General features: G+C 68.3%; 110 protein-coding genes and 1 pseudogene (2 of these 111 cut by a window edge). 63 read left to right on the forward strand and 48 right to left on the reverse strand.

The annotated features are described in order from the left end of the window. The 6 genes in view from ACCO44_RS01065 to ACCO44_RS01090 are tightly spaced (at most 53 nt apart) and all read left to right on the forward strand, a layout consistent with a single transcriptional unit that may run on beyond the window. Positions 1 to 143: the 3' end of an ABC transporter permease gene (locus ACCO44_RS01065; protein ID WP_262003624.1), read on the forward strand. 706 nt of this gene lie to the left of the window's left edge; only the last 143 of its 849 coding nucleotides appear in the window; its start codon lies off the left edge, out of view; the stop codon is at positions 141 to 143. Beyond that, complete coding sequence (locus tag ACCO44_RS01070) at positions 140 to 1888, forward strand: ABC transporter ATP-binding protein (RefSeq protein WP_262003627.1); 1749 nt, start codon at positions 140 to 142, stop codon at positions 1886 to 1888. Before ACCO44_RS01065 ends, ACCO44_RS01070 begins: the two co-directional genes overlap by 4 nt. A 13-nt stretch (positions 1889 to 1901) precedes the next feature. Then, positions 1902 to 4136 (forward strand): DUF4148 domain-containing protein, encoded by a 2235-nt coding sequence (locus ACCO44_RS01075; RefSeq protein ID WP_372467899.1) that lies wholly within the window; start codon positions 1902 to 1904, stop codon positions 4134 to 4136. Between the two features lie 34 nt (positions 4137 to 4170). Further along, on the forward strand, positions 4171 to 5562 hold the full coding sequence (locus ACCO44_RS01080) for a hypothetical protein (protein WP_372467900.1): 1392 nt from the start codon (positions 4171 to 4173) through the stop codon (positions 5560 to 5562). A 53-nt stretch (positions 5563 to 5615) separates the two neighbouring features. Beyond that, positions 5616 to 6371 carry an SDR family NAD(P)-dependent oxidoreductase gene (locus ACCO44_RS01085; protein ID WP_372467901.1) on the forward strand — a complete coding sequence of 252 codons (756 nt, stop codon included), beginning with the start codon at positions 5616 to 5618 and terminating at the stop codon, positions 6369 to 6371. Continuing rightward, positions 6368 to 7444 (forward strand): enolase C-terminal domain-like protein, encoded by a 1077-nt coding sequence (locus tag ACCO44_RS01090; protein WP_372467902.1) that lies wholly within the window; start codon positions 6368 to 6370, stop codon positions 7442 to 7444. The genes ACCO44_RS01085 and ACCO44_RS01090 overlap by 4 nt, the downstream gene beginning before the upstream one ends. A gap of 130 nt (positions 7445 to 7574) precedes the next feature. Here the strand turns inward: ACCO44_RS01090 and ACCO44_RS01095 are convergent, their stop codons facing one another. After that, positions 7575 to 8390, reverse strand: a complete 816-nt coding sequence (locus tag ACCO44_RS01095) for a zinc-ribbon domain-containing protein (RefSeq protein WP_372469433.1) — start codon at positions 8388 to 8390, stop codon at positions 7575 to 7577. A 118-nt stretch (positions 8391 to 8508) separates the two neighbouring features. Between ACCO44_RS01095 and dinB the strand changes: the two genes are divergently transcribed. The 3 genes from dinB (at position 8509) to ACCO44_RS01110 (ending at position 10546) form a co-directional block, all read left to right on the forward strand. Continuing rightward, the gene (dinB, locus tag ACCO44_RS01100; RefSeq protein ID WP_372467903.1) at positions 8509 to 9705 is read left to right on the forward strand and encodes a DNA polymerase IV; all 1197 of its coding nucleotides are present in this window, start codon (positions 8509 to 8511) and stop codon (positions 9703 to 9705) included. Positions 9706 to 9995: 290 nt separating this feature from the next. Further along, a complete protein-coding gene (locus ACCO44_RS01105) occupies positions 9996 to 10271 on the forward strand; it encodes a type II toxin-antitoxin system Phd/YefM family antitoxin (RefSeq protein WP_372467904.1) in 276 nt (91 codons plus the stop codon). Continuing rightward, positions 10271 to 10546, forward strand: a complete 276-nt coding sequence (locus ACCO44_RS01110; RefSeq protein WP_105712359.1) for a type II toxin-antitoxin system RelE/ParE family toxin — start codon at positions 10271 to 10273, stop codon at positions 10544 to 10546. Before ACCO44_RS01105 ends, ACCO44_RS01110 begins: the two co-directional genes overlap by 1 nt. Before the next feature lie 18 nt (positions 10547 to 10564). Here ACCO44_RS01110 and ACCO44_RS01115 read toward each other — a convergent pair whose 3' ends face one another. Both ACCO44_RS01115 and ACCO44_RS01120 read right to left on the reverse strand, forming a co-directional pair. After that, positions 10565 to 10930 (reverse strand): nuclear transport factor 2 family protein, encoded by a 366-nt coding sequence (locus ACCO44_RS01115; RefSeq protein WP_262003642.1) that lies wholly within the window; start codon positions 10928 to 10930, stop codon positions 10565 to 10567. Further along, positions 10923 to 11672: an SDR family NAD(P)-dependent oxidoreductase gene (locus ACCO44_RS01120; protein WP_372467905.1), complete on the reverse strand. Its 750-nt coding sequence runs from the start codon at positions 11670 to 11672 to the stop codon at positions 10923 to 10925. The genes ACCO44_RS01115 and ACCO44_RS01120 overlap by 8 nt, the downstream gene beginning before the upstream one ends. A 76-nt stretch (positions 11673 to 11748) precedes the next feature. On the opposite strand from ACCO44_RS01120, the gene ACCO44_RS01125 reads away from it, so the two are divergent. From ACCO44_RS01125 to ACCO44_RS01165, 9 genes are all read left to right on the forward strand, one after another. Further along, complete coding sequence (locus ACCO44_RS01125) at positions 11749 to 12723, forward strand: C-terminal binding protein (RefSeq protein WP_372467906.1); 975 nt, start codon at positions 11749 to 11751, stop codon at positions 12721 to 12723. A gap of 13 nt (positions 12724 to 12736) precedes the next feature. Continuing rightward, positions 12737 to 13591, forward strand: coding sequence for a fumarylacetoacetate hydrolase family protein (locus ACCO44_RS01130; protein WP_105712350.1), 855 nt, complete (start codon positions 12737 to 12739; stop codon positions 13589 to 13591). Positions 13592 to 13794: 203 nt separating this feature from the next. Next, the gene (locus ACCO44_RS01135) at positions 13795 to 16209 is read left to right on the forward strand and encodes a polysaccharide lyase 8 family protein (protein WP_372467907.1); all 2415 of its coding nucleotides are present in this window, start codon (positions 13795 to 13797) and stop codon (positions 16207 to 16209) included. Between the two features lie 184 nt (positions 16210 to 16393). Beyond that, the gene (locus ACCO44_RS01140) at positions 16394 to 17710 is read left to right on the forward strand and encodes an ABC transporter substrate-binding protein (protein ID WP_029263135.1); all 1317 of its coding nucleotides are present in this window, start codon (positions 16394 to 16396) and stop codon (positions 17708 to 17710) included. A gap of 14 nt (positions 17711 to 17724) precedes the next feature. Continuing rightward, complete coding sequence (locus tag ACCO44_RS01145; RefSeq protein ID WP_105712353.1) at positions 17725 to 18666, forward strand: carbohydrate ABC transporter permease; 942 nt, start codon at positions 17725 to 17727, stop codon at positions 18664 to 18666. 5 nt (positions 18667 to 18671) lie between these two features. After that, on the forward strand, positions 18672 to 19628 hold the full coding sequence (locus tag ACCO44_RS01150; RefSeq protein WP_372467908.1) for a carbohydrate ABC transporter permease: 957 nt from the start codon (positions 18672 to 18674) through the stop codon (positions 19626 to 19628). Further along, positions 19615 to 20640, forward strand: a complete 1026-nt coding sequence (locus ACCO44_RS01155) for a hydroxyacid dehydrogenase (protein WP_372467909.1) — start codon at positions 19615 to 19617, stop codon at positions 20638 to 20640. Before ACCO44_RS01150 ends, ACCO44_RS01155 begins: the two co-directional genes overlap by 14 nt. A 34-nt stretch (positions 20641 to 20674) precedes the next feature. Next, complete coding sequence (locus ACCO44_RS01160; RefSeq protein ID WP_372467910.1) at positions 20675 to 22930, forward strand: FAD-dependent oxidoreductase; 2256 nt, start codon at positions 20675 to 20677, stop codon at positions 22928 to 22930. Between the two features lie 11 nt (positions 22931 to 22941). Beyond that, positions 22942 to 24054: a substrate-binding domain-containing protein gene (locus tag ACCO44_RS01165; protein ID WP_372467911.1), complete on the forward strand. Its 1113-nt coding sequence runs from the start codon at positions 22942 to 22944 to the stop codon at positions 24052 to 24054. A gap of 13 nt (positions 24055 to 24067) precedes the next feature. On the opposite strand, the gene ACCO44_RS01170 is transcribed toward ACCO44_RS01165, so the two are convergent. The 6 genes from ACCO44_RS01170 to ACCO44_RS01195 form a co-directional block, all read right to left on the reverse strand. Next, a complete protein-coding gene (locus tag ACCO44_RS01170; RefSeq protein ID WP_372467912.1) occupies positions 24068 to 24916 on the reverse strand; it encodes an SMP-30/gluconolactonase/LRE family protein in 849 nt (282 codons plus the stop codon). Then, positions 24913 to 25674: a spermidine synthase gene (locus ACCO44_RS01175; protein WP_372467913.1), complete on the reverse strand. Its 762-nt coding sequence runs from the start codon at positions 25672 to 25674 to the stop codon at positions 24913 to 24915. Before ACCO44_RS01175 ends, ACCO44_RS01170 begins: the two co-directional genes overlap by 4 nt. Continuing rightward, a complete protein-coding gene (locus ACCO44_RS01180) occupies positions 25671 to 26543 on the reverse strand; it encodes a hypothetical protein (protein ID WP_372467914.1) in 873 nt (290 codons plus the stop codon). The genes ACCO44_RS01175 and ACCO44_RS01180 overlap by 4 nt, the downstream gene beginning before the upstream one ends. Before the next feature lie 67 nt (positions 26544 to 26610). Further along, positions 26611 to 27849, reverse strand: coding sequence for a D-mannonate dehydratase ManD (gene manD, locus ACCO44_RS01185; protein ID WP_372467915.1), 1239 nt, complete (start codon positions 27847 to 27849; stop codon positions 26611 to 26613). Continuing rightward, positions 27846 to 29030 carry an N-acetylglucosamine-6-phosphate deacetylase gene (locus tag ACCO44_RS01190; protein WP_372467916.1) on the reverse strand — a complete coding sequence of 395 codons (1185 nt, stop codon included), beginning with the start codon at positions 29028 to 29030 and terminating at the stop codon, positions 27846 to 27848. Before ACCO44_RS01190 ends, manD begins: the two co-directional genes overlap by 4 nt. Further along, complete coding sequence (locus tag ACCO44_RS01195) at positions 29027 to 29809, reverse strand: 6-phosphogluconolactonase (RefSeq protein ID WP_372467917.1); 783 nt, start codon at positions 29807 to 29809, stop codon at positions 29027 to 29029. Before ACCO44_RS01195 ends, ACCO44_RS01190 begins: the two co-directional genes overlap by 4 nt. Before the next feature lie 138 nt (positions 29810 to 29947). Here ACCO44_RS01195 and ACCO44_RS01200 point away from each other — a divergent pair, with 138 nt between their 5' ends. The 7 genes from ACCO44_RS01200 (at position 29948) to ACCO44_RS01230 (ending at position 37371) form a co-directional block, all read left to right on the forward strand. Further along, positions 29948 to 30964, forward strand: coding sequence for a LacI family DNA-binding transcriptional regulator (locus tag ACCO44_RS01200; RefSeq protein WP_372467918.1), 1017 nt, complete (start codon positions 29948 to 29950; stop codon positions 30962 to 30964). A gap of 33 nt (positions 30965 to 30997) precedes the next feature. Beyond that, positions 30998 to 31999: a Gfo/Idh/MocA family protein gene (locus tag ACCO44_RS01205; protein WP_372467919.1), complete on the forward strand. Its 1002-nt coding sequence runs from the start codon at positions 30998 to 31000 to the stop codon at positions 31997 to 31999. A 68-nt stretch (positions 32000 to 32067) separates the two neighbouring features. Continuing rightward, a complete protein-coding gene (locus ACCO44_RS01210) occupies positions 32068 to 33099 on the forward strand; it encodes a Gfo/Idh/MocA family protein (RefSeq protein ID WP_372467920.1) in 1032 nt (343 codons plus the stop codon). A gap of 15 nt (positions 33100 to 33114) precedes the next feature. Further along, positions 33115 to 33978 (forward strand): Gfo/Idh/MocA family protein, encoded by an 864-nt coding sequence (locus ACCO44_RS01215; RefSeq protein ID WP_372467921.1) that lies wholly within the window; start codon positions 33115 to 33117, stop codon positions 33976 to 33978. A 233-nt stretch (positions 33979 to 34211) separates the two neighbouring features. Beyond that, positions 34212 to 35489: an extracellular solute-binding protein gene (locus ACCO44_RS01220; RefSeq protein WP_372467922.1), complete on the forward strand. Its 1278-nt coding sequence runs from the start codon at positions 34212 to 34214 to the stop codon at positions 35487 to 35489. Further along, positions 35489 to 36469 (forward strand): carbohydrate ABC transporter permease, encoded by a 981-nt coding sequence (locus ACCO44_RS01225; protein WP_372467923.1) that lies wholly within the window; start codon positions 35489 to 35491, stop codon positions 36467 to 36469. Before ACCO44_RS01220 ends, ACCO44_RS01225 begins: the two co-directional genes overlap by 1 nt. Further along, positions 36466 to 37371, forward strand: a complete 906-nt coding sequence (locus tag ACCO44_RS01230; protein WP_372467924.1) for a carbohydrate ABC transporter permease — start codon at positions 36466 to 36468, stop codon at positions 37369 to 37371. Before ACCO44_RS01225 ends, ACCO44_RS01230 begins: the two co-directional genes overlap by 4 nt. A 76-nt stretch (positions 37372 to 37447) precedes the next feature. Here ACCO44_RS01230 and ACCO44_RS01235 read toward each other — a convergent pair whose 3' ends face one another. Both ACCO44_RS01235 and ACCO44_RS01240 read right to left on the reverse strand, forming a co-directional pair. Next, positions 37448 to 38854: a mannitol dehydrogenase family protein gene (locus ACCO44_RS01235; RefSeq protein WP_372467925.1), complete on the reverse strand. Its 1407-nt coding sequence runs from the start codon at positions 38852 to 38854 to the stop codon at positions 37448 to 37450. A gap of 67 nt (positions 38855 to 38921) precedes the next feature. Beyond that, a complete protein-coding gene (locus ACCO44_RS01240) occupies positions 38922 to 40025 on the reverse strand; it encodes a GntR family transcriptional regulator (protein WP_372467926.1) in 1104 nt (367 codons plus the stop codon). 311 nt (positions 40026 to 40336) lie between these two features. Between ACCO44_RS01240 and ACCO44_RS01245 the strand changes: the two genes are divergently transcribed. The 8 genes from ACCO44_RS01245 to ACCO44_RS01280 all read left to right on the forward strand — a co-directional run bounded on the left by ACCO44_RS01245 (position 40337) and on the right by ACCO44_RS01280 (position 46838). Further along, complete coding sequence (locus ACCO44_RS01245) at positions 40337 to 41995, forward strand: hypothetical protein (protein WP_372467927.1); 1659 nt, start codon at positions 40337 to 40339, stop codon at positions 41993 to 41995. A gap of 192 nt (positions 41996 to 42187) precedes the next feature. Continuing rightward, positions 42188 to 43090 (forward strand): phosphate/phosphite/phosphonate ABC transporter substrate-binding protein, encoded by a 903-nt coding sequence (gene phnD / locus ACCO44_RS01250; RefSeq protein ID WP_372467928.1) that lies wholly within the window; start codon positions 42188 to 42190, stop codon positions 43088 to 43090. Between the two features lie 110 nt (positions 43091 to 43200). Further along, on the forward strand, positions 43201 to 44037 hold the full coding sequence (locus tag ACCO44_RS01255; RefSeq protein WP_372467929.1) for a phosphonate ABC transporter ATP-binding protein: 837 nt from the start codon (positions 43201 to 43203) through the stop codon (positions 44035 to 44037). Positions 44038 to 44121: 84 nt separating this feature from the next. After that, positions 44122 to 44874 carry a phosphonate ABC transporter, permease protein PhnE gene (gene phnE, locus ACCO44_RS01260; RefSeq protein ID WP_372467930.1) on the forward strand — a complete coding sequence of 251 codons (753 nt, stop codon included), beginning with the start codon at positions 44122 to 44124 and terminating at the stop codon, positions 44872 to 44874. Continuing rightward, a complete protein-coding gene (locus tag ACCO44_RS01265; protein WP_372467931.1) occupies positions 44871 to 45638 on the forward strand; it encodes a tyrosine-protein phosphatase in 768 nt (255 codons plus the stop codon). Before phnE ends, ACCO44_RS01265 begins: the two co-directional genes overlap by 4 nt. Continuing rightward, positions 45635 to 46261 carry a TetR/AcrR family transcriptional regulator C-terminal ligand-binding domain-containing protein gene (locus ACCO44_RS01270; protein ID WP_372467932.1) on the forward strand — a complete coding sequence of 209 codons (627 nt, stop codon included), beginning with the start codon at positions 45635 to 45637 and terminating at the stop codon, positions 46259 to 46261. The genes ACCO44_RS01265 and ACCO44_RS01270 overlap by 4 nt, the downstream gene beginning before the upstream one ends. A 53-nt stretch (positions 46262 to 46314) precedes the next feature. Beyond that, a complete protein-coding gene (locus ACCO44_RS01275; RefSeq protein WP_029263106.1) occupies positions 46315 to 46575 on the forward strand; it encodes a type II toxin-antitoxin system prevent-host-death family antitoxin in 261 nt (86 codons plus the stop codon). Next, positions 46572 to 46838, forward strand: coding sequence for a type II toxin-antitoxin system RelE/ParE family toxin (locus ACCO44_RS01280; protein ID WP_372467933.1), 267 nt, complete (start codon positions 46572 to 46574; stop codon positions 46836 to 46838). The genes ACCO44_RS01275 and ACCO44_RS01280 overlap by 4 nt, the downstream gene beginning before the upstream one ends. A 15-nt stretch (positions 46839 to 46853) precedes the next feature. On the opposite strand, the gene ACCO44_RS01285 is transcribed toward ACCO44_RS01280, so the two are convergent. The 3 genes from ACCO44_RS01285 to ACCO44_RS01295 form a co-directional block, all read right to left on the reverse strand. After that, a complete protein-coding gene (locus ACCO44_RS01285) occupies positions 46854 to 47291 on the reverse strand; it encodes a VOC family protein (RefSeq protein WP_029263104.1) in 438 nt (145 codons plus the stop codon). A gap of 38 nt (positions 47292 to 47329) precedes the next feature. Continuing rightward, on the reverse strand, positions 47330 to 47680 hold the full coding sequence (locus ACCO44_RS01290; RefSeq protein ID WP_262003678.1) for a TraR/DksA C4-type zinc finger protein: 351 nt from the start codon (positions 47678 to 47680) through the stop codon (positions 47330 to 47332). A 118-nt stretch (positions 47681 to 47798) separates the two neighbouring features. After that, entirely contained in the window at positions 47799 to 50345 is a 2547-nt protein-coding gene (locus ACCO44_RS01295) for an MMPL family transporter (protein ID WP_372467934.1), read from the reverse strand. Between the two features lie 69 nt (positions 50346 to 50414). On the opposite strand from ACCO44_RS01295, the gene ACCO44_RS01300 reads away from it, so the two are divergent. Then, entirely contained in the window at positions 50415 to 50987 is a 573-nt protein-coding gene (locus ACCO44_RS01300) for a TetR/AcrR family transcriptional regulator (RefSeq protein WP_372467935.1), read from the forward strand. Positions 50988 to 51011: 24 nt separating this feature from the next. Here the strand turns inward: ACCO44_RS01300 and ACCO44_RS01305 are convergent, their stop codons facing one another. The 6 genes from ACCO44_RS01305 to ACCO44_RS01330 form a co-directional block, all read right to left on the reverse strand. Further along, the gene (locus ACCO44_RS01305) at positions 51012 to 51335 is read right to left on the reverse strand and encodes a cupin domain-containing protein (protein ID WP_105711765.1); all 324 of its coding nucleotides are present in this window, start codon (positions 51333 to 51335) and stop codon (positions 51012 to 51014) included. A 134-nt stretch (positions 51336 to 51469) separates the two neighbouring features. Continuing rightward, positions 51470 to 51625 carry a hypothetical protein gene (locus ACCO44_RS01310; protein WP_372467937.1) on the reverse strand — a complete coding sequence of 52 codons (156 nt, stop codon included), beginning with the start codon at positions 51623 to 51625 and terminating at the stop codon, positions 51470 to 51472. Further along, positions 51622 to 53952 carry a phosphoribosylformylglycinamidine synthase subunit PurL gene (purL, locus tag ACCO44_RS01315; protein WP_372467938.1) on the reverse strand — a complete coding sequence of 777 codons (2331 nt, stop codon included), beginning with the start codon at positions 53950 to 53952 and terminating at the stop codon, positions 51622 to 51624. The genes ACCO44_RS01310 and purL overlap by 4 nt, the downstream gene beginning before the upstream one ends. An 81-nt stretch (positions 53953 to 54033) precedes the next feature. After that, a complete protein-coding gene (locus ACCO44_RS01320; RefSeq protein WP_081859997.1) occupies positions 54034 to 54495 on the reverse strand; it encodes a type II toxin-antitoxin system RelE/ParE family toxin in 462 nt (153 codons plus the stop codon). Next, positions 54492 to 54734, reverse strand: coding sequence for a ribbon-helix-helix protein, CopG family (locus ACCO44_RS01325; RefSeq protein ID WP_029263097.1), 243 nt, complete (start codon positions 54732 to 54734; stop codon positions 54492 to 54494). The genes ACCO44_RS01320 and ACCO44_RS01325 overlap by 4 nt, the downstream gene beginning before the upstream one ends. A gap of 123 nt (positions 54735 to 54857) precedes the next feature. Then, positions 54858 to 55808, reverse strand: coding sequence for a helix-turn-helix transcriptional regulator (locus tag ACCO44_RS01330; RefSeq protein WP_372467940.1), 951 nt, complete (start codon positions 55806 to 55808; stop codon positions 54858 to 54860). A 102-nt stretch (positions 55809 to 55910) separates the two neighbouring features. On the opposite strand from ACCO44_RS01330, the gene ACCO44_RS01335 reads away from it, so the two are divergent. Then, a complete protein-coding gene (locus ACCO44_RS01335) occupies positions 55911 to 56369 on the forward strand; it encodes a VOC family protein (protein WP_372467942.1) in 459 nt (152 codons plus the stop codon). A 151-nt stretch (positions 56370 to 56520) separates the two neighbouring features. On the opposite strand, the gene ACCO44_RS01340 is transcribed toward ACCO44_RS01335, so the two are convergent. The 9 genes from ACCO44_RS01340 to ACCO44_RS01380 form a co-directional block, all read right to left on the reverse strand. Next, on the reverse strand, positions 56521 to 57249 hold the full coding sequence (locus ACCO44_RS01340) for an SGNH/GDSL hydrolase family protein (RefSeq protein ID WP_372467943.1): 729 nt from the start codon (positions 57247 to 57249) through the stop codon (positions 56521 to 56523). Next, entirely contained in the window at positions 57246 to 58421 is a 1176-nt protein-coding gene (locus tag ACCO44_RS01345) for a DUF4185 domain-containing protein (RefSeq protein ID WP_372467945.1), read from the reverse strand. The genes ACCO44_RS01340 and ACCO44_RS01345 overlap by 4 nt, the downstream gene beginning before the upstream one ends. Positions 58422 to 58546: 125 nt before the next feature. Further along, on the reverse strand, positions 58547 to 60667 hold the full coding sequence (locus ACCO44_RS01350) for a hypothetical protein (RefSeq protein WP_372467947.1): 2121 nt from the start codon (positions 60665 to 60667) through the stop codon (positions 58547 to 58549). Positions 60668 to 60695: 28 nt separating this feature from the next. Next, on the reverse strand, positions 60696 to 61508 hold the full coding sequence (locus ACCO44_RS01355; RefSeq protein ID WP_167633656.1) for a carbohydrate ABC transporter permease: 813 nt from the start codon (positions 61506 to 61508) through the stop codon (positions 60696 to 60698). After that, positions 61508 to 62383, reverse strand: a complete 876-nt coding sequence (locus ACCO44_RS01360) for a carbohydrate ABC transporter permease (RefSeq protein ID WP_029263960.1) — start codon at positions 62381 to 62383, stop codon at positions 61508 to 61510. The genes ACCO44_RS01355 and ACCO44_RS01360 overlap by 1 nt, the downstream gene beginning before the upstream one ends. 7 nt (positions 62384 to 62390) lie before the next feature. Continuing rightward, positions 62391 to 63659 carry an ABC transporter substrate-binding protein gene (locus tag ACCO44_RS01365; protein ID WP_167633658.1) on the reverse strand — a complete coding sequence of 423 codons (1269 nt, stop codon included), beginning with the start codon at positions 63657 to 63659 and terminating at the stop codon, positions 62391 to 62393. 155 nt (positions 63660 to 63814) lie between these two features. Further along, complete coding sequence (locus tag ACCO44_RS01370) at positions 63815 to 65653, reverse strand: class I mannose-6-phosphate isomerase (protein ID WP_372467950.1); 1839 nt, start codon at positions 65651 to 65653, stop codon at positions 63815 to 63817. Continuing rightward, on the reverse strand, positions 65650 to 66531 hold the full coding sequence (locus tag ACCO44_RS01375; protein WP_051662483.1) for an ROK family protein: 882 nt from the start codon (positions 66529 to 66531) through the stop codon (positions 65650 to 65652). Before ACCO44_RS01375 ends, ACCO44_RS01370 begins: the two co-directional genes overlap by 4 nt. A gap of 261 nt (positions 66532 to 66792) precedes the next feature. Then, complete coding sequence (locus ACCO44_RS01380; RefSeq protein ID WP_372467951.1) at positions 66793 to 67815, reverse strand: LacI family DNA-binding transcriptional regulator; 1023 nt, start codon at positions 67813 to 67815, stop codon at positions 66793 to 66795. Positions 67816 to 68169: 354 nt separating this feature from the next. Here ACCO44_RS01380 and ACCO44_RS01385 point away from each other — a divergent pair, with 354 nt between their 5' ends. The 5 genes from ACCO44_RS01385 (at position 68170) to ACCO44_RS01405 (ending at position 71686) form a co-directional block, all read left to right on the forward strand. After that, positions 68170 to 69357, forward strand: coding sequence for a MalY/PatB family protein (locus tag ACCO44_RS01385; RefSeq protein WP_372467952.1), 1188 nt, complete (start codon positions 68170 to 68172; stop codon positions 69355 to 69357). Between the two features lie 95 nt (positions 69358 to 69452). Beyond that, a complete protein-coding gene (locus ACCO44_RS01390) occupies positions 69453 to 69680 on the forward strand; it encodes a DUF2188 domain-containing protein (protein ID WP_372467953.1) in 228 nt (75 codons plus the stop codon). Then, positions 69677 to 70447 (forward strand): 3-keto-5-aminohexanoate cleavage protein, encoded by a 771-nt coding sequence (locus ACCO44_RS01395; protein ID WP_372467954.1) that lies wholly within the window; start codon positions 69677 to 69679, stop codon positions 70445 to 70447. Before ACCO44_RS01390 ends, ACCO44_RS01395 begins: the two co-directional genes overlap by 4 nt. Positions 70448 to 70482: 35 nt before the next feature. Further along, entirely contained in the window at positions 70483 to 70641 is a 159-nt protein-coding gene (locus ACCO44_RS01400) for a hypothetical protein (RefSeq protein WP_372467955.1), read from the forward strand. 121 nt (positions 70642 to 70762) lie between these two features. Continuing rightward, a complete protein-coding gene (locus tag ACCO44_RS01405) occupies positions 70763 to 71686 on the forward strand; it encodes a hypothetical protein (RefSeq protein ID WP_372467956.1) in 924 nt (307 codons plus the stop codon). Here the strand turns inward: ACCO44_RS01405 and ACCO44_RS01410 are convergent. Continuing rightward, complete coding sequence (locus ACCO44_RS01410; RefSeq protein ID WP_372467957.1) at positions 71669 to 72499, reverse strand: alpha/beta fold hydrolase; 831 nt, start codon at positions 72497 to 72499, stop codon at positions 71669 to 71671. The genes ACCO44_RS01405 and ACCO44_RS01410 overlap by 18 nt on opposite strands. Before the next feature lie 75 nt (positions 72500 to 72574). On the opposite strand from ACCO44_RS01410, the gene ACCO44_RS01415 reads away from it, so the two are divergent. Then, the gene (locus ACCO44_RS01415) at positions 72575 to 75241 is read left to right on the forward strand and encodes a hypothetical protein (RefSeq protein WP_372467959.1); all 2667 of its coding nucleotides are present in this window, start codon (positions 72575 to 72577) and stop codon (positions 75239 to 75241) included. Between the two features lie 15 nt (positions 75242 to 75256). Here the strand turns inward: ACCO44_RS01415 and ACCO44_RS01420 are convergent, their stop codons facing one another. Continuing rightward, positions 75257 to 75640 (reverse strand): VOC family protein, encoded by a 384-nt coding sequence (locus ACCO44_RS01420; RefSeq protein WP_372467961.1) that lies wholly within the window; start codon positions 75638 to 75640, stop codon positions 75257 to 75259. Between the two features lie 68 nt (positions 75641 to 75708). Here ACCO44_RS01420 and ACCO44_RS01425 point away from each other — a divergent pair, with 68 nt between their 5' ends. Beyond that, positions 75709 to 76029, forward strand: a complete 321-nt coding sequence (locus tag ACCO44_RS01425) for a hypothetical protein (protein ID WP_372467962.1) — start codon at positions 75709 to 75711, stop codon at positions 76027 to 76029. Positions 76030 to 76213: 184 nt separating this feature from the next. After that, positions 76214 to 76444, forward strand: coding sequence for a hypothetical protein (locus tag ACCO44_RS01430; protein WP_372467963.1), 231 nt, complete (start codon positions 76214 to 76216; stop codon positions 76442 to 76444). A 120-nt stretch (positions 76445 to 76564) separates the two neighbouring features. On the opposite strand, the gene ACCO44_RS01435 is transcribed toward ACCO44_RS01430, so the two are convergent. After that, positions 76565 to 77566 carry an SDR family NAD(P)-dependent oxidoreductase gene (locus ACCO44_RS01435; RefSeq protein WP_372467964.1) on the reverse strand — a complete coding sequence of 334 codons (1002 nt, stop codon included), beginning with the start codon at positions 77564 to 77566 and terminating at the stop codon, positions 76565 to 76567. Positions 77567 to 77641: 75 nt separating this feature from the next. Here ACCO44_RS01435 and ACCO44_RS01440 point away from each other — a divergent pair, with 75 nt between their 5' ends. Together ACCO44_RS01440 and ACCO44_RS01445 are read left to right on the forward strand one after the other, a co-directional pair. Next, complete coding sequence (locus ACCO44_RS01440) at positions 77642 to 78214, forward strand: TetR/AcrR family transcriptional regulator (protein ID WP_372467967.1); 573 nt, start codon at positions 77642 to 77644, stop codon at positions 78212 to 78214. Between the two features lie 152 nt (positions 78215 to 78366). Beyond that, positions 78367 to 79671, forward strand: coding sequence for a hypothetical protein (locus tag ACCO44_RS01445; protein WP_372469457.1), 1305 nt, complete (start codon positions 78367 to 78369; stop codon positions 79669 to 79671). Here the strand turns inward: ACCO44_RS01445 and ACCO44_RS01450 are convergent. Continuing rightward, positions 79668 to 79925, reverse strand: a pseudogene (locus ACCO44_RS01450) (hypothetical protein); the annotation flags it as partial. The gene ACCO44_RS01445 and the pseudogene ACCO44_RS01450 sit on opposite strands and share 4 nt — an antisense overlap. Positions 79926 to 80166: 241 nt before the next feature. Between ACCO44_RS01450 and ACCO44_RS01455 the strand changes: the two are divergent. Next, positions 80167 to 80415, forward strand: a complete 249-nt coding sequence (locus ACCO44_RS01455; RefSeq protein ID WP_372467969.1) for a TetR/AcrR family transcriptional regulator C-terminal ligand-binding domain-containing protein — start codon at positions 80167 to 80169, stop codon at positions 80413 to 80415. A gap of 53 nt (positions 80416 to 80468) precedes the next feature. Here ACCO44_RS01455 and ACCO44_RS01460 read toward each other — a convergent pair whose 3' ends face one another. From ACCO44_RS01460 to ACCO44_RS01475, 4 genes are all read right to left on the reverse strand, one after another. Further along, complete coding sequence (locus ACCO44_RS01460; RefSeq protein WP_372467971.1) at positions 80469 to 80681, reverse strand: hypothetical protein; 213 nt, start codon at positions 80679 to 80681, stop codon at positions 80469 to 80471. A gap of 294 nt (positions 80682 to 80975) precedes the next feature. Beyond that, a complete protein-coding gene (locus tag ACCO44_RS01465) occupies positions 80976 to 81446 on the reverse strand; it encodes a hypothetical protein (RefSeq protein ID WP_372467973.1) in 471 nt (156 codons plus the stop codon). A gap of 24 nt (positions 81447 to 81470) precedes the next feature. Beyond that, positions 81471 to 81716, reverse strand: coding sequence for a hypothetical protein (locus ACCO44_RS01470; protein WP_372467975.1), 246 nt, complete (start codon positions 81714 to 81716; stop codon positions 81471 to 81473). A gap of 159 nt (positions 81717 to 81875) precedes the next feature. Further along, positions 81876 to 82337 carry a GNAT family N-acetyltransferase gene (locus ACCO44_RS01475; RefSeq protein WP_372467976.1) on the reverse strand — a complete coding sequence of 154 codons (462 nt, stop codon included), beginning with the start codon at positions 82335 to 82337 and terminating at the stop codon, positions 81876 to 81878. 145 nt (positions 82338 to 82482) lie between these two features. Between ACCO44_RS01475 and ACCO44_RS01480 the strand changes: the two genes are divergently transcribed. Then, positions 82483 to 83379: a hypothetical protein gene (locus tag ACCO44_RS01480; protein ID WP_372467977.1), complete on the forward strand. Its 897-nt coding sequence runs from the start codon at positions 82483 to 82485 to the stop codon at positions 83377 to 83379. 141 nt (positions 83380 to 83520) lie between these two features. Here ACCO44_RS01480 and ACCO44_RS01485 read toward each other — a convergent pair whose 3' ends face one another. After that, a complete protein-coding gene (locus ACCO44_RS01485) occupies positions 83521 to 84027 on the reverse strand; it encodes a DUF4188 domain-containing protein (RefSeq protein WP_372467978.1) in 507 nt (168 codons plus the stop codon). Positions 84028 to 84097: 70 nt separating this feature from the next. Between ACCO44_RS01485 and ACCO44_RS01490 the strand changes: the two genes are divergently transcribed. Further along, a complete protein-coding gene (locus tag ACCO44_RS01490) occupies positions 84098 to 84718 on the forward strand; it encodes a MerR family transcriptional regulator (RefSeq protein WP_372467980.1) in 621 nt (206 codons plus the stop codon). On the opposite strand, the gene ACCO44_RS01495 is transcribed toward ACCO44_RS01490, so the two are convergent. Together ACCO44_RS01495 and ACCO44_RS01500 are read right to left on the reverse strand one after the other, a co-directional pair. Further along, entirely contained in the window at positions 84708 to 86447 is a 1740-nt protein-coding gene (locus ACCO44_RS01495; protein WP_372467981.1) for a DNA/RNA helicase domain-containing protein, read from the reverse strand. The two genes, ACCO44_RS01490 and ACCO44_RS01495, sit on opposite strands and share 11 nt — an antisense overlap. Further along, on the reverse strand, positions 86444 to 86779 hold the full coding sequence (locus tag ACCO44_RS01500) for a nucleotide pyrophosphohydrolase (protein ID WP_372467983.1): 336 nt from the start codon (positions 86777 to 86779) through the stop codon (positions 86444 to 86446). Before ACCO44_RS01500 ends, ACCO44_RS01495 begins: the two co-directional genes overlap by 4 nt. Positions 86780 to 86849: 70 nt before the next feature. Here ACCO44_RS01500 and ACCO44_RS01505 point away from each other — a divergent pair, with 70 nt between their 5' ends. After that, positions 86850 to 87260: a (deoxy)nucleoside triphosphate pyrophosphohydrolase gene (locus ACCO44_RS01505; RefSeq protein WP_372467984.1), complete on the forward strand. Its 411-nt coding sequence runs from the start codon at positions 86850 to 86852 to the stop codon at positions 87258 to 87260. Here ACCO44_RS01505 and ACCO44_RS01510 read toward each other — a convergent pair. Further along, entirely contained in the window at positions 87250 to 88332 is a 1083-nt protein-coding gene (locus tag ACCO44_RS01510; protein ID WP_372467986.1) for a hypothetical protein, read from the reverse strand. The genes ACCO44_RS01505 and ACCO44_RS01510 overlap by 11 nt on opposite strands. A gap of 459 nt (positions 88333 to 88791) precedes the next feature. Here ACCO44_RS01510 and ACCO44_RS01515 point away from each other — a divergent pair, with 459 nt between their 5' ends. Further along, positions 88792 to 92484 carry a hypothetical protein gene (locus ACCO44_RS01515; protein WP_372467988.1) on the forward strand — a complete coding sequence of 1231 codons (3693 nt, stop codon included), beginning with the start codon at positions 88792 to 88794 and terminating at the stop codon, positions 92482 to 92484. 828 nt (positions 92485 to 93312) lie between these two features. Here the strand turns inward: ACCO44_RS01515 and ACCO44_RS01520 are convergent. Next, entirely contained in the window at positions 93313 to 94815 is a 1503-nt protein-coding gene (locus ACCO44_RS01520; protein ID WP_372469434.1) for a SulP family inorganic anion transporter, read from the reverse strand. Positions 94816 to 94954: 139 nt separating this feature from the next. On the opposite strand from ACCO44_RS01520, the gene ACCO44_RS01525 reads away from it, so the two are divergent. The 4 genes from ACCO44_RS01525 (at position 94955) to ACCO44_RS01540 (ending at position 98550) form a co-directional block, all read left to right on the forward strand. Further along, positions 94955 to 96538, forward strand: a complete 1584-nt coding sequence (locus ACCO44_RS01525; protein WP_372467989.1) for a hypothetical protein — start codon at positions 94955 to 94957, stop codon at positions 96536 to 96538. A gap of 349 nt (positions 96539 to 96887) precedes the next feature. Further along, positions 96888 to 97403 carry a hypothetical protein gene (locus tag ACCO44_RS01530; RefSeq protein WP_372467991.1) on the forward strand — a complete coding sequence of 172 codons (516 nt, stop codon included), beginning with the start codon at positions 96888 to 96890 and terminating at the stop codon, positions 97401 to 97403. 121 nt (positions 97404 to 97524) lie between these two features. Beyond that, on the forward strand, positions 97525 to 98031 hold the full coding sequence (locus tag ACCO44_RS01535; protein ID WP_372467992.1) for a hypothetical protein: 507 nt from the start codon (positions 97525 to 97527) through the stop codon (positions 98029 to 98031). Positions 98032 to 98136: 105 nt separating this feature from the next. After that, entirely contained in the window at positions 98137 to 98550 is a 414-nt protein-coding gene (locus tag ACCO44_RS01540) for a hypothetical protein (protein WP_029263996.1), read from the forward strand. 40 nt (positions 98551 to 98590) lie between these two features. Here the strand turns inward: ACCO44_RS01540 and ACCO44_RS01545 are convergent, their stop codons facing one another. Next, positions 98591 to 99832: an MFS transporter gene (locus tag ACCO44_RS01545; protein ID WP_372467993.1), complete on the reverse strand. Its 1242-nt coding sequence runs from the start codon at positions 99830 to 99832 to the stop codon at positions 98591 to 98593. 82 nt (positions 99833 to 99914) lie between these two features. Here ACCO44_RS01545 and ACCO44_RS01550 point away from each other — a divergent pair, with 82 nt between their 5' ends. Then, positions 99915 to 100217: a helix-turn-helix transcriptional regulator gene (locus ACCO44_RS01550; RefSeq protein ID WP_167633722.1), complete on the forward strand. Its 303-nt coding sequence runs from the start codon at positions 99915 to 99917 to the stop codon at positions 100215 to 100217. A gap of 18 nt (positions 100218 to 100235) precedes the next feature. Here the strand turns inward: ACCO44_RS01550 and ACCO44_RS01555 are convergent, their stop codons facing one another. Beyond that, complete coding sequence (locus tag ACCO44_RS01555; protein WP_372467994.1) at positions 100236 to 100730, reverse strand: MarR family winged helix-turn-helix transcriptional regulator; 495 nt, start codon at positions 100728 to 100730, stop codon at positions 100236 to 100238. An 89-nt stretch (positions 100731 to 100819) separates the two neighbouring features. On the opposite strand from ACCO44_RS01555, the gene ACCO44_RS01560 reads away from it, so the two are divergent. From ACCO44_RS01560 to panB, 7 genes are all read left to right on the forward strand, one after another. Further along, a complete protein-coding gene (locus ACCO44_RS01560; RefSeq protein WP_372467996.1) occupies positions 100820 to 101749 on the forward strand; it encodes an NADP-dependent oxidoreductase in 930 nt (309 codons plus the stop codon). 477 nt (positions 101750 to 102226) lie between these two features. Beyond that, positions 102227 to 102793 (forward strand): TetR/AcrR family transcriptional regulator, encoded by a 567-nt coding sequence (locus tag ACCO44_RS01565; RefSeq protein ID WP_372467998.1) that lies wholly within the window; start codon positions 102227 to 102229, stop codon positions 102791 to 102793. Between the two features lie 109 nt (positions 102794 to 102902). Further along, a complete protein-coding gene (locus ACCO44_RS01570) occupies positions 102903 to 104321 on the forward strand; it encodes an MFS transporter (protein WP_372468000.1) in 1419 nt (472 codons plus the stop codon). A 223-nt stretch (positions 104322 to 104544) separates the two neighbouring features. Continuing rightward, positions 104545 to 105429, forward strand: coding sequence for a DUF2520 domain-containing protein (locus ACCO44_RS01575; protein ID WP_372468002.1), 885 nt, complete (start codon positions 104545 to 104547; stop codon positions 105427 to 105429). Further along, positions 105426 to 106352 (forward strand): pantoate--beta-alanine ligase, encoded by a 927-nt coding sequence (gene panC / locus ACCO44_RS01580; RefSeq protein ID WP_372468003.1) that lies wholly within the window; start codon positions 105426 to 105428, stop codon positions 106350 to 106352. Before ACCO44_RS01575 ends, panC begins: the two co-directional genes overlap by 4 nt. After that, positions 106352 to 106744 (forward strand): aspartate 1-decarboxylase, encoded by a 393-nt coding sequence (panD, locus tag ACCO44_RS01585; protein WP_029264004.1) that lies wholly within the window; start codon positions 106352 to 106354, stop codon positions 106742 to 106744. The genes panC and panD overlap by 1 nt, the downstream gene beginning before the upstream one ends. Next, on the forward strand, positions 106741 to 107610 hold the full coding sequence (gene panB, locus ACCO44_RS01590; protein WP_372468005.1) for a 3-methyl-2-oxobutanoate hydroxymethyltransferase: 870 nt from the start codon (positions 106741 to 106743) through the stop codon (positions 107608 to 107610). The genes panD and panB overlap by 4 nt, the downstream gene beginning before the upstream one ends. Before the next feature lie 109 nt (positions 107611 to 107719). Here panB and ACCO44_RS01595 read toward each other — a convergent pair whose 3' ends face one another. The 4 genes from ACCO44_RS01595 to ACCO44_RS01610 all read right to left on the reverse strand — a co-directional run bounded on the left by ACCO44_RS01595 (position 107720) and on the right by ACCO44_RS01610 (position 110559). Next, entirely contained in the window at positions 107720 to 107932 is a 213-nt protein-coding gene (locus tag ACCO44_RS01595) for a helix-turn-helix transcriptional regulator (protein WP_029264006.1), read from the reverse strand. Continuing rightward, complete coding sequence (locus ACCO44_RS01600; RefSeq protein ID WP_372468008.1) at positions 107932 to 108420, reverse strand: DUF2975 domain-containing protein; 489 nt, start codon at positions 108418 to 108420, stop codon at positions 107932 to 107934. Before ACCO44_RS01600 ends, ACCO44_RS01595 begins: the two co-directional genes overlap by 1 nt. An 84-nt stretch (positions 108421 to 108504) precedes the next feature. Beyond that, a complete protein-coding gene (locus ACCO44_RS01605) occupies positions 108505 to 110145 on the reverse strand; it encodes a glycosyltransferase family 2 protein (protein ID WP_372468009.1) in 1641 nt (546 codons plus the stop codon). 135 nt (positions 110146 to 110280) lie between these two features. Further along, complete coding sequence (locus tag ACCO44_RS01610) at positions 110281 to 110559, reverse strand: helix-turn-helix domain-containing protein (protein ID WP_372469435.1); 279 nt, start codon at positions 110557 to 110559, stop codon at positions 110281 to 110283. 68 nt (positions 110560 to 110627) lie between these two features. Between ACCO44_RS01610 and map the strand changes: the two genes are divergently transcribed. Then, positions 110628 to 111353, forward strand: partial view of a type I methionyl aminopeptidase gene (map, locus tag ACCO44_RS01615; RefSeq protein ID WP_372468010.1) — the 5' portion only. It continues 48 nt past the right edge of the window; 726 of the gene's 774 nt are visible here — the first part of the coding sequence; its start codon is at positions 110628 to 110630; the stop codon falls past the right edge of the window.

Below are 111353 nucleotides of genomic sequence, written 5' to 3' on the forward strand. Positions count from 1 at the left end.
CCCTCGTGCAGCAGGGCTACCAGAAGATGTACCAGTCGATCGGGTACGTGCTGTTCCCTGCGCTGTTCATCTTCGTCACCATCTGGCTGCTCAACGTGCTCGCCGATCAGTTCGGCGGCGATCGGAAGGGGAAGGGACGATGACCGATGCCACGCCCGTCCTGCAGGTGCAGGACCTCACCGTCTCCTACGGCGACGCCATGCCGGTCAAGGGCATCTCGTTCGCGGTGCGCCCCGGCGAGCGGATCGGGCTGGTCGGCGAGTCCGGCTCGGGAAAGTCGCTCACGGCGCTCTCGATCATGCGCCTCAACGACGGCGCGACGCTCGGCGGTAGCATCCGACTGCGCGATCGCGAGTTGCTCACTCTGAGCAAGCGCGAGATGACGAGGGTGCGCGGCGGCGAGATCGCCATGGTCTACCAGGACCCGATGTCGTCGCTCAACCCCGTGCGCACGATCGGGCACCAGCTCGTCGAGGCGATCCGGCTGCACGATCGGGTGCCGAAGGATGCGGCGCGGGCCAGGGCCGTAGAGCTGCTGACCGAGGTCGGTGTGCCGCTCCCCGAGGAGCGTCTTGCCCAGTACCCGCATGAATTCTCCGGTGGCATGCGGCAGCGCGTGATGATCGCGATGGCCATGTCGTCTCGGCCGGCCGTCCTGATCGCCGACGAACCGACCACTGCGCTCGACGTCACGACTCAGTCGCGCATCATCGACCTGCTCGACCGCTTGGCCGATGAGCACGGCACCGCTGTGGTGCTCATCACGCACGACCTCGGCGTCGCCGCCGGCTTCTGCGAGCGCATCCACGTGATGCGGCACGGGCGGGTGATCGAGGAGGCTCCGGTCGACACTCTCTACGCCGAGCCGGAGCATCCGTACACGAAGGCGCTGCTCGGAGCCGTGGTCGACCTCACGATCGATGTGCACGAGCCGATCCGTACCGCCGCCGAGGTTCTCGAACGCGGCACCGAGCCGGTCGTCGAGGCGGGCTCGATCAGCGCGGTCGACCGCGCTCGGGAGTCGGGAGACGTGCTGGTCGATGTGCAAAGCGTCTCCAAGGTGTTCACCCTCGGCTCCGGTCGACGGGTGACCGCGGTCGACGACGTGTCGTTCCAGATCCGCCGCGGTGAGACCGTGGGGCTCGTGGGCGAGTCGGGCTCGGGCAAGTCGACCGTGTCGAAAGCCGTGCTCGCGCTCGGCGGAATCGATGCCGGAGCCGTGGTGTTCGACGGGCATCGTCCGCATGAGATGCGCGGTGAGGAGCTGCGGAACCTGCGGCGGCGGATGCAGATGGTGTTCCAGGATCCGTTCTCCGCGCTGAACCGGCGGCAGACCGTGGCCCAGATCATCGAGGCGCCACTGCTCGCACACGGCATCGGCAACCGCGTGACCCGCGCCGAGAAGGTGCGCGAGGCCATGCATCGGGTGCGGCTGGACGAGGAGTTCACCCACCGGCTGCCGCGCTCGATGTCGGGCGGCCAATGCCAGCGCGTGTCGATCGCGCGCTCGCTCGTGCTGGAGCCCGAATTCCTCGTGCTCGACGAGTCGGTGTCGGCGCTCGACGTGTCGATCCAGGCGCAGGTGCTCAATCTGCTGCGGGAACTCCAGGCCGAGCTGGGGCTGACGTACCTCTTCATCAGTCACGACCTCGCCGTTATCCGGTACATGTCGTCGACGGTGGCCGTGATGCAGCAGGGGCGGATCGTGGAGATCGGCGCGCGCGACGCCCTGTTCGCCGCTCCGCAGCACGAGTACACGCGCGGCCTCATGGCCGCGATTCCCGTGGCCGACCCGGTGCTCGAGCGTCGGCGACGTGCCGAGGCTGCAGTGCTCTGGCAGGCCCAGGGTGCCGTGACGGGCGCGGTTCCCGCCCGAACCACCCGATGACGAAGGAGTTGTCATGACCGACCGACTGACCACCGTGGCGGATTCCCCCGCACCCGCGACATCGCCCGTGACCCCCGCCACGCAAGACACCGTGCGTTCCACGGGGCGACGCGCCCTCATGGCCGGATTCGGTGCGGTCGCGCTCGGCGCTGCCGGCTCCCTCGCCGTCGCGACACCCGCGCAGGCGGCCCCCGTCGCCATGGGTGCGAAAGACATCACCAGGGCGGAGACCGTCGCCGACCTGTCCCGCCTGCGTGCGCGGGCCGGCGAGGTGGCCATCGTCGCCGGCTACCGGACACCGGGCGACGCCGGGCTGCTCGTGTACGTGGGGTCCGACGCGGCGAAGATCAAGCCCAACGGCGGCACGGTGGTCGCCGGCACGCGCGGCACCACCTGGCTGCTGCAGCATGACGGCACGCTCGACTTCCGGGTCTTCGGCATCACGGGGCCCGAGACGGCGGCCGATGATGCGCTCGCCGCGATGGTGAACGATCCCCGCATCCGGCGGATCGAAGCGCACACGGATCTGCTGTTCCAGAAGCGGCATCGCTTCACGCGCTCCCATCTCGAGATCGACTTCGGCGGGCATGTCATCGCGACCGAGGGCATCGAGCCGAACACCCACGACAACCCGTTCGGCGCCGTGATGTTCTTCACCGGGGTGTCCCGAGACGTCGTCGTCGAGCATCAGCTGGCCGAGGCCTGGCCTGAGCTGACGGATGCGGTCGCCGTCCCCGATGCGGCGAAGTTCCCGGTCGACACCTGGTGGGCGGTGCAGTGCGACACGGTCGCCGGGGGCGGCGCCGATGAGCGCGAGCTCCAGCGGTTCGTCCAGGTGACGCAGCAGATCGACGGACAGCACATCCGGATCAACTACCTCAACGGCTGGCCGCTGGACAAGGGCCGCACGCTCACCTGGCGGCAGATGGCTCCCGTCGAAGGGGTGCGCATCTCGAACATGCGGTTCCTCGGCGCCGGGCCCTTCGACGGACCCACCGACGGCTCGTTCCCCGACGCCCGCGAGCTGACCGGCTCGCACCCGATCGCCTTCGAGTACGCGATCGGATGCGATGTCGCCGATGTGCACGCCAGTCGCACCTGGTGGCCCGTCGTGATGCGGCGGTGGAACACCCACTTCACGACCGAACGCTGCTCGGTCGAGAACCCGCCCACGGTGTTCTACGGCGGCGCGGGGTATCTCACACAGCAGATCTACTGCCTCTACGGGCGGGTGAGCGACTGCACGTCGTCGAACGCGCGGCACCTCAACGACCTGACCGCCAGTGCCTACTGCCTCGTCGAGAACTGCCATGGTGACGGCGACGATCAGGGCGGCAACCCGTTCACCACCCACGGTCAGTACGAGCACGACCTCACCTTCATCGGCAACTCGGGGCTCATGGACATCGCCAACTCCGGTGCGCAGTGGGGTACCTCCGCCAAGCGCATCACGGTGCGCGATCACGTCTGCTCATGGTTCGTCGCCGGCACGAAGATCAGCGACCTGACGCTGGAGAACGTGCGCGTGATCGGGCGGTCGACCTTCGACCCGCAGGCGACCATGACGATCAACGCCGACGGTGCCCAGGTTCGCGGCTGCACGGCCGGGCTGCTCGCCATCGGGCAGCGGTCGGCCCGATCGTCGCGGCCGACGACGATCGAGGACAGCACCTTCGCGCTCCCGAAAGACCAGGTGCTCATCCAGACCCCGGTCACGGTTCCCGTCAGCTTCGTGCGCTGCACGATCACCGGAATCGACGGGGCGAAGGCGCGCGGTTCCGGACCCGTCGAGTTCGTCGACTGCCGGTTGAGCGGCCCGGCGAAGGGCGCGCCCGCCGAGATCGGTGCGTCGAGGGTCACCATCCGGGGCGGCTCGGTGCGCGATGCCGTGCTCTCCGCGACCGCCGTGCGCGACCAGGCCATCGCGCTGGAGGGCGTCGAGCTCAGCACCGAGCGCGCGGAGGGCGCCATGCTGTCCCGAGCCGCCGGATCGGGGGTCATCACCTGGCGTCTGAGCGGCCTGACCTCGACGGCGCCGAAGGGCGTGGCACATGTCGACATCGGAACGGGCGTCAATCACGCGCGCGTCACCGGCAGCCAGTTCGTCGGAGGGCGGATGCGGTTGACCGACGGCTTCTCGGAGCCTTCCACACTGCTCTACAGCGACAACGTCGAGCGCGGTGTCGAGAAGGATGCTCCCGAGGCCGGAGACCGGGTGCTGATCGCCGACGTGCTGACGAGCGCGTGACCGACGGCATCATGGACAGCATGGAGGACCTCTCGTGAACGACACGGCATCGCCCGCCCATCTCGGCGATCGCATCCGCATCCCCCGTACACGCGCGCGCATCGGCGTCGCCCGGCGCGACGTCACGCCGCCCGTCGGCATCCGAGCGAAGAACTGGGGTCCCGCCGACTGGGAGCGCTCCGAGGGGGCGCACCGCCCGTTCGAGTTGACCGCGCTCGCCGTGATCGCGGGCGACGAGCGGCCGAGGCTGCTGCTCGCGGTCGACGGCACGTGGTGGCGTCGCGCGGCCGACGAGCAGGGTGTCCGCGGGGCGATCCTCGATGGCCTCGGACTCGACCCCGATCAGCTGATGCTGTCGCTCTCGCACACGCATGCCGGCGCGGTGCTCTGCGCGGCCGACGCGCACCTGCCCGGCGGAGAGCTGATCCCGGGGTACCTCGAGGCGCTCGCCGCCGCGGGCATCGCCGCCGGACGCGAGGCGCTCGACGGGGCGGTCCCCGGACTCATCGAGTGGACGACCGGCCGCTGCACACTGGCCGCCGATCGCGAGCTCGACGTCGACGGGCGTGCGCTCGTGGGCTTCAACCCCGCCGGCACCGCCGATGACACCGTCATGATCGGCCGCCTCAGCGTCGACGGTGTCGTGCGCGGCACGCTCGTGAACTACGCCTGCCACCCGACCACGCTCGCCTGGCAGAGCCGTGAGGTGTCGCCGGACTACGTCGGCGCGATGCGCGAGATCGTCGAGGCGGCCACGGATGCACCGTGCCTGTTCGTGCAGGGCGCCTCGGGCGAGCTGGCCCCTCGCGAGCAGTACACCGGCGATGTCTCGGTCGCCGACCGCCACGGACGCTCGCTCGGGCACGCGGTGCTCGCGGCCCTCGATTCGCTGCCGGCGCCGGGGGAGGAACTGACGCTCGAGGGCGTCGTGGAGTCGGGAGCGCCGCTGGCGATCTGGGCGGGAGTGGTGGCTCTCGGCGGGGAGGGCGCGGCCGGTTCGGTGACGTCGGTCGAGCTGCCGCTGCGTGACCTGCCGACGCTGGACGAGCTCGCCGAGGAGTGGAAGGACATCGACCCCCGCTCGCGTGAGGAGCGTCTCGGCCGCGCGCGCAACCTGCGTGACGGGTACATCGACGGGCCGACGGTGCAGCATCCGGTCTGGGCCTGGCGGCTCGGGGATGCGGTGATCGTGGGGCACCCGGGCGAGGCGTACTCGCGCTTGCAGACCGCGTTGCGGGCACGGTTCCCCGAGACGCCGATCGTCGTGATGAACCTCACGAACGGCCCCGGCTTCGTGTACCTGCCGACGCGCGACGCGTATGACCGCGGGGCGTATCAGGCGTGGCAGACGCCGCTGGCTCCCGGCGCGCTCGACCTGCTCGAGGAGCATGTCGCGGCGGTCGTCGCGGATCTGCTCGACCGCTGAGTCGCCCGGCCACTACACTTGCTATAGCAAATCTCGAACCCCTGAGGAGAGCAATGACCGCGCCCGTCGCCATCGTCACCGGAGGATCCGCCGGCATCGGCTGGGAGATCGGCCAGCGCCTCGCCGCCGACGGCTACACGGTCGTCGCCGCGGACCGCGTGCCCGGACTCACCGCGGGAGAGAACCCCGCCGGCATCCTGTGGCGCGAGCTCGACGTGACCGACCACGCCGGCGTCGACCGGGTGTTCGGCGAGATCGAGGCCGAGCTCGGACCCATCGAGGTGCTCGTCAACAACGCCGGCATCCAGCGCCACCGCGGCATCGAAGACCTCAGCTGGGACGAATGGTCGGCCGTGGTCGACGTGAACCTGCACGGCGTCTTCTCGGCGTTGCAGGCCGCAGGGAAGCGGATGCTGGAGCGCGGCGACGGCCGCATCGTGAACATCTCGTCCATCTCGTCGCGGGGGTCGGCGGGGCGTGCGCCTTACGCCACGACCAAGGCGGCGGTGATCGGCCTCACCTCGACCGCCGGTGCCGAGTGGGCCTCGCGCGGCGTGCGGGTCAATGCAGTCGCGCCCGGCTACGTCGACACGGGCGTGTTCCGGCAGGGCGTCGAGGCGGGCACACTCAGCCTCGACACGATCCTGTCGCGCATCCCCGCGAAGCGCCTGGGCGACGCGAGCGAGATCGCCGCGGCCGTCAGCTTCCTCGTCTCCGACCAGTCCCGTTACATGAACGGCCAGACCCTCTACGTCGACGGCGGCTTCATGGTCGACTACGGCGTACCCCTGGCGAAGAAGCCCGAATGAGCACGATCGAGCGCATCGATACGGCCACGGCCGCGCTGCCCCTTCCCGCGCCCTTGCAGTTGGGCGCGATGACCGTGACGCGCCGCGAGTACAGCGCGGTGCAGGCGTTCGCCGACGACGGCACGACCGGCGTCGCGTACTGCCTGTCGCGCGAGGCGCCGATGGCCGAGATCGTCGACCGGCTCGTCGCGGCGCATGCGGTCGGTGCGGATGCCGACGACCCGACATCGACCTGGGATCGGATGCTGCGCGGTAGTGCCATCGTCGGACGAGTGGGGCTCGTGCGGCGGGCCATAGGCCTCGTCGACATCGCGCTGTGGGACATCGCAGCCCAGCGTGCGGATGTGCCGCTGTGGAAGCTGCTCGGCACCGGAGACGCGCCGCGGGACTCGATCCTCGTCGCCGCATATCCCTCGCCTGACCGGGCTCCGCGCGAGGTCGCCGACGAGGTTCTCGCGCAGGCAGACGGCTGGACGCACGTGAAGATCTCCCGCATTCCCGATCCGGCATATATGCGCGAACTGCTCGCCCTGCTCAACGCCGAGCTGCCCTCCGCGACCGGTCTGATCGTCGACGTCGGCTTCGGCTGGCCGGATGCCGATGCCGCCCTGGCCGAGATCGCGCAGTGGGGCGACCCGCAGCTGGCCTGGCTCGAAGACCCGCTGCTCCCCGAAGACGCCGCAGGTGTCGCGCGCATCCGCCGGGAATCGGGACTTGCCGTCTCGGTCGGCGACGAGGTCACCGACCCCGCCGTGCTGAAGGCTCTGGTCGAGGTCGGCGGGGTCGAAGCGCTGCGGCTCGATGTGGTCGCGATCGGTGGTGTGACCCCGGCGCGCGAGCTGATCGGATGGGCGGCCGAGCGGGGCGTGCCCGTCTCGGGGCATGTCTATCCCGAGGTCACCGCGCACCTCGGCATCGGCGTCGAGACCTTCGCGCGGGGCGTCAACCCCTACGACCCGGCGCCGTCGTTCGTGCTCGGCGGTCCGTCGTTCGAGGGGCGGATCCGGCCGACGGATGCCGTGGGCCTCGGGTTCGCGCTCGATCCCGGCGTGTTCCGGTTCGGGAAGGACTGAGGCGGCGACTTCCGGCAGTCGCGTCGCGCGTTCTGAAGGAGAAGTCGCGGAATGAAGGACGCTTCGCGCTGTGGGCTCCTTCATTTCAGGAGTTCTCCTTCGCGGCGGTGGCCGGGAGCGCGGCAACGTCTCACCTGAGGTACGCATCCACGAGCAGCGCACCGCGGATCGCCCGCAGCTCGTCGAGGATGCGCGCGATGCTCTTGGCGCTCACCGACGAGAGCGCGAGGTCGTGCGGACCGAGAGGCTCGAGCTTCCCGGTCCGGATGCGGATGACCTCCCAGCCGGCGGCACGGAGGGCGCGGTCCTTGCGCAGATCGGCATCCTGTCGCTTGCCGACGTGCTCCAGGCCATGACGGCCGACCGTGTCGTACTCGAGCGCGACGCGCAGTTCCGGGAACACGATGTCGGGCCAGACCTCCGTGTGGCGGAAGAACGGGCGCGACACCTTCACCGCGTTCACCGCCGCGTCGAACTCGATCCGCGCTCCGAGCTCTGCCCGTAGGCGTCCTTCCACCGCGGATGCCGGGCGCGGAGCGCAGGCGCTCACGAACGCGGTTCCGGCGGGCAGGTCGGGCGTCTTGGTGCAGAGCGCGGGCGCGGGGCGACGGGGTTTGCGCGGGAGGGCGCGTGCCTCGCCGAGCACGACCGGTTGCGGACGGGCGAGGGCGGAGCACTCGGGACACCACGCGGAGCGGCGCCGCACCTGGCCCGGTCGCTCGCGCTGCTCGGTCGGGGTGGCGGCGAACCGGTGTCCGACCGGGCACTCCCAACAGAGCAGCACATCGGCCGCGAGCGGGACCTGCGACAGCGCGATGCCGTGGTTGAGCTCGGGGTGGTACTGCCGGATCAGCTCCGGGTATGCCGCCCATCCGGCGCGGTATGTGCCCACCTCATACGGAACGGCGCGACCGCGGGAGAACTGCCGTCGCGCCCACCACTGCATCACCGGTTCCGGCACGCGCCGACGATAACCGCGAGCACGGACATCAGGCCGCCCTCGTTCGATCCCGAGCCGGATGTCCCCGGTCCGTGCGACGATCCGCACGTCGACGGGAGAACGGATGCGCGGGGAAGCCACGGTGCTGCACGCCGACCTCGATGCGTTCTACGCGTCGGTCGAGCAGCGCGACGCCCCGGAACTGCGGGGTCGACCGGTCATCGTGGGCGGCGGGGTCGTGTTGGCAGCGAGTTACGAGGCGAAGGCGCGCGGCGTCCGCACGGCCATGGGCGGCCGGCAAGCGCGCGAACTCTGCCCGGATGCCGTCGTCGTCCCGCCGCGAATGGACGCCTACTCCGCCGCGAGCAAAGATGTGTTCGCGATCTTCCGCGACACCACGCCGCTCGTCGAAGGGCTCTCGATCGACGAGGCGTTCCTCGAGGTCGGGGGGTTGCGACGCATCGCCGGCACCCCGGAGCAGATCGCGGCACGGTTGCGGGAACGCGTGCGGACGGAGGCCGGCCTGGCGATCTCGGTCGGGGTCGCACGCACCAAGTTCCTCGCCAAGGTCGCCAGCGCCGTGAGCAAGCCCGACGGACTGCTGGTCGTGGAACCCGAGCGCGAGGAGGAGTTCCTGCTTCCCCTGCCGGTCGAACGGTTGTGGGGTGTGGGGGCCGTGACGGCCGAGAAGCTGCACCGGTACGGCATCCGCACCGTCGGTGAGCTCGCCGAGCTCGAGGCCGCGACGGCGGAGAGGATGCTGGGCAAGGCGACGGGTGCCCACGTGCATGCCCTGGCTCGGCTGCGGGATCCGCGACCGGTCGACGCCACACGGCGGCGGGGATCCATCGGCTCGCAGCGGGCGCTCGGCAGCCGTCCGCGATCCGCGGAGGAGCTCGACCTCATCCTCACCCAGATCGTCGACCGGCTCGGGCGGCGACTCCGGGACGGCGACCGCGTCTGCCGCACCGTCGTGCTCCGTCTGCGGTTCGGTGACTTCACGAAGGCCACGCGCTCCCGCTCGCTCCGCGCACCCACCGATCGCACCGCCATCGTGCTCACTGTGGCCCGCATCCTGCTCGCCGCGGCGCAGGCCGAGATCTCGGCGCGCGGCATCACCCTGATCGGCATCTCGCTGTCGCAGCTCGACCGCGCCGGGAACGTGCAGCCCGAGCTGCCGATCGACTGGGGTGATGAGGCGCGACTCGACTCGGTGCTCGACACCCTGCGCGATCGCTACGGCTCGACCTCGGTAGCGCGGGCGGCGCAGCTGGGCCGTGATCCTGGGTGGTCGTCGCCGACCCTGCCCGAGCACGAGTGACCCGGGCGCGCGTGTGTGCTGACGTTGCGACCGCGTGTGCTGAAGCTGTGACCACGCGTGCTGCAGCTGCGCCCGCGCGTCTTGAAGGAGATCGCACGGTATGAAGGAGAAACCACGACATGAAGGAGCGTTCTCGCGGAAGGCTCCTTCATTCTGGGAGATCTCCTTCATGCCGAGAGGGCCGCCCCCGCAGCCCAGCCCCATCGTTGGGACAAGCGGGTTCTCGCGCGGAGGAGCAAGCTGTGGACAGAATATTGGCCTATGAACTGGCCTGACTTTAGGCTAGATTTATGGACGTGCAGACGATCTCGGTCAGCGAGGCGAAGGACAGGTTCTCGCAGTTGGTGGAAGCAGTGGACACCACGCACGAGGCGGTGACCATCACGCGCCACGGGCGACCCGCCGTCGTCATGTTGAGCGTCGATGATCTCGAAGCACTGCAGGCCACTCTCGCGCTGCTGCAGGATCCGCAGCACGCCGAAGAGGTGGCGGAGGCAGATGCAGATATCGCTGCGGGTCGCACGTTGAGCCTCGCAGAAGTGCGAGAGCAGCTGGCTCGCCGGTGATGCCGGAGCCCTACGACATCCAGCTCACCGGCCCCGCTGTTCGCGCACTGCATCGTCTGGAACCCAAGCTCGCCGACGCGGTGCTCCGGTTCCTCGAAGGTCCGCTCGCCGAGAATCCGCTGCGCACGACCAAGGCGCTCGGCGCTGAGCTCGAAGGGCAGCGCAGCGGCTACATCGGTATCGCGTATCGTGTCGTCGTTCGCGTCGATGAGGACGCGCGTACCGTGTACGTGCTGCGCATCGCCCACCGCTCGGACGTCTACCGCCGAAAGTGACGCCGCGTCCTGCGCGCTTCAGGCCTTGAGCATCGAGGCGCGGGAGATCAGTCCGTCGACCACGTCGAAGGTGGCGATGGTCTCGGTCGCGACGCCCGCGTTGATGACCTGCTCCTGCGCGACGACCCAGCGGGTGCCGAACAGCACGCTCGTCTCGATCACGCACGACAGCTCGGGGTTCTGCAGCCGCGGCTCGTAGAACGCGCGGATCGCGGCCGAGCCCGCCACCGGTTCGGGAGCGACGCCGGTGATCACGGCATCCGCGGCGTACGTCGCGACGAAGGCGTCGAGGTCGTGCGCGTTGAACGCGTCGAGCTGCGCCTGGACGGTATCAGCGGCGGAGCGGGATGCGGCGGAACGGTCGGCGGCAGCGTGGTCAGTCAATGCGAACGCCTCCGTTGACGTCGTAGGTGGCGCCGGTGATGAAGCGGGCGCGCTCCGACGCGAGCGAGGTGATGATCCAGGCGACGTCCTCGGGCTGGCCGAACGCGCCGAGGGGGATGCCGGCTTCGAGCTTCTCGCGGCCCGCCCCCTGCAGCTGGTCGGTGATCGCGCTCTTGACCGGGCCCGGGGTGACCGCATTCACGCGGATGCCCTCCGCTGCGAGGTGTCGGGCGAAGCTGCGCGTGACCGCGAGGATCGCCCCCTTGCTGGCGGCGTAGTGGATGCCGGTCTGCAGCGCGCCGACCTGCCCGGCGATCGACGCGATGTTGATCACGGAGCGATCTCCCTCGGCGGCCCGGAGCAGAGGAAGCGCACCGCGGGTGAGGAAGAACGTGCCGCGGGCGTTGGTCTCGAGGACCATGTCCCACTCGTCGAAGTCGATGTCGTCGTAGGCGGTGTACGGGCACACGCCGCCGTTGTTGATGAGCACATGCAGCGAGCCCCAGGCATCCGTGAGCTCGCCGACCAGCGCGTCGATCGAGTCGCGCTCGCGCAGGTCCAGGCGCGAGACGTGCACCTCGGGGGCGCCTGCCGCCCGGCACTCCTCAGCGACGCGGAGGGCTTCGGCTTTCCGTCCGGCGTACGTGATCCAGAGGGCGGTGCCCTCGCGGGCGAGGTCGAGGGCGGCGGCGGTTCCGATACCGGAACTGGCCCCCGTGATCAGAGCGCGGCGGGTAGTCATGCGTCCGATGCTATAGCAAATGACAGCAAATGGTAGTGCTGTGCGGACATCTGCTAGATGCTATAGCATCGCTCTCATGACTGCGCCCTTCATCCTCGTCAGTGACTGCGACCTGCCGGGAACCGTCATCGAGGACACCCTCCGGCAGGCCGGGCTGCGCGCAGAACGCGCCGCATCGGGCAGCCTCGACGACATCGCCGCCGCCGGCTCCGACGCCGAAGGGCTCGTCGTGCAGTGGGCGCAGATCACCGGTGAGGTGATGGACCGGATGCCGAACCTGCGCATCATCAGCCGCGTGGGCATCGGCTACGACATGGTCGACGTCGAGGCGGCCACCGCCCGCGGGATCGCCGTCGCGAACACCCCGAGCTACTGCATCGAAGAGGTCGCCGCGCACACCATCGCGATGATCATGACGCAGGCCCGCGGCCTCCCCGCCTACGATCGCGCCGTGCGCGCCGGCACCTGGAAGGCCGTCGATGCCCGCCCGCTCGCCGTGCGCCCCTCGGCCACCACCGTCTCGGTGCTCGGCTTCGGTCGCATCGGGTCGATGGTCGCCCGCGGATGCCGAGCGCTGGGTTTCCGGGTGCTCGTCGCCGACCCCTACGCCCCCGCCGACGCCGTGCGCGATGCCGGGTGCGAGCCTGTCGAGATCCCGGATGCCGTGGCCCAGGCCGACATCCTCACCCTCCATGTGCCGCTCACCGACGAGACCCGGCACCTGGTCGATGCCGCGGCCATCGCGACGATGAAGCCCGGCGCTGTCGTGGTGAACACGTGCCGCGGCCCGCTCATCGACGAGGATGCGCTCGCCGCCTCGCTGCGTGACGGGCATCTGGGCGCCGCCGCCCTCGACGTGTTCGCCGGGGAGCCCCTCGCCGCCGACTCCCCGCTGCGCGACCTCGAACAGGTGCTCCTGACCCCGCACGCCGCCTGGTTCTCGCCCGAGGCCCTGGCGGATCTGCCCGTGCACGCGGCCGAGAACATCATCCGGTATCTCGCCGGTGACTCCGTGCCGATCGTCAACCCGACCTACGCCGCCGCGCGCTGACCGAAGGATCATCATGGAACTGCTGCGACTGGGCCCGGTCGGCCACGAACGCCCGTACGTCCGCGAGGGCGGCGTCGTCTACGACCTGGCACCCCTCACCGCCGACATCGACGGCGCCTTCCTCGCGTCCGACGGCATCGCCCGGGTGCGCGCGGCACTGAGCGGCGGCGAGCTGTCCACGGCCGACGTCGACGGACTGCGCATCGGCGCCCCGGTCGCGCGTCCGACCGCGGTGGTCTGCATCGGTCAGAACTACGCCGCGCACGCGGCCGAGTCGGGGTCGCTGCCGCCCGAGCATCCGGTGATCTTCTTCAAGCATCCGAACACCGTCGTCGGCCCGGACGACGTCGTGCTGCTGCCGCCGGGCGCCGAGAAGGTCGACTGGGAGGTCGAGCTGGCGATCGTGATCGGCAAGACCGCCCGCTACCTGTCGTCGCCGGAGGCCGCGCGCGAGGTGATCGCCGGGTACACGATCTCTAACGACGTGTCGGAGCGGGCGTACCAGCTCGACGTGTCGGGTGGACAGTGGTCGAAGGGCAAGTGCTCCGAGACGTTCAACCCGCTCGGGCCCGCGCTCGTGCCCGCCGACGAGGTCGACCCGCAGGCGCTGCGGCTGCGCTCCTTCGTGAACGGCGAACCGCGTCAGGACTCCTCGACAGCCGACATGATCTTCCCCGTGCTGCAGATCGTGCACGAGTTGAGCCAGTACCTGGTGCTCGAGCCGGGCGACGTGATCAACACCGGAACTCCGCAGGGCGTCGCGCTCTCCGGACGCTTCCCGTACCTGCAGGACGGCGACGAGATGACGATCGAGATCGAAGGTCTCGGCCGACAGCACCAGCGCACCGAGCGGGTGCACCTGGGCTGACACGCCCTCTCGCGCCCGGCGGCCTGTGTCCGGGGCACGGTTCCTTTTGCTGAGTGCACCGTGCCTCGGGCAGAGGCCGTCGGTCGTCTCCACCGTCGCATTCACTCTGGACTCATTCCTTCACCCGAAGCTACGTTCCGTCTCAGACGCGACGATGCGGAGGAAGATTCATGGTTCAGCTCACGCGACGCACCCTTCTTCGGGTGTCCACAGGCATTGCGGCACTCACGCTCGCAGAGTCGATCTTCTCGGTGCTCCCCGAGCCGTGGGCGGGCACGACGACGATCGACCCGGCGCTGCGGGCGCGATGGGCGGACATCATCACCGGTCGCCACCAGGTCGTCTCTTCCGATGCGAGGTTCGCGACGGCGCTTTCGGCGCTGGACGCCCGTGTCACCGGGTGGCGAGCGATGCTCGATCCCACCGCGGCGTCGGTGTTCACCGATCTGCCGGTGACGGGCGTGAATCCCGATGCTCAGGGCGTGCGCACCGCGCAGAAGATCCGCCAGTCGTACACGCGGCTGCTCGACTTCGCCGTGGCATGGGCGACCCCGGGCTCGATTCATCATGCCGATTCGACCCTGGTCGCGCAGATCTCCTCGGGTCTCGGCTCACTCACTGCGGCGGGATTCGCGTCCGGCACCGCGATGGCCGCCGCGGACAACTGGTGGGATTGGCAGATCGGATCGCCCCGCGCTCTCGCGAGCGTCCTCGTGCTCGTCGGCGACGAGCTGCCGTCCGCCCAGGTCGCTGCGGGGTGTGCGGCGATCGACCACTTCGTGCCGGACCCGTGGTTCCTCGATCCGCTGAAGGGGCTTCCCGTGAAGGAATCGACCGGGGCGAACCGGATGGACATGTGCCAGACGGTCATCGTCCGTGCTCTTCTGGACGGAGACGTCCCGAGGCTCGAGAGAGCGCGCGCGGGATTGGCGCCGGTGTGGGCGACCGTCCTGGAGGGAGACGGCTTCCACGCCGACGGCTCGATGATCCAGCATGCGAGCGTCCCGTACACGGGCTCGTACGGGATCGAGCTCCTGCTCGCGGCGTCGCGTCTGTTCGCACTCCTCGAACTCGGAGCAGCCGGACCGGAGTACGAGGCATTCTTCGCCCTGGTCGGGAAGAGCTACCTGCCGGTCGTCTACCGCGGCAGGGTCATGGACCACGTGCGGGGCCGCGCTGTCGCCCGCCCGCTCGCCCGTAGTCAGGATGCCGGTTTCCAGGCGGTGGAGGGGCTGCTCCTGCTCGCAGAAGCCGCTCCTGCACCGGTGGCGACGCAGATCCGCGGGCGCGTGCGCTCCTGGGTGGACGAGGACTCCACCGGGCGGATCTTCGAGACGGGGTCGGTGGCGAGGACGGGCCTGGTCGTCGCGCTGACGAACAGCGCGGTGGCCGCTCTCCCCGAACCATCCGCCGGTGCGACCGTCTTCAACGCGATGGCTCGGTGCATCGTGCGCAACGCGGACCACGCGATCGCGATCTCGGCATCGAGTGCGACGATCGCCTGGTACGAATGCAGCACGTTGGAGAACATCCGCGGCTACCATTCCGGCAGCGGCATGACGTACGTGTACGACGCCGACACCTCCCACTACGACGACGAGTTCTGGCCGACCGTCGACCGCTATCGGCTGCCGGGCACGACCGTGGAGCAGCTCGCTCTCCCGGATCGGATCGGCGGCACATCCGGCAAGGGGCGTCCGCCGGGGGAATGGACGGGCGGATCGTCCGTGATGTCGGACTCCCCTGACGCGGCGACGGTCTTCGCGCAGGATCTCCATGCGCCGCACGATCGGGCGGGGACGGGGGGAGCGTTCCGTGGCAGCGACATGCACGCCCGCAAGGCCTGGTTCCTCCAGGACGGCGTCCTCGTCGCCCTGGGCGCTGACATCTCCTCCACCACCGGGGGCATCGTCGAGACCGTCGTCGAGAACCGGAATCTCCACGCCGCGGGAGCGGCGACACTGCGCGTCGACGGTGTCGTCCGCATCGCGACCCTGCCGAGCTCGCGCACGGAGAACGCGACCGGCCCGCTGAGCGTCCACATCGACGGTGTCGGCGGGTACTTCTTCCCGGTCGGTGGCAGCGTGAAGATGAAGCGCGAGGAACGCGCGGGCTCCTGGGCCGACATCAACACCACGGCCGGCATCGACGCGACTCCGCATGCACGCCGATACCTCACCCTGTGGCTCTGGCATGGCCAGAACTTCTCCGGGCGGTCGTATCAGTACGCGGTGCTGCCCGGAGCGTCCCTCGCCGAGACGCAGGCGTTCGCAGCAGCACCGAACTTCGCGGTGCTCGCGAACTCCGCCGAGTGCCAGGCGCTGCGGTTCGACGTGCGCGAGACGCGTCTGTTCACGTTCTGGCGGGCGGTGACCGTGGACGGGGTGACGGCGAGTGCGCCGTGCACCGTCGCCGTCAGCACCCGTGCCGATGGTGCGGTGATCATCGCGATCGATGAGCACGCGGGATCCGTGACGGCGCTGAGCGTGACGTTCGATGGCCTCGGAATCCCGTCGAGCTCGTCCTGCGCGGGCGGGTCCGTGGCGATCGTGGGCTCCCGCGTGGCGGTGACCCTCGCCTCCGGGGCGCGCCAGGCGGAGTGCGAACTCCACTTCTGAGACCGCCCGCCCCTCCCCGCTTCGCGGGCGTCACCCCGCGGTCGCGCGCTCTCCGGCGCGCCCGCGTGATCGGCCGAGAATCAATCGGAATTCATGCTTGATTCATTCTTCTGAGGGCCCGTTGAATCAGAGAACACCGCGCATCCCGAGCGGATCCTGAAGCTACGTCACAAAGGAGTACGTAATGAATTTGAGTTCGAATCGCGCTCGCCGCCGCGTTGCGGCCGCGGCAGGAGCGCTGCTCGTCACCACTCTCGTGACGGCCGGCTGCGGCACACAGATCCGTGGGGGCGACGATGACGACACGAAGGCGACTCTCACCTACTGGTCGGCGTGGAACGTCGGCGAGGCGCAGCAGGAGATCTTCGAAACCGTACGCACCGCCTTCACGGAGGAGACCGGCATCGACGTCGAGGTCGAGTACCTCGGTCGCCAGGTCACGCAGAACCTGATCAACGCTCTCGGCAACGGGACCGGGCCCGACCTCTTCGACGCGGGAAGCCGGAACATCCTCGATTACGAGGGTCGGGGCTTCCTGGCCGACCTCGACGAGCTGATGGAGACGGACATCCCCGGCGAGGACATCTCGGTGGGAGAGAGCTTCACGGACGCCGTCCGAGAGGCGGCATCGGGCGAGGAGGGCGTCGGGATCCTGCCGACCTACGTCAATTCCTCGGCGATCTGGTTCGACGCGTCGCAGTTCCCCGAACTCGAGAGCGACCCGCCCCAGGAGTGGGACGACTTCATCGCCCTCCTGGACGCGCAGAAGGCAGAAGGCCTCACCCCCCTGGGCGCGGACGGCACGGTGCCCAGCTACAACGTGTTCTGGCTCTATCAGCTGCTCGTGCAGGCCGAAGGGCCGGGAGCGCTCCGCTCGCTCGCGGAGGCACCGGAGAACTGGGATCAGCCGTACGTCCTCGAGGCTGCGCAGCGCGTCCAGCAGATCGTCGACGGCGGCTACCTGCAGGACGACTACATGGGCACGAAGTACCCGGATGCGCAGAATCAGTGGGCGCAGGGAGCGCACTCCTTCATGCTGGGCGGGTCGTACATGGAAGGGGAGACGCGAGACCAGCAGAAGGACGGCTTCACGGCTCGGACGTTCATGTTCCCGGCCGTTCCGGGCGGCACACCGACGGTCGAGGTGACCGCGAGCGGGCTCGCGATCAATGCCGACAGCAAGAACATGGACGCGGCGAACCAGTTCCTCGCCTTCGCCGCTCAGGAGAAGTTCCAGAAGCTGTACGCTTCCGATGCCGGGTTCATCGCGGCGCGCTCGGGCGTGGAGCAGCCGGAGACGCTGCGTGGGCTGGTCGAGCAGATCGAGAATGCCGACTCCGTCACCCAGTCGCATGATCTCGCCGCAGCGCTCCACCCGTCGTGGTGGAACGACATCCTGCTGCCTCTGGACGACGCCCTCTTCTCGGGCACCATCACCGCGGAGGAGTTCGTCGCACGCGGCAAGGAACAGACCGCCGCGTATCTCGCCGCCAACGGCTGATCGGCAGGCTCCCCATGGCGACCCCTCTCCTCCTCCACCGCCGCGCCGATCGGCAGGCATCGACCGACGCCACCGGTGTCGATCGGCTCGCGCTGCCCTTCCTCGTCCCCGCGGTGGCGATGATGACCATCACACTCGTGATTCCATCGGTGTTCACGGCCGTGATCTCGCTGACCTCGTGGTCGGGACCGGGAGACGAGGTCGTCTGGGTGGGCCTGCGCAACTACATCGGACTGTGGGCGTCGGACGCGTTCCGCTCGTCGTTCGTGAACACGGCGGTGCTGCTGATCGTCGGCGGCATCCTCGTGTTCACGGTGGTCTTCGCCTCACTGATCGCGCTACGCGGCATGCGGGGCGGGGCGTTCATCCGGTCCGTCGTGTTCGTGCCGGTGATCATCTCGCCGATCGCGATCGGTGTGGCGTTCGGCTTCCTCCTGAATCCGAACGGCGGCTTCAACCAGATCCTCGAAGCACTCTCGCTCGATGCCCTGCGCAGAGCCTGGCTGTCACCGGACGTCGTGTTCCAGGTGATCATCGTCGGTCTCGTGTGGAGCGTCAGCGGGTACTACCTCGCGATCGTCGCGACGGGCGTCGATCAGATCCCCGCGCACCTGTATGAGGAAGCGGAACTTGCGGGAGCGACTCGCACGCAGCAGTTCCGGATGATCACCATCCCGCTGAGCTGGGAGTCGCTCTCGGTCGCGATCGTGCTGTGGATCATCAGCAGCATGAAGACGTTCGAGATCGTGATCGCATTCGTCGGATCCCAGGGCGTGCCGCCCATCCAGGCGCGCACCGCGTCTGTGCAGCAGTACCTCGCGACGACCGGTGGTCCGGACGGAAGCCCGCAGCTCGCCTACGCGTCGGCGATCGGCATGGTGCTCTTCCTGCTCACCTCGGTCCTGGTGATGCTCGTGCGGAGACTTCTGAAGAGAGACAAGGTGGAACTGTCATGACGACCATGACCAGCCCCCCTCGCGCCCCCGAGGAGGCGAAGCAGCCGGTGCAGACCGGCCGCCACCCCCGCCTCCGGCGTAGCGGGCACCGACGATGGACGGCTCCCATCGGCGACATCGTCATCCCCCGCGGCATCCAGGTCGCGCTGTGGGTGTGGGTGTCGTTCAACCTCCTGATGGCGGTGTGGGTGGGGATCACGTCCCTGAAGTCGGACAGCGAGATCTTCGCCACCCCCTTCGGTCTTCCCGCATCGCCGGAGTGGGAGAACTTCGTGAGCGCGTGGACGGTGTCCGGTTTCGGCGGCGTGACGCTCAACACCATCGTCATCGTGACGATCTCCGCCTCCCTGACGATCGCGCTGGGAGCCCCCGCCGCATATGTGCTCGCCAGGAGTTCGCGACGATGGATCTCGGGCATCAACACCTATACGGCGCTGTGCGTGGCACTGCCGGTGCAGACGATCCTCGTACCGCTCTTCATCGCGAAGACGGAGGTGCATCAGTTCGCCGTCGAGATCCTCTTCGGCTGGTGGGATGACCGGATCACGCTCGTCTTCATCTACGTCGGCACTTCTCTCCCGTTCACGATCTTCCTGCTCACCGCCGCCTTCAGGGGGCTTCCGTCAGCGCTCCCCGAGGCTGCGGCGCTCGATGGGGCGTCGCCCGCGCGCACCTTCTGGAGCATCATGATGCCGGTCGCCTGGCCGGCGGTGAAAAGCGCGTTCGTCCTGAACTTCCTGCACATGTGGAACGAAGCGCTCCTCGTGCTGGTGCTGATCAACTCTCCGAGCGAGCAGACTCTGCCCGCTGCACTTCTCCGCTTGTACGGCACCATGCAGTACAACTCCAACTGGGGAGGCCTGTTCGCCGGAGTCGTGATCGTCATCTATCCGATGATCCTGCTGTATCTGTGGGTCGGTCGCCGCATCATGGAAGGGATGACCTCCGGTGCCGTCAAGTGATCGTGGAGGTCGCGGACAGCTCCCGACCATCGTCATCAGCGCCGACGACGGAGACGCCGACAGACTGTTCCCTGCGAACGTGCTCGCGCCGTTGCGCGAGCACGGCCGGGTCGTGCACGTGGGTGGCGACTTGAGCGTGCTCGACGTGGAGGACAGGCGATCCGCCGAGGTGCTCCTGACCAGCTGGGGGACGCACGAGATCTCTGCCGGCGTGCTCGACGGGTTCTCCTCGCTCGAGGCGATCATCCACACGGGGGGTTCGGTGAAGCGGCTCCTCACGGACGACGCGTGGGAGACGGGCGTGCGCGTCTCGACCCAGGTCGAGCGCAACGCGGAAGCGGTCGCCGAGTACGCGGCGGCGATGATCGTCGCGAGCCTGAAAGGCGTGTTCCGACTGCGTCGCGACTACGTCCGCGAAGGTGCGACGCTCGATCGGGGGCCGCGTCTCGACATGCTCGGGATCACGGCCAAGACCGTCGGCCTGGTGGGAGCGTCCCGCGTCGGGCGTGCGGTGGCGCGACTCATCGCACGACACGATCTGCAGGTGCTCGTCTACGACCCGTACGTCGATGCCGTCGAAGCGGATTCTCTGGGTGCCCGGCTGACGTCGTTGGAGACGCTCATGCGCGACAGCGACGTGGTGTCCCTGCACGCCCCGGCCACTCCGGGCACGCGCGGGATGATCACCCGTCGGCTGCTGGAGAGCATGAGCCCCGGTGCCACGCTCATCAACACCGCCCGCGGATCGATCGTCGACCAGGACGCCCTCATCGACGTGCTCCGCACCCGCGACCTCTTCGCGATCCTCGATGTCACCGAACCCATGGTCCCCGCCGCCGACTCGGCGTTGTGGGCGCTGGAGAACGTCTTCCTGACGCCCCATCTCGCCGGTGCCACGGGGTCGGATCTCCAGCGGCTCGGCCGAGGAGCAGTCGACGAGGCGATTCGAGTGCTCACGGGCGAGGAGCTCGCGCACCGGGTGCGGGCCGAAGACCTTTCGCGAATCGCGTGAGCCCCGGGGAACCGGGAAGAACGGAAGAGGGATCATGAGCAATCGGACGAGGCACGATGTCGACGTCGCCGTCATCGGCGGTGGGCTCGCCGGTGTCGCGGCAGCGATCGCTGCGGCGCGCAACGGAGGGACCGTGGCGCTGGTGCAGGATCGTCCGGTGCTCGGAGGGAACTCGAGCAGCGAGGTGCGGGTCTGGGTCTGCGGTGCGACGGCGACGGGGCATCATCGCTTCGCGCGCGAGACGGGGATCATCGGTGAGCTCTATGTCGAGAACGAGTACCGCAATCCGCTCGGCAACCCGTACTACTGGGACCTCGTCGTGCTCGATGCCGTGAAGGCGGAGCCGCGCATCACCCTGCTGCTGAACACACACATCACCGAGGTGCAGATGCACGGAGACCGGATCTCGTCGGTGGGCGGGATCGTGCTGGGATCGGAGGGCGAGGTCACTGTGGCCGCGCACACCTTCGTGGATGCCACCGGCGACGGATCCGTGGCGGCCCGGGCCGGTGCTCGGACGCGACTCGGCCGGGAGGCGAGTGCAGCTTTCGGTGAGGATCTGGCACCGGAGGAAGAGGACGAGCTCACGCTGGGCAGCACGCTGCTGTTCTACACCCGCAAGGAGTCCGAACCGGTGCCGTTCGTGCCGCCGGCGTTCGCGATAGACCTCGCAGCCACGACGATCCCGGAGAGCCGGGTGCTTCGCACGGGTGACAACGGAGCCGACTACTGGTGGATCGAATGGGGCGGCGAGCTGGACATCGTCGCCGACAACGAGCGGATCAGGGACGAGCTGTGGGCGGTCATCTACGGCATCTGGGATCACATCAAGAACTCCGGACGCTTCCCGGATGCCGAGAACCTCACTCTCGAGTGGGTCGGGTCGGTTCCGGGCAAGCGGGAGTATCGCCGGATCATCGGTGCGCACACCATGACGCAGGAGGATGTCGTCTCGGCGACGCGCAAGGCGGACGCCATCGGATTCGGCGGGTGGTCGATCGACCTCCACCCCTCGAAGGGCGTGTACGAGCCTCGGTCCGCCGCTCAGCAGATCTACCCGAGCGGCACCTACGACATCCCCTTCGGCATCCTGCGCTCCATCGATGTCGGCAATCTGCTGATGGCCGGCCGCAACGTGAGCGCGACGCACATCGCCTTCGGGTCGCTGCGCGTGATGGCGACGTGCGCGGTGATGGGTGAGGCCGCTGGAACCGCAGCGGCTCTGTGTGCCGCGTCGAACTGGACTCCGGAGGAGCTTCACGACGCGCACATCCGAACCCTGCAGCGCCAGTTGGTGCGACAAGATGCCGCGCTCATCGGCGTGCAGGACGACGACCCCGCCAATCTCGCTCTGCAGGCGTCGGTGACGGCGACGTCGGAACTCCGGTGGGATCAGCTCGACGATCCGAGTTCCTCGCTCCCTCTCACCGACGACACCGCCTTCCTGATTCCGCGAGGGCAGTCGGGGCCGGTGCAGGTGCACCTCTCGTGCGAGGAGGCCGCCACCGTCTCGTGGGCGGTGTTCGAGACTCCCGACGGTCGCACCTATTTCCCGGAGGTGCCGCTCGACTCCGGGAGCATCGAGCTTCCCGCCGGGCACGCCGGGTGGGTGGCGTTGACGGATGAGCTCCCGGTCGGCGAGGGTCCGGAGGCGTCGACGGTCATCGTCCTCGAAGCGATTCCGGGCGTGCGGTGGGGGAGCAGCGGTCAGTACCTGTTCGGCGCGGTCTCGATGACGCGTCGCGGCACCGACCACGTCGACGAGATCGACGCCCATCTCGTCGCCGATCGACCGGACGACGTGGTGCGGTGGGGGATCAAGAAGCTGTCGCGTGTTCGGCTTGCCATGCGATGCGAGGGTGCCGTCGTGGGCCTGGAAGCGGCCAACGTCGTCGGGGGATACGGGCGCCCGTACGGCGGGCCGCGGATGTGGTCGTCGCGTCCGCGACGAGATCTGGTCGCGGGGGACCCGGAGATCCTCACGCTCGAGTGGGAGCGCGAGGTCCAGGCGTCGGAGGTACGCGTCGTGTTCAACGACGATGTCAATGCCTACGTGAACAATCTCCACTATGTCCGGAGTGAGCACCGGATACCGCCCGAGATCGTCGCCGACTTCGATCTCGAAGCATTCGTGGATGGGCACTGGCGTACCCTCGGCACGGTGCGGGACAATCGTCGACGTCACCGAACCGTGGCGTTCGAACCCGTCGCGACGGCGCGGATCCGGCTCGTCTGCCACCGCACGAACGGCTCCGACCTGGTCCAGGTGGGCCAGGTGCGGGTGTACTGATCGGAAGAGCAATGACAGCAGTGCATCCCACCCCGTCCGGCCTCACGCCTCGTGCGCTCAAGTTCGAAGCGCTCGCGCAGGAGCTTCGTAGAGGGATCGCGGCCGGCAGTTGGCCGCTGGGCAGCCTTCTGCCGACCGAGAAGCAGCTCGTCGAGTCCACGGGCTACTCGCTCAGCACCGTGCGGCGGGCTGTCGACGTCCTGGTCGACGAAGGGCTGATCCTTCGCCGCCAAGGGTCCGGCATGTACGTGTCGAGTGCCTCCAGGCAGCGAACCGAACAGCGCACGATCGGCGTGCTGATTCCCGACACCCGGCTCTACTTCCCGACCGTCCTGCAGGGTATCGAGGCGGGCCTCTCGGGCTCGGGAACCTCCATCGCTCTCGCGACCTCCCAGTACGACTCGCGCGTCGAGCAGGAAGCGATCGCCCGGTTCGTCGAGTCCGGCGTCGATGGTCTGCTGATCACGCCCATCATCTCGGACGATGCCGATCCCGGCGCCCTGCTCCGCCGGCTGGAGAGCATTCCGATACCGGTGGTGATGCTGGAGAGACGTATCCGGAGCCTGGGCTATTTCGATCCGACCGAGTACGTCTGCTCGAATCATGAGGCCGGGGCGTTCGAGGGGGTCTCGCACCTGCACCGACTCGGCCACCGCCGGATCGCGCTGGCGTTGCGAGCTGATTCCGCTCCGTCGTCCGGAGTCCGCCGCGGGTATGAGGCATCCGTCCCGCACCTGGAGGGCATGGTGAGCACGATCGTCTCGAGGACGAGCGCGGAGTGGTTGCAGACGCACGCGGACGATGTGCTCCAGGAGATGGTTGATGGCAGCTGCACCGCGGCCCTCGTCTTCGGTGATCGCGAGGCCACGCTCCTCGAGGTCGCTGCGCAGCGTCGGGGGCTGCGTGTGCCCGAGGATCTCGCCATCGTCTCCTATGACGACGAAGTGGCCGACGTCGCCCCGGTGCCACTGACAGCCGTGTCGCCGGCCAAGCACCGCATCGGGCGGATGGCCGCGGCGCTCCTGCTCACGCGGATCACCGAGGGAGATCAGTCGCCGGTACAGCAGATCTCGATCGTGCCGAGGCTGACGATCCGCGATTCCTGCGGCGCCCGATCCCGCTAGACCCGCGCCCCGCTCAGCCGGCGAACAGCGTGACCGGCAGCCCGCGCACTCCGGGCTGCACGGCGAACACCGAACCCGCCTCGGTGCCGTGGTCGTCGGGGAGGCCCTGCGCTGACGTCGTGATGTAGAGCGTGTCGAGGTCGTCGCCGCCGAACGTGCACGCCGACACCTGCGGCACGGGGAGCTCGATCGTCTGCACGAGCGCTCCGGTCGCGTCGTAGCCGTGCACGGCACTGCCGCCCCAGAGGGCCACCCACACGCTGCCGTCTGCGGCGACCGTCAGTCCGTCCGGGGACCCGTGCTCCTCGGGGATCGAGACGAATGCCCGCCGTCCGCGCAGCTCACCCTCGGCCACGTCGAAAACGTCGATGCGGTGGGTGGCGGTGTCGACGTAGTAGGCGCGGCGGCCGTCGGGCGAGAAGCCGATGCCGTTCGAGATCGTCGCCCGAGGCAGCACAGTCGAGACCGCGAGCTCCGCGTCGAGCCGCAGCACGAATCCGCCGTCCGGTGCGGCGTCGTAGGCCATGGAACCTGCGAGCAGGCGACCGCGCGGGTCGCAGCATCCGTCGTTCATGCGCACGTGCGGATCTTCATGCAGGGTCGCCACGGCGCGCGTCTCGCCGTCGACGTCATCAGCGAGGTAGAGCGTGCGGGCGCCGACCGCCACCAGGCCGCCGTTGGTGCGCGGTCGCGCGAAGGCCAGGTACTCGTCGTCGATGTGCTGCCGCGTCACGCCGTCGGTGCCCAGCGTCAGCAGATCGCCGGCCTCCCCGTCGACCCACCGCAGTCCACCCCAGCCCGGCCACCACACGGGACCTTCGGCGTGACGGGCGACGGGACCGGTGACGTTCTCCGGGGTCATGCTTCCTCTCTCGGCTGGGTGCGCCCGGCGGCGTCGAGCGACACGGAGCCCGCTCCACGACTGCGCGCGACGTACACGGTGTTCGACGAGACCCCGTCGGTCACGGGATTGTCGAAATCGACGATGTGGGCGACGGCGTCATCGAACACGGCGTTCAGCTCGACCATGAACTCGTCGTCGGGCGGATCATCCGACCACAGGGCGAAGACCCCGCCCGCGGCGAGATGACGGTCGAGCGCACGCAGACCGGCGGCGTCGTAGAGGTCGGCGTGCGTCGGGTCGAGCTGGTGGCGCGGAGAGTGGTCGACGTCCAGGAGGATGGCCGAATACCCGCGGTGCCCCTCAGCGGGTGCCGACCGCATGACGGCGAAGAAGTCGTCCTCGACCAGACTCGTACGCGCATCCTCGACGAGTTCCGCCGACGCGGGCAGGAGCTTGCGCTCGTGCCAGCCGATCACGGCGCCCAGTCGATCGATCACCGTGAGCGATGCCACCCGCGCATCGCGCAGCGCCGCGACGGCGGTGTAGCCGAGCCCGAGCCCGCCGACCAGGACCGAGAGGTCGTCGCCGACCACCGCGGCGAGCCCCAGATTCGCGAGCTCTTCCTCTGCCACCGTGAACAGGCTCGACATCAGGTATTCGTCGCCGAGCTTGACCTCGTAGATCTCCTGCCCGACCGCCGGCTCCGTGCGCCGGCGCAGCATGAGGTCGCCGATCGGCGTCGTCTGCCAGTCGAGCTCTTCGAACCGAGTGATCACCGCGGCATGCCTCCGTCGTCGTCGCCCGGCAGAGGCGGGATGCGGGCGGGGCCCGCGGATGTGCTCGCGTCTCGGGGTTTCTCGTCGCGGAGGGGGAGCGGCATCCGCTCGGGCTCCGGGGTGGCCGTCTCCGGGGCGGAGATCTCCTTCGCCACCTGCTTCTCGAGCACCGTGACGGCGTCGTCGGAGAGCAGGATGAGGCCGTCGAGCTCTTCGCGCACGCGCTTGTACGCGACGTTGCGCTCTGCCTGCGTGGCCGACTCGTCGACCGCGACCTTGAGCAGCTGCTGAGCCCGTTCCAGTCGCTTGCGCTCCGGCGCGGTGAACGTCGAGTCGCGCAGACGCCGGGCATCCTTCTCGGCGATCTCGAATGCGACCGCGTAGTCGCCCACCGCCTGCAGGTACTCGGTGATCTGCTGCTCCGACACCTTCGCCTCGGCGGATGCCGGACGCAGCGCATCCGCCGTCTTCTTGGTGCGCAGGAACGCGGCGGTCAGCGGCTGACGGCCGTCGCTCATGGCGGGGAAGGCGATGAGCTTCGCGACGTCGAGTTCGTAGTCGAGCCAGCGTGCGGTGATCTCGTCGTGCTCGGCGAACAGGCGCGCGACCAGGTCGTTCGGGACGACGGATGCCGTGGTGTCGACCACCGAAGGGCCGCGGCGCTTGGCCTGCTGGGTGAGCGCACGCGCCTCGATCTCGGCCGTCTTCAGCTGCGCCTTCATGCGAAGAGTCTCCAGGCGGCGCTCGTGCCGGCGCTTGGAACCCTGCTCCCACGCCTTCGCGGCACCGCCGGCCATCCCCATGATGGGGAAGATGAGCCACCAGTAGTTGCCCGCGAAGTTCCAGAAGCCCTGGATGAACTCGTCCATGATGCGTTCAGCCTACTGCGCGGGGTGGTCGCGCCCGGGGTCGCTCACGGGCGCGACCACCCACCGTTCACCAGTCGTGGACGGTGCCGTCGAGGAGGCGGTTGTAGGGGAGGTAGGCCTGCTCGTAGGGGTACTTGCCCGCTTCGTCGACGTCGAGCTCGACGCCGAGTCCGGGCTTGTTCCCGGGGTGCAGGTATCCGTCGGTCCAGGTGAACGACTGCTGGAAGACCTGGTCGGTGCGGGCGCCGTGCTGCATGTACTCCTGGATGCCGAAGTTGTGGATCGACAGTCCCAGGTGCATCGCGGCGGCCATGCCGACCGGAGAGATGTCGGTCGGCCCGTGCATGCCCGACTTGATCTGGTACATCGCCGCGTAGTCGAGCGTCTTCTTCAGTGCGGTGATGCCGCCCATGTGGGTGACGGCTCCGCGGACGTAGTCGATGAGCTGGTCGCGGATGATGTCCTTGAAGTCCCACACCGTGTTGAAGATCTCCCCGATCGCGAGCGGGGTGGTGGTGTGCTGGCGCACGAGTCGCAGTGCCTCCTGGTTCTCGGCGGGCGTGCAGTCCTCCAGCCAGAACAGGTCGTACGGCTCGAGATCCTTGCCGAGCCGGGCGGCCTGGATGGGGGTCATCCGGTGGTGGCCGTCGTGCAGCAGCGGGATGTCGGGACCGAACTCGTTCCGCACGGCCTCGAACACCCCGGGGAGGTGGTTGAGGTAGGCGCGGGTGTCCCAGTCCTCCTCCACCGGCTTCGCGCCGCGGCGGGCGGGCTCGTGGTCGTACCGCACCGACGCATCGCCGACATCGGCCCCCTGTGCGGCGATCCCGTAGATCGCCTTCAACGTGGGCACCCCGGTCTGCACGCGGATGGCCTTGTATCCCTGTTCCTGGTGCGCGCGGATCGAGTCGAACAGCTCCGGCAGTTCCTTGCCCGACGCGTGTCCGTACGCCATCAGGCCGTTCCGCGACGCTCCCCCGAGCAGCTGGTACACCGGGAGACCGGCGACCTTGCCCTTGATGTCCCACAGCGCCATGTCCACTGCGGCGATCGCGGCCATCGTCACCGGGCCCCGCCGCCAGTACGCGCTGCGGTACAGGAACTGCCAGGTGTCCTCGATGCGCGACTCGTCCGCCCCGATCAGCAACGGCACCACGTGCTCGGTCAGATACGCGACGACGGCGAGCTCGCGGCCGTTCAACGTCGCATCGCCCAGCCCCGTCACCCCGTCGGCGGTCGTGATCTTCAGCGTCACGAAGTTGCGATCCGGACTTGTGACGATCACGTCAGCCCTGTCGATGGTCATCGGTTTCCTCCTGCGGCTGCGGGTGCGTCGGTCATGTCGGTGGCGGGTTCGCCGGCGATCAGCACCTCACGTGGCGTGATCGAAAGCTCGCCGGGCGCCCAGTCGAAGAGCAGCACGTCGGCGCGGGCGCCGACCGTCCAGTGCGGGCCGTCTCCGAGGACGGATGCGGGTGCCGAGGTCGCGAGCCGCAGCGCCGCCGACAGTGAACCGGTCAGGCGGGCGACCGTGGCGACGCCGACGTCGAGGGTCTGCACGGATCCCGCGAGGAACCCGGTCGCCACGTGCCGCAGCGCTCCGTCGTCGGCGAGGTGCACGCCCCCGCCGACCGTCGAGACGCCGTTCTCCCGCAGGGCCGTCGGGGTGGCGACGGCGTCGCTCACGAGGAAGACGCCGTGGTCGCGCTTCGCGGCGATCATGGTCGCGAGCGTGGCATCGGGCAGGTGGTGGCCGTCGGCGATGACACCGGCGGCGAGCCGGCGCTCGGCGAGCTGCGTCCACAGGTAGTTCGGATGCCGGGGGAGCACCGCATGCGCGCCGTTGCCGAGGTGCGTCGAGAGCGTGGCACCGGCGTCGACGACCGCGGTGATCTCGGCATCCGTCGCGTGGGTGTGCCCGACCGCGACCCGCACGCCGTGCGCGACGAGGAAGCGCGTGGCCTCGACCGACCCCGGATGGTGCGGAGACAGGGTCACGACCCGGAGCAGGCCGGGAGCGGCGTCGAGCCAGGTCTGCAGCTCGGCGATGGCCGGCGGGCGGATGTGCGCGAGCGGATGCACGCCGCGGGGGCCGTCCTGCTCCGAGAGGCTCGGACCCTCGACGTGGATGCCGGCGACCGCGCGCGAGGTCGCGGTCGAGGTGCGCACGGCCTCGTCGATCGCACGGATGCGGGCGAGCATCTCGGCGGGCGAGGCGGTGATGACGGTCGGCAGGAATCGCGTGACGCCGTGGGCGGCGAGAGACTGTGCCATCGCCGCGATGTGGGCCGCCGAGGGCTCTGCCGCATTGGCGTCGCCGTCGAGATGGCCGTTGACCTGCAGGTCGATCAGTCCGGGTCCGATCCACGGGGCGCCGTCACCGGGGTCCGCGGTCGGGGTGAGCGCGCTGATCCGGCCGTGCTCGACGACGACCTCCAGCCCGCCCGCTCCGAGGGCGTCGCGACCGTGCAGCGTGCGCGCGGTCATCGCACCGCCGGGGCCGCCACGGCCGGTGCGGGATGCAGCAGCGACGCCGCGTCGCGGTCGACGTGCACCTCGCAGTGCGGGTGCCGCCGCAGCACGGTGCACGGCCAGTGCGAGCTGATCGGCTCTTCGACCAGGGCGCGCACGGCCTCGGCCTTGCGGGCATCGGGCACGGCGCACACGAGGTGGGCGCCGTTCATCAGCGCCGGGATGGTCAGCGTCAGTGCGTGGGTGGGCACGGCCTCGAGCGTATCGAAGCAGTCGTCGTCGACCTGCTGCACGCGGCTGGCGAGGTCGAGCTGCACCACGCGCACGGGGCACGGGTCGCCGAGGTCGGCGTCGGGCGGATCGTTGAACGCGATGTGGCCGTTCACGCCGATGCCGAGGCACACCAGGTCGATGGGCCCTTCGGTGAGCAGGGCCGCGTACTCCTCGGTCGCCGCCTGGGCGCCGAGCTCGGTGCGCATGGGGTGGAACGCGGCGGGCTGCACCGCATCGACGAGGTGGGTGCGCAGCCAGTTGCCGAAGCGCTGGGGAGCCGCGGGGTCGAGATCGAGGTACTCGTCCATGTGCAGGATCGTGATGCGGTCCCACGGCACGTCGGGCTCGGCGGTGAGGGCTCGGTACACGTCGAGCTGGCTGGGGGCGGCGGCGGCGATCATCCGAGCGGTGCCGCGAGCGGCCACGGCTTCGCGCAGCGTGCGCGCCGCCGATCGCGCGGCGGCAGCGCCCATCGCGGCGCGGTCGGGGTGGGCATGCAGGGCGAACGTCGTCGTGCTCATGATTCGCAAGATTAATGCAACCGCTTGCAAAGTCAAGCCCCCGAATGGAATCCGTTCCGCGTTCTCGCCGCCCCCGGGAGGAGATTCCCGAGGGTTCGCACGCGCGCAGCCACGGTGCACGGGCTTAGTGTGTGTGACGTGACAGGCAACAGGAAGACGGCATCGACGTCGGTGACGATCGGCGACATCGCCCGCGTGGCCGGTGTCTCGCGGTCGACGGTTTCCCGCGCGTTCAGCCGCCCCGAGCTGCTGAACCCCGAGACGGTGCGACGCGTCAAAGCCGCGGCCGACGAGCTCGGTTACGTCATGAACCACGCCGCGCGCGCTCTCTCCACCGGTCGCTTCGGCAACGTCGCCGTGGTCGTCCCCGACATCGCCAACCCGTTCTTCCCGCCGCTCGTGCGGCGCGTGCAGACGCTGGCCGACGCCGCCGGCTACGCGGTGTTCCTCGGCGACTCCGACGAGATCGCCGACCGCGAGGCCAACCTCACCTCGCGCCTCAGTGCCCAGGTCGAGGGCTTCGTCCTGGCCTCCCCGCGCCTCGACGAGGACCGCATCCGCGAGCTCGACGCCTCGCGCCCCGTGGTGCTCGTGAACCGCGACATCGAGGGCCTGGCGCGGGTGCTGATCGATCCGAGCGGAGGCCTCGACGAGGCTGTCGCGCACCTCCACCGCCTCGGCCACACCCGCGTGGTCTACCTGTCGGGGCCGCGCGAGTCGTGGTCGGACCAGCAGCGCCGGGCCGCCCTCGCCCGGGCCGCCGGGCGCGCGGGACTCGAGGTCATCGTGCAGGAGCTGGGGCGCCCGAGCTCGGCCGGCGGACGCGACGCGGTCGGCGGCATCCTCGCCTCCGAGGCGACGGCTGTGATCGCCTTCGACGACGTGGTCGCCCAGGGCGTGATGGCGGGGCTCGCGCTGCGCGGCATCGACGTTCCCCGCGACATCAGCGTGATCGGATGCGATGACACCCTCGCCTCCGGCACGCATCCGGCCCTCACCACGATCTCGGCCGCGTCGGCGGCGGCGGGCGATGCGGCGGCCGAGCTGCTGCTCGGCGTGCTCGCCAGCGGGGAGCGCTCGGATGCCCGCGTGACGATCGCCACGCACCTCGTCGTCCGGGCCACCACGGAGGCTGCGCACACGATCGGCGGTTGACCATGCAACCGGTCGCATGATTTACTGTCGCCCATGCCTCGGATCGCGATCATCGGTGCCGCCCATCCGCACGTGGACTACGTGCTCGACGAGCTGACCCGCGCCGACCGCGCCGCGTTCGAGCTCGTCGGCGTGCAGGACTCCGACCCTGCTGTCGCCGCGCATCACGCCGCCCGTTTCGGCGTGCCCGCCTTCGACCGCGCCGAGGATCTGCTCGCCGAGGGCGTCGACGTCGCCGTGATCGCCGGTGTCTACGGAGCGCGTGGCGCCGATGCCGTCGCCGCGCTCCGTGCCGGTGCCCATGTGCTGGCCGACAAGCCGCTGTGCACCTCGCTCGCCGAGCTCGACGAGATCGAGGCCGTGGCCTCCGAGGTCGACCGCACCGTGAACCTGCTGCTCGAGAAGCGCGGTTACCCCGAGACGCTCGCCGCACTCGACGTCGTGCGCGCCGGAGAGCTGGGCGACATCGTCGGTGTCACCTCCTCGGGCCCGCACAAGCTCAACCGCGCCCAGCGCCCGGGCTGGTTCTTCGACCCGGCGCAGTACGGCGGCATCCTGACCGACCTGTCGGTGCACGACCTCGACGCCGCGCTCCTGTTCGCGCCGGCCGACGAGGGCGTGATCCGGGGAGCCGTGTCGGCCCCGCTCGACGGCGCCCAGGGATTCACGCGCTACGGCTCGGCCACCCTCACGACGCCGAACACCGTCGTCTCCGCCGAGGTGAGCTGGCTCACCCCGCAGGCCTCCGACGTGCACGGCGACTACCGGCTGCGCCTGGTCGGCACCCGCGGGACCGCGGAGATCTTCTGGGCCCGCGGCCGCGTCGAGGTCACCACCGACGATCAGCCGACCCGCGCGCTCGATCTGCCGCCGGGACGACGTCCGGCCGAAGAGGCACTCGACGCCTTCGCCGACGGGCGCACCCCCGAGGTCGGAACGCGGGATTCGCTCGCCCCGACCCGACTCGCCCTCCTCGCCCAGGCATCCGCCGACCAGGGCGGCACCGCGCTGGCCTGGTCGCGCCCGGCCGACTGAGACTCGCTGACCGAGCCCCGCCGACTGCGCCGACACCTCCGGCATCCACCCCCACGACAGGAGACATCATGACCGAACCGCTGCGCATCGCGATCGTCGGCGCCGGGGTGATCGGCGCCGTCCACGCGCGTCTCGTCGCGGCTCTCGGCGACGCCGGCGTGCTCGCCGCGATCGTCGACCTCGACGAGGCGCGCGGGCGTGCGCTCGCCGAGCAGTACGGCGTGCCGTTCCACGCGTCGGCCGCCGAGGCTTATCGCGCCGAGAGCGTCGACCTCGCCGCGATCTGCCTGCCCAGCGCCTTCCACGCCGATGCGGTGGTCGCCGCCCTCGACGCGGGGGTGGACGTGATCGTCGAGAAGCCGATCGACGTCACGCTCGAATCCGCCGATCGGGTGCGGGCCGCCGAAGGCGCCTCCGGACGCACGGTCTCGGTCATCAGTCAGCGCCGCTTCCAGCCGGTGGCCTCCTTCATCCGCCGCTCCATCGACGAGGGCGCGCTCGGACGCGTGACATCGGGTGTCGTGGAGTCGGCGTTCTTCCGCCCGCAGGAGTACTACGAGTCCGGAGACTGGCGCGGCACCGCGGCGATCGACGGCGGCGGTGCACTCATGAACCAGGGGATCCACGCGCTGGACCTGCTGCTGTGGATGCTCGGCACCCCGGTGTCGGTGAGCGCGAAGACCGGCCGTCTCGCGCACGAGGGCATCGAGGTGGAGGATGTCGCGGGCGCCACGATCGAGTTCGAGAGCGGCGCCATCGGGCTGCTGCTCGCCAGCACCGCGGCGTACCCGGGGCTTCCGGTGCGCCTCGCCGTGCACGGCTCGCAGGGCACCGCGGTGATGGAGAACGACGGGCTCGCCTTCTTCGCCTCGGCCACCGCGTCGCAGCCCGATGCCGACTCGCTCGTCGAGCACGATGTGCCGGAGGGGTGGAGCGACGTCGACATGGCGCATCGCCGGCAGTACCTCGACGTCGTGCGGGCGATCCGCAGCGGCGGTCGCCCCGCCATCACCACCGACGACGGCCGCCGGGCGCTGCAGGTGGTGCTCGCCGTGTACGAGTCCGCCCGCACCGGTCGTCCCGTCGACCTCCACGAGTGAAAGAGGATGAGAGACATGGAAACGAAGAACGTCGCGATCGTCGGCATCGAGAACAGCCACGCCGAGGAGATCATCCGCTACCTCAACGTCGAGCGGCCGGATGACGTGCCGGTGCGTGTGGTGGCGCTCGTCGCGGGCGAGGACGACCGCACGCGCGAGCTCGCGGAGCTCGGCGGCATCGAGCGGATCGTCGCCGAGTCGGGCGACCTGCTCGGCAGCATCGACGCGCTCATCGTCACCTCGCGCGACGGGGCGCTGCACCGTGCGCACGCCGTGCCGTTCCTCGAGGCGGGAACGCCGGTCTGGGTCGACAAGCCGCTGGCGGCGAGCGTCGCCGATGCGCAGGAGATCGTCGCGGCGGCCGAGCGTGGTGGCACGGTGCTCACCTCGTCGTCGGCGCTGCGCTGGGTGGCCGACACCGACGCGATCGCCGAGGGCCTCGGATCGATCGGCGAGCTGCAGGCGGTCACCGTGACCGGACCCGCGGATGCGGCCAGTCCGTACAGCGGCATCTTCTTCTACGGCATCCACATCGCCGACGTGGCGCAGCGTCTCGTGCCGGGGCAGCCCGAGGACATCGACGTGCAGCGCCTGCCGGGAGGGGTCGTCGCCCGCTACCGGGTCGGCGGCGTGCTCGTCACGCTCGAGTTCATCCGCCCCGACGGCGACGGCCAGGTGCCGTTCCGCGCGACGGCCGTCGGCGGCCACGGGGTCATCAGCCGCGACATCGTGCTGGGTGCCGACTACGTGCAGCCCGGCGTGGATGCGTTCGCCGGCATGCTCGCGGCGGGGGCAGCGCCGATCCCCACGGCGCAGCTGCTCGCCCCGATCGCGGTGCTGGAGACCGTCGCACGCGCCACGGCTGCCATCGCCGTCTGAGGCTGTGCAACGCGGTGCAGTGATCACGCCCCCGAAGGTCGTGGCCGCTGCATCGCGCTACCCGCACGCACTGACTTATCCCTGGTAATCAAACAGAAACACAACCGTTACACCCTCTTCAACGAAGAAGCTATTGTAATGCAACCGTTTGCACGTTAGCGTGAGAAACGGTTGAACCACCCGTTCATCGGGCGCCTTTCGGGCCCGTCGAGGAAGACCATGGAGGAACGAGAATGGCAAGACGCACTGTGATCGCAGCGGCCGCTTCACTGGCCGCGGTGCTGGCCGTCACCGGCTGCAGCTCAGGCACCGGGAACGACGGAGGCGACGCCGACAGCGGAGACCTCCGCGTGTGGCTCATGCAGGACTCCGTGTCCGAGGATGCGGTCGCGTGGCTCGAAGAAGAGTTCGCCGCCCAGAACCCCGGCTCCACGCTGACGGTGGAGATGCAGCCCTGGGATGACATCGTCTCCCGGCTCCAGACCTCGCTCGCGAGCGAGTCCGAGACCCCCGACATCGTCGAGATCGGCAACACCAAGACCGCGACGTTCGCGAACGTCGGGGCGCTCGCCGACATCTCCGACCTGTACGACGAGGTCGACGGCGACGACCTGATCCCGAGCTTCGTCGATCAGGCGACCCTCGACGGCAAGACCTACGCCTACCCGCTCTACGCGGGCACCAGCGTCGTCTTCTACCGCACCGATCTGCTCGAGAAGGCGGGCATCGCCGCTCCCGAGACGCTCGACGACCTGGTCGCCGCAGCCGCCACGGTGCAGCAGGCGAACCCCGACGGTGTCGAGGGCTTCAAGGGCATCTACTTCCCCGTCGTCGACGTGCACGGGCTCGAGGGCTGGCTGTTCTCCCACGGCGCGAACTACGCCGAGGAGAAGGACGGCGCCTGGGTCAGCGGACTCGACACCCCCGAGGCCAAGGCCGCGCTCGAGCAGATGCAGACCATCTGGCAGGGCTCGGCCCTCGGCGCGCTCGACGCGAAGGAGACCGCAGGCAACCCCTGGGTTCCGTACAACAACGGCGAGGTCGCGATGTTCTCCTACCGCGTGTTCGCGCAGGACAGCATCTCTCCCGAGCTCGCCGACGTCACCGGTGTGATGGCGCTTCCCCCGGTCGAGGCCGGCGGCGAGAGCCACCAGTTCCTCGGCGGCTCCAATGTCGGCATCGCCGCGAAGTCGTCGCAGCAGGAGCTCGCGAAGAAGGCCATGAAGCTGATCCTCAGCGAGGACTTCATGACCCAGCTCGCCGAGGATTCCGGCTGGGTCCCCGGCAACACCACCTTCGCGTCGGCCATCCCCGACGGCATCGTCGACGCCGAGCTGCAGCAGCAGATCGCCGAGACGAGCGCCCTCACCCCGGCGGCGCCGAACTGGGCGATCGTGGAGGGCAACAACATCCCGGTCGACCTGTACTCGGCGATCGCCAAGGGTGAGGACATCGACGAGGTGGTCACGCGCATCGGCGCGAAGATCGAAGCGACCCTCAACGGCGACTGATGATGACCACTCCCGTGATCGATGTCGAGGTCGCCCCCGAGGCGTCCCCGCAGCAGCCCGCTCCCCGCACGCGGCCGCGCCGCGCGCGGGGAGCGCTGCTCCCGTACCTGCTGATCGCGCCGCTCCTCGCGGCGGTGCTGATCGCCCTCGGCTGGCCGCTGCTGCAGCAGTTCGTGATGTCGCTGCAGAAGTTCGGGCTGGCGCAGCAGTTCGGCCAGGAGCCCGAATGGGTGGGCCTGGCGAACTACGGCAGGATCCTGACCGACCCCAACATGTGGGTCGTGTTCTTCCGCTCCGTGCTCTTCTGCGCCGTGTGCGCGTCGCTGTCGATGGTGATCGGCATGCTGATCGCGCTGCTGCTGACGAAGGTGAGCAGCTGGGCCCGCATCGCCCTGCAGGTGACGCTGCTGCTCGTGTGGGCGACGCCGGCGCTGGTGACCATGGTCATCTGGCAGTGGCTGTTCGACGCCCGCTACGGCCTGGTGAACTGGATCCTCGCGCGCATCGGCCTCTCCGACATGGCCGGCTTCCCGTGGACTTCCACTCCGATGGGCGTGTTCACGATCGCCGCGATCACCGTGATCTGGGGCAGCCTGCCCCTGATCGTGTTCATGATCTACTCCGCCCTCACCCAGGTGCCCACCGAGGTGCTCGAGGCGGCGGAGCTCGACGGGGCCGGTCCCTGGACACGCTTCCGGCACGTCACGATGCCCCTCATCACCCCGGCGGTCATGATCGTCGGACTCCTGCAGATCGTGTGGGACCTGCGCGTGTTCACGCAGATCTACGTGCTGCAGCAGGCGGGCGTCTCGATCGAGGAGACCAACCTCCTCGGCACCTACATCTACCGGATCGGCATCGGCCAGGGCGAGTACGGCGACGCGTCGGCTCTCGCGACGATCGTGCTCATCCTCACGCTGCTGCTCACCTGGAAGTACATCGCGAAGATGTTCGCCCAGCAGAAGGAGGTCTCGGAATGAGTGCCCCGACCATGACCAGGACCACCGACATCGCCGCCGTCGTGCCGCCGCGCTCGCGCCGGACCATCGGCAATCGCAACGACGCCCGCCGGCGCACCTGGAACGGCGTCGCCGTGGCCGCCGCGCTGCTGCTCGTCTTCCCGATCTACTGGATGGTGAACACCGCGCTCTCGGACAACGAAGAGCTGTTCTCGCGCACGCCGCGGTTCTTCCCGTTCCCGCTGAGCTTCGACAGCTTCGGGAGCATCCTCGCCGATGGCGGTTTCTGGTCGGCGCTCGGCATGAGTGCGGGCGTGACGGCCATCGTGGTCGTGGTCGCCGTGCTGTTCGGGTTCTTCGCGGCCATCGCGGTGAGCCGTTTCCGCTTCAAGGGCGGCGGCCTCATCATCCTGCTCGTGCTCATCGTGCAGATGATCCCGACCGAGGCACTGTTCATCTCGCAGTTCCGCATGCTCGACGGCTGGCACCTGCTCAACACGGTCGGCGGCCTGTCGCTGCTCTACATCGGCACGGTCGTCCCGTTCACGGTGTGGCTGCTGCGCGGGTTCATCCACGGCATCCCGGCCGAGCTCGAAGAGGCGGCGATGGTCGACGGCTGCAGCCGGTTCGGGGCGTTCATGCGGGTCACGCTGCCGCTGCTCGGACCGGGCATCGTCACGGCATCCGTCTTCGCGTTCCTGCAGGCATGGAACGAGTACACCCTGGCCCTCGTCGTGATGACGAAGCCGGGCAACGCCACCCTGCCGCTGTGGCTGCAGACGTTCAGCAGCGAGCTGTCGGCCACCGACTGGGCCGGCATCATGGCGGGCGCCACGCTGATCTCGGTGCCCGTGGTCATCCTGTTCCTCTTCGTTCAGGGTCGCCTGGGCGCGGGCATGATGGCTGGTGCCGTCAAGGGCTGATGCACCGCAGACGCCGAAGAGCGCCGGTCCTTGGGGATCGGCGCTCTTCGCGTGCGTGGGAGCCAGTGGGGGTGGATCAGCGGGCGTGGTCGGTGAGCACCCCGAGCACGGCGGGGTCCGCGGCGAGATCGGGTGCGAGCAGGTCGAGCAGAGCGCGATGCGGATCGACGGCGGATGCTCGTGCGGCCAGCTCCTCCGCGGCGACGTCGTCGAGCGGCCGTCCTGCCTGGACCTCGGCGATGACGAACCGGGCCCAGGCGGCGATCGCGGCGATGCCGGCCGCGCCTGTCTCGCCCTCGGCGCGGGCGCGGCGCACCGGCTCGACGATGCGGGCACGCAGCTTGAGACTGCCGTCCGCGGCGATCTGCCGCAGCCGGTGCACGATCGCGGGGTTCGCGAATCGCTCGAGCAGCGCCGCCCGGTAGGCGGGAAGGTAGAGGTCGACGCCGGCTCTGTCGGCGCCGGCATCGAGGCGCCGCTGGGCGAGATCCCACAGGTCGCGCACGAGAGCTGCACATTCCGGGTCGGCGATGGCCTCGGCGACGGTCTCGTGTCCGCGCAGGATGCCGTCGGAGGCGAGGAGGGAGTGCGCGCCGTTGAGCATCCACAGTTTGCGCTGCTCGAACGGTTCGATGTCGGACACGAAGGAGGCCCCGGCATCTTCCCAGCGCGGACGGTCGGCGCGGAGGCGTCCGCTCAGGATCCAGCTGTGGAAGGGCTCGGTTACGACCAGGGCCTCGTCGCGGATGCCCTCGCGTGCGGCGACGGCGTCGATGTCGTCTGCCGTGGTGCGCGGGGTGATGCGGTCGACGGACGTGCCGACCACGTCGACCTGCGCGTCGATCCAGGCGCCGAGGGAGGGGGAGGTGAGCGCGGCGAGGTCGCCGACCACGGACCGGAGTGCGGTCCCGTTGTCGTCGAGGTTGTCGCACGGGATCAGCGTGATCGTGCTGTCGGGCAGGGCGCGGCGTCGGGCGTCGAGCGCCCAGAGCAGGCGGGCGGGCATGGTGCGCAGGACGCCGTTCGCGATCGCTCCCGGTGGATTCTCCCGATCGGCGAAGGCTTCGCCCAGCGCACAGATGTCGGCGGTGATGTCGGGGTCCGTGACGTCGAGACGTCCGTCCGCGCCGCGTCGATAGCCCTTCTCGGTGACCGTGAGCGTGACGACCGTGACTTCGGGGCGGGTGAGGTAGTCGCGCAGCGCGTCGGTGTCACCGCCGTCGTGCGCGGCCACGATGCTCTCGACGGTCTCGAGATGGTCGCCCTCCGCGCCGCGCGTGAGGAGGGTGTACACGTCGTCCTGTCGCATGAGCGTCTCGGCGGCATCGGGCGAACGACCCGTGAACGCCGCGATGCCCCACTCGTGGTCGGGGTCGGCGTGCGCGGTGTACCAGGCCTGATGTGCGCGGTGGAAGGCACCGAGTCCGAGATGGACGATGCGCACGGGGGCGCGCGGTAGGGTGCGGCGCGGGCTGTGGGGCACGGGAATCCTCGGGTCGATCATCGGCCCTGGGGTCGGGCCTGACTTCAACCTATGACGCGCGGCGCGATCATGCAAGCGGTTGCAAGACCCGGGGTTGGGCACGCGCGCTCGACGCCCGCTCCCGCACGACCGGCTGCAGCAGCATCCGCACCGGGGTTCGGTCGCCTCCGCGCCCCAGCATCCGCAGTAGCGTGCTCGCCGCGAGGCGTCCGATCTCGCGCTTCGGCGGTGACACGGCGGTGAGGGGGAGCGGGGCATCCGCCGCCTCCTCATCATCGAAGGCGACGAGCGCGAGGTCATCAGGAAGGGAGAGTCCCGCCCTTCTCAGGTGCGGCAGGAGTGCCGTCGCTTCGCGGTCGCCGAGGCAGACGACGCCGTCGAGTCCCGCCGAGCGCGCTCGGTGCGCGTAGTCGGCGAGTGCCGCCTCGTCCCACGAGTCCCGACGCACCACCGCGTCCGGGAGGTCGACGAGGGTGAGGCCGTCGATCGCGCGCCGGTAGCCGCGCAGCGCAGCGTCGGCCGTCGCGGTGTCGCGGCGACCGAGGAATCCGATACGTCGACGGCCCTGCCGCGCCAGGTGCCGCACGGCCGCATACCCGCCCGCGACGACATCGGTGCACACCGCCGAGAGCCCGTCATCCGGCGGTGAGTCCGTCGGCATCCGCTCCATGAGCACCACCGGGATCGGCAGGGCGCGCAGCAGGTCGAGGCGCGCCGTGGGGTCGGTCAGGTGCAGGGTGGGCGTGATCAGGAGTCCGGAGCATCCGGCGGCGAGGAGCTCCCGGATCCGACGGATCTCGAGGGCGTCGTCGTACTCACTCGACACGATGCGCAGGGTGACGCCCGCGGCCCGGGCCACTTCCGTGATCCCCTCCACGACGGTGGGGAAGTAGTAGCTGTGCGACGGGACGATCACGCCGATCACGGGACTCGTCCCGGCCCAGCGCGCCGACACGTACGTGCCGGAGCCCTGGCGGCGGACCACCACTCCGTCGTCGACGAGCATCCCCACCGCCCGCCGCACGGTGTTGATGCCGACCGCGTGCGTCGCGGCCAGAGTCGCTTCCGGTGGCAGCCGCTCGCCCCGGGACCACTCGCCGGCGGCGATGCGGTCGCGGAGTTGTTGCGCCAGGCTCACGAACAGCGGCTGCGTGTTCGGGAAAGCTCCCATGTCGCCCTCCTCGGCCCGTGGACGCCCGTGAGTCTTCGCTATGCAACCGTATTCATTCGGACTCGGTTCGGCAAGGTGTCGGGCACTCGCGGCGCGTGCTGCGGGGAATCGCGCTTCCCTCGGCCGCATCCGTGCGAAAGGGCCGACGCGCGTGCGATCGGCCGAGCGAAGTGCAGGGCCGACGCCGGCGCAGGCCCGATTCCTTCCTCCAGTCATTCCTCTTCGCTGACCTTCCGTTGACCATCGGATGCCCGCGCGACACGGTGGCAGTCACGACGACTCCGCGCCCGGCGGAGCGGAAGGAGACACCGATGAGACGCACACGCTGGCTGTCGGCGCTGGTCGCCGCGAGCCTTCTCGCCGGAGGGGTGGTCGCCACCGGCGGCGCCGCCTCTGCGGAGACCGTCACGACCGAGCTCGCGATCACCTCGCCCGTCGACGGCGGCACCGTCAGCGGATCGACGCTCACGGTGGAGGGGACGTTCGCGAACACCTCCGAGCTCGTGCTCGTCGTGGGGGCGCAGGAGGTGATCCCGATCCCGGTCACCGGCACCGCCGGCACGTGGACCATCGACCTCGACATCGCCGACCGCGACGGGCGACTCGACCTCGCGGTGCGCGCCCGTGACCTCACCACCCTCTACACGACCTGGTCGGAGTTCCTCGCCGTCGAGGTCGACAACCCGGCCGCATCCCGCCCGGTCGTCACGGTGGTCTCGCCGACCGAGGGCGCGTATGCCGGCTCCTCGCTCGACGTGGTCGTCGACGTGGCATCCGACCGCGCGCTGTCCGCCGTCGAGGTGCGGGTGAACGGCGGTGCCTGGCAGGCTGCTGTGGCGCAGGGCGGATGCGAGTACGCGGCATCCTTCCCCGTCGCAGGTTCCGAGTTCGCGAGCATCGAGGCCCGCGCGACCGACGTGTCGGGGCACACCTCCGAGGCGCCGACCACCTACGTCGCGCTCGGCGGAGCCACCGCCGAGACCCCCGTGATCTACGACCAGGACCGGGCGATGTGGATCTGGGAGCGCGCCTCCTACGAGGCCGTGTTCGATGAAGACGCCCGCGACCGCCTCGGCGCCGTGATGGACGACACCACGACCTTCGGGTCCGACCCCATCCGCACGATCTACCTCGGCGTCGACAAGTACGGCACCACCGACATGCTGCGCGACTCGCGTGACGAGGTCGTGGCGTTCGTGGAGTGGGCCCGCGCCCGCGGCTACCACGTGCAGGCCACCGTCGCCGGCGGCACGCGTCCGCCGTATCTGGGCGCCCTGGAGCAGTTCGAGCACTTCGCGGTCGACGAGTTCGAGAAGGTCCTCGACTACAACCTCGCCGTGCCGGAGTCCGCGCGCTTCGACGGCATCAATGTCGACATCGAGCCGTACATCCTCAGTGACTGGAAGCTGCCCGGCAGCGGCGGGCTCCCGAACCGGTGGCTCGAGATCCTGGACACGCTCATCGAGCGCCGCGACGCCTCCGGGCTGCCGGTGCTGGTCGGGCCCGCGATCCCGCGCTGGCTGGACTCCTCGGCCTGCTGCACGTCGATCACCTGGAACGGCCAGACGAAGCCGCTCAGCGACCACATCCAGGACATGACCGACTACATCGCGATCATGGACTACCGCGACACGGCCGACGGCAGTGCGGGCATCATCGCCCAGGCGCAGCACGAGATCGACTACGCGAACCAGATCGGCAAGCCGAACTCGGTCGTGGTCGGCATCGAGACCAAGGACCTCTCCGGCACGGGTGACCCCGAGACCGTGACGTTCTGGGAGGAGGGACGCACCTACCTCGAGGGCGAGCTCGACAAGACGTACGCGGCGTTCCAGGACGACGCCTCGTTCGGCGGCATCGCCATGCACCACTATGACGACCTGCTGATGCTGCCGTCGGCGTGGGATGACACTCCGCCCGTGTACTACCCCGTGCCGGGCGCGGGACCAGGGGGCCCGGCGCTGCCGTAGGTTCCTCTCGTGGCGGGGCAGTCCCTTCGGGGGCTGCCCCGCTTCGGCTGTCGCGCTTCGGCTGTCTGCGACACCGTCCGTTCATCCGACGTTCCATTCGGAGTACGGCGGTCTCGTAATTGCCCGTCACCTTCGGGAGTTGGAATACCGATGTTCTCGGAATTCCGAGGAGTCTCCTCCCGAAAGGTCATCATGCGCCGCTTCACCCTGCCCGTCGTCGGCCTCCTGGGCGTGGCCGCCCTCGCCCTCACCGGATGCCAGAGCCCGACCGCCGAGGCGGCCCCGGCCGATCCCGACGCCCCCATCACGATCGCCACGATTCCCGTCGGCGAAGACCCCACCGCCGAGAACCCCGTCGAGGTGTTCGCCGAACTGCTCGAGAAGGCGACCGGCCGCGATGTCGAGATCACGGATGTGCCCGACTACCTGAGCGTGGTCGAGGCGATCCGCGCCGATCACGTCAACATCGGCATCATGAGCGGCTTCCCGTCCGCGCTCGCCGTGAACACCGGAGAGGTCGACGCGCTGGTCGCGTTCCAGGGCGACGGCAAGCCGGTGACGACCTGTGTCGTGCTCGAGGACTCGCCCATCCAGACCGTCGAAGACCTCGAGGGCAAGACGGTGGCGTTCGCCGACCAGGCCTCCAGCTCGGGCTACTTCATGCCCGTGTACATGCTGCACGAGGCCGGGCTCGAGCAGGGCACCGACTACGAGGCCATCTTCGCGGGCGGGCACGAGGGCAGCTTCGCCGCGCTGGAGCAGGGCCAGGTGGATGCCGCGTGCACCGCGGTCATGCTCACCGAGCTCGGCGCCCCGATGTTCCCGTTCGAGGACGGCGAGTGGCGTGCGGTGGGCGAGAGTCCGGCGATGGACATCCAGGGCGCCGTGCTCGGCCGCCCGTCGCTGGATGCCGAGACCCGCAAGGTGATCCAGGACGGAATCGCCGAGGTGTTCTCGCCCGAGAACGCCGAGCGTCTCGGCGCCTACGGGGCGTTCGCTGCGGCCCCGCAGACGGTCGACCCCGACGGAGCGGACTTCGAGTCCTTCGCGGAGATCGCGGCTGTCGCCGGTGTCGAGCTCAAGGACCTCAAGTGACCCTGTCGAGCGTTTCGTCTCGCTCCGCTCGCTCAACGCACGAGGTGCCTCCGGTCGTTGAGCGAGGAGCGCACGAGGTGCCTCCGGTCGTTGAGCGAGGAGCGCACGAGGTGCCTCCGGTCGTTGAGCGAGGAGCGCAGCGACGAGACGAAACGCGCACCCCCACCGCCGAGCTGCGCCAGGCGCTGCCGCTCGTGACCGTGCGCGGCCTCCAGGTGGCGTACGACGAGAACACCGTGCTCGACGGCGTCGACCTCGACCTGTTCCCGGGCGAGATGGTGGCTCTGCTCGGGGCCTCCGGTTCGGGCAAGTCGACCCTGATGCGCAGTCTGACCGGGTTCGCGCCCATCTCGGCCGGCACGGTGCGGGTCGCCGGGCACGACGTCACGAATCTCGCCCGCGGCGAGCTGCGCACGCTGCGTTCCGAGGTCGGGCAGGTGTTCCAGCAGTTCAACCTGATCCCCCGGCTCAGCGTCATGACCAACGTGCTCACGGGCACGCTGCACGGCGCGGGGCCGATCAACCTGGCCGGTGGTTTCTCGACCGCGCACCGCCGTCGGGCGCTCGAACTGCTCGACCGGGTCGGCATCGCGCACAAGGCGTCCGCCCCCGCCCGCTCGCTCTCGGGCGGACAGCAGCAGCGGGTGGCGATCGCCCGGGCGCTCATGCAGCAGCCGAAGGTGATCCTGGCCGACGAGCCGGTCGCCTCGCTCGACCCGAAGCTCGCGGGCTCGGTGCTCGAACTGCTGCGCGAGATCGCGACGCACGACGGCATCCCGGTGCTGGTGAGCCTGCACGTGCTGCCCCTCGCTCTCGCGCACAGCGACCGGATCGTGGGGCTGCGGCACGGCGAGATGCTCGTCTCGGGCGCGACCTCGCAACTGGATGCCGCCGCCCTCAGCCCGCTGTACGACGACGAGGAGGACGGCGATGAGCACGACCACTGAACCGCGCGCAGACCGCACCGACCGGACCGCGCGCGCCCCGCGCTCGATTCGGCCGAGCGTGCCCGGCTCGAGAGCGCCTTCCGGGTGCCGCGCGCCCGCTTCCTGATCGGCCTGCCGGTCGCGTTCCTGCTGCTGCTCTGGTCGTTCAACGGCGCCGAGTTCAACTTCGTGAAGCTCGGCGAGGGCGCGATCAACATGGGTGAGTTCCTGTCGCGCCTGTTCCCGCCCGACTTCTCGAAGATCGGCACCATCCTCGCGCTGTTGCTCGAGACGTTCCAGATGGCGGTCGTCGGCACGGTGCTCGGCGCGGTGCTGTCGCTCATCGTCGCATTCGGGGCCACGTCCACCCTCGCGCCGAAGTGGCTGTACTACCCGACGCGCTGGATGATGAACATCATCCGCTCGGTGCCCGACCTGGTGTTCGCGCTCATGTTCGTCTCGGCGGTCGGGCTCGGGCCCTTCGCCGGCATCCTCGCCATGACGCTGGGGTCCATCGGCTCGATCGGCAAGATCTTCGCCGAGGCGATGGAGCAGGTCGACCGCGGACCGGTCGTCGCGATGGAGGCGGTCGGCGCCTCGAAGCGGCAGGTCATCCAGTACGGCATCCTGCCGCAGGCCGCGCCCCTGCTCACTTCGTACACACTGCTGCTGTTCGAGGGGAACGTGCGCGGGGCGACGATCCTCGGCCTGGTCGGCGCCGGCGGCATCGGTCTGGAGTTGACCACCGCCATGCGCATGTACGACTACGGCCACCTCAGCGCCATCATCATCTGCATCATCGTGCTCGTCACGGCGATCGACCAGGGCAGCGCCCTCATCCGAAGGAGAATCACATGACCCTCATCGACACCGACCTCGTCCTCAGCGCACCGGTCAACCTGCGCGATCTCGGCGGCATCGCGATCGACGGCGGTGTGCTCCGCGAGGGGCTCGCCATCCGCACCGACGACCTCGCCTACGTGACCGAACAGGTCGCGGACGAGCTCATCGCGGGCGGACTCACCGCCATCATCGACCTGCGCTCGCCGCTCGAGGTCTCGGTGACGGGGCGTGGACCGCTGGGCGAGCATCTGGTCGCGTACCACCACCTGCCCCTGATCGCGGATGTCGGGGAGTCGATGGACCGCGACAAGCCCGCTCTCACGCATGAGGCGATGGGCCTGATGTACCAGCGCATGGTCGATGGAGCAGCGCCGCAGCTCGTGATCGCGCTCAACGTCATCGCCTACACACCGGGGGCTGCGGCCTTCCACTGTGCAGCGGGTCGCGATCGTACGGGTGTGCTGGCGGCGATGCTGCTGCTCGCCCTCGGCGCCGCCGACGACGACATCGTCACCGACTACGCCCGCACGGGCGACAACATGGTCGCGATCATGGCGCGCACCGCACCCGTGATGGGGGCGATGTGGAAGGCGCTGGGCTTCGACGCCGACGCGCTCGGGAAGACCTCGTCGCTGCTGGAGGGATCGATGGACGTGTCGATGCGCAGCCTGCTCGACACCCTTCGTGCACAGCACGGCGACCCGCTGACCCCGCTGCGCGCCGCGGGGCTGTCGGATGCCACGATCGCCCGGCTGCGCGAGCGGGCGCTCGCCGCGTGACGGTTCTGACGGCGGATGCCGGGGCTGCGGTTCGCCGCCGCCCCGGTCGTCCGCGTGACGAAGACCTCGACGGGCAGATCGTCGCGGCGACGCTCGACATCATCGACGCGGGCGACGAGGTCACGGTGTCGCGCGTGGTCGCCCGCAGCGGGGTGAGCCGGGCGGCACTGTATCGGCGCTGGCCCTCACTCACCCTGTTGATCGCCGCGGCGCTCGACGTCGGCCGCGAGGTGCCGCCGGAGTATCCCGCCGATGCCGACCTGCACGAGATCCTGCTCGCGGGGCTCGGACTCGGTGCCGACGGTGTCGCCCCCTCGGCTCCCGGATACTCCGAGGAGCGGTTCCGGCAGCGCATCCGCCTGGTGATGGCCGACCGTGCCCTGCAGCGGACCTACTGGGAATCGCACGTGTCGCGGCGCCGGGTGCCGCTGCAGAACGCACTCCGGGTGGGGATGGCGCGGGGCGAGCTGCGCCCCGACCTCGACGTCGAAGCCTGCTTCGATGCGATCGCCGGCGTCGCGTACTACCAGCTCGTCGTGCGCGGCGACCGGGTCAACGATCCTGCCGTGGTCGAGCGGATGCGGGCCGCGATCGAGGTGATCTGGCGCGGGATGGTGACGTGAAAGCGAGTTATGTGCATAATGCCTCTAAAGTCGCTTATGCCTATAATGGAGGCATGACCACTCTCACCCGCAGCATCCCCTCCAAGGATCTTCGCGACAGTCTCGCCGATGTGCTGGGCGGAGTCGCGTACGGGTCGGAGCGCGTCGGGGTGACGCGCCATGGCAAGCTCACCGCCGTCGTGATCAGCGTCGACGACCTCGAGCTGTTGGAGGAACTGGAGGCCGCGCGTGATGCGGCGGAGTTCCGTGCGGCGAAGGCCGCGGATGACGGCGAGCGCGTCTCGCTCGACGAGCTTCGCGCCGAACTCTCGTGACGGCCTATCGCGTCGAGTTCACCGCACCGGCCGCGAAGGAGATCCGGAAGCTCGACCCCCAGGTCAGGCGTCGCATCCTCGCCGGCATCGCCGCGCTGGAGAAGGAGCCGCGTCCGAGCGGTGTCCGCAAGCTGACCGGTTTCGACAACGCCTGGCGCATCCGGATCGGCGATCACCGTGTGCTCTACGCGGTCGTCGACGACGTCGTGCTGGTGACCGTGTTCCGGGTTGCGCACCGTCGGGCCGTGTACGGCGACTTATGACGCGTTCTGCCGCGGTCAGCTCTTCGTGAGGTCCTGCGCGAACATCACGAGGATGCCGCTGGGGCCGCGGAGGTACGTGAGCTTGTAGACGTCCTGGTAGTTCGCGACGCCGCGCAGCGGGTGATAGCCGTGACGGGCAGCGATCGCGAGCGATTCGTCGATGTCGTCGACCGAGAAGGCGATGCGATGCATACCGATCTCGTTCGGAAGGGTCGGCTCCGTCTCGATCGCATCCGGGTGGATGTACTCGAACAGCTCGATCTGGCCGCGCCCATCGGGGGTCTGCAGCACCGCGATCTTCGCGTGGTTGCCGTCGAGTCCGACCGCGGTCGCCGCCCACTCCCCACTGACCTCGTCGCGACCGAGCACCGTGAGGCCGAGGTCGGTGAAGAAGGAGATGGTGGCTTCCAGGTCGCGCACGGCGATCCCGACGTTCTCGAGTGTGATGGGCATGGGTGGGATGCTACTCGTGCTCGCCACCCGTGTCAGGGCTAGTGCCCGAGCTTCTCGGCGCAGGCGACGCAGTACTCGGCGAACGGTCGGGCCTGCAGTCGTGCCGCGGGGATCGGCCTGCCGCAGTTCGCGCAGACGCCGTAGGTGCCGGCATCCATTCGCGCCAGCGCATCGTCGACCTGTCGGAGTTCGGATGCTGCCGCCTCGGCGAGCCCGGTCAGCCGTGACCACTCCGACGAGAGCGTGACGCCCTCGGGGTCGTGCTCGTCGTCGTCGTTCGAGCTCTCGCGGTCGTGGGTGAGCTCGTCGAGGATTGCGGCCGTGGCCTGCACCCGGGCCTCGGCCTGGACGCGCAGCTCCTGCAGCAGCGCGCGGGGGTCAGAACTCATGCGCCCACTCTAGGCATCCCCGCCGACACCCCGGCCTCACCCGTCGCACTTTCGCATCGAGGCCGCAGGATCCAGGCGGAACTCCGCGACCTCGACGCGAATCTGCGACGCGGGCGCCTCAGGCGGAGTGCCCGCTCGTCGGCACCGAGTCGGTCGTCGTCGGAACGGCCACGGCCTTCATGCCGGGGTGATCGCGTTCGAGGGCGGCGCCCTCCATGTCGACGTTCGGCAGGATGCGGTCGAGCCAGCGCGGCAGCCACCACGCCGAGCGGCCGAGCAGATGCATGAGCGCGGGCATCAGCAGCATCCGCACGACGAACGCGTCGAGCAGCACACCGAACGCGAGGCCGAACCCGATCGAGCGGATGATCGTCGACTCCGAGAAGATGAACCCGCCGAACGCCGACACCATGATGAGGGCGGCGGCGGTCACCACCGAGCGGCCGGCACGGAAGCCCTGGGCCACGGCATCGCGCGCCGAGGCGCCGTGCACATACGCCTCGCGCATGCCGGAGGCGAGGAACAGCTGGTAGTCCATCGCGAGTCCGAACAGGATGCCGACGAGGATCACCGGCAGGAAGCTCAGGATCGGCCCGGTGCTGTGCAGCCCGATGATCTCGGCGCCCCACCCGAACTGGAACACCGCGACGATCAGGCCGTACGTCGCGAACAGCGAGAGCACGAAGCCACCGGTCGCGATGAGGGGCACCAGCAGCGAGCGGAACACCACGATCATGATGAGCAGCGACAGCCCGACCACGACCACGAGGTACAGCGGCAGGACCCCGGCGAGAGCCTCGGAGATGTCGATGTTGATCGCGGCCTGACCGGCGACGCCGAGAGTGATCCCGTCGGCTATCGCCGGCATCGAGCGCAGGTCCTGCACGAGCCGCTCGGTGGAGGCGCTGTTCGGGCCCTCCTCGGGGACGACCTGGAACGCGAGGAGGGTGTTGTCGTCGGAGGTGGCGATCGGCGCGACCGCCGCGACGTCGTCCTGGTCGGCGATGGCCTGCGCGATCGTGACCTGCGTGGAGAGCAGATCGTCGTCGGTGACTGCGTCGTCGAGGGTCGCGGTGACCAGCAGCGGGCCGTTCGCGCCCTCGCCGAACTGTTCGTCGACGGTCTGGAACGCGCGGTAGCTGGTCGAGTCGCTCGGTTCGCTCGACCCGTCGGGCAGCCCGAGCCGCATCGACATCGCGGGGATCGCGATGATGAGCAGCGCGACCACGCTCACGAGCGTCGTGACGACGGCGCGCAGGGTCGACATCCGCTTCACCGGCTTGCCCGCGGCGTGCTCCTGCCCGACCATCGCGCGAGCGCGGCGGCTGAGCAGACGGTCGCCGACGAGCCCGAGGATGGCGGGCGCGAGGGTGATCGCGACGAGCACGGCCACCGCGACGCACACCGCGCCGACCGTGCCCATGAGCCCGAGGAACGGGACGCCGGTCACGTTGAGCGCGAGGAGCGCGACGATGACGGTCGTTCCGGCGAACACGACGGCCGTGCCGGAGGTGCCGGTGGCCAGGTCGATGGATTCGCGCACCGCAACGCCGGCGAGCAGCTGCTTGCGGTGCCTGTTCACGATGAAGAGCGAATAGTCGATGCCGACCGCGAGGCCGAGCATCACGCCCAGCACCGGTGTCACGGACGCCATGTCCACCACGCCGGAGAACGCGAGGGATGCCGTGACTCCGACACCGACGCCGACGATGGCGGTGACGATGGGGAGGGCTGCGGCGATGAGCGAGCCGAGCATCACGATGAGGACGATCGCGGCGAACACGAGACCGACCGCCTCGCCGACGCCGAAGATCTCGGGCACGCCCTGCGCGATGTCGGTGCCGAAGTCGACCTCGGTGCCGTCGATCGGAGCGGAGGCGAAGTGGTCGATCGTGCCCTGCTTGACCTCTTCGGAGAGTTCGAGGCGCGGGTCGACGAACGAGACGTTGACGATCGCGGTGGACCCGTCTTCCGACACCACGCCGATGCCGTCGGCCAGGTCGAGGAGGGTCGAGCCCAACTCCGCCTGGTCGGCGTTCTCCTGCAGGGTGATGCGGGACTGGTCGAGCTTCGCGTTCTGGGCCTCGAGGTCGGCGGCCTGGGCGTTCAGTGCCGCCAGCTGGGCGTCGAGGGCGGCGAGTTGCTCCGGGCCCGCTCCGGCCTGCTCCGCCTGGGTGCGCGCGGCCGTGAGCTGAGTGAGGCCGGCCTCGATCTGTGCCCGACCCTCGTCGATCTGCGTCTGCGCGGCATCCAGCTGGGCGCGGCCGTCGGTGATCTGCTTCTGGCCGTCGGCGAGCTCCTTCGCACGGTCGGCCTGCTGCTGCTGCGCGTCGAACGGGTCGATCACGGACGCGACGCCGTCGAGATCCTCGGCACTCGCAGCGAGGTCGGAGATCTCCTCCTTCTGCTCGTCGGTGAACGCCGAACCGTCGGTGGTGCGATAGACGACCGTTCCGGTGCCGCCCGCGGAATCCGGGAGCTTGTCGGCGAGCTCGTCGGTCACCGCGCCCGACGCGGTGCCCGGGATGTCGAAGCTGTTGCTGAGCGTGCCGCCGAGGGTGAGGAAGGCGCCGACGCCGATGCCGAGGATCAGGACCCACGACACGATCACCGTCCACGCCTTGCGCGCAGCGAACGAACCCAGACGGTAGAGCAGTGATGCCACAGTGGTCTCCTTCAGGCTCGAAGATCATACGGCACGTCTCGTCTAGCGATCTGTGGCTATCCTGAACGCATGGTCAACGAGCATCGGAGCGGGCCCGTGCGCAGTACTGCGGCGCGTGAAGCGATCCTCGATGCGACCTCGCGACTCTTCCACGCGCAGGGGTACGACCGGCTGACGATCGAGGGCATCGCGAAGGAAGCCGGAGTCGGCAAGCAGACCATCTACCGCTGGTGGCCCTCGCGCGGTGCGCTCATCGCGGACTGCCTGGTCGACGGGCGTCTCATCCCCGTGGACTTCGTCGTGCCCGACACGGGCGACCTGCTCGCCGACGTCGAGACCTGGCTGCGTTCGGTGCTGTCGATCCTGGAGGCTCCGCAGGGGGATGCACTGCTGCGTTCGCTCGTCGCGGCCGCCGCCGATGACGCCGACGTCGGCGTGCATCTCAGTGAGAGCCTCGGGGTGGAGCAGCACCTGTCGGAGCGCTTGCGCGGCGGAATCCGAGACGGGCAGCTGCCGGCCGATGCACCGGTCGCTCAGATCGGCAGGGCCCTCCTCGGCGCGATCATCGTGGAATCCCTCGGCCGTGAGGCTCGCGATCCCGACGGGGTCGTCGACCTGGTCCGGTATCTCCTCGCCCGCTGAGCGTCGAGGGCGCGTCGCGCCGAGCTACTCGAGCCACTCCGTGACGAAGCGGTCGTTCGCATGGATGTGCGTGGCCTCGTATGTGCCGCCGTCGAGCACCTCGAAGCGGTGGGAGACGAGGGCGGGCACGACGAGGATCTGCCCTCCGACGCCGACCACCTGATCGTCGCCGACCGTGAACAGCGCGCGGCCCCGGCGGATCACGAACGTCTCGGCGTACGGATGCCGATGCAGACGTGGTCCTCGACCGGGTGTCGTGATGAACTCGCGCATGATGCTCACGGGCGAGCCGAGCAGGTACCCCTCGATGTCTTCGTCGGTGGCGACGTCTCTGAGGTGGATGGTCATGGATCCTCCGTTCCCGCCCGAGGGTACGCCAGGCAGACTCGCGTCGCACTCTCTCATCGAGGTCGCACGCAATCCTGGAATCCGTGCGACCTGGGTGCGGAACTGCGACCCGGGCGCGGAGGAGTCGACCGCTCTCAGCCGAGGATGAGGGTGATCACGGTCGCGCCGCCACCGCCGAGGATGAGCGCGATGATCACGGTCCACGCGACGATGCGGATGCGACGGTTGCGCTTCTCGCCGAGGTCGCCGTAGTCCTCGTCGTTCGGGTTCTGCCGGCTCACGTCGCTCATGCGCTGACCTCGGTGACCGTCGGACCGAAGTACGAGGGGAGCGTGGCCTGCGAGCGCTCGCGCAGCTCGGCGATCGACACGGTGAAGACGTCCTGCACCTCGAGCTTCGCGCCCTCGGTGTCGGTCACGCCGATGCGCATCACCGGGTAGTCGCGTCCCTCGCAGAGTCCGCGGAACTTCACGTCGTCTTCACGCGGCACGGTCACGATCACGCGACCTGTCGACTCGGAGAACAGGGCGGATGCGGCATCCACGCCGTTGCTCTCGATGATCTCGTTCAGCCAGACACGGGCGCCGACACCGAAGCGCATGACGCCCTCGGCGAGTGCCTGCGCGAGGCCGCCTTCGGAGAGGTCGTGCGCCGAGGAGATGAGCCACTCATCGCGGGCGGCCGAGAGCAGACCCGCGAGGCGCTTCTCGCCGGCGAGGTCGACCTTCGGCGGCAGTCCGCCGAGGTGGTCGTGCACGACGTCCGCCCAGGCCGAACCCGAGAGCTCGGTCGAGGTGGTGCCGAGCAGGTAGATGTTCTGACCCTCGTCCTGCCATCCGGAGGGGATGCGGCGCGAGACGTCGTCGATGATGCCGAGCACGCCCACGAGCGGGGTCGGGTGGATCGGCACGTCGCCGGTCTGGTTGTAGAACGAGACGTTGCCGCCGGTGACCGGGGTGCCGAGCTCGTAGCATCCGTCGGCCAGGCCGTCGACCGTCTGACCGAACTGCCACATGACCTCGGGGTTCTCGGGAGAGCCGAAGTTCAGGCAGTCGGTGATGGCCGTGGGCACCGCGCCCGTGACGGCGACGTTGCGGTACGCCTCGGCGAGGGCCAGCTGGGCGCCCGCGTACGGGTCGAGCTGGCAGTAGCGGCCGTTGGCGTCGGTCGACACCGCGAAGCCGAGGCCCGATTCCTCGTCGACGCGGATCATGCCGGCGTCGTCGGGGAAACTGAGGGCCGTGTTGCCGAGCACGTAGTAGTCGTACTGGTTGGTGATCCAGCTCGTGTCGGCCAGGTTCGGCGAGGCGACGAGGGCGAGGAACTGCTCGCGCAGCGTCTCGGGGTCGTTCGCGCGGGGCAGGTTCTCGGCGGCATCCGCCTGCAGGGCGTCGATCCACGTCGGGTAGGCGACCGGGCGGTCGTAGACGGGGCCGTCGACCGCGACGGTCGAGGGGTCGACGTCGACGATGCGCTCGCCCTGCCAGTCGATGATGAGGCGTCCGTCGCCGGTGACCTCGCCGAGCACGGAGGTCTCGACCTCCCACTTGTTCACGACCTCGAGGAACGCATCGAGCTTCTCGGGAGCGACGATCGCCATCATGCGCTCCTGCGACTCCGACATGAGGATCTCCTCGGCCGTGAGCGTGGGGTCGCGCAGCAGCACGTTGTCGAGCGAGACCTTCATGCCGCTGTTGCCGTTGGCCGCGAGCTCGCTGGTCGCGCACGAGATGCCGGCGGCGCCCAGGTCTTGGATCGCCTCGACGAGCTCGCCGCGGTACAGCTCGAGGCAGCACTCGATGAGCACCTTCTCGGCGAACGGGTCGCCCACCTGCACCGCGGGACGCTTGGTCGGGCCGGTGGAGTCGAACGAGTCGGAGGCCAGGATGCTCGCGCCGCCGATGCCGTCGCCACCCGTGCGGGCGCCGAACAGGACGACCTTGTTGCCGACGCCGGTCGCGTTCGCGAGCTTGAGGTCTTCGTGACGCAGCACGCCCACCGCGAGCGCGTTCACGAGCGGGTTGGCCTGGTAGACGGAGTCGAAGACCGTCTCGCCGCCGATGTTCGGCAGACCCAGGCAGTTGCCGTAGAAGCTGATGCCGCTGGTCACGCCGTGCACGACGCGGGCGGTGTCGGGGTGGTCGACCGCACCGAAGCGCAGGGCGTCCATGACCGCGACCGGGCGAGCGCCCATCGAGATGATGTCGCGGACGATGCCGCCGACGCCGGTCGCCGCACCCTGGAAGGGCTCGATGAACGAGGGGTGGTTGTGCGACTCGGCCTTGAAGGTGACGGCCCAGCCCTCGCCGACGTCGACGACGCCCGCGTTCTGGCCCATGCCCACCATGAGGCGTTCCTTCATCTCGTCGGAGACCTTCTGGCCGAAGCGGCGCAGGTAGTTCTTCGACGACTTGTAGGAGCAGTGCTCCGACCACATGACGGAGTACATCGCCAGCTCGCCCGAGGTGGGGCGACGGCCGAGGATCTCCTTGATGCGCTCGTACTCGTCGGGCTTGAGTCCGAGGGCCGCGTACGGCTGCTCCTTCTCGGGCGTCGCGATCGCGTTCTCGACGGAGTCGGGGACGTGCTGGGGGGAAGGTGCAGGGGCGGTGGTCACGCGCACTCCAAAGGAAGGGGCCGGCGGGGCATGCTCAGTCTACCGGCGCGGGTGAGGCGGCTCTCCCGCGAGAGCGGGAGGTCAGATGCGGTCGGCGCGGATGGCGTCGAGGATCTGTGCGGATGTCTCGTCCTGTCGCTGCGGTGGGTGCGACAGGGCGCCCTTCTTCGTGGGGAGGGTGACTCTTCCGGTGCGCACGAGTCGCGACCACGCGGTGTCACGATCGCTCTCGGTGAGGGCGGCAGCGATGTCTCTCCTCGTGTGAAGCACGCGATGGACTCGCACGGCGTCCGGATCATCTGTGTAGATGACGAGGTACGGATGGTTTCGAAGAGGGAAGGCGCGGATGTCGGGAATCTCGGTCACCAGCTCGAAGCGCGCCGATCCCAGCGAGGGATACGCAGTGAGCCGGCTCAGCGCATGCTGGAGGTCGTCGATGAACGCGATCGCGACCGGCGGCCCTGCTTCGCCGAGGTAGCGCGTGACCGCGCCGTCGATGTCCTCATCCGCCCGCCTGGTGGTGACGACTCGCCCCGCAGTCACGCGTCGGCGGCGTCTGCGTGGACGCGGTCTCGGAGGCGATCGAAGTACGCCTGGTCCACTTCGGAACCCGGCCCCGACGTCATCCCGTCGACAACCAGGGATCGCAGCTGCTCGCGGGCCTGCTCATGGCGGATCAACTCACGCATGAACTCGCTGCTGTTGCTGTAGCCGCGCTCGGCCACCTGCGTTTCGACGAAGTCCTTCAGCGCGTCCGGAAGAGAGATGTTCATCGTGGCCATACCTCCACGCTAATACCGATGGCAAAGTTTGTCATCGCACTAGTGAACGTCATCGACTGCAGTGATTCCGTCCCGTGGCGACGCAGCTGCAGAGAATGGGAGAAGTTCGTAAAAACTCCTGGATCAGGAGGAAGAGTCCGCCGCCGCAAACCGCGCCGCGAGAACCCCCGCGACCTTCCGCAACGCCACTGGGCCGACCACCGTGAACGGCGCATCGAACCGGGCGACCGCGGCGAGCATCCCGACCCACGACCAGGAGCCGACCGTGATGCGGCATGTGCCGTCGGCGAGCTCCTCCAGCTCGCCATCGTCGACCCAGGGTGCGACCTCGCGGGCAGGGAGTGCGATCACGACCTCGCCCACGCACGGCCAGCGATCCTCGGCCGCCGCCCCCTTCGCCCGAGCCGCGAGATACGTCGCAGCATCCGCCGCCGGCAGCGGACGCGGGCTGAACGTGGGTCCGGTAGGGGTGCGCGGCTGCATCCGGTCCAGCCGGAAGGTACGCCAATCCGCAACCTCCAGATCCCACGCGAGCAGATACCAGCGGCCCTCGCGGGCGACCACCGCGTGCGGCTCGGTGCGACGGGCAGGTCGGTCGCGGTCGGAGCCGTAGTCGAAGCGCAGCACCTGGCGGTCGCGCACGGCCGCGCTCGCCGCTTCGAGCACCGCCGGATCGACGCGCACATCGGCAGTGGCACCCGTGAAGCGGATGCCGTCGACACGGTGCCGCAGTCGTGAGGGCATCACCTGCCGCACGGTCGCGAGCGCCCGCGCCGCGCCCTCCTCGATGTCGATGCCGCTGGAGGGGACGGTCTGCAGCGCCACCGCGATAGCGACGGCCTGGTCATCGTCGAACAGCAGCGGCGGCAGCTCGGATCCGGCTTCGAGGCGGTAGCCGCCGTACGGACCCTTGACCGCAGCGATCCGGTAGCCGAGCTCTCGCAGGCGATCGACATCGCGCCGCACCGTGCGCGGGCTGACCTCCAGTCGCTCGGCGAGGACGAGTCCCGGCCAGTCGCGCGGCGTCTGCAGCAGCGATAGCAGGGCGAGCATGCGCGACGAGCTTCCGGTCATGGGTTCAGTCTGCCCGCAGTAGAGGACAGAAACCGACCGCTACCCCTGTGATCGTTCTCTCAGGCGGTTCCTAACGGCGGGCCGCACAAGAAGGGGAGACCGATGACCATCAACACCACGACCCACCTGAACTTCCGCGGCACGGCTCGACAGGCGCTCGATTTCTACCGGTCCGTGTTCGGCGGCGAGGTCACCGCCGCGACATACGGCCAGTTCGGCATGCCGGAGGGAGTGCCCGGGTTCGACAAGATCGTGTTCGGGCAGCTCGAGACCGCGGAGGGGATCCGGCTGATGGCGTACGACATCCCGGGGCAAGACGACCCGGACCCGGCAGCCACCGCGGGGTCGACGCACCGAGAGAACGGCGCGACTATCACCGACCGCACGTTCTTCCAGTCGCTGCGGGCGGATTCGCTCGACGAGCTGCGGGGGTACTGGGACGGTCTGGCCGAGGGCGCGACGGTCGTCGAGCCGCTGGCAGCCTCGGCCTGGTCGGCCGGCTTCGGCATGCTCACCGACCGTTTCGGCGTGACCTGGGTGCTCGACGTGCAGGCCGGCTGACCCGCGACGTACCCTTTCCCGGGACGGATGCAGGGAGTTCGGACGGATGCAGGAGGGTTCGCGGCGTTTCGCTCCTGCATCCGTCCGAACTCCCGACAGGTGTACCGCCCCACCCGGCACGCCGCCCCGCGCGAACCCGGCACGCCGCGCGTCACACGGGAGGCCACTGCGGATGCCGCGCGACAGCGATCCGCGCCGCGAGCTCCGCGAGCACGGGCGACCCGGCGCCGCCGATCCCGACCGCTTCGGCCCACCCGAGTGCGAGCAGGGCATGCCCCGCCGCGCTCGGGTGGAACGCGTCGTCGAGCAGCCCCCACGGCACGCCCTCGTTGCCCGGACCGGTTCCCGCCGAGAACTCCGCGAACGCGGCGTACTGATCCACCAGAACCACGCCTTCCCGCGCAGCCACATCTCGAATCGCCTGCGCGAACTCGCCGATGCGGGCACGGTCGGGCGCGTGCAGGAGGTCGACGGTCGGCGGCGTCTGCAGCACGGGCACGGCCCCGCCCTCCCGCACCCGCCGCACGAACTCCGCGATCGACTCCGCGAACGCCGACACCTCGATCACGGGGTCGAGCCACTCGGTGGTGCAGTCGTTCGTGCCGATCATGAGCGTCACCACGTCGGGCCGCCAATGGGCGACGCGACGGTCGAAGTCGCCCAGGATCAGGTCGGTCCGCCACCCGGTGATCGCCGTGTTGATCACGGCATCCTGCACCCGTCCGGCATCGCCGCGGATCAGCTCGTGCAGGTGGTCGACGTAGCTGCGGGCACCGCGCGTGTGGATCAGCCCGTGCGTGATCGAGTCGCCCGTGAACACCCAGGTGACCGGCGCCCCGGAGGCGAGCAGCCCCCGGAGCGCCGCGCGATCATCCGTCATCCGGTGACCTTGAGCTGCACGTCGATGAACCGCGGACGGTAGATCGAGGCGTCGTCGTACACGTCACCCACGTTGTCGAAGGTGTTCACGTTGTAGGAGACGAGGATGCGGTTGCCCTGACGCAGATTCGGATGCTCGTGCGCGTTGTAGGTGAACACGTCGGGGTCTCCGTAGCTGCCGAGCGCCCCGGTCTCGGGCGTGCGGTACAGCTCGACCGGGTCGGTGAACGGACCGGTCGGCGAGCACGAGGTGCGCGCGACGATGCGGGTGCTGAACAGCTCCGACGTGTCCTGCGTCACGAGCAGGTAGCCGTCGCGGAAGGGGGCGACGCTGAACTCGTTGGCGACGTAGGGCACCACGGGCACGGCATCCGCTTCGTTCGCCGACCAGGTCGTGCCGTTCCAGTACGTCCACGTGCCCTTCAAGCCGTCCTTGCCCTGCACCTTCGCGACGTAGGCCGAGCGCACTCCCCCGGGGTCGGCGATGCCGTAGATGTAGGTCGTGCCGCGTTCTTCGAGGGTCCACGAGCCCCAGTTGATGCCGGTCGCCGAGGGGAGGTCCACGATGCCCTCGAGCTGCAGGGTCTGACCGTCGAGCGTGGCGAGCCGGTTCGCGGTCCACGCGAAGTCCCACTGCCCCGTGCCGGTGCGGGCGAACTGCAGCAGCGGCACCTGCACCGTGCCGTGACGGCCGGGCGTCGGGTCGCCGATCCAGTACCACTTGCCGTCGGGCTCGGGCGGGATGATGCCGGCCGGGTCGTCGGGGGTGCCGCCGGTGATGGTCGTGAGGTCGCCACGGCGGTCCTGCACCACGACGGAGTTGTTCACGAACGGAGAGTCGGTCGGCCGCGAGCCGTCGGGGTTCACGGTGCCGAGGAACGTGTCCGAGAAGAACCAGCCGGTCTTCCCCTTGCCGAGCGGCATCGAGTAGGTGCTGTCGCCGCCGGTCCATTCCCCGCCGGTGTTCCCATAGGTCGTGAAGGTCTCGGTCAGGTTCTGGTTCACACTCGATGTCGCCGTGAGCGTCTTGTCGACCAGCGAGCACTGGCCGTGTCCGTGCCCGTTGCCGTGCCCGCCTCCGGCCGGAACCGCCGCGCTCGCCGGGGCGGCGAACAGCGCTCCCGCGCACAGGGATGCGGCGGCGAGTCCCGCCGCGATCATGCGTCTTCTCATCTCGATCACTCCTTCGTGTTCGTGTTGCAGGGTCGTGCGTGGGGCGTTTCGTCTCGCGGAGACCTGCACTGAGCGAGCGCCAGCGAGTCGAAGTGTCGCTCAACGCACGAGACTGCGGGGACGGTTCAGAGCCCTGGGGTCTCGGTGATCCCTCCGGAGGCGTCGATGTCGTAGGTCTTCTCGCCCACACGCAGGCCGCGCAGCACCGCGTGCGGGTCGAGTGCGGCGACGCAGCCGGACGCGCGCACCGTGCCGTCGGCCGCGACCGAGACGCCGAACAGGGCCTCGATCACGAGCTCGACCCAGGCGCCCGACGACGAGCACGACCAGTCGATGATGTACGGCAGCTGGGGTGGGGCTTTGCGCGCGCCGCCGTTGATGCCGGGCACGGCCTCCTCGACGAAATGCGCCTGACCCATCGGGCCCTGGTTCGCCGTGCGCGACAGCCCCTCGACCCACGAGGTGAGCACCTCGGGAGCGCCGAGAGCGGCCAGAGCGCGTCCGGCATCCGCGGGCCAGGCGGGGTAGGCGCCGTTCCACTGGTGGTCGGGCCGCGGGCTGTAGCTGGCGTCGGGGTCCCACGGCGAGAGCGCGCGCATCCAGTTGTCGGTCTGCAGTTCGCGCTGGAAGAACGAGACCATCTCGTCGCGGATGCTCGGGGCGAGGTCGTCGGCGATCGTCGTGCCGACCACGCTGAAGTCGTAGCAGTGCCGCACCGGCAGCTGCGTGCCGTCGGGCTGTCCCGCGGTGAAGATGCCCTCTCCGGGAAGGTAGCGCTCGATCACGGCCGGGAGCAGGGCGTCGGCCTCCGCGCGCAGTTCCGCACCGCCGGACAGGTCTCCCCGCAGCTCGGCGAGCGCGGCGGCCGTCCGCATGCTCCAGACGTTCGCGGCGTTGAGGCTCGCGACCTCGTGCGTGTACGAGCTGACGCACTCCAGCAGGTTGTCGATCTCGCCGTAATCGGCGAGGGCCGTGCCTCGGCGTAACTTCTTCCACGCCATCGCCCATTGCCGCACCGACTCGGCGACCGTCTGATCGCCGACGATCTCGTCGAGGAACGCGGTGTCACCGGTGAAGCGCACGTAGTCGTGCACGAGCCGGGTCATGGCGTAGTCGTTCACGGAGTACCAGCGGCCGACCGGCCCGCCGGTGAGCGAAGAGGTGCCGAAGTGCGAGTGGATGTCGAGCGAGATCCAGTGCCGCACCTGGTTCCGCATCTCGGCGGGGTCGAGCAGCGCGTGGCTGACCGAGCTCAGGCTGTAGTCCCAGATGAACGTGGTGGTGCCCCAGTAGTTCGGCATGAGGGTGTCGTACGAGCGGCCGAGCACGTTCCCGGCGAAGTCGCGGCGGAACCAGATCACGCCGAGCACCGCCCACCAGTACAGGCGGCGCAGCGGCGCGGATGCCGTCTCCAGCACGGGCAGTGCCCCGGAAAACTCCCCGTCGTCGGGGTCGAAGGCGGCGTGCAGCTGCCGGTTCCAGAACTCCTCGGCCGCGGCGACCGCACCGGGCACGTCGGCCATCACGGCGTCATACGTGCGCGCGGCATCGTCGCGGGAGATCCCGACCGCCTGCACGTAGGCCGTGTGCGCGGCGCCCCCGGCCGGCACGGCGAGGGCCACCGACAGCTCGCCGCCGCGGCCGTTCCCGCCGATGCCGGTGTCGAACGCCTCGGGAAGCGAGGCCACCCCGCTCAGCGCCGCCGATCCGCCCGCCAGGCCCTGCGCGCTCCAGGCCGCCGCATCCGCCGACGAGAACAGCAGGCGCTCGCCGTCGACGGTCGCGGTGTCGCGCTCGGAGGGCGACTCCGCGTCGAGCCAGGCCTCCTGCGAGCGCGTGACCCGGGCGGCCGCCGAGAGCCCGATCCGCACCTCCCGATCCTGCGATCCGGTGTTCCGCACGGCGATGTCGATCGCCACCGCCGTCTTCCCCGGCACGCACACCGTCGTCGTCTCGATCTCGAGTTCACCGACGGTCGCCCGCCGCACCACCCGGTCCGCCCGCCACTCGTGCGTCACGGGCACGCCGTACGACGCGAACAGCCGGCCGTCGACGAACAGCACCGCGGTCTGGGTGAGCCCCTGCGACACGGGCGGGAACTGCACGGCGCTGATCGCGGTCAGGTCGTGGTCGACGCGCACGGTGCCGAACATGTTCGTGAGGCCGGTCGGCGCGATCATGTCGTCGTAGTGGTGGGTGACCGCATCGGCGGCGAGGTCCTCGACGGTGGGGATGAGCGGATGCATGATGCCTTTCGAGGGGCGGGAGAGGGGGTCAGTACTGGCCGAGCGCGAGGCCCTTGGCGAAGAACCGCTGCGTGCAGAGGAACAGGATCACGGTGGGGAGCGAGACGAGCACGGCCGCGGCGAGCACGACCGACATCTGCGCGCCGCCATAGGTGCTCTGCATGCCGGACAGGGTGGTGATGATGGGGCGGATGTCGTCGGACTGGCTGAGGGTGAGGCCGAGCAGCAGGTCGTTCCACACGAACGTCGCCTGCAGGATGAAGATCGCGACCAGCGCGCTCGACGCCATCGGCAGGTACAGCCGCACGAAGATGCGCCAGGTGGTGGCACCGTCGAGCACCGCGGCCTCGAACACGTTGTGCGCGACGCCGGTGAAGAAGTTGCGCATGACGAAGGCCGAGAACGGGATCGAGATCACCGTGTAGATGATCACCATGCCCACGCGGGTGTCGAAGAGTCCGATGCGCGAGTAGGCGTCGAACAGCGGCAGCAGCACCATCTGCAGCGGGAACACGGTGCCGCCGAAGATCACGACGAACCACAGGAAGCCGCGCTTGAGCCGAAGGGCCACGATCGCGTACCCGGCGGCGGCGCCCACGAGCACGGCGATGGTCGGCGAGACGATCGAGTAGATGAGGGTGCTGAGGATGCTGTCGCCGAGTCCCGAGAGCTCGAACGCGTCGGCGAAGTTCTCGAACAGGTGGAACTCGGTGGGGATCCACGACTCCTTCGAGGTGAAGGTCATCGGGTCCTTCATCGCGTTCACGACGAGGAGGTACGCGGGCAGCAGCCACACGATTCCGAGGATGACGAGGACGGCGGTGCGGATGATCTTCGACATCACATCTCCTTCTTCGGGGAGAGCTGCTGACGCAGGTACAGCACCGACGCGACCAGGGTGATGACGGTGAGGAACACCGCGATCGCCGAGCCGAGTCCGTAGTCGCTGTTCACGAACGTCTCCTTGTACATCGTCAGCGCGAGGGTCTCCGAGACGGTGCCCGGTCCGCCCTTGGTCATGCCCCAGACGATGTCGAAGGTCTTGAGGCTCGCGACGATCGAGAGCCCGACGACCACCGCCGTGAGCGGGCGGAGCATCGGCCAGAGGATGCTGGTGAACAGGCGCACGCCGCCGGCGCCGTCGATGCGCGCGGCCTCGAGCGGCTCCTTCGGGATGGCCTGCAGGCCGATCGTGAACAGCAGCGCGTTCACGCCGACGCCCTGCCACGACGAGGCGATGATCATGACGATCGTGTTGAGCGGAGCATCCAGCAGCCACCGCGGCGGGTCGGTCACGCCGAACGCGGCCAGGGCCTGGTCGAGTGCTCCGCCGGAGGAGAGGATGAACGACCACACCACGCCGACGCCGATGCCGGAGAGGGCGTAGGGGATGAGGAAGGGGAGGCGCAGCCAGATGCCGCCGCCGAGGTTCCAGGTGAGCAGGGCGATCGCCAGGCCGATGCCGACCGGGATGATCAGGGTGCCGATCACCCAGAGCACGGTGTTCATCGCGGAGCCCACGAAGTCGCCGTCGGTGAACATCTCGACGTAGTTGTCGAGCCCGATCCAGTCGGGGCTGCCGAGGCCGTTGTACTTCGTGAAGCTGAGGAACACCGTCCACAGCAGCGGGAGGTAGAGCAGGATCGCGACCAGGATCACGCCCGGGGCGATGAAGCCCCGGGCGGACCACTGGTACGGCGACTTCTGATGCGCCATCCGACGCTTACTCCTGCTCTGCCCAGTACTTGTCAGCCGTGGCCTGGATCTTCTCCAGGAACGGCATCGGGTCGCCGGGGTTGGCGTTGAAGGCGCCGAACTGCTCGATCGCGGTGGTCACGATCTCGGTCGGCATGGCCTCGAAGAACCGGTCGTACAGCATGTAGTCATCACCGGCGATGGTGGTGCCCAGCTCGGCGAGAGCGGGGTCCGCGACCTTCGCCTTCGGGTTGAACGCCACGTCTCCGTGGGCGTCGTTCCAGGCGGTCTGCGCGTCGGGCGACATCCACCACTCGGCGTAGGCGAGACCGAGGTCGCGCTGCTTGGAGTTCTCGGCGGTGCAGATCGGGCCCGACTCCACGGCGACCGGGGTGGCGTCGAGGTCGTCGTTGACGGCCGGGATTGCGAACATCCCGTAGTCGTCGGTGGTCATGCCCGCGCCCTCGAGGTTGCCCGCGAAGAACGTGCCGAAGTTGATCATGGCGTAGTCGCCCTGCTTGAGGCCGACCGCGGGATCGGTGGTGCTGCCCGCGTCGCTGAACCAGCCGGCCTCCTGCTCTTCGAGCCACACGTTCATGACGTCGACGATCTCGGGGTCGGTGTACTTGACGTCGCCCGTGGTGAGCCCGGCGTACAGGTCGGGGTCGGTCGAGGCGACCAGGTGCTGGAACCACTGGAAGGTGAAGAGCACGCTGGTCTGGTAGTACGGGGTGACCCCGGCATCCTTCAGCGTCTCGGCGGCGTCGTTCAGCTCGTCCCAGCTGGTGGGCACTTCGATGCCGTTGTCGGCGAAGGCGGCCTTGTTGTAGAACATGATCCAGTAGGCGATGTTCATCGGCACGCAGTACTGCTTGTCGTCGTAGGTGTAGCTGTCGCGCAGGTCTTCGCTCACCCAGCCCTCGTCGACGGCCTTGGTCCAGATGTCGGTGGTCTCGGCGACCAGACCCTCGTCGACCAGCTGCTTGAGCGAGTCGCCGGTGTGCCAGGTGAACAGGCCGGGCGACTTGTCGGTGCGGAACGACTGCTTGATGAAGGCGTCGTACTGGTTCGCGTCCGAGTAGCCGGTGGTCTTGAGGGTGATGTCGACGGCCTCGCCGCTGACCTCGTTGAGCGACTCGAAGTCGGGCTTCCACGCCGCCTTGTCGGTGTAGAAGTTGAGCGTGCCGGTCACCTCTCCGGCGTCTCCGGATCCGGAGTCGCCGGAGCACCCGGCGAGGGCCAGGGTGCCGAGGAGGAGACCGGCCGCGGCAGCGGCGATCGTGCGTCGCGAAATCATTCAGAACTCCCTTGTTCGTTTGGTATCGTTACCATAAATCTGGGTTCACGCTACCAAGGTGATGAGTGCGGTGCAAGGGATTCCCTCGCGGGATCCTCGCGGATGGTGCGTCATTGCGGGTGCTGCGTTCGGGTTGCTGTGTGCGGTTTCCGTGTTCAGTTGTCGCTCGTGCGCGAGCCGCGCACGTACGCCTTGACGGTCGCGAAGCGGGCGCTGCGCGAGTTCTCGGTGCGCTCGATCCGGTACGCCCCCACCGCGGCCGGGACGATGAACGTCTCGGCGTAGTGGATGACGAAGGGCTCGAAGGCGCCGGTCGGGCTGACGACCTGCACCTCATCCCCCTCGACCAGGTTGAGCACGTTGACCGTGCCCTCGGTGTCGTGGTCGGCGCCGCCGGTGAACCAGTGCCGGCGCACCTCGATGAACTCGAGCTCGTGCAGGCCCGTGCTCTCTTCGATCACGTCGCCGTCGGTGCGGATCGTCTGCACCTGGTCGATCAGGTTGTCGCCGACCCAGGTCGTGTCGCGGTCCCACTGGATGTTGCGGGCGCCGTGGTCGAGGTGCACGGGGCGGGGGATACCGTCGAGGCCGACGCGGCCCCAGTCCCAGAGCTTGAAGGTGAAGATGAACGGCGTCGCCGAGATCTCCAGCACCATCGAGTTCGCGCCTGAGCAGTGCACGGTGCCGGCCGGGATGGCGAAGTGATCGTGTTTGCGGGCCGGGAACGAGTTGACGTACTTGTCGGCGGGGAACGGATGCTCGCCGTCCTGCGCCGTCGCCAGATCCTGCAGCATCTCGGTGCGGTCGATGCCCTCCTTGGTGCCCAGGTACACCACCGCATCGTCGCCGACATCGAGCATGTAGTAGCTCTCGTCCTGCGTGTAGTGCATGCCGAACGTGTTCTGGATGTAGTCGGTCAGCGGGTGCACCTGCAGGCTGAGGTTGCCGCCGTCCATCGTGTCGAGGAAGTCGAAGCGGATCGGGAACTCGGCGCCGAAGCGCGAGAACGTCTTCGCGCCGAGCAGGTCGACCGGGCGGCGGAAGACCAGGTCGAGGGCGGGGATCTCGATCACGCCGCCCTCTCCCTCCAGCAGCAGCGAGTTCTCCTCGGGCACGCAGTCGAAGCACCACGCGTAGTTGTCCTTCGAGGGGTCGAGGCCGATGAGGTTCTTCATCCACTGGCCGCCCCAGACTCCGGGGTCGAAGAACGGCACGACGCGGAACGGCCGGTGTGCCGCATCCTTCAGGGCCTGTCGGAACGCGTTTCCGGTGATCATGCCGGCTTCGGGCGAGTCCGGATGCTGTTCGGCCGGCGCGATCGCGTTGCCGTCGAGCACGAAGTCGACCGTGTCGAACAGGCTGCGCTTGTGCCGATCGGCGACGCGCCACTCGACGAAGAAGCCGCGCTTGTACTTGCGCAGGTTGTCTTCCGAGGCGTTGTCGGCGCGCCAGTTCGTGGCGCCCTTGCGCTGGCGCAGCTGGATCTCCCAGCGGGCCATGTCGACGAGTACGGTCGCGGAGGCGCCATCGAGGCGCGGGGCGAGGAGCGCGGCCCCCCAGCCGATCACGACGGTGGGGGTCTGCGTGATGCCGCCGGCGAGGGCGTCGAGCTTCGCGGCGTCGTAGAAGTCGGTCAGGGTGAAGTGGCTCATCACGCCGAAGACGCGGTCGTCGGTGAGGTTCGGGGCGATCAGCTGCTCGACCTCGGCGACCGGGCGGGCGGCGGTCTCGACGTCGACGACGGTCCAGTCGGGCAGGGCGTCGCGCACCGCGGTCGCGAGGGCGGGGATGTCGACACCCGGATACGCATCGACGAGCAGCACGGGGGCGGTGCCGGTCACGCGGGCGCAGGCCTCGGCGAGCTCGGCGGCGTCGGTCCAGCCCTCGGTGCCGCGGAGGATGCGCTCGCCCGGGGGGAGCGCCACGGTGGGCTGGGTGTCGTAGCGACCTCGGGTCGTGTGCCCTTCGTGCATGTCGCTGATCGGGGTGGTCACTGTTCCTCCTGCGGTGTGGCGGTGTGAATGGTCGTGGCGCGGGCGAGGACGCTGAGTCCGCGGGCGACGGAGAGTTCAGGCTCTGGGGGGACGACGAACTGCGGCGTCGTCATCGAGGGCCAGAGGTGTTGGCGCACGTGGGCCTCGATCGGGGCGCGGACCGCATCGCCCGCGCGCAGGATCCCGCCGGACAGGATCACCACCGCCGGGTCGTACGAGTGCACGAGCGACGTGACGACCGCGCCCCACACGTGCAGGAAGCGGTCGCGGATGCCGGGGTGCGCGTCGGTCGTGAAGACCTCGGTCATGGTGGTGCCGGAGGGGAGCGCCCAGGTGCTCGCCAGCGCCTCGCCGCAGCCGATGTTCCCGCACGGGCATATCGGTCCGTCGAGGTCGACCGTGAGGTGTCCGCCGAGGATGCCGGCGTGCCCGGTGCGTCCCCGCAGGGGCAGGCCGTCGATCATGGCCGCGGTGCCGATGCCGGTGCCGAGGGTGACGAGCACCGCATCGCCCTCGCGGGCTGCGCTGCCCGTCGAGGTCTCGCCGATCAGCGCCGCCCGGGCGTCGTTCTCGACCACGGCGGGGAGGCCGAACTCGGTGAGCGCCCAGCTGTTCAGGTCGAGGCCCTCGAGGAAGTCGTACTTCGCGTTGGCGTGCAGCATCCGTCCGCTGGTCGGGTCGACGACGCCCGGGACGGCGATGCCCACGGCATCCGCAGGGCGCGTGGTCTCGGTCAGGAGTCGGCGGGCTTCGGCGGCGGCGGCGGCCAGGTCGGCGGGGCTGCCGAGCACGGGGATGCTGCCCGAAGCGACGACACGGGTGCCGTCGATCACGGCGAGCTTGATCTCGGTGCCCCCGAAATCGATGCACAGCTCCATCCGGCCTCCTCGTCGCCTCACCGACTGCCTCGTCGATGATTGGTAACGTTATCAACGCGGTGTGGGGGTGTCAACACCCGATCGGATGCGGGGAGTCCGGGCTCAGCCACGGAGCGGAGCGACACCTCATCGGCGCACCTGCATGACCCCGCGGCCACCTGCATGACAGTGCGTCGGTAATCACTCATGCATCCGGCGTGGAGTCATGCAAGTGGTGTCCGGATGGAGCGGGTGCCCGGACGGAGGTGCCTGGGCGCGGGCTCAGCGCACGGAGCGGAGCGACACCGGCAGCTCGACCTCGCGGGGCGCGGCATCCCGGTCCCCGCCGTCGAGGCGGTCGAGCAGCAGGCGGGTGACCGTGCGGCCGAGCTCGCGGGGGTCGTGGTCGATCACGCTGATGGGCACGGGGGACAGCTCGGCGAGCTCGAAGTCGTCGAAGCTCATGATCTCGGGGAAGTCGGCCGCGGCGCGGGACCCGGCGTTGAGCTGGGCGCTGATCTCCTTGAGCGCGCCGATGGCGTTGCGGTTGTTCGCGCAGAAGATGGCGGTGGGCGGATGCTCGAGGCCGAGCAGTGCCCGGGTGGCTTCGCGGGCCTGGTCGACGGTCTGCTGGTTCGCGGCGACGATGCTCGGGTCGACGGCGAGTCCGCGTTCTTCGAGTGCACGCACGTAGCCGGCGTATCGGCGCTCACCGGTGAAGATCGACAGCGCATTGCCGAGGTAGCCGATGCGGGTGTGGCCGTGGTCGATGAGCGCGATCGTGCCGCGGTGCGCGCCGTCGTCGTCGGCGAGCACGACGCTGTCGACCGCGAGTCCGTCGATGCGGCGCGAGGCGAGGACCACGGGTACGCCCTGGCTCTGCGAGTGCGCGAGGTGGGCGGAGGTGGGGCCGGCGGGCACGACGATGAGTCCGTCGACTCGGCGGCCGAGGAAGTCGCCGACGAGGTCGGCTTCGCGCGCGGCATCCTCCGACGTGTTGCCGAGCAGGATGCGGCGGCCGGTGAGCGCGGCCTCCTCTTCGACGCCGAGCGCGAAGGTGCTGTAGTACGGGTTGGCGATGTTCGTGATCGCGACGCCGATGAGTCCGCTGCTGTGGCCGGGGCGGATGCTGCGCGCGTTCTCGTTGCGGTGGTAGCCGAGTTCGGCGACGGCTTCCATCACGCGCTGCTGCACGTCGGGTTTGACGTTGAGTCCGCCCGAGAGCGTGCGCGAGACGGTCATGGGGCTGACGCCCGCTCGGGTCGCGACCTCTTTCACGGTCGGGCGGCGCGCTCGTTCGCTCATCACTGCCCTCCGAGGTGTCATGCCTGCGATCTAGGGAACGTTACCAGCGGGGTCCGGGATCCGCGGGGTGCTGCCGGCGTCGTCCGTCGCGATGCGCGTGCATAACTCCTCAGAATCTCCGCCGGAAGGGGGTGCCAGCGCCGATTCCGGGGGCAAGATGGCGGTTCTTGAGGAGTTGTGCACGCGGGCCGGGCATGCCCACCGTCACGGACGGAAACGCGAAGTGCGACCGGGGCGGGGCGTCCGTAGATTGGTCGGACCCCGCTGTGAATGGAGTTTTCCCGTGCCCGAGATCCGTGCCCCGCATCTGTCCTGTACGGACGCTGTCGGCTGAGCCGGCGCGAACCCACGACCATGACCGCACATCCCTCCTCGCATCCGTTCGACGAACGCACCCGCCTCTTCCTCGACAGGCCGCAGAGCCGGAAGTGGAGTCTGCACCCCGGTCGTATCGGGGCGTGGGTGGCGGAGATGGACTTCGGCGTCGCGCCCGAGATCGCCGCGGCGCTGCACCGGGCGGTCGACGATGAGAACCTCGGATACCTCTCACCGCCGCAGGCCACGGAGCTGGGCGAGGCCACGGCGGGGTGGATGCGGAGCGAGTACGACTGGGCTGTCGACCCGGAGCGCGTGCATCCGGTGTCCGATGTGATGGCCGCACTCGGGGTCGCGGTGCAGGAGTACGCACCGGCAGGTTCGCCGGTGATCGTGCCGACTCCGGCCTATATGCCGTTCCTGACATACTTGCCGGCGATCGGACATCCGGTGATCGAGGTTCCGGGTGTGGAGGTCGACGGACGCTGGCAGCACGACCTGCAGCGCATCGACGAGGCGTTCGCCGCGGGGGCGCGGACGCTCGTGCTCTGCAACCCGCACAACCCGACGGGAACGATCGTCGGTCGGGAAGAGCTCGAGGCGATCGCCGAGGTCGTCGAGCGGCACGGCGGGCGGGTGTTCGCGGATGAGATCCACGCGCCGCTGCGCTACGACGGGGCGCCCTTCGTCCCGTACGCGTCGGTGTCGGAGGCGACGGCCGCGCATACGGTGACGGGGACGAGCGCGTCGAAGGCGTGGAACATCCCGGGGCTGAAGACCGCGCAGCTCATCACCTCGAACGACGCGGATCAGCAGCTGTACAAGCGGTTCGGGTTCGCGGTGCAGCACGGGGCGTCGACCCTTGGCGTCGTGGCCTCGACGGCCGCGTATCGCGAGGGCAAGCCCTGGTTGTCCGACGTGCTCGAGTACCTCGACGGGTCGCGGCGTGAGCTCGCCTCGCTGGTGGCGGAGCATCTGCCGGGCGCCGTGTACCGGGTGCCCGATGCCACGTACATCGGCTGGATCGACACCCGGGCGCTCGGCATCCCGGGGCCGCCGGCGGAGTTCTTCCGCGAGCAGGCCGGGGTCGTGCTCACCGAAGGTCGGTTGCTCGGGCACGGTGCGGAGGGCTTCGTCCGGGTCGTGTTCGCGACCCCGCGCCCGATCCTCGAAGAGGCGTTCGCGGCGATGGGCGATGCGGTGCGGCGGGCAGGCCTCGGCGGCTGAGGCGACCGGGTCGGACACGTCTGCGGAGGGTGTCAAGGGGCTCTGCGGGTGTCGGTCGTGTGCCGTAGAAAGGGAGTCGAGAGAAGGGATCCCGCATGGCCGCAGGTGATATCGAGACTTTCCATCGCAATGGCATCTGGTTCAACCGCATCGAGGGTGAATCGCAGACGTTGGGCGCGAGCTTCGAGACCGAGGCCGATGCGGTGAAGGCCGCTCGTGGTGCGGCGATGGCGCGCCAGGTCGCGCACACGGTGCGCACCGAAGAGGGTCCCTCGAGGGACGAGAGCGCGTACGAGCGGCACCCGCGCGATCTGATCGGATGAGCGTGCCGTCCGAGGGTGCGCGCGCAGCCGGTTCCGAGGGGCGGATGCTGTTGCAGGCATGTGTCAACGGCGCCAGGGATCCGGCGGAGCATCCGTGGTTGAGTCTCGACCCCGGCGTGGTGGCCGATGATGCCGCACGGGCGGTGGCCGCCGGTGCGCGCGAGGTGCATGTGCACCCGAAGGATGCGGCGGGGCGCGACAGCCTGGCCGCTGACGATGTGGCCCGGTGGGTGTGGGCTGTCCGTCAAGCCGCGCCGGGCGTGCCGGTCGGAGTGACGACCGGCGAGTGGGCCGAGCCCGACATCGAGCGTCGTCTGGCGGCGATCGAGTCGTGGACGGAGCTGCCCGACCACGCATCCGTCAACTGGCATGAATCCGGTGCCGACGAGGTGGCGGCCCTGCTGCTGCGGCGTGGGGTGGCGGTCGAGGCGGGGTTGTGGGATGCGGCGGGCTTCGAGGTGTGGAAGCGCTCGCCCGTGCGCGACCGGTGCCTGCGCGTGCTGATCGAGCTGCCCGACGAGCCGGCCGAGACCGTGCGCGAGCATGCCGAGGGGATGATCGCGCACGTGTCGCTCGAGGGGCCCGACCTGCCCGTCCTGCTGCACGGTGAAGAGGGCTCGACGTGGCCGGTGTTCGACCTCGCGGTCGAGCTCGGCCTGGATTCGCGGATCGGCTTGGAAGACACTCTGTTGCTTCCCGACGGCAGCAGTGCGCCGGGGAATGCGGCGTTGGTGCGGGCGGCTGTGCAGCGGATGCGGGGAGTCTGACGCACGGGGTGGCGAGACTGCGGCATCCTGAGGCCATGTTCGGCGACTCGCTCCTCCCCTTCCTCCTCATGAACCTCGCGTTCATCCTCATCGGCATCCTCATCGCGTGGCTGGTGATCTACTCGGCCGTGCGGGCGGCACTCACCTCGCATCGGCAGGCGATGGCGCGAGACGGGCGACCCGGCCAAGTCTGAGCAGCAGCCGGAGCAGCGGGCGCAGTCGCAGCCGGATTGACGGGCCACGGGCGTCGTCGTCTGCTCGCGGATTCGGTCGCGCCTTCCACGGCGGTCGGCATCCGTATGCCAACGTCTCCCCATGACCGAAATATCGCCACTCGTCGATGCGCGCGCTCGCGCCCTGCCTTTCGCGATCGGCGTCGGCGGGGGTGTGCTGGGGATTCTGCCGTGGTTGATCGGCGGCGGCATCCTTCCGCTGCAGAACCTCTGGGCGTCGGCGACGATGCCGGAGGACATGCCGTTCGTGTTGCTGCCGCTGAGTCAGTACTTCGCGACGCTGCTCTTCTCGGTGCTGCTGCTCGGCGGGGTCTTCGCCGGGTTCGCGGTGCACTTCGTGGCGCGCCGTCGCGCGGTCGCCGTGTGGCCGGCGGCGCTCGGGGTGCTGCTCGTGCACGTGATCGCGGTGGTGCAGAGCTTCGCGGTGCTGGCCGGAGGGCTCGGGCTCGGTCGCGGGGGTGACAGTCGAGTGATGCTGTACTTCGCCGGTCTCCTCGGCGGGGTGATCGCGGCGATTCTCCTCGCGCAGCTGGGCTGCTGGATGACGTCGCGGCGCTCGGTCGGCGTGGTCGCTCTCGGTGTCGTGCTCGCGGCGGTGCCGTTCGCCAACTGGGTGGGCCGCTGTTTCCTAGCCGTCACAGGCGACGCATTCCCGCCGGTGTTCCTGCCCTATCTGTCGCCCTGGCTGCCGGCGATCGTCGTCGGTGCGGCGCTGGTGTGGTGTGGAGTGCGGCCGGCCTGGCGGATCGTGGTCTGGGTGGTCGGTCTCCTCGCGGTGTGGGTCGTACCGGCGCTGTTCACGGCGATCCAGTACGGACTCGGCATGCGGGTGCTCGACGGCGACGTTCCCGAGATGATGAGGGCGTCGGTGGGGGTGTTCCCGATGGTGCTCGCCGAGGTGTGGCAGCCGGTGATCGTGGCGCTCGTGATCGGCGTCGTCGGCACGGTGGTGCGGATGGTCGTCGAGCGGGATCGGACGCCGGCAGTATCAACGCGCATCGAGTGACTGCCAGAAGTCCACGATGCCTGCCGCGAGTTCTGCGGGCTGCTCGACCGGCACGAGGGTGCGCGCGCTTTCGATGACGAGGGTCCTGGCGTCGGGGATCCGGCTGGCTGCGGCATCCATCACATCGGGCGTCCATTCGCCGCGGTCGTCGCCGGTGATGAGCAGGGTGGGCGCGGTGATCCGCGGCAGGCGGTGCGACGCATCGCCGCGGTTGATGATGAACGATGTGACGGTGGCGGCGATGCTGCGACGCGGGGCGCGGTTCAGGGCGTGATCGATGACGGCAGTCATCGATCGGTCCTTCGCGTGCGGCGGGATCAGCTGGGCATCGTGGATCACGTGCCGGAGGTGGGCGATGGGCCCGAAGTGGGCGAGGATCTGGTTGGCGATGATGAGCTTGATCCGGAACACCGGGTCGATCGGCTCCACCGGCGAGCTCACCGCGACCAGTGAGCGGACGGTGTCCGGGAAGAGCGCGGCCATGGTCATCCCCACGTGACCACCCCAGGCCGCACCCACCCAGTCGACTCGTCCGTCTCCCCCGAGCTGCTCGATGATCTGCGCGCCGGCTTCCGCGCACTCCTCGATCGAACTCACCCGTGACAACGGGGTGCTCGCGCCGTAACCGGGGCCGTCGAGCACGACGAGCGTCCGGTGCGGGGCGAGTGCCTCGACGACCGAACCCCAGGAGTCGCCGTCGACGAACATGCCGTGCCAGAGAACCGCATAGGGGCCACTGCCCATGACGGTCGCTGCGATGTCGCCGAGCGAGGTGCGGAACCGGGTCTGAACAGGGGCATCTGTGTGATTCATGTCTCCAGCCTCGGGCTCGAAGGATGCCTCGATCCTGGCTCTCGACCGAGTGCAACGTTCGTGCAATGATCGGCTGTGGCCACCGCGCGCGTGCAGCTTCTCGACCGGATCGAGGCGTCCGTCGACGGCGAGCGGGTGCCGGTCGGGGGTCCGCTTCCGCGCGCCGTCATCGCTCGGCTCGCTCTCGAACGCGGAGCGCCGGTCGCTCTGGAAGACCTCATCGACGACCTGTGGGCCGAGCCGCCCGCGCAGGCGCGGACGACCGCCCGGGCGTACATGTCACGACTGCGTGCGACGCCTCTCGGCGCCTGGCTCGAGGGTGGGCGGGCTGGCTACCGTCTCGTCGACGATCCCGGGATGCAGGTCGACCTCTGGACGCTGGAGGATGCCGAGGCCGGGGTCATCCCGTCCGACTCCGAAGAGGTGCGTTCGCTGCTGCTGCGGTGGCGGGACTCGCCGCTGCAGGGGATCGGCGATCCACCCTTCGCTGCCCTCGCGCGGGTGCGGGTCCGGACCGCCGTCGATCGGGCTCGGCTGCTCGGCGTTCGTGCCGACCTGGATGCCGGCGACAACGCGCGGGCGCTGGTGACGCTGCAGGGTCTGCGCGCGGCTCATCCCGATGATGACGACGTCTTGGCTCTGCTGCACACGGCGCGGGCGCGGGCCGACGCGGGGGATCGAGCGCTGGCGCGCCTGGGCGGAGGTGCCGTGTCGGAGCGTGATCGCAGCCGTGGAGCTCACCCGGTGTCGAATGCCGCGGTGCCCGCAGGTCGTATGTTCGGTGTGCCGGCGCCGATCGCGCCGATGGTGGGGCGTCGGGAGGAGCGTGCGGCGCTGACGGCCGCGCTCGATGTCGCGCGCCTCGTCACGCTGACGGGCGCAGCGGGCGTGGGCAAGACGAGGCTCGCGGTCGACTGGCTGGGCAGTGATGCGGTCGCCGGCGAGGACCACATCTGGTTCGTGAACGTCGGCGTTGGTGTCGATGTCGGAGGCGAACCGGATGCGACCGTCGCCGAGGTGATCGCGTCTGCCGTCGGTGCCCCGGATGCGGCGCCGGAGGCGATCGCTGAGCATCTGGCCGACCGGCGCGGCATCCTCGTGATCGACGGGGCGGAGGGGGCAAGCGCCGAGGTGGCATCCGTCGCGGTGGCTGTGCTCGCGCGGGCCCGCGGAATCGCGGTGCTGTCGACGTCGCGGCGGACCCTCGGAGTTCCGGGCGAGAGTGTGTTGCGGGTCGATCCCCTTCCTGCGGAGGATGCGCAGGAGCTGTTCGAGACGAGGCTCCCTCCGGGAGCGCGCGGGGCGGATGCCGTCGCTGTGCTGCAGGTCGTCGACATGCTGGGTCGGCTGCCGCTGGCGATCGAACTGGCTGCCGCGCGAACGGCGGTGATGCCGCTCGCGGAGGTTGCGGATTCGATGCTGCGCGAGATCGACCGGTCGGAGGAAGCCGGGGAACCTCCATTGGCTGCGGCGCTGCGGTCTTCGCTGGCGCTCCTGACGAGCGAGCAGCGCGACACTCTGCGCAGCCTCGCCGGGTTCGCGGCGCCGTTCACCCGCGGTGCCGCCGCGGCCGTGTGCGGGGAGAGGCCGCGTGATCGCGACCTCGATCAGCTCGTGTCGTTCTCGCTCGTCTCAGCGGAGGAGGAAGAGGCGGAGCCGGTCTTCCGCGTGTCTCCGCTCATCCGGCGGGCCGCCGCGGGCGGTGAGACTCTGGATGAGCAGTGGCATCGGCGGCATCGCGCATGGTTCGCGTCGCAGGCTGCGGAGGCATCCGTCGCTCTGACGGCCGAGGGATCCGGGGTGGTGATCTCTCGGCTGCGGATCGAGTGGCCGGATGTCGTGGCCGCGTTCGACTCCGCGGTGCTCGCCGACGACGGGGAGACCGCGGCGACCATCGCCGGGGGTCTGCTCTGGTTCGGCGTGCGGGCGGGGAGGCAGCAGGAGCTGCTCGAGATGGTGCGCCGGGCGTCGGCGCTGTCGGCCACTCCGTCTCTCGAGGCGGCGCTGAGTCTCACGAGGGGGTTCCTCGCGTATCAGCTGGGTCAGATGTTTGAGGCGGCGACATGGATCTCGGCAGCGCGGGCACCGGCGGAAGCTTCCGGAGATCGCGCGTTGCGGCGGCTCGCTGCGGCGTTCTCCGCCTACCTCCTCACGCTCAGTCCGGAGCCGGCGGGCGACCCGGTGGCCCAGGTGGCGGTCGCGCTCGCCGACGTCGATGAGATGCCGGATGCGGCGGCGGCGATGATCCTTCTCATCACTGGCCAGGTTCAGCGGGCGTCGGGGCGATCGCGGGAGGCGATCGAGTTGCTGGGTCGTGCCGGGGCGCTCGCGTCGCGATGCGGTCACGAGTGGGTCATGCTCATGGCTCCGGTGGTGGCCGCGAAGGTTCAGCTCGACCTGCGTCAGGGGGCGGCGGCGATGGCCGCTCTGTTGCCCGCGGTGCGGCGGAGCGCGACCGGTGGTGATCCGGTGTCGCTCCTGATCGCCGTGTCGGTTGCTGCGGGGGCGGCGGCCGCGCTCGGTGCGGATGCGACGGGGGCGCGGATCATCGGAGCCGTCGATGCGATCGGCCGGCGCTACGGATTCGACCCTCGAGCCAACGAGCCTGCCGACTTCGAGCTGTATCGCCGCCGGGTGCGCGAGGGACTCACGGCGGAGGAGTGGCGGCGGGCGTATGCCTCGGGGCTGCTCTGCGAGATGGACGAGTTGGTCGAGATGGCGGAGACGCTCGTCCGGGTGTGAGGCAGTGAGCGGCTGTCAGTCGCGCGCGCGTTCCCATCCCGACCAGTCGGGGCGGTCGACGATGCAGAACCGGTTGCCTTCCGGGTCTTCCATGATCACGTAGTCCGCGTCGACCGGCAGGTTGTCCCAGTGCACCTCGCGGGCGCCCAGCTCAGTGAGGCGGCGCACTTCGGTGGCCTGGTCCTCGGCGTAGATGTCGAGGTGGATGCGCGGCGGCAGCACGCGTTCGGAGTGATGCGCGTCGAGGGCGATGCAGGGGGCGTCGGCGTCGCGGGGTTTCAGCACGACCCAGTCGTCTTCCGCCGGGTCGCGTTCGACGTAGTCGAGGGCGGCTTTCCAGAAGCGGGCCTGTGCGGGGAGATCGTTCACGCGGATCACGATCGATGCGAGCTTCAGCATGCGGTCGAGTGTAGGGGCGACGAGTGCAGGCCTCGGCCCCCTTGCATCCGGGTCGATAGGGTGCAGGCATGGATGCGAAACAGGGTTCGGCGGAAGAGCGTTCGGTCGAGAGTGCTCAGACTCCTCGCGCATCGCAGGAGGACACCCAGCGGACGACCGTGCGGCGCCTGTCGTGGATGCTCGCCTGGGGTCTCCCGCTGGTGGCGCTGATCGTCGGTATCGCGCTCACGAACACCGGTGCGATCGAGCAGTGGACGCCGGCGGGCGATGAGATGTACGACGTCATCATGCTCGCGGTGTGGCCCGCCGGGCTGGTTCTGCTCGCGGTGGGAGCCCTGGGCCTGACCGCAGCTGCGTTGACTGCGGCGGTCCTCACGACCAGACGCTGAGCCCCGGGTCTCAGGTGCACGAAGGCCCTGCTGTGTGGGGGCCTTCCCGAAACTGTTGCCACCACGCCGACGACATGGGATCCTGGCCGCGTCGATTGTCAGGCTGATGGGGGGAGTGAGCATGAGTGTCTCAGGGCAGAGGAGTGGGGTCATCCGCACCCGACCGCACGTGGGGAGCCGTCTCGTGGTCCCAGCGGTCGCTGCCGCTCTCGCACTTCTTGCGGGCATCGCGACAGCGGCGGCACTGCCGGATCTCACCATCCGCTACCTGAGTTTCGCGACGATGATCGCTGCGGTCCTCTCCGGTGTGGTCGCCGTGCGCCGCGGAACGGCGTGGGTGAGAGCCGTCAGCGCGATCGTCGCCGTCCTGACCCTCATGCTCGGGTCCACCTTCTTCGGCTTGACCTACTCGTAGACATCGCTCCGCCGCGAGGCGGGCACGGCAGTCATCGGGGCGTGCCGAAAGAGCCTGCCTCGGAACGCGAAACACCCCCGCCGTTCGGGTCGGCGGGGGCGTTGGTTTCGCGGGTGCGGCTTACTGCACGGACCATCCGCCGTCGGAGGCGAGGATGGCGCCGTTGATGTTCACGGCATCGTCCGACAGCAGGAACGTGATGGATGCCGCCAGGTGCTCGGCGGTCGCGACGGTCGGGATCGCCTGCTGGAACGGAGCCAGGCGGCCGGAGCCGTACTCGGACATGTTCGGGGGCATCGGGATGCCGGTGGCGACGCCGCCCGGGGCGACGGAGTTCACGCGGATGCCCTTCGGCCCGTACATGAAGGCGGCCGACTTGGTGACGCCGATGATGCCGTGCTTGCTGGCTGTGTAGGCGTTGCCGGAGGAGTTGCCGCGCAGGCCCGCTTCGCTCGAGACGTTGAGGATCGCGCCGCGACCGGCAGCTTCCATGACGGGGATGACCGCGCGCATGAGCTTGAACGGAGCGGTGAGGTTGATCGCGATGACGCGGTCCCAGACGGCATCCGGGGTCTCGCCGGCAGGGGAGAAGTCGTCGTTGATGCCGGCGACGTTCGCGAGGCCGTCGATGCGGTCGCCCGCGGCGGCGATGACGGCGTCGATCGCGTCCTGCTTGGTGAGGTCGCCGGCGACCGTGACGATGTCGGCATCCGGCAGCTCGGCCTTGAGGGCGTCGAGCTTCTCGGCGGCGATGTCGCTGGCGATCACGCGTCCGCCTTCACGGGCGATGCGCGAGGCGGTGGCCTTGCCGATGCCGGAGGCGGCGCCCGTGACGATCACGGTCTTGCCGGCGAAGCGGCCGGAGGTGACCTTCTCGTTCCAGCCCTCGGACTCGTCGTCTTCGGGGATCTCGCCGCCGTTGGCCGCGCGCACCAGGTCGTCGACGACCGACTGCGGGAGCTGGCCCTGGCTCATCGCGACGAGCTGCTGCAGGGGCAGGCCCAGCACGGGGGTGAGGAGTTCGGGGTCGGCGCCGGTCTGCTCGAAGAGTGCGCGGATGAGGGGCCCGCCGGTCGGGTCGTTCATCCAGTCGCCGATGGTGGAGTGTGCGGTGAGGGCCATGCTCTTTCTCCTTGTTCGAGTTTCGCAACGGTGCGTCTACTTATATTCCAGTGTACGCCTGAGTACGCTCGAAAGGTGCCCCGTCCTCGTAGTGAAAAAGCCCGCCAATCCGTGCTGGAGGCGATGCGGCGCGCGCTCGCCGCAGACGGGTACGAGGCCGTGACGATCGAGGGTCTCGCCGAGTCGGCGGAGGTGTCGAAGCAGACGATCTACCGGTGGTGGCCGTCGAAGGCCGCGATCCTCGGCGAGGCGCTGCTCGAAGGATCAGTGCCAGGGGCGGATGTCGCGGTGCCGATGACGGCCGACCTCGGGGCGGATCTGCGCGCGTGGTTCTCGGCGATGTCTGACGGGCTTGCTCGGCCCGAGGGCGTGGCCCTGGCGCGGGCGCTCATCGAGGTGACGGCGGCTGACCCCGAGCTCGGGTTGGTGTTGAACGAGCGGCTGGCCGCGCCGATCCGCGAGTGGGTGGCCGAGCGGGTGTCGCGCGGGCGTGCCGACGGGGATGTGCGGGCGGATGTGGATGCTGCCGCGATCGCGGATCAGTTCATCGCGATGGCCTCGTACTCCGCGTTGATCGGGCAGCCGTTGAGTGCGGAACGGGTCGAGGAGACGGTCGTGCGGTTGCTGCGGGGGATTGCGGCGGGCTAAAAGGTCCAACCCAGGCTCTGTCCGCCAACGCCCAAATCCCCGACTCCCGAGGTCGTATTGACGTTGGAGTGCGTTCGCATTGCCTGGTGTGCGGTATGAAAGGAGACGTGCGCTGCACCTGGATACGCAGCTCTTGAAAGACAGGCAAAATCATGAGCTGGCTGAGCGTGTGGGACTCCGTGTGGATTGCCCTACTTGGGTCTGCGATGTTGTACGGCACCTATCGCGCAGTTGAGTGGCGATGGCCCGAGCGGTACCTCGGAATGACTCAGACTTTTGGGCTGTCGTCGCAGCAGACCTGGATGAGGTTTGCAGCCTATCGGTGCATCCCCACATATCTGTTCGCCGCGACTTGCATTGTGACGGTTGAGCGCGTGGGCGGAAACGGTTGGCTCGCCGCAGGGGTGATGTGGTTCGTGAGCGTCGCCTTGACACATGGGCGGGTGGTGCTGGAGGGACTGATTCGGAAGTGGGGCGAGGCGAACTACGCCGCATACCACCTCTTGATGGCGCTGTTGCTTGCGGGCATTGTTTTGCTCGCCCACTGGAGCGCGCCAAGCTGGGCGGCTCTTGTGCCGCCTCCAGATGAACTGTTGTCAGCCCTTTGGTCGGGACTGCTAGTTGCCGGCATCGGTGGGTTCGCCGTTGCCGTCATTCGTCCACGCAGCGAGCGCGCTCCCGTCTATGGCGAAGAGTACTTCGTGGATCGCGCGACACGCGATGTTGGAATTGAAGCGCTCGACTGGCTCTTCAAGGAGTGCATGCGCACTGGAGCGAACCCCGTGCTAGTCAAAGCGGTGCTGGTCGCAGAGGCCCTGCAGCGGCCAAAGTGGCTGCGAGGAATCGAGCGGGTAATGGTCCGCGTGCGGCTGGCAAAAACTTCTGGCGTGATGCAAATGCCATCCCGCGAGCCGCTCAGCGATCGTGAATCCATCACGGAGGCTGCCAACCGATTTGCCGGCGTGTGGGCGCTTCGCCTGACTGGACCGGAGGAGTTTCAAACCTGGAACGTCGATCTCGGAGACGCCTGGGAATCGGTCACGACGCACAACGGCGACGCGAAATTTGCGAAGACCGTGAGAGACATCGCGAACTACCTACTTGAGACTGTGTCGGGACGTTGGGTCAGTCGGTCGGACTCTGAGCCGATCGTATTGGAACTTCGGCGGCTTCCGGGGAAGTTCATACTTCGGGGTATCGCCAGTGCGGCTGAGCTTTCAATTGTGGAGATCAACGGCAAGGCAAACTACTTCACGATCTCGGCGCCGCCAGATCAAAACCCGGGGACCTGGTGGGCGTGGGAACACGAGGTTGTCTCTGGGGTGCGAGTCATCGCAGTCGTAGATCGAGATCGACACACGGCGGGCGTGGCTCGCCTCGTCGATGGCGAGCTGCACGACGTTCAAGCCGTAAAGGCGACAGACTTTCAGGAGCTGATCGAGAGCGTGATGAGCTAGCGAACGGCTGGTTGGTCACCACCTGGGTGTACTAGGAGGCAGGTCGTAGTCGTGTGGGCTGGTGTCGCGATTCCTTCGTTCCTTGCTTCGTCTTCTGGCGCCTTTTGCCTCGTCGCGAATCGCGCCTGCGCCCGGTCCTGACGCCGTCCGACCTCGACAAGTTCCGTCGCCTTCGGCAGGCCCATTGGCTTGGTCGAGACGTAGACGCTCTCGGCGGTGTCAACGCGGAAGGTCTGGTGCCAGACGCCGACCGCTCCTGGAGCCTTGCGGGCTGCGCGGTTGAAGGCGGTCCAGGCGGGGCGGTGTTCCTGGTTTGTCGACGGAGGATCAGTACTGCACGACGTAGGGTCCGCCCGAGCCGAAGAGCAGGTGGTAGCCAAGCGAGCCCCAGTCGGTGTCGGTGCTCAGTTCGCGCGGCATCCCTGGCATGGCGAAGTGTGCGGGCCGACGTGGATGCCGCGAGTTGCTGCGAGAATTGCGGAACGGGCGAATCGGGTGACGGCGGCCGATCCCGAGCTCGGACTGGTGTTGAACGAGCGGCTGGCGGCGCCGATCCGCGAGTGGGTCGCCGAGCGGGTTTCGCGCGGGCGTGCCGACGGGGATGTGCGGGCGGATGTGGATGCTGCCGCTATCGCGGACCAGTTCATCGCGATGGCGTCGTACTCCGCGCTGATCGGGCAGCCATTGAGTGCGGAGCGGGTGGAGGAGACGGTGGTGCGGTTGCTGCGGGGGATTGCGGAGTAGGCGAACGGTGACCCGCCCCGCTAGTGAGGGCGGGACGGTTCCGGGAGCCGGAGTCAGGCTTCGCGGGAGCGTCGTTCGCGCCGGATGATGTGCAGCACTAGTGCCAACGCTCCGAGGATGAGTACGAGGCCTGTGAGCCAGAACACCCACACGACGTCCTGGAACACGGGCGCGTTGGCGGCGACCGGTAGCGCGCCGCCGACGAGGATCATCGCCACGACGATCGCGCGCTCGAGCGCAGTGCCGCGGACACGCTGAGTCGTCACGAAATCATCGCCTTCGCCACGCATTCCCCTGCAGCGGAAGGTTCGAAGATCGTCATTGTTGCTCCTTCATTGATCGACCCCACTCTGCCTGTACGACGCTATCGCTTTCCATAGCGCCCGCCGACATGCCTGGACCGGGAGCACCGCGCCATGGGTGCCGACAGAAGTCCGTCGGAAGGAGCCAATGAAAGCTCAATCTCGCACGCCCAGCCCCGCATTGTCGGGGCCTTCTTCGTTCCAGGAGGCGACATGATCCCTGCAGCACGCATGCCCGGGCGGGCGGCGTCTAGGGACCTAATCCCACTCTTCGGCGACGAAGTCGGCGCAGGCCGGGCGCGCTTCGTTCTTGTAGCAGTGGGAGATGACGAATCCAGACTTGATCTCGGACCTACTCATCGACTCAACGTCGAGGAGAGCCCAATCGGCGTCGTCGCGATGGGCGAACGCGCCAGCGTAGAGATCTTCGACTCCGCTGCAGGCATCGTAGGTCGGATCGACGAGCGCCACGAACTTGGCTTCTTCGTCCAGCATCATCGCGTCAAGAGCCACTTGTTCATCGTCGGAGACTGCACCGTCGGCATAGATGGCGTTGTACTCCGCGCCGAAGAATGGGTGGGTCGCATAGTGCTTATTCATCGCCGTGCTGGCAACGGCGAACGCATCGTCGCACGCCCGGGACGCGGCCTTGGGACGCTCTTCGCCAGCGCACCCAGTGAGCGCCAACGCGGCGGTGGCGGCAAGGGCAAGATACGTAAGCCTTTTCACGCCAGCACTCTATCGGAGCAACGGTCAGAAGAATGCGGCGATATCGGCCCACGCATTGACGTGCTCCGCTTGAGGGTTCTTGCCGTCCGTGCGCAAGAACGAAAATCCCGACTCGGGCTCCGTCAGGCGTCGAATCTGGGTCCCGATTCCGGGCGGGCCGTTGATTATCCACTCCTTGGCGTCGATGGTCTTGAGGGAGTATGTCTCGCCGTTCGAGCCCTCGAACGTAGATATCGGAGAGCCAGCAGGCGGGGGAGTGTCCGGGAACATGTCGGCACTCTATCGGGTGCGTGCAGAAGATCCCGTCGCTTATCACCGCTAGCGCGACGGACACCAGTAGCCGCTGCTGAGGCAGGGAGGGCTCGGCGTTCGGCTCGCTCGTGCGCAGAGCCTACCCGCGGTCAAGCGGGAAGGAGCAGAAGCTTGACTTCAGACTTCCGAGTAGTTCACCCGTTCCGATTTCGAGAGCAATGGATGCGAGGTCTCATAGCGAACCCAGCCAACGCTGTCCCAGAAACCACGGGAGGTCGCGTTGTCGTTCAGCGAGGTGAATCGCTGCTTCGGGTACTTCTGGCGGAGCGCCAGAAGTGTCGCACGGCCGATACCCATACGCCGCTGCGAACGTGCGACCTCGAGGGCGAGGATGTCCAGATGGCCGTCGGCCATCGAGCCGAACGCTGCTTCGTAAGGCGAATCAACATATAGAGAGAACTTGCACCGAGCCACCTCAACGGCGCCTCGACTGATAGAGATCCAACGGTATTCGCTGCCAGAAGACTGATCGCGACCCCACCAGGGTGCTCGGAATTCACTATTGTGCTCGAAGTAATACCAGTGGCCGCGTCTTCGCTGGGGGACAACCTCGACTATCTCCACTGAAAGGACGGTCATGCGCTGACAGTAGCGGAAGCTGAAGTCCCGATGGGGGTACCTCACATGCCGAGAGTCGGCAGCCTGCAGACCCCGCAACATCCGCGGGTGGCGTGAACGCCTCAACTCCGGGCCGGACCTGCTGGTCCCTGGCAGGATGAGCCTCATGACCGGCACACCCAACGCGCCGAGAGGCCTCCAACGGCTGCCTGTCACAGAGGTCGCCGAGATTGCAGCATCAGAGGAGCTCTCCCGTCGACTCACACAGATCGAACCGCTACTCGACAGGTACGCCAAGATCGCCCAGTTGCGGCCCAAGCCCAACGCTGAGCTCGCCGACGACGACTCCCGCACGTCCTGGCTGCACCTCAGCCACTTCGTGGCCTCGTGCATGGCCATGGCATCGGACAGCCTCGCCTCAACACAGCAGCTGCTGCTGCCCGACGGCCAACTAGAGCACCGCATTACCGCGCACTTTCCCCTCCTCCGCAGCGCAATGGAATCCGCAGGAACCGCCCTTTGGCTTCTCCAGCCCAACAATCAGCGCGAACGCATCACGCGTCTCCTGAAGGCGCGCACCTCGGACATCGAGTGGGACCTACCACTCGTCAAAGCGGCCGCGCGCATCGCAGACCAGAACACTCCCGAAGGCCGTTCGATGGCTCAACGTGCCATCCGTAACGCTGTAGCCCGCAAGAGACGCCACCTCACCCAGATACGCGAGATCGCTACTCGCGAGAAGATCGCCCCAGACGAGTATTCAGAGGGCCTCCCCGGATACGAGCGCATCATCGAACAAGCCACCGCACACCTCGACCTCCCTGGCGCGTCGGCTCCCACGGTCTGGCGGCTCATCTCAGGGCTCACGCATCCATCACCCCTCCGAATGATGGACACAAGCCAACACGGACAGCCGCTCGATAACCAGGATGGGACTCTCTACGTCCTCTCATCGATGAGCCTCGGCAGCACCACCACGGCGCTACTCGCCGCGATGATGATCTACCGCCAAGCCACCGAGCACCTCGCCTACCGCATCGGCCGCCTGCGACCCCACCGGTAAGCATCGGGAGCGGGCGCGCGAACAGGTCAGGTGTCGAAGATCCAGTCGTGAGGACGATCGGTGGGCATGGTGAGCGGGTAATGGGTTTCCTCTAGTCGGTCGTCGGAGGGTGAGCAAGCGTGCAGCGGCGACCGAAACGTCCTACTGGGCCGGCTCGGACTTCTTCACGGCCGTCCGCCCCTCCGCGAACCGCGCCTGCGCCCGGTCCTGACGACGCGGCACCTCGACGAGCTCCGTCGCCTTCGGCAGGCCCATCGGCTTCGTCGAGACGTACACGCTCTCGGCGGTGTCGACGCGGAAGGTCTCGTGCCAGACGCCCACCGCTCCCGGAGCCTTGCGGGCTGCGCGGTTGAAGGCGGTCCAGGCGGGGCGGTGCTGCTGGTTCGGGCTGGACGCGTACGCGTAGAGCTTGTCGACGGACGACCAGTACTGCACGACGTAGGGTCCGCCCGAGCCGAAGAGCAGGTGGTAGCCGAGCATGCCCGAGTCGGGGTCGGTGCTGAGTTCGCGCAGCATCCCCGGCATGGCGAAGAAGGCTGGCATCCACAGGTCGGGGCGCCACCAGCGGTTGATCTGCATTCCGATGTGGAACACGACGAGCTCGCCCTCGTGGCGGTGGGTCGTGCGGCCCGTGATGACTTTCGACATGATGACTCCTTAGTTAGATAGCTTCACTATCCATAATGGATAGCGCTACTATCGAAATCAAGAGGTGGCCATGAGAATTTCCGAACTGTCAGCCCAGACCGGCGTGACCGTGCCGACGATCAAGTACTACCTGCGCGAGGGGCTGCTGCCCGAGGGAGAGCGCAGTTCACCGACCCAGGCCGCGTACGGCGAGACGCACGTGGAGCGGCTGCGGGTGATTCGGGCGCTGCTCGATGCGGGGGTGAGCATCGCCGAGACGCGGCGCGTGTTGGCCGCTCTCGATGAGCCGCCGGAGAACGCGCACAACCTGCTCGGGATGGCGCATGCGGCGATCACTCCGCCGGTGGATGAGTCTTTGGATCTGACGGACGCTGAGGCTCTTGTCGCGGGGCTCGGGTGGAAGCCGGGGATGTGTGACGAGGCGGTGCTTCATGCGGTCGCGCGGGCGCTGCAAGGGTTGGAGCGCGTCGGGTTCACCGTTCCGGATGCGGCGATGGCGGAGTACCTCGCGAGCATGCGGCGGATTGCGGATGCGGAGATCGCCGGGGTGCCGGGGGAGTCTGCGGAAGCGGCGGTGCGGTACGTAGTGCTCGGGTCGGTGTTGGTGGAACCGTTGTTGTTGGCGTTGCGGCGGGTGGCGCAGCAGGTTAGTTCGGGGGAGCGGTTTGGCGGGGATGGAACTAGCGGATGAGCGCCGCGGCCAGACGCGCTCTCAGTGCTGGATCACACACATAGACGTAAGTTCCACGCATCCCACGCGTCAGCAGCACCCCATAGATGTTCCGGATGAACGTCAATAGATCGTCGTCCCCGAACGCATCCTTCAGGTGCCCCGTGTTCTCCTTGCCCTTCTTGTCCCGATAGCTCTCGCGATCAGCGACTATTCGTCCGGTTGCCGGGTCGAGGCGGAGGTCCGGTCCGATGATGACGCCGGCATAGTTCAGGTCGTACCCCTGAACGGTATGGATCGAGCCGACCTCTTCGAGTGATCCCTTTGAGTTGATCCAGTCCTTATCCGTACCGTTCCACCGCATTCGCTGGCCATCGAGCTCGATGTCGAATGCGTCCGGGTTCTTCTTCGACACCCAATCCCACGCGTAGCCTGCGACGAGGCGGGATAGTCCGACCTCGGCATCCTTCTGTCGGATGGCATCGCGCATCTGTCCGAGGTCGTCGAAGAGCCGGAGTTCATACTCACCGAGATCGGGGAGCGATGGCGTTTCATCTCGCAGGAGGGCGCGGACGAACTCGACGTAGTCGGCGCCAGCCTGCACGCGCATCTGGGTCGTCAGAAGGAAAAAGCGATGCGCGTCCTTGGACCCACTGATTTCGGCGCTGAGCGCCGCCGGAGAAAGATCATGGGGGCGCACGCTCTGCTCCCCGTCGACGAGCAGGAGCTGATGCTTGCTGCGAGCCTTGATCCAGTCGAGCTGGGTGTAGCGAGGATCATCGCTACCGAACAGAGCCTTGTTGATCTCGCGGAACTTCTTGTTCTGCACCCCCGACGCCTGATTGGCTCGCTGCCCGAGTCGGTGGGTCTCATCGACGAGAACGAGGTCGTAAGCCACGTCCGATTCACCGAGCTGGAACGGCGACATCACCATCGCAGCATCGAGCTTGGGAGTCTTCTTGAAGACCTTCTTCACCGACATCCGCAGAGACTGTTGCGGGATCACGAGCGCCATCCGAAGCGTCTTAAGCAGCTCGCGATTCTCGGGGACGAAGAACTCCGAGAACATCGAGTCTGGCTCGACCCCGTCGCGGTCGTCGTAATCGCGGATGTCGGCGAGCAACTTCATCAGGAAGATCGCGATGATCGTCTTGCCAGTACCCGGGTTGCCTTGGACTACGAGCGTTGATCGAGCGCCGGGGTCCTGGAGGTCTTCGAGCAACCCCTCCAGGATGTCCATGATCGCGATGCCTTGGTCGTCGGTCAGGGCTTTGAAGGGCGAGAGCTTGAAGAGGTCGGAATTCTCGATCTGGGGGATGCTGCGCGAGAAGAGTCCTTCTGCTCGCAGCGCTTCAAATACATCGCGGAACGACTCGCGGTAGAGGGCGCGGTCGTAGTACTGAGCATCTGTCAGACCGTCGTTGCCATTGAGGATGCGGTATTGGCCGTCGCCCGAGAACCAGCGAATGAGATGCGATTCAAGGTCGAGACAGACTGACTTGTTGAACGTGTGATCCACGACGACGCGGATCGATTCAAGGGACTCGTTCTTCTTCGAACCAGCGAGGTGCTGACGCATCCGTGTAGCGGCGCTCACCGTCTCACCGACGTAGAGCCCGGGCGAACTGCGCTGGGCGTCGCCTTCGATCACATATACAACCGGCCAGTTCGTGTGCCGGGTATCGTCGCGCGCCCACGTATCAACAGCGTCACGGCGGAAAGGAAGGCGCTGGATGCTGAAATCTGTCACTCCGGCGCCTCGGTAAGTTTGGTGTACTTCGTCATGCGGCCCTTGGCCAGCTCCACCGGGTACTTCGCCTTCGTCGACTCCAACTTCTTCACGACGATCTCGTCGAGGTCAACGCCGATCTTGTTCGCGAGGTGGATGCAGTAGGTGACAACATCCGCGAGCTCCGCCTCTACCTGTTCCTGGTCGAACGCCGGGGACCATTGGAAGCATTCAAGAAGCTCGCCAGCCTCGATCGAGATGCTTTTGGCGAGGTTCTCAGGCGAGTGGAACTGGTCCCAGTCCCGTTCTGCTACGAAGGCGCGAAGGGTGGCGAGAGTCTGCGGCGACGGCATGATGCGACGCTAGCAGGGTCGGGGTAGGGGCCCCGAGGACGCTCCCTGTTAGCTTGCTCTCGGAGGCATAGTGAGCGAGAGCCGTGTTATCGAGGTCGTTGCAGCCGTAATCGAGCATGAAGGCAAGATCCTTGCGTGCCGTCGCCGACCGGAGAAGGCCGCTGGAGGGAGATGGGAGTTCCCCGGCGGCAAACTCGAAAAGGGTGAGACGCACAGCGAGGCTTTGGTGCGAGAGATACGCGAAGAGCTCAGCACCTCAATCGAGGTCACCGCCCCGCTTCGAACGGATGACACCGTGGTCGGCGAAAGCACCATCCGCCTCATTTGTCTTCGCGCCAGGTTGCTCGGAGAGCCACCGACCCAGAGCCTCGATCATGATGAATTGCGCTGGGTTCGTCGTAGCGATCTGCCGGATCTCGATTGGGCCGCCCCGGACCTGCCAGCTGTCACGGAACTTGCGGCCGGATCGCCTACTCGATGACCAAGAACCCCTCGTCGTCGCGGACGATCAGGAGGATTCCTAATTCGGACAACAAGGCCTCGAGATGTGCGATCGGTCGACTGGGAAGCAAGACGACGGGAATCGCGGGCCTGCCGGATTCCCGAGCGAGTAGCGAGTAGTCGAGGATCTGCCCAATCGCGGTGCGGACATATTCACGGGCGGGCGACTTCTTCGCTTCGACGATCCAGCCAGACTCCGAGACATAGAGATCCGGCTCGATCGTGGCGCCTGCGGAGCCCAGGCGAAGGCGCTGAGGAGTCTCACCACGGGACTTAATCCACTGCCCGAAGTCCTTCTGCAACTCGAACTCGATTCGGGAGACGACGCGCTCACCTGGGATGAGTGGCGCTCCGACGATGTAAGACGAGGACTCGGGAGGTGTCCACGACGAGGCCTGTGCGCTTTCCGCGAGGGGCGCGGATGGCGCATCGAGTGCTTCCACATCGGCGTCAACTGGCACGAGCTTGAAAATGATTCCTTCGCGAAGATTCCCGTCGGAGTCCGGGATCGTCTCGATGCTGAACGCTGGCTCGCCTGTCGTGAACTCCCCCACATAGGTGACGTAGGTGCCTTGCTTCGTGAGTAGGCGGATAGGACGCCCATTCTCGGCCGCGTCTCGAAGCGCTGTGTTTCCGCGCGCGAATATTTGAGGGCCGCGCTGGCCTTCGCCCGTGTAGAGAAACGAGCCGTCCTCCTGCAGTCCTTCAAACGCGTCGTATCCGTGCCGCGCCCCGCTTTCCGGACTGGTGATGACGAGGATGTCGGGAATCGACCTGGGCGTGATGATTCCACCCTGTTCCTGACCTCCGTAGGCGGCGTGGATCTCTCGTCGCAGCACGGTGTCGCCGATCTCGAGAGTCCAGAGCGCCGGATCGGTGGGTCGGAGCTGCCGGGCGAACCGAGCCCGCACGGCGTCGGCCTGACTATCCTCGAGCTCCCACCGGGCGACACCTTCGGGCAGCCTGCCGTATTGCTCCCGAAGGAAGCCGCGGATGCGCTTCTGGTTGACGTTCAGTTCGAGCGAGAGTCGGGCCGGCGTCGTAGTGCTCACGCGACGCAGCATATCGATATGCTGCACCACCCTTGCTTGCACGTGGCGGGGACGGCGTAACTGTGCGAGCTCGTCTTCACCTCGATGAGCACGCGTCCTGATCGAACTGCGGCTGCAGTCGACTGGCCGAGGCGTCGACATCGCAAAGCCTAATCTCTTGCAGGTGGCTGAGCTGGGGTTCTTCGTGGTATCGCCAGATGCCCGCTTATCGAAGTTCTTCCTTTGCGGATCTGAAGACGCGCGGCGCATCCCCAATTGCATAGGGTGAGCGGGTTTCCAGTCCTCTGCGGGGCGAGTCTCGCCCCCTTACGCTGTCGGCGCGCCGCCGCTTGCGCACCAGCTGTCGCGTTCGGGAACGCCCGGTCACTCGTGTGGCACGCAGAGGAGCCGTGATTTCGGTATGAATAGAGGGTTCATCCAACGATTCGCGTTGTCGCGCGAGGTAGAGAGCGAGAGCGAATGGACCGCATCGGAACGCCGAGCACGGGTTCGAGCACGAGCACGAGTTCGCTCATCCCACTGACGCCTGACTACATTGCGGGGCGGCACGGCACCTACGCGGACGCGTTGGAGCAGGCGATTCGAGGCGGGAAGGTATCTAACGTCGCTCTCGCCGGGTCGTACGGGTCTGGGAAATCAAGCATCCTGCGCAGCGTCGTTGACCGCTTTCCAGGGCAGGTTGCGGAAGTTGCCCTTTCCCCACTGCCAGGTGCGCCATCTGGGACAGCATCCGACGAGGGCGCTATCCAAAAAGAGATCGTCAAGCAGTTGCTGTACGTCGTGGATCCGGCGCGAGCCCGCGCCTCGAAGTTTCCGCGCGCATCGAAGGACCGATGGTTGCGAGCCGCTGTCTGGGCGCTCGGTGTAGGAGCCGTCGGGGTTGCGGTACAAACGATCGTCGCGGTGGCCGTCGTACTTCTAGGCGATGGGGAGTTGACGCTTGATCTAGCGATGTCCGCAGCGACCTTCATCGCTGTGACGGTGCTGGCATTCATGTTCCGTCGTCTCACGGCGGGGCAGTGGTCTATACGCGACATCAAGGCCGGCCCTACGGGCCTCACTATCAGCAAGGAAGAGGTCACTTACTTCGACAAGTACCTCGACGAGATCGTCTACTTCTTTCAGCTATCGAAGAAGCGAGTGGTGGTCTTCGAGGACATGGACCGGTTCGGAGGCACCGAGATCTTCGCGAGCCTACGCGCGCTTAACCTCCTGCTCAACAACGCGGCTCAGTTGAAGCCGCGTTTAGTCTTCTCTCCTCTGGACCGCTGGCGAGCGTCCAGACCCGCGGATCAGGGTCGGCACCGAGAAGTGGTTGACGGTCCCATCGTGTTTGTCTACGCGGTGCGCGACTCACTGATTCCGGTGCCGGATGGTAGTGCCCAGGTTGGTGCAGATACGGACCAGTTTGTTCGTACCAAGTTCTTCGATCTCATCGTTCCGGTTGTCCCGTTCGTGACCCCGAGCAATGCACGCGAAGCTCTCACGGATGAGTTTTCAAGCCTGGGCGAGCATGGCGTGAATTCAGAACTACGACAGGCGGTAGCGCAACACTTCCCGGACCTGCGACAGCTGCGCAACATCCGCAACGAGTTCCAGATCTATCGAGAAAGGCTGCTCCGCCCCGGACGGTCTCTTGATCAGCTCGATCCGGACCGTTTGTTTGCCCTCATCGCCTACAAGAACTCCGACCCCGCGGACTTCGAGATGATTCGGCTGGGTACCAGCAAGCTCGACCTGGCGCGTGATTTCGCTGCGCGCCTGAGCGCGCAGCATCTCGCGACCGTCACCTCGCGATTAGAGGTCCCTTCGGCGGAGCGCCTTCAGGATCATGCGGTTCGCTTCGGGCAGGCCGTCGCCGCGCGCTCCGAGGTATTGGGTATCTCGCTCAGCAACTACGACACGGGTGTCTACCTCACAGAGGAGCAATTGACGTCGCTCGATGTGCTCCGCGACATCGCCAGCGAGACCTTGAAGGTCGGTTCTAGCGGGAGCCGCCAGATGATGGCCATCCGCGATCTCGAAGCCCTTGGGGGGCTATCCCTCGACTTCGCTCGGCAGACGAGCTTTGACATCACCGAGCTCGAGCGACACCAGCTTCAGGAAGAGCAGACTGCGCTCGCACATGCCACCTGGAAGTCGCTCTACGACATGCCTCAGTACGCCTACGCAGCGGCCGAGGACGCAGACAACCGCTTCGTATCATTCGATGCCTACAACTTCGCCGGGTACGTGCGGGAACGCTTCGGTGAAGGGCTCGTGCCCGCATTAATCTCGCGCAACGTGCTTACTCGCGATTTCGCATTGCTCATCACTGAGTACGCTGGTCAACACATCAGCGTCACTGCTCGGAGCTTCGTGAACGGCGTACTGGAGAACCCGGTGCGCACGGTCCGCGCGCCGATCTCAGGCGCCGACATCGAGCAGATTCTCGACGAATACACGGAGGACATCCTCTCTCGCCGGGGGATGGTGAACGTTGCCGTTCTCGAGCACCTCCTCGTTCATCAGCTGAGCTCGGCGGAACGAATCATCAGGCAGCTCGCGCAGATGACTGAGGACGACGAATCCTTCCTCGACGAGTTCTTCGCGAACGAGGCCGAGAGCGCCAGCGCCGAGATCGCGTCTCAGGAGTTGGTTCTCGCGATGGCTCGGAGCTCCGGGGCGATCCTCGACTACCTGGCGCGGTCCGAAAGGCTGGAGTCGCAACGACGCCTAGAGCTCTTCGGGCAGGCGCTTGGCGTCGTGCGTATCTCGACCCTCTTCACCCCTGATTGGGTCGCGGCCCGACGCTACGCAGCTGACGAGCAAGAAGACCTCGTTGTCTTGCGAACGAAGGGCGGTAACAGCGCGAACGCAGTCGCGGCTCTTGTGCGGCTGGGTGTCACAATCCGAGATGTTGAACGGCTGTCGATGGATGCACGGGACGTGGTCTTGCAGCTCAACGGTTTCGCGCTCACGTTGAACAACTTGCTGGTCCTTAACTATGTGACACCTTTGGGGTCTCTAGCGCTGGATCGATTGATCCACGCTAATCCGCCGCTCTATGAGGCAGTGGCCAAGCGACTTGACGAGTACCTGGCTCTTGACGACTCTCAGGGTGACCTAGTCATCAGGTCCGCCGCAGGTCTACTCGATGTGCTCAACAACCTCGCCGACCACATGCCCGACGACGAGAACGCTCGTGCCCGTCTTTGTGCAGTGGCCGAGCTTGCCTCGCCGGACGTCGCCGTTGATGACGTTAGTGACATGGCGCCGCCGGTAGTCGACGCGCTCTTCAGATCGTTCCGAGCAGCGCCGTCGGTGCGCAACTTCACGGATGTAGCGGGCGTCGAAGGCCTTCCCGTGAGCGCAGCGGTCCTTCTCGCCCACACGCGGCGGGTGGACTCCGCCGAGGCGACGGCCAAGGAAAGCTCCTGGTTGGCGAACCGGATCGTGGAGCTCGCAATCGCACGCCCCCAGGAGCTTCCGTCCGAGATCGTTGTCGAGATCATCGGTTCTTTCCAGCTCGAGGAGCCACTGGACATTTCCGTGATCGCCAGAGCCCCAGCGCCTCTGGCAGCCGCTCTTACCCGCGCGATGCACGTTAGCGCGAATGAGCTCCTGAGCATCGTCAAGCCATCAAGTCCCTGGGAGCTGCGAGAGGCCTTCCTCGAGCAGTTCCCTGAGGACGCCTGGGAACTCGCCGTTCCACTCGTCGCCACCAACGACGTCCCGGCTTTCCTCGCAAACGCGGCTATCCCCCCTGGCACCAAGAGGGAGGCGCTGCAGCACGTGGAGGTACTGGTGGACCCCGCCGGAGGGGACGCGGCTGCAGCCGCTGACGCGCTCGTCACCTTCGCGGATAGACATGGGTCCCGCGTTCTCGGCTCTGACATCGTCACCCTGGCTCGCCACACGACGGAACCTGTGCGCATCCTCAGAATCATGCTCCTTGACGTCAACGAGGACAGCTGGGAGATAGCTATGTACATTCTCGATGAACTGGGGGATCCGTACGCAGCGATCTTCGACCTTGACCTAACTTCGCCGAAGTTCCCGAATGACAAGACTCACCGTAGGTTCCTGCGGCGCCTCGAAGATCACGGGTACCTTCGCCAACTCCCGCAGAAAGACGGTGACGAACTTCTGTCGATAAAGCGGGTTAACTAAGTGAGAGTGCGCCCGACGGGCGGTCGCTGGTGTGCGAGCTGCGCTCGACGGACGAGGTCAGCCGACAGTTTTTCGCCGATCCTGAGGCATGGGTCCGCACACGTGATCGCAATAGCGCAGCGACTGGTGCGAAACGGTCACGATCGCGATGTCGTGCGTACCCCGAACGCCCTGCCCCTCGTCGTCGAACGGCCACACGATCAGATCATCGTCTGAGCCACTGCCGGGCTCCAGCCGCCGCTCACGCCACTTCTCGACGTCTCCGACGGGACCCGGATGCCGCCACAGACCTGCAGAGGGCGACCTCTGGTTTCGATCCTGGGAGTGACGTCGCACATCCGGGCACCCGTTCACGTCCTCACCTCACCAAGGGCCCCGTCAGCGGCGCGTGGCTCGTGATCTTGTTCGGGTCGCTGCGGCGGCGCGTGGAGGTCCTCGTCGAGGAGTGCCCTGCCCCTGCGAGGGATGCTCGTCCCGTCCCGTCGCGGCACGTTGTCGTCCAAGACCCCATCACGGACATGGAGCAACCCTTCGCGCACGCCGAGCCGTGCACTCACCCGCGAACCAGCGAACCATAGGGCTTCCGGGTCGCCACCCTCGTCAGCGCGAGAAGGATGAGGCGCTTTACAAGCGTGGTGCCGGCGGCGGATTGAGCAGGGATTCACCACTACCAAAGAGCCATGCGTCCCCGCCTACCCGCGGACGATCGTGCGGGTCAGACCGGTGATATCGGAAAACACGGCTGGCGCGATCCATCGTGGAGGGTGGCGGCGAGAGTAACGCAGTGTTTGGCGCCGTCCGAATGGGAATCTTCTGGTCGAGTCCTACCTACTCAAACCCACCCGTCAACCGCCCGCGCATCCGCGAGCTGCTCTCATTCATCCCGACGATCTCCACCGTCTTCCCCAACGCCTGATACTTCGTCTCGATCGCATCCAACGCGGCAACGGTCGATGCATCCCAGATATGCGACCCCGACAGATCCACAACGACCCGAGATGGATCGTCCGAGTACGAGAACAACGTCGTCAGGTCATTGCTCGACGCGAAGAACAGCTCCCCCTCCACGACGTACGTCACCACGTCGCCCGCCTCACCGAGAACCCGAGTCACCGACACGAAGTGCGCCACCCGCCGTACGAACAGCACCGACGCGACCAGCACCCCACCGACGACCCCGACCGCCAGGTTGTGGGTGAGCAACACCAACACAACCGTCGCCACCATCACGAACGTCTCGCTCTTCGGCATCCGCTTCAACGTCGACGGACGCACGCTGTGCCAGTCGAACGCCCCGATCGCGACCATGATCATCACGGCCACGAGGGCTGCCATCGGGATCGTCCCGACGAAGTCGCCGAACACGACCACCAGCAGGAACAGGAAGATCCCGGCGCAGAACGTCGAGATGCGGGTCCGCGCGCCGGAGGCCTTCACGTTGATCATGGTCTGACCGATCACGGCGCAGCCGCCCATGCCGCCGAAGATCCCCGACAGCACGTTCGAGACGCCCTGCCCCCACGCCTCACGACTCTTGCGCGAGTGGGTGTCGGTGATCTCGTCGACGAGCTTCGCGGTGAGCAGCGACTCCATCAGTCCGACCAGCGCGACCCCGAGCGCGAACGGAGCGATGATCGTGAACGTCTCCCAAGTGAGCGGAACGTTCGGGATGAACAGCTCCGGCAGGCTCTTCGGCAGCTCGCCCTGGTCGCCGACCGTGGGCACGGTGATGCCGAATGCGAGCACGACACCCGTCACGATGACGACCGACACGAGCGGCGCCGGCACGATCTTGGTGATCTTCGGCATCAGGATCATCACGACGATCCCGAGCGCGACCAGCGGATACACCAGCCACGGCACGTCGATCAGCTGCGGGAACTGCGAGCTGAACACGAAGATCGCCAGCGCGTTCACGAACCCGACCATGACGCTGCGGGGGATGAACCGCATCAGCTTCGCGACGCCGATCACCCCGAGGATCACCTGGAAGATGCCAGCGAGGATGACCGTCGCGATGAAATAGTCGAGCCCATACGTCGGCGCGACGGGTGCGATCACGAGTGCCACGGCCCCGGTCGCTGCGGTGACCATCGCCGGTCGCCCGCCGAGGAACGCGATCGACACCGCCATGATGAACGACGAGAACAGCCCCACCTTCGGGTCGACGCCCGCGATCACCGAGAACGCGATCGCCTCGGGGATCAGCGCGAGCCCCACGACGAGCCCGGCCAGCACCTCGCGGGTCAGCATCCGCGGATTCTTCAGCGCCTGAAGCACCGTGGGATTCGCCCGGTACCGGGCACGATCGTCGATCGTCGTTGCAGACATGGATGCTCCAGGGGAAGGCGCCTCGAGATGAGGCAGACGTTCCAGCGTAGAGCGGATGTCGTTGCGGTTCGATAAGGTCATCGAATCGGCCCAAGGATGACGACCGACGGCGGGTACCTCTGGAGTAGGGAGTCGTTGCATGAGCATTCTGTATCGCGCAGTCTGGTCTGATTCACCCTCGGATCAAGAGGCGATGCTCAGCGGGATCGCAGAGTGCGTCGCTCGATGGACGCAGGAGTCGACGGAGCCGCCCGCCCTGGCCGAGGGCTTGAGCGAGTTCGACGTCTCGCAGGGGCGGCATCGAGAGGTAGTTCTTCGCTCGCTAGGTGCCTCGGGGTTCGAGGTGGTCGTAACCGACCGTGTCTCCGGAGACCCAACGGATTGGGTTACCACTATCCGAGTCATCATCGACGGCTCCGAAGTTCACACGCTCGTCGAGCTCAGCATGTCGTCTGATGATCTCGCGCGTCGAGTGTCCGTAGGGCGCCCCAAGATCGTGCACGAGCTGCTTGCCACCGCGGAGAAACCTCGCCTCGGAGGCAGCGGTGTTGTGAGCGGCCCGCTGGCCCTGCCAGCCAACGGCGTCTCAATCCTGACCGATATGCTCGCGGACTCAGCGCGCACTCTGCCGATCATCGTCTGCGCTGAGCCCAGCGGCACTCACGACGATATGTGGTCGCGCGCTGCCGGCATGATCGCGGCTCGCGTTGAAGGTGTCGCAGTCTTGATTACGCTTGACCAGGACGCTTGCGCGGCTTTTAGAAGCGAGCTTGGATCCCTCGCAATCTGGGACGGGGGAGTCAGAATCTATGCACCGGGCGTGGTTGTGCGGGACTCGGACGGTTGGAGACACAGGTTCTATCTGCGGTCCCGCCTCGAGGAACACTTCGCGTCCACCGTCAACCGAATCGTCTTCTCAGTCGCACAACTCTCCACCCGCCGTCGCATCCCAGACGTCTTCAGTGTCTTCGGTGAGCAATCCGGTCAGACGACTGAGGTGCAGGATGGAATGATCCTCGCGAAGGAGTTGTTGGACGCCCGAGAACACTGGGAGTTCGATCTTGAACTCGCCCGGGACGAGCAGAGCGCGCTAGAAAGAGAACTTGCAAACGCGATCGGTCATCTCGCGCGGCTCAAGGAAGTTCTGATTTCCAATGGTTTGACGGATCTGTTGTGGGGAACACAGCATGAGGCCGCAGCGTCCGTGCCCGACGAGGTGCAGTACGTTTCGGAAGCAGCTTTAGCAGGTCAAATGTACTTGAGTGATTGGCTGACCATCCCAGACTCAGCGATTCGGGCACTTGAGGACATCGACACCGCCCCCGAGGCCTACAACTGGGGGAACAAGACTTGGCGGGGGCTCCGAGCGCTTGCTGCGTATGCCGAGGAGCGGGCGAACGGATGGGACAAAGGCGGGTTTTGGGAGTGGTGTGCATCAGGACCGCTCCTTGGATGGCCCGCCACTTCCAAGAAGCTGTCGATGACAGAGAGTGAGACCGTTCAGAACAGCGAAAAGCTGAGTAGGGCCCGGGTGCTGAAAGTTGACAAGGCGGTGCGCGATTCGGGCGAGATCACGATGCTCGCACATCTGAAGATCTCCGAAGGCGGAGGAAATCTGGCGCCTCGCGTGTACTTCTACGACGACACAAATGGGGCGACCAAGAAAGTACACATTGGGTTGATTGGCCCCCATTATCTGATGCCTAATAAGTCATCGAACTGACTCGGTCTGCGGCCCAGCTCGGCAAGCGGTCTCGGACTGCGGTGAGCGACAATCGGCTGCACAAACTGACCTCTCCTCGTTGAGGAGCCCGAGCCGCGCGGCCTATCGCTCGTGCAACCGGAACGCCCCGGAAGTCCATGACACCTGCGGCGACTGCGTGAGCGGTAGGCAGATCCCGGCTCACAACCGGCTGACTGGGACTGGCGGCCATCTTCTCTGCGCACGCTGTCGCCAGCGCCAGCGCCAGCGCCAGCGCCAGCGCCAGCGCTAGTCGCCTGTCGATCGCCGCCCTTCCTTCCCGCGGACTCCTCCGACATGATGAAGAGGACCGACCTCGAAGGAGTCCTCCGTGTCACTCACACCGCCCCCGGCCCCGCAGGCCGACACCGCCGTCACCGGGCTGCCCGGCGCCGTGGTGATCGCGGGCATCCGCAAGATGCTCATCTGGACCGTCGTCGCCGGAGTCGTGTACTCGGTCTTCATGAGCGGCAGCAAGGGCATCTGCCCGGGCGGCATCGACGCCAACGGTGGGTTCATCGACGCCGACGGCCGGTCGGTCGACCAGGCTCCGCTCTGCGTCACGTTGTCGCTCCACCCCAGCGTGTTCGTCTACGTCGGCATCGCACTGATCGTCCTGATCGCGCTCGGCCGCGTCACCAAGGCAGTCGACGCGCGCGCGGCCTTGCGGACGATGGAACGCGCGATCCAAGGAGCCGGACTGCTCGTCGCCATCGCGCTCGTCGTGTCGCACGTGTGGTTCCAGCTGACCCCGCTCGAGCAGTTCTCCTCCGACTCGTGGTCTTACTTCAGTCCGTTCCCGCTCGGGGTCATCGACATCTCGACCAACCCGATGACAGGGCCCTGACGGCGGCATCCAGCACCTCGTGGCCTGTCCACCCGACGGCCGGACGAGTACACCGGTATTCCCTGGAGAGGCATCCGCCCGTCTCCGTTCCGTCGCCGGAAGCTGTCCATACAGTGACGGCATGCAGCTCGGATCCGTCGCAGACGTCGTCACCGCACTCACCGCCATCGGAGCCCTCATCGCCGCCGTCTTCGGCGCGAAGAATGCAGCCCGTCTGTTCGGCATCGAAGCGAAGCGGGACGCCGCCGCGGCAGCGCGCGAGGTGCAATCGCAGGCGAGCAAGGTGTTCGCATGGGTGGCGACCCGGATCAGTAAACGAGAGTTCTACGGGGTCGTCATCGTGAACTCCTCCGAGCAGGCGATTTACGACGTGGTCGTCCGGGTGACGGGCGCCGACGAGGGGGAGCGGACTCCGGTGCGGCTCACGATTCTGCCGCCCGGTGCCTACTACCTCGAGGAGAGTCCGCAGGCCTATGGCTGGACGTTCGCCTCACGATTGCGCTCGTTCGACGAGGAGATCCGCCCGGTGACGAAGTCGAGGAAGCGCCGCGTCGTCGGGATGTCGTTCCGCGACAGTTCGAACGTCGCGTGGGTTCGCGACACCGAGGGACTGCTCGCCCGCGCATAGCGGGAGAGCGATCAACCCGGGTTGATCGTGCGAATACGCTATCCCGATAGGACGGCACCCGCTACTGTCAGCGTTAGGGGTACGCGCACTGGGCTGGGGAGTTCCATGTCGATTTCGAAGAAGTTGTTTGCGGTGTTCGCGATGCTCGGGGCGTCGCTGGTGATGGTGGGCTGCTCGGCGGATGGGAATCCACGTTTCGGGGGATTCGAGGAGGACGCCCAGCCAGGCTACGAACAGCTCGTCGAAGACCAGCGCTACGGAGGCTCGGAAGAGCCCAGCCAGTCAGAGGTAGACCAGGCTGCTGAGGAGTCCTATGAGCAGGTTCGAGAAGAGCTAGGGCTGGACGCTTGGTCCTGCACGATCTCGGTCACCTATAACGATGACTGGCACGACGACGTCCTCTGCCGAAACGGTTCTGCAGTCGACCGCCCGTACCTGCGTGAGTGGGACAGCTTCGTCGAGGAGTGGGAGATTCTTGAATCCGCTGCCGAGTATGAAGCGGAGCTCAACGCCCGGTGACGGGAGCCAATCGATCACCTCGGGTTGACCGCCATCTCACCTACCGCCCCGCCCGCACCCGCAGCCGGAACGCGACCCCCGCCAGCGCGATCACCACGACCCCGTATCCGACGCACACGGCCTCAAGCCCGACCACACCGACCAGCGCTCCGGCGATCACGGCCGGCACCCCGAACGCCAGGTACGCCAGCAGGTAGATCACGGCGAAGGTGTCGGCGCGCTGCGTCGCCGGGATCCGCGGGGCGAGCGAGGCGACCACTCCCGAGAACGCGGTGCCGAAGCCCATTCCGGTGACCGCGGCCGCGACGAGGTAGAACGGCAGCGACCCGACGCCCAGCGCGATCAGTGACAGCAGAGTCCCGACCGCGAGCGCCGACGTGCCGAACAGCACCATCGACCGCGCCGCGATCTTCCGCAGCACGAACGCCGTCACGGCGCCGACCCCGGCGAGCAGCACGACCCCGAGCCCCTGCCACACATGCGCCTCGCCGCCGAGCTCGCCCCGCACGATGTTCGCGCCCAGTGACAGGAACAGTCCACCCGTCGCCCAGCCGGCGATCACGGCCGGAGCCCCGCGCCAGAAGTCCGCGCGGATCGCCGGCGGGATCGACAGCCGGAAGCTCAGCGACGCCCACACCCCCGGCTTGCGCGGAGCCGTCTCGGGCACGAGGAAGAACAGCGCCGCGAGCAGGATATACGCCGAGCTCAGCGGCGCGAACACGTCGAGCAGTGCCTCCCCGCTGACGTCGAGCACCACGGCCGATACGAGTGCTCCGAGTGCGAGTCCGATCCCCGGGCTCAGCGCGTTCCACAGCGCCGCGACCCCCGCGCGCCCACCCGGTGCGAAGTCGAGCACCGTCGCCGACAGCGCCGAGATCAACAGACCGCTCGCAACGCCCTGCAGGATGCGCGCGAAGAACAGCGTCGCGACGGCATCCGCGTGCCAGAACAGGAACATGCTCCCCGCCAACAGCAGGAACCCCGCGATCGCGACGGGTCGACGGCCGACGTGGTCCGAGAGCGACCCGGCGGTGAGGAGGGTCAGCAGCAGCGCCACCGCGTACACCGCGAACACGGCGCTGATCACGATCGCCTCGAACCCGATGTCCTGCGCGAGCACCGGGTAGAACGGCGACGGCGCACTCGCCCCGACCATCATCAGGATCTGCGCCACGATCGCGAGCCCGAACCCGAACCGTGCGCGGGGGACGGCCCCGGGCGCTTCGTCTCGCTTCGCTCGCTCAGCGACCGACGGGCGGACGATCGGCTCGGTGCTGGTCATGGCGACTCCTCTTATGGTTCGAGAATCATCGAACTATCGGAGCGTACTCGCCATCCGTCGATTGTTCAACTATTCTCGAACCATGCCTGGCGATCTTCCGCACCCGGAGCGCTCCGAGATCCAACTCACCGACGTGCTCTTCGCGCTCAGCGACCCCGAGCGCCTCGCCATCACGCGCCAGCTCGCCGACGGTCCCCTCGACATGGCCGCCTGCCACTCCACCGACCCGAACCTCCCGAAGTCGACCAAGTCGCACTTCATGAAGGTGCTGCGCGAAGCCGGCATCATCCGCAACGAGCCCAACGGCCGCCGACGGATGCTGACGCTGCGCCGCGACGACCTCGACGCGCTCTTCCCCGGGCTGCTGGACTCCGTGCTGCGCTGAGAGGCGAGATCCGTCGGCTCAGCTCTTCTTCCGGCTCCCCGCTGACCGCGGCGGGTTCGCCCGCAGATGCGCACTGACCTGCGTGAGCACGCGCTCGAGGCCTTCGATATCGTCGGCCGTGAGTGAGTCGAACAGCAGGTCCTTGACCGTCGCGATGTGACCCGGGAAGACCGTCGCGAGCACGCCGCGCCCGTCGTCGGTGATCGTGGCGATCGTGCTCCGCTCGTCTTCCGGTGAGGGAGCGCGCGTGACCAGACCGCGCTGCTCGAGCAGCTGCACCTGATAGGTCAGTCCGCTCCGGCTGTAGACCACCCCGTCGGCGAGGTCGGTCATGCGCTGGCTACCGCCCGGAGCGTCTCCGAGCCGCGCGAGCAGCTGGAACTGCACGTAGCTGAGCTGCCCGGCATCCTTCAACTGCTTCTCGACCGAGTGCCGCAGCAGACTGCTCACCTCGGTGAACGCGAAGTATGCCGAGAGCTCTTTCGGCGAGAGCTGGGGAGGAGAGGGGCTCATCTGTCCAGTATACGTGTTGCTTCGAATTCGAAGCAGTGCTACGGTCGCCTTATGCTTCGAATTCGAAGCATCCGATGAGAGGAAACATCATGAAGGCAGTACGGTTCCACGAAGTGGGCGGCCCCGAAGTCCTGCAGTACGGCGAGGTCGAGCAGCCGAACCCCGGCGCCGGTCAGGTGCGGCTGCGCGTCGCCGCCTCGGCATTCAGTGCGGCGGACAACGGCATGCGGGCGGGCTTCCTACCGATCCCGCTGACGCTGCCGCACATTCCCGGCTACGACGTCTCCGGAACGGTGGATGCCGTCGGCGAGGGTGTCACGGGCTTCGCGATCGGCGACCCCGTGATCGGCTTCCTGCCGATGGGCGAAGACGGCGGCGCGGCGGAGTACGCGATCGCGCCGGCGGATGCCCTGGTGTCGGCCCCGACGAGTGTTCCGCTCGCCGACGCCGCCGCATTCCCTTCGGTCGCGCTCGCCGCACGGCAGGCACTCTTCGACGACGGCGACCTGCAGGCGGACCAGCGGGTGCTCATCGTCGGCGCCGGGGGAGTCGTCGGGAAGTACGCGATCGCCCTGGCCGCCCGAGCGGGAGCGCACGTCATCGCGACCGCGAGCCCGCGGAGCGCGGACGCGGTGCGAGCCGCCGGTGCGCACGAGATCATCGACCACACCGTCACGTCGGTGCTCGATGCGGTCTCCGAGCCGGTCGACATGCTCCTCAACCTCGCCCCGATCGAGCCGGAGGAGTTCACCAACCTGGTGGCACTGGTTCGAGATGGAGGCGTCGTCGTGAGCACGACCGCCTGGATGCCGGCGCCCGACGACGTCGACCGCAACGTGCGCTCGGTCGTCGTGTTCGTCCGCAGCGACTCTGCACGACTGGCGGAGCTCGTCGGGCTCGTCGACTCGAGTGAGCTGCACCTCGAGGTCACGCGGCGCATCCCGTTGGTCGAGCTTCCGGCTCTGCACGCCGAGGCGGCTGCCGGGCCGGTCGCCGGCAAGGTCATCGTCGTGCCGTGATGTCGGGGTGGGGGTCTGGTGCGGATGTCGGGTCTGGTACGGATGTCGGGAGGATGCACGGATGTCGGATCTGGTGCGGATGTCGGGAGGATGCGCGGCTGTCGGATGACACGCCGTGCATCGGTCCGACAGGTGTGCATCGGTCCGACAGGTGTGTGGGAGCAGGCCGCAGCGACGGGGTCGGGCTGGACGGGGGTCGGGCTGGACGGGGGTCGGGCTGGGCAGGGCGGAGTCGGGGGTCGGGTCTGGTGCGGATGTCGGGAGGATGCACGGATGTCGGATGACACGCCGTGCATCGGTCCGACAGGTGTGCATCGGTCCGACAGGTGTGTGGCGGACGAGGCGGGCACGGCGGCGACCGCCCTCCTGGCGGCATCCGGCCCCCCGTGTTCCGTGCCCGACTTCCCCGGGGCCGTACACGCCGAACTTCCTGCTCCCCCTTGCGACTCTCGGCAGAGTGAGTGTACAGTCACTCATATGTCCAGCGCCCGCAGTTCCATCCTCTCCACGGCCGACGCTCGCCGGCCTGTCGTGGCCGCGGCGGCTCTGGCGGCGTTCGCGCGCAGCGGCTATCACGGCACGACCGTCGCCGACGTGGCGCGCGAGGCCAAGATCTCCCCGGCCTACGTCTTCAAGCTGTACTCCGGCAAGGAGGCGCTGTTCGTCGTGGCGCTCGAGGCGTGCTTCGACGCGATCGTCTCCGCCCTCGAAGAAGGGGCGGATGCTGCCGCCGACACCTCACCCGAAGGCGTGCTCGACGCGATGGGCGACGCCTACGCGCACCTCATCTCCGACCGGAAGCTGCTGATGCTGCAGGTGCACGCGCAGTCGGTCGCCGAGATCCCCGCGATCGGGGAGGCGCTGCGCGCAGGGCTCGAACGTGTCACGACGTTCGCGAAGACCCGCTCGCGGGCGAGCGACGACGACGTGCAGCGCTTCATCGCCTACGGGCAGCTGTGCCACTTGATCGTCACCACGCAGCTCGACGGACGTCCGGGGGACTGGGTCGCCCTGTTGACCAAGGGGATCACACACCCCGACTGATCCACCCCGGGGCGTCAGCCCTTCTTCATGCCCGCAAGAGTGAGTGAGTAGTCACTCATCCAACCGACCTCGAAACAGCACGGACAAGAAACCAGAACAGGAGCACGTCATGACCACCCTCACCTCCCTCCCGACGCTCGCCGCACCGCGCAGCACGCGCCGCTGGCTCGCCCTCAGCATCCTCGCGCTCGCGCAGTTCCTCGTGGTGCTCGACGCCTCGATCGTGAACATCGCCCTCCCCGTCCTCGGCCGGCAGCTCGGCATGGACACCGCCGCCCTCGCCTGGGTCATCACCGCCTATGTGCTCGCGTTCGGCGGACTGCTCCTCCTCGGCGGACGCCTCGCCGACCGCTACGGACACCGCCGCGTGTTCCTGATCGGAACGGCCGGATTCGTGGCGGCATCCGCCCTCGCCGGGCTCTCGGTGTCGAGCGAGATGCTCCTCGCCGCCCGCGCCCTGCAGGGCGTCTCGGCTGCGCTCCTCGCCCCCGCCGCCCTCGCGCTGCTGACCCAGCTGTTCCCGGACGACGCCGAGCGCACCAAGGCGCTGGGTGTGTGGGGAGCCGTCGCCGGCATCGGATCGGCCGCGGGGGTACTGCTCGGCGGAGTGCTCACGGCGACCCTCGGCTGGCAGTCGGTGTTCTTCGTGAACGTGCCGGTCGGTGCGCTCGTGCTCATCGCCATCCCGCTGCTCATCACCCGTGACGGCATCCGAACCCCCGGGCGCCTGGATGCCGCCGGCGCCGTGACCGTCACCGCCGCACTGGTCGCCCTCGTCGGCGCTCTCAGCGCAGTCGAGCAGGTCGGCTTCGTGCACCCGCTCCCGCTGGGCCTGCTCGCCCTCGCGCTGATCCTCGGCGTCGCCTTCGTGGCGATCGAGCGCCGCGCTGCCGAGCCCCTCGTCCCGCTCCGCGTGTTCCGCAACCGCAACCTCGCCCTCGGCAACATCGTCATGCTGCTCGGCGGCGCCACCATGGTCGCGCTCTTCTTCGCCCTCTCGGTGTACATGCAGGCCGTGCTCGGATACGACGCCCTCACCGCAGGCCTCACGCAGCTGCCCCTCGCCGGCGTGCTCGTGATCGTCGCCGGCGGTGTGCCCGCCGTGATCGCCCGCGTCGGCACGCGGCCGGTGCTGATCGGGGCGCTGCTCGTCCTGGCCGCGGGGCTCCTCTGGCTCGCCGCATCCCCGGCGGATGCCGCGTTCCTCACGCACCTGCTCGGCCCCACCCTCCTGATCGGGATCGGACTCGGCGGCGGGGTCGTCGCGACCACGCAGCTCGCGGTCGACGGCGTCGGAGGGGCAGAGGCCGGACTCGCCGGCGGACTCGTCAACACCAGCCAGCAGATCGGCGGCGCGATCGGACTGGCTGTGCTCGGCACGGTCGCCGGTCTGCGCACGGCAGCGCTGTCGGCAGAGGGGGCGTCGTCTGCCGAGGCGCTCACCGGCGGATTCTCCTGGCTGTTCCTCGCGGCGGCAGGGCTCGCGGTCATCGGGGCCGGGATCGTCGCGGTCTGGCGTCGCGACTGAGGCCGCTGAGGAACGGGTCCGCGGAGTGCGTCTTACGATGCGCTGCGCGGGCCCACCCGTATTGGCGCGAGAGCGATGTGCCACGTCGTAGCGGCAGATCATCCCGAGAATGACAAGTAAACACCGCAATCGAATTGTCATTCTGCTCCCAGATTTGGAGCGGATGCCGCGATGGGCGGATACTTCTGGCATCCGGACCGCCCCATTGGGCCGGAGAATCGACATGCAGACCCCCACCACCCTCGCGCCAGGAACGACCATCGCCATCGTCGGCGCCGGTCGTCTCGGACGCGTGCTCGCGCGCTCCCTGCGCAGGGCGGGGTTCGACGTCCTCGGCCCCCTCCGCCGCGATCAGTCGATGCCGAACGCCGACATCGCCCTGCTCTGCGTTCCGGACTCCGCCATCCCGGCCGTCGCGTTCGTCGCTCGACCGCACGTGCGGCTCGTCGGTCACGTCTCGGGTGCCACCTCGCTCGACGACGTCGACTTCAGCCTCCACCCCCTGCAGACCTTCACCGGAGCAGAGACGCCCGACGTGTTCCACGGCATCGGCGCCGCAGTCGACGGCCGCACCGACGACGCCCGCGCGGTCGCCGAACAGCTGGCCCGCGCGCTCGGGGCGCGGCCGTTCGCCGTTGCCGACGCCGACCGCCCGGCTTATCACGCGGCCGCCTCGTTCGCCTCGAACTTCGTGCTCACGGTGCTCGATGCGGCGGAGCAGCTCGCCGCGGCCGCCGGCATCCTCTCGGGCGAAGCTCGCGAACTCTTCGCCCCGCTCGTCCGGCAGACGGTCGAGAACTGGACGGATGCCGGCGCGCAGGAAGCCCTCACCGGACCGATCGCCCGCGGCGACGGGGAGACGGTCGCCCGGCAGAGGTCGGCCGCCGGAGAGCTCGACCTTCAGGAACTGTTCGACGCCCTCGCCGCCGCGACTCAGGCGATCGCCTCTCGCGCCGACGACCCGGTACGGATGTCGGGAGGAAGTACGGATGCAGGGAGAAACGCCGCCGATCCGCCCGACATCCGTCCCTTCTCCCGACAGGTGACCGGTGAGCCGAAGGAGCTGTCCGGCGAAGCGACCGCCGCCCCGAAGGAGCCTTCCGCATGAGAGTCCTCCGCGCGATCCCCGAGGTGCGCGCGGCCGTCCGCGAGGCTCGGCTCGAGAACCGCACGGTCGGCCTCGTCCCCACGATGGGCGCGTTCCACGACGGACACCTCTCCCTCATGCGGGCCGCGCGCGCGGCATCCGACCTCGTCGTCGTCTCGCTCTTCGTCAACCCGACCCAGTTCGGCGCGAACGAAGATCTCAGCTCCTACCCGCGCGATGAGGCCCGCGACGCCGCGCTCGCCGAGGCCGAGGGCGTCGACATCCTCTTCGCTCCCGCCGCATCCGAGATCTACCCCGACGGGTTCGCGACGAACATCCACGTCGCCGGCCTCACCGACGTGCTCGACGGCGCGAGCCGCGGAGCGCACCACTTCGACGGCGTCGCCACGGTCGTCACGAAGCTGTTCGGGATCGTCCGGCCGGATGCCGCGTACTTCGGGCAGAAGGATGCGCAGCAGGTGCTCGTCGTCCGCCGCGTCGTGCGCGATCTCGACCTCGACGTGCGGATCGTCGCGTGCCCGATCGTGCGAGAGGCCGACGGACTCGCCATGAGCTCGCGCAATGTCTACCTCGACGACGCCGCGCGGCTGCAGGCGACCGCGCTGAACCGGGCGCTGGATGCGGCGGCCGCGGCGTTCGCGGCGGGGGAGCGCGAGGGCTCTTCGCTCGTGGCCGCAGCCCATCATGTGCTCGATGCCGCCGGAATCTCGCCGGAGTATCTGGAGCTCCGCGATGCTGAGACCCTGCAGCCGGTCGTCCGCGTCGAGCGGGACGCGCTGCTCGCGGTCGCCGCGCATGTGGGGGCCGCCCGGCTGATCGACAACCATGTGCTGTCCGCCCCCGATTCGGATGCCGCCGACCCGGATGCCGCTGATCCGGGTGCCGTCGGACCGCAGGCCACCGAACCGAAGGGCGACGCCTGATGCGACGCACGATGCTGAAGTCGAAGATCCACCGCGCGACCGTCACCGCCAGCGATCTGCACTACGTGGGCTCGATCACGATCGACCCCCTCCTGCTCGAGGCCGCCGACATCCTTCCGCACGAGCAGGTGCAGGTCGTCGACGTCGATAATGGCGCTCGCTTCGAGACGTACACGCTGACCGGTGAGCGCGGATCAGGCGTCATCCAGGTCAACGGGGCTGCGGCCCGCCTCGTGCACACGGGCGACACGATCATCGTCATCTCCTACGCCGACTACTCGCGTGAAGACCTCGAGAGCTACGAGCCGGTGGTGGTGCACGTCGACCGGGACAACGCGATCATCCAGGTCGATGGCGCCGTCGACCGACTGTTGACGGAGGCTCGCGCATGAATGCCCACGCCGCCCCGCGCAAGCGCGTCACGCTCGCCTCGCTGGCTGCCAAGAAGGATGCCGGCGAGCCGATCGTCATGGTCACCGCCTACGACCACCCGAGTGCGCAGATCGTCGAGGCTGCCGGCGTCGACATCGTGCTCGTGGGGGATTCCGCCGCGATGACCGTGCTCGGCTACGACAGCACCGTGCCGGTCACGGTCGACGAGATGCTGATGCTGACGAAGGCCGTGCGCCGCGGGCTGACCGTTCCGCTGCTGGTCGGCGACCTGCCGTTCGGGTCATACGAGGCCTCGGACGAGCTCGCGATCGCCACCGCGCAGCGCTTCATCAAGGAAGCCGGCTGCGACCTGGTGAAGATCGAGCGCGGCGGCACGACCGTCGATCGGGCGCGGGCTCTCGTGCAGGCGGGTATCCCGGTGGTCGGACACGTCGGGCTCACTCCGCAGACGGCCACGGCGCTCGGCGGCTACCGCGCACAGGGCCGCACGGCCGAGGCGGCGCTCGCCGTGATCGACGACGCCCTCGCCCTGCAGGCGGCGGGGTGCTCGATGCTCGTGGTCGAGGCGGTGCCGTCGGAGGTCACCGCCGCACTCGTGCCTCTGCTCGACATCCCCGTGATCGGGATCGGAGCCGGAGCGGATGCCGACGGGCAGGTGCTCGTGTTCCATGACCTGCTCGGGCTCTACGGCGGCGGCGCGGCCAAGTTCGTCAAGCGCTACGCGGAGTTGCGGGCGGCCGCGGTCGCGGGTGTCGAGGCCTATGCGACGGAGGTGCGCGGCGGCTCGTATCCCGCGGTCGAGCACGGGTACGGGATGCCGGAGGGGGAAGCGGCGCGGCTGGGGGAGCTGCTCGCGGGGCGCTGACGGCCGAAACGGAGACGCTCACGGCATCCGACGGCGTGTCGGTCCGCGGCGCGCCGCGTGTAGCGCGATGCGTCTCCGTTTTCGCTCAACGCCACCGATGCGAAGTGCGTCAACCCGCGTCGGGCTCCCAGCGCAGCAGATCGCCTGGCTGGCACTCCAGGACCGCGCAGAGCGCGTCCAGCGTCGTGAAGCGCACCGCCTTCGCGCGGCCGTTCTTCAAGACGGCGAGGTTGGTCGGCGTGATGCCGATCCGCTCAGCCAGTTCGCCGACGCTCATCTTGCGCCGCGCCATCATCACATCGATGTCGACCACGACCGGCATCAGATCACCTCGTCGTCGAGCTCGGCGCGCAGCGCTCGCGCCTCGACCTCACGGTCGATCGCCTGCCGCAGCAGCGCCTTCATGACGACGACGAGCAGCGCCATCCCGGCGAGCACGACCCCGGCCCCACCGATCAACGCCACGACGCCCGGCGCCATCGAACCCGGCGCCAGCAGGGCGGCCAGCACCCAGGTCAGCAGGGCCGCCACGAGGATCGCCCCGATGATCACGTTCACGTACCGGAACGATGACTCGGAGAAGATCGACCCGCGTCGCACCTTCGTCAGCAGCATCCACACGCACACCCCGAACACCTGCAGCGTGCCGACGCCCAGCACCACGATCGACACCAGCGCGATCCGACCCCACAGCTCCTCGTTCGCCAGGTCGAGCCACAGCAGCGGCACGATAAGCACCTGCACCGCCAGTGACCCCAGCAGTGCAACCGCGATCACGACGCGCAATATGACGATCGTCGTCTTCCCCATGGCCGCCCCCTTTCATCGAAGAACAACAGGAATCTATCGTTATTCGTTCGATCGGGCAAGTGGATGGGGCGAGCGGGGGAGCCGTCAGTGCCGCCGGACGAGACGGCGGATGCGGCGAACCGTCCGCCCCGCAGCATCCTTGAAGCTTCCGCCCGGCCACTCCCGATGCAACTCCACCGCGCCGCCGTCACCCACCGTGAGCGTGCACGTGCGCCCGGCCAGGATCGGCGAGCGACCGGCGCGGGCGAGCACCGCGGGATCGGCTTCGAGGGGCACGTCGAACGCCCATCCCGCCCGGCGAACCTTGACGCTGAGGGGGCCGCCTCGGGAATCGTCCGTCCGGTCGAACGAGCGCACGGGATCGATCGAGAGGGCGACCTTCGAGAGATCGCGGGGTCGACGGCCGGACAGGATGCGCTCCGTGCCCGACTCGTCGCGGAGCAGGACGTCGACGCGATCGTTGCGCAACTCGCGATCCGCGACCAGGAGGTTGGTCGGCAGCCCCTCGAGCGACGACAGCGGCAACGAGGTCAGCCGGGTCGATTTCTTGACGCGCGACGGATCCCCGCCGGAAGTCTTCGCGCCGGAGGGGGTCTCCAGCTCCACCGTTTCGAAGACCAGCGCATCCTTCCCGTCGTGCGTGATGTCGACGCGAAGGGTGAGGTGCAGCCCGCCGCCCCGCGACCAGCGCGCGGCGGTCACGGTGGCGCGGCACTGTACGCCCGACTCGAACTCCGCCAGGCGCAGCAGATCGTCGCGGCGATCGGCACGCAGCAGCGCCGCGCGGATCCGGTGCGCGACCCCGAGGCCGGCATCCACGCCCGGCCCGAACCGTCGCTGCGTCAGCGGGACCACGACATCCAGCAGACGGTCGCGATACTCCTCCGGATACTTGACCATGCGCGGCCCGGCGATGCGCTTCAGGATCTTGCCGCGGAACCAATGCCGCAGGAGTCGGTCGCGCAGTCGTCCCGGCTCGGTGTGCGCCTCGACGATGTCGAGCACGGTCTCCAAGTGCGGGAAGTAGCTCTCCGGCTCGATCCGGGCGGAGCTCGCGCTGCCCGGCTGCTTCACCCACGCGTAGCAGGGCTCACTCGCGAGGATCGAGATCGTCGACGCGGCGAAGTACGCCTGCATGACGAACAGGTGATCCTCCAGGCGCACGCGCCCCTCCGGGAAGCGGATGCCGTTCGCCCGCAGGAACGCCGTGCGGAACATCTTGTGCGGCGTGAGCATCTCGAGCAGGGGATCCGTGCCGAGGACCGCCCGGGCGATGTCGCGGCGGAAGATGCGACTCGGCAGCGGGCGGCCGATCCCCACCTCCTTGCCGACGACGACGTCGGACGCGTTCGCATCCGCGTAGTCGCACAGCTTCTCGAGAGCCCCGTCGAACAGGTAGTCGTCCTGATCGACGAACTGCACGTACTTCCCTCGGGCGGCGTCGACACCGTGGTTGCGCGGCATGCCCGGCCATCCGGAGTGCTCCAGCGACAGCACCCGCACGTTCGGACGCGTGCGCGCGATGGCGGCCAGGCTTTCACCGGTCGGCTCTCCCGAGCCGTCGTCGCACAGCAGCACCTCGAACGCGGCGGGGTCGAGGGTCTGACGATCGAGCGATGCGATGAGGTCATCGAACGATGCGCCCGGCCGGAACACCGGAACCACCACGCTCACGCGGATGCTGTGCCCGCTGCTGCTGCTCTCCGGCTGAATGCTCTGCGACAAAACGTCTCCCCCACGTCGACTGTTCCTCGAGCTAAACACGCCTTCCTGTGGGGGTCACCAGGCTTGCGTTTCGGCCGGGCGTGTGCAGAAGTTCGCACGGCGCGCAGGCAGAGCGGGGCGAGAGACTCCTCGAATTCAGGAGGCGATGCGTCGTGCCGTGGTCTCGGCCGTGCGGGAACCGACCTCGTCCCACACCGCATCCAGCGAGATCTCGAGCACGTCGGCGATCGCCGCGATCGTCGAGAAGGCGGGGGTGGCCACGCGGCCGGACTCGATCTTGCGCAGGGTCTCGGGGGAGATGCCGGCGTCCAGTGCGACGCTCAGCATCGACCGTTCCCCCCGCGCGCGCCGCAGCAGGGCGCCGAGGCGCTCGCCGCGCTCGACCTCGGCGGGGGTGAGCGGCATCCGGACCATCATGATGCCCATACTAATACCGGGATAGTATTACCGGGATAGTTATTGGTCACGACGGAAGAGGACCCATGATCGAGATCCTGAACGCCGACGAGCTCGCGCGGGCACGGGCGACCGGCGCGCTCGTCGGCGACATCCTGCAGGCGTTGAAAGCCCGCGCCGCGGTCGGTGTGAATCTGCTCGACCTCGACCGGTGGGCGAAGCGGCTGATCGAGGATGCCGGTGCCGAATCCTGCTACGTCGACTACGCCCCCTCGTTCGGCAGCGGCCCGTTCGGCCACTACCTGTGCACGGCCGTGAACGACGCCGTGCTGCACGGCATGCCCCACGACTACGCCCTTCGGCCGGGAGACCTGCTCACGCTCGACCTGGCCGTGACCCTGCGCGGCATCTCGGCCGACGCGGCCATCAGCTTCGTGGTCGGCGGCACCCCGGCGGTGGAAGACCTCGCGATGATCGAGGCGACCGAGCGGGCGCTCGCCGCGGGCATCGCCGCCGCTCGACCCGGGGCCCGCATCGGTGACCTTTCGCACGCGATCGGCACAGTCCTGCACGACGCCGGCTACCCGATCAACCTCGAATTCGGCGGCCACGGCATCGGCTCGACCATGCACCAGGATCCGCACATCGCGAACGACGGGCGGCCGGGCCGCGGCTACACGCTGCCCCCCGGACTCCTGCTCGCGCTCGAGCCCTGGGTCATGGCCGACACCGACGTGCTGCGCACCGACGACGACGGCTGGACTCTGCGGAGCGCGACCGGATGCCGCACCGCGCACACCGAGCACACGATC

This window comes from Microbacterium maritypicum, assembly GCF_041529975.1.
Lineage (GTDB): Bacteria > Actinomycetota > Actinomycetes > Actinomycetales > Microbacteriaceae > Microbacterium.

Excerpts from the sequence above, each read along its gene's own strand:
- ACCO44_RS01070 (WP_262003627.1), top strand. The coding sequence starts at position 140 with ATGACCGATGCCACGCCCGTCCTGCAGGTGCAGGACCTCACCGTCTCC.
- ACCO44_RS01075 (WP_372467899.1), top strand. The coding sequence starts at position 1,902 with ATGACCGACCGACTGACCACCGTGGCGGATTCCCCCGCACCCGCGACA.
- ACCO44_RS01085 (WP_372467901.1), top strand. The coding sequence starts at position 5,616 with ATGACCGCGCCCGTCGCCATCGTCACCGGAGGATCCGCCGGCATCGGC.
- ACCO44_RS01090 (WP_372467902.1), top strand. The coding sequence starts at position 6,368 with ATGAGCACGATCGAGCGCATCGATACGGCCACGGCCGCGCTGCCCCTT.
- ACCO44_RS01095 (WP_372469433.1), bottom strand. The coding sequence starts at position 8,390 with ATGCAGTGGTGGGCGCGACGGCAGTTCTCCCGCGGTCGCGCCGTTCCG.
- dinB (WP_372467903.1), top strand. The coding sequence starts at position 8,509 with ATGCGCGGGGAAGCCACGGTGCTGCACGCCGACCTCGATGCGTTCTAC.
- ACCO44_RS01105 (WP_372467904.1), top strand. The coding sequence starts at position 9,996 with ATGGACGTGCAGACGATCTCGGTCAGCGAGGCGAAGGACAGGTTCTCG.
- ACCO44_RS01110 (WP_105712359.1), top strand. The coding sequence starts at position 10,271 with ATGCCGGAGCCCTACGACATCCAGCTCACCGGCCCCGCTGTTCGCGCA.
- ACCO44_RS01120 (WP_372467905.1), bottom strand. The coding sequence starts at position 11,672 with ATGACTACCCGCCGCGCTCTGATCACGGGGGCCAGTTCCGGTATCGGA.
- ACCO44_RS01125 (WP_372467906.1), top strand. The coding sequence starts at position 11,749 with ATGACTGCGCCCTTCATCCTCGTCAGTGACTGCGACCTGCCGGGAACC.
- ACCO44_RS01130 (WP_105712350.1), top strand. The coding sequence starts at position 12,737 with ATGGAACTGCTGCGACTGGGCCCGGTCGGCCACGAACGCCCGTACGTC.
- ACCO44_RS01140 (WP_029263135.1), top strand. The coding sequence starts at position 16,394 with ATGAATTTGAGTTCGAATCGCGCTCGCCGCCGCGTTGCGGCCGCGGCA.
- ACCO44_RS01145 (WP_105712353.1), top strand. The coding sequence starts at position 17,725 with ATGGCGACCCCTCTCCTCCTCCACCGCCGCGCCGATCGGCAGGCATCG.
- ACCO44_RS01150 (WP_372467908.1), top strand. The coding sequence starts at position 18,672 with ATGACCAGCCCCCCTCGCGCCCCCGAGGAGGCGAAGCAGCCGGTGCAG.
- ACCO44_RS01160 (WP_372467910.1), top strand. The coding sequence starts at position 20,675 with ATGAGCAATCGGACGAGGCACGATGTCGACGTCGCCGTCATCGGCGGT.
- ACCO44_RS01165 (WP_372467911.1), top strand. The coding sequence starts at position 22,942 with ATGACAGCAGTGCATCCCACCCCGTCCGGCCTCACGCCTCGTGCGCTC.
- ACCO44_RS01170 (WP_372467912.1), bottom strand. The coding sequence starts at position 24,916 with ATGACCCCGGAGAACGTCACCGGTCCCGTCGCCCGTCACGCCGAAGGT.
- ACCO44_RS01180 (WP_372467914.1), bottom strand. The coding sequence starts at position 26,543 with ATGGACGAGTTCATCCAGGGCTTCTGGAACTTCGCGGGCAACTACTGG.
- manD (WP_372467915.1), bottom strand. The coding sequence starts at position 27,849 with ATGACCATCGACAGGGCTGACGTGATCGTCACAAGTCCGGATCGCAAC.
- ACCO44_RS01190 (WP_372467916.1), bottom strand. The coding sequence starts at position 29,030 with ATGACCGCGCGCACGCTGCACGGTCGCGACGCCCTCGGAGCGGGCGGG.
- ACCO44_RS01195 (WP_372467917.1), bottom strand. The coding sequence starts at position 29,809 with ATGAGCACGACGACGTTCGCCCTGCATGCCCACCCCGACCGCGCCGCG.
- ACCO44_RS01205 (WP_372467919.1), top strand. The coding sequence starts at position 30,998 with ATGCCTCGGATCGCGATCATCGGTGCCGCCCATCCGCACGTGGACTAC.
- ACCO44_RS01210 (WP_372467920.1), top strand. The coding sequence starts at position 32,068 with ATGACCGAACCGCTGCGCATCGCGATCGTCGGCGCCGGGGTGATCGGC.
- ACCO44_RS01215 (WP_372467921.1), top strand. The coding sequence starts at position 33,115 with ATGGAAACGAAGAACGTCGCGATCGTCGGCATCGAGAACAGCCACGCC.
- ACCO44_RS01220 (WP_372467922.1), top strand. The coding sequence starts at position 34,212 with ATGGCAAGACGCACTGTGATCGCAGCGGCCGCTTCACTGGCCGCGGTG.
- ACCO44_RS01225 (WP_372467923.1), top strand. The coding sequence starts at position 35,489 with ATGATGACCACTCCCGTGATCGATGTCGAGGTCGCCCCCGAGGCGTCC.
- ACCO44_RS01230 (WP_372467924.1), top strand. The coding sequence starts at position 36,466 with ATGAGTGCCCCGACCATGACCAGGACCACCGACATCGCCGCCGTCGTG.
- ACCO44_RS01240 (WP_372467926.1), bottom strand. The coding sequence starts at position 40,025 with ATGGGAGCTTTCCCGAACACGCAGCCGCTGTTCGTGAGCCTGGCGCAA.
- ACCO44_RS01245 (WP_372467927.1), top strand. The coding sequence starts at position 40,337 with ATGAGACGCACACGCTGGCTGTCGGCGCTGGTCGCCGCGAGCCTTCTC.
- phnD (WP_372467928.1), top strand. The coding sequence starts at position 42,188 with ATGCGCCGCTTCACCCTGCCCGTCGTCGGCCTCCTGGGCGTGGCCGCC.
- ACCO44_RS01265 (WP_372467931.1), top strand. The coding sequence starts at position 44,871 with ATGACCCTCATCGACACCGACCTCGTCCTCAGCGCACCGGTCAACCTG.
- ACCO44_RS01275 (WP_029263106.1), top strand. The coding sequence starts at position 46,315 with ATGACCACTCTCACCCGCAGCATCCCCTCCAAGGATCTTCGCGACAGT.
- ACCO44_RS01285 (WP_029263104.1), bottom strand. The coding sequence starts at position 47,291 with ATGCCCATCACACTCGAGAACGTCGGGATCGCCGTGCGCGACCTGGAA.
- ACCO44_RS01290 (WP_262003678.1), bottom strand. The coding sequence starts at position 47,680 with ATGAGTTCTGACCCCCGCGCGCTGCTGCAGGAGCTGCGCGTCCAGGCC.
- ACCO44_RS01300 (WP_372467935.1), top strand. The coding sequence starts at position 50,415 with ATGGTCAACGAGCATCGGAGCGGGCCCGTGCGCAGTACTGCGGCGCGT.
- ACCO44_RS01305 (WP_105711765.1), bottom strand. The coding sequence starts at position 51,335 with ATGACCATCCACCTCAGAGACGTCGCCACCGACGAAGACATCGAGGGG.
- ACCO44_RS01310 (WP_372467937.1), bottom strand. The coding sequence starts at position 51,625 with ATGAGCGACGTGAGCCGGCAGAACCCGAACGACGAGGACTACGGCGAC.
- ACCO44_RS01325 (WP_029263097.1), bottom strand. The coding sequence starts at position 54,734 with ATGGCCACGATGAACATCTCTCTTCCGGACGCGCTGAAGGACTTCGTC.
- ACCO44_RS01330 (WP_372467940.1), bottom strand. The coding sequence starts at position 55,808 with ATGACCGGAAGCTCGTCGCGCATGCTCGCCCTGCTATCGCTGCTGCAG.
- ACCO44_RS01335 (WP_372467942.1), top strand. The coding sequence starts at position 55,911 with ATGACCATCAACACCACGACCCACCTGAACTTCCGCGGCACGGCTCGA.
- ACCO44_RS01340 (WP_372467943.1), bottom strand. The coding sequence starts at position 57,249 with ATGACGGATGATCGCGCGGCGCTCCGGGGGCTGCTCGCCTCCGGGGCG.
- ACCO44_RS01345 (WP_372467945.1), bottom strand. The coding sequence starts at position 58,421 with ATGAGAAGACGCATGATCGCGGCGGGACTCGCCGCCGCATCCCTGTGC.
- ACCO44_RS01350 (WP_372467947.1), bottom strand. The coding sequence starts at position 60,667 with ATGCATCCGCTCATCCCCACCGTCGAGGACCTCGCCGCCGATGCGGTC.
- ACCO44_RS01355 (WP_167633656.1), bottom strand. The coding sequence starts at position 61,508 with ATGTCGAAGATCATCCGCACCGCCGTCCTCGTCATCCTCGGAATCGTG.
- ACCO44_RS01360 (WP_029263960.1), bottom strand. The coding sequence starts at position 62,383 with ATGGCGCATCAGAAGTCGCCGTACCAGTGGTCCGCCCGGGGCTTCATC.
- ACCO44_RS01365 (WP_167633658.1), bottom strand. The coding sequence starts at position 63,659 with ATGATTTCGCGACGCACGATCGCCGCTGCCGCGGCCGGTCTCCTCCTC.
- ACCO44_RS01375 (WP_051662483.1), bottom strand. The coding sequence starts at position 66,531 with ATGGAGCTGTGCATCGATTTCGGGGGCACCGAGATCAAGCTCGCCGTG.
- ACCO44_RS01380 (WP_372467951.1), bottom strand. The coding sequence starts at position 67,815 with ATGAGCGAACGAGCGCGCCGCCCGACCGTGAAAGAGGTCGCGACCCGA.
- ACCO44_RS01385 (WP_372467952.1), top strand. The coding sequence starts at position 68,170 with ATGACCGCACATCCCTCCTCGCATCCGTTCGACGAACGCACCCGCCTC.
- ACCO44_RS01390 (WP_372467953.1), top strand. The coding sequence starts at position 69,453 with ATGGCCGCAGGTGATATCGAGACTTTCCATCGCAATGGCATCTGGTTC.
- ACCO44_RS01395 (WP_372467954.1), top strand. The coding sequence starts at position 69,677 with ATGAGCGTGCCGTCCGAGGGTGCGCGCGCAGCCGGTTCCGAGGGGCGG.
- ACCO44_RS01400 (WP_372467955.1), top strand. The coding sequence starts at position 70,483 with ATGTTCGGCGACTCGCTCCTCCCCTTCCTCCTCATGAACCTCGCGTTC.
- ACCO44_RS01405 (WP_372467956.1), top strand. The coding sequence starts at position 70,763 with ATGACCGAAATATCGCCACTCGTCGATGCGCGCGCTCGCGCCCTGCCT.
- ACCO44_RS01410 (WP_372467957.1), bottom strand. The coding sequence starts at position 72,499 with ATGAATCACACAGATGCCCCTGTTCAGACCCGGTTCCGCACCTCGCTC.
- ACCO44_RS01420 (WP_372467961.1), bottom strand. The coding sequence starts at position 75,640 with ATGCTGAAGCTCGCATCGATCGTGATCCGCGTGAACGATCTCCCCGCA.
- ACCO44_RS01425 (WP_372467962.1), top strand. The coding sequence starts at position 75,709 with ATGGATGCGAAACAGGGTTCGGCGGAAGAGCGTTCGGTCGAGAGTGCT.
- ACCO44_RS01435 (WP_372467964.1), bottom strand. The coding sequence starts at position 77,566 with ATGGCCCTCACCGCACACTCCACCATCGGCGACTGGATGAACGACCCG.
- ACCO44_RS01445 (WP_372469457.1), top strand. The coding sequence starts at position 78,367 with ATGAGCTGGCTGAGCGTGTGGGACTCCGTGTGGATTGCCCTACTTGGG.
- ACCO44_RS01470 (WP_372467975.1), bottom strand. The coding sequence starts at position 81,716 with ATGTTCCCGGACACTCCCCCGCCTGCTGGCTCTCCGATATCTACGTTC.
- ACCO44_RS01475 (WP_372467976.1), bottom strand. The coding sequence starts at position 82,337 with ATGACCGTCCTTTCAGTGGAGATAGTCGAGGTTGTCCCCCAGCGAAGA.
- ACCO44_RS01480 (WP_372467977.1), top strand. The coding sequence starts at position 82,483 with ATGACCGGCACACCCAACGCGCCGAGAGGCCTCCAACGGCTGCCTGTC.
- ACCO44_RS01485 (WP_372467978.1), bottom strand. The coding sequence starts at position 84,027 with ATGTCGAAAGTCATCACGGGCCGCACGACCCACCGCCACGAGGGCGAG.
- ACCO44_RS01490 (WP_372467980.1), top strand. The coding sequence starts at position 84,098 with ATGAGAATTTCCGAACTGTCAGCCCAGACCGGCGTGACCGTGCCGACG.
- ACCO44_RS01500 (WP_372467983.1), bottom strand. The coding sequence starts at position 86,779 with ATGCCGTCGCCGCAGACTCTCGCCACCCTTCGCGCCTTCGTAGCAGAA.
- ACCO44_RS01515 (WP_372467988.1), top strand. The coding sequence starts at position 88,792 with ATGGACCGCATCGGAACGCCGAGCACGGGTTCGAGCACGAGCACGAGT.
- ACCO44_RS01520 (WP_372469434.1), bottom strand. The coding sequence starts at position 94,815 with ATGTCTGCAACGACGATCGACGATCGTGCCCGGTACCGGGCGAATCCC.
- ACCO44_RS01525 (WP_372467989.1), top strand. The coding sequence starts at position 94,955 with ATGAGCATTCTGTATCGCGCAGTCTGGTCTGATTCACCCTCGGATCAA.
- ACCO44_RS01535 (WP_372467992.1), top strand. The coding sequence starts at position 97,525 with ATGCAGCTCGGATCCGTCGCAGACGTCGTCACCGCACTCACCGCCATC.
- ACCO44_RS01540 (WP_029263996.1), top strand. The coding sequence starts at position 98,137 with ATGTCGATTTCGAAGAAGTTGTTTGCGGTGTTCGCGATGCTCGGGGCG.
- ACCO44_RS01545 (WP_372467993.1), bottom strand. The coding sequence starts at position 99,832 with ATGACCAGCACCGAGCCGATCGTCCGCCCGTCGGTCGCTGAGCGAGCG.
- ACCO44_RS01550 (WP_167633722.1), top strand. The coding sequence starts at position 99,915 with ATGCCTGGCGATCTTCCGCACCCGGAGCGCTCCGAGATCCAACTCACC.
- ACCO44_RS01555 (WP_372467994.1), bottom strand. The coding sequence starts at position 100,730 with ATGAGCCCCTCTCCTCCCCAGCTCTCGCCGAAAGAGCTCTCGGCATAC.
- ACCO44_RS01560 (WP_372467996.1), top strand. The coding sequence starts at position 100,820 with ATGAAGGCAGTACGGTTCCACGAAGTGGGCGGCCCCGAAGTCCTGCAG.
- ACCO44_RS01565 (WP_372467998.1), top strand. The coding sequence starts at position 102,227 with ATGTCCAGCGCCCGCAGTTCCATCCTCTCCACGGCCGACGCTCGCCGG.
- ACCO44_RS01570 (WP_372468000.1), top strand. The coding sequence starts at position 102,903 with ATGACCACCCTCACCTCCCTCCCGACGCTCGCCGCACCGCGCAGCACG.
- ACCO44_RS01575 (WP_372468002.1), top strand. The coding sequence starts at position 104,545 with ATGCAGACCCCCACCACCCTCGCGCCAGGAACGACCATCGCCATCGTC.
- panC (WP_372468003.1), top strand. The coding sequence starts at position 105,426 with ATGAGAGTCCTCCGCGCGATCCCCGAGGTGCGCGCGGCCGTCCGCGAG.
- panD (WP_029264004.1), top strand. The coding sequence starts at position 106,352 with ATGCGACGCACGATGCTGAAGTCGAAGATCCACCGCGCGACCGTCACC.
- panB (WP_372468005.1), top strand. The coding sequence starts at position 106,741 with ATGAATGCCCACGCCGCCCCGCGCAAGCGCGTCACGCTCGCCTCGCTG.
- ACCO44_RS01595 (WP_029264006.1), bottom strand. The coding sequence starts at position 107,932 with ATGCCGGTCGTGGTCGACATCGATGTGATGATGGCGCGGCGCAAGATG.
- ACCO44_RS01600 (WP_372468008.1), bottom strand. The coding sequence starts at position 108,420 with ATGGGGAAGACGACGATCGTCATATTGCGCGTCGTGATCGCGGTTGCA.
- ACCO44_RS01610 (WP_372469435.1), bottom strand. The coding sequence starts at position 110,559 with ATGGTCCGGATGCCGCTCACCCCCGCCGAGGTCGAGCGCGGCGAGCGC.